This window comes from Xanthomonas phaseoli pv. dieffenbachiae, from assembly GCF_008639345.1.
Taxonomy (GTDB): Bacteria; Pseudomonadota; Gammaproteobacteria; order Xanthomonadales; family Xanthomonadaceae; genus Xanthomonas; species Xanthomonas phaseoli.
Map to the genome: position 1 here is coordinate 3,447,745 of NZ_CP041380.1, position 115,343 is coordinate 3,563,087.

Annotated in this window: 88 protein-coding genes, 1 tRNA gene, 4 pseudogenes and 1 riboswitch (1 of these 94 running past the window's edge); of the genes and pseudogenes, 39 read left to right on the forward strand and 54 right to left on the reverse strand. The window is 65.7% G+C overall.

The window, feature by feature from the left end:
* Positions 1-119: 119 nt before the first annotated feature.
* The 5 genes and pseudogenes from FLG15_RS15535 to mrcB all read right to left on the reverse strand — a co-directional run bounded on the left by FLG15_RS15535 (position 120) and on the right by mrcB (position 7,220).
* Positions 120-1,036, reverse strand: a pseudogene (locus tag FLG15_RS15535) (ADP-ribosylglycohydrolase family protein).
* Positions 1,033-1,752: a tRNA (adenosine(37)-N6)-threonylcarbamoyltransferase complex dimerization subunit type 1 TsaB gene (gene tsaB, locus FLG15_RS15540; protein ID WP_057677682.1), complete on the reverse strand. Its 720-nt coding sequence runs from the start codon at positions 1,750-1,752 to the stop codon at positions 1,033-1,035. The pseudogene FLG15_RS15535 and the gene tsaB overlap by 4 nt, the downstream one beginning before the upstream one ends.
* A 215-nt stretch (positions 1,753-1,967) precedes the next feature.
* Complete coding sequence (gene yoaA, locus FLG15_RS15545; protein ID WP_057677677.1) at positions 1,968-3,959, reverse strand: DNA repair helicase YoaA; 1,992 nt, start codon at positions 3,957-3,959, stop codon at positions 1,968-1,970.
* A gap of 278 nt (positions 3,960-4,237) precedes the next feature.
* Positions 4,238-4,762 (reverse strand): hypothetical protein, encoded by a 525-nt coding sequence (locus FLG15_RS15550; protein ID WP_017155554.1) that lies wholly within the window; start codon positions 4,760-4,762, stop codon positions 4,238-4,240.
* A gap of 13 nt (positions 4,763-4,775) precedes the next feature.
* Positions 4,776-7,220, reverse strand: coding sequence for a penicillin-binding protein 1B (gene mrcB, locus FLG15_RS15555; RefSeq protein WP_057677676.1), 2,445 nt, complete (start codon positions 7,218-7,220; stop codon positions 4,776-4,778).
* A gap of 237 nt (positions 7,221-7,457) precedes the next feature.
* On the opposite strand from mrcB, the gene FLG15_RS15560 reads away from it, so the two are divergent.
* Positions 7,458-9,560, forward strand: coding sequence for a glycosyltransferase (locus FLG15_RS15560; protein ID WP_150146727.1), 2,103 nt, complete (start codon positions 7,458-7,460; stop codon positions 9,558-9,560).
* 358 nt (positions 9,561-9,918) lie between these two features.
* Here the strand turns inward: FLG15_RS15560 and FLG15_RS15570 are convergent, their stop codons facing one another.
* Together FLG15_RS15570 and FLG15_RS15575 are read right to left on the reverse strand one after the other, a co-directional pair.
* Positions 9,919-11,361 carry a hypothetical protein gene (locus FLG15_RS15570; protein WP_057677674.1) on the reverse strand — a complete coding sequence of 481 codons (1,443 nt, stop codon included), beginning with the start codon at positions 11,359-11,361 and terminating at the stop codon, positions 9,919-9,921.
* Positions 11,362-11,639: 278 nt separating this feature from the next.
* The gene (locus tag FLG15_RS15575) at positions 11,640-13,826 is read right to left on the reverse strand and encodes a RelA/SpoT family protein (RefSeq protein ID WP_057677673.1); all 2,187 of its coding nucleotides are present in this window, start codon (positions 13,824-13,826) and stop codon (positions 11,640-11,642) included.
* Between the two features lie 290 nt (positions 13,827-14,116).
* Here FLG15_RS15575 and pqqA point away from each other — a divergent pair, with 290 nt between their 5' ends.
* The 9 genes and pseudogenes from pqqA (at position 14,117) to FLG15_RS15620 (ending at position 23,900) form a co-directional block, all read left to right on the forward strand.
* On the forward strand, positions 14,117-14,197 hold the full coding sequence (pqqA, locus tag FLG15_RS15580) for a pyrroloquinoline quinone precursor peptide PqqA (RefSeq protein ID WP_057686960.1): 81 nt from the start codon (positions 14,117-14,119) through the stop codon (positions 14,195-14,197).
* Between the two features lie 82 nt (positions 14,198-14,279).
* Positions 14,280-15,179 (forward strand): pyrroloquinoline quinone biosynthesis protein PqqB, encoded by a 900-nt coding sequence (pqqB, locus tag FLG15_RS15585; protein ID WP_057686959.1) that lies wholly within the window; start codon positions 14,280-14,282, stop codon positions 15,177-15,179.
* Positions 15,176-15,928 (forward strand): pyrroloquinoline-quinone synthase PqqC, encoded by a 753-nt coding sequence (pqqC, locus tag FLG15_RS15590; protein ID WP_057679062.1) that lies wholly within the window; start codon positions 15,176-15,178, stop codon positions 15,926-15,928. Before pqqB ends, pqqC begins: the two co-directional genes overlap by 4 nt.
* Positions 15,925-16,203: a pyrroloquinoline quinone biosynthesis peptide chaperone PqqD gene (gene pqqD / locus FLG15_RS15595; RefSeq protein WP_017155548.1), complete on the forward strand. Its 279-nt coding sequence runs from the start codon at positions 15,925-15,927 to the stop codon at positions 16,201-16,203. The genes pqqC and pqqD overlap by 4 nt, the downstream gene beginning before the upstream one ends.
* A pseudogene (pqqE, locus tag FLG15_RS15600) lies at positions 16,200-17,308 on the forward strand (pyrroloquinoline quinone biosynthesis protein PqqE). Before pqqD ends, pqqE begins: the two are co-directional and overlap by 4 nt.
* A gap of 62 nt (positions 17,309-17,370) precedes the next feature.
* On the forward strand, positions 17,371-17,883 hold the full coding sequence (locus FLG15_RS15605; protein ID WP_017155546.1) for a hypothetical protein: 513 nt from the start codon (positions 17,371-17,373) through the stop codon (positions 17,881-17,883).
* A 427-nt stretch (positions 17,884-18,310) separates the two neighbouring features.
* Positions 18,311-19,825 (forward strand): PhoPQ-activated pathogenicity-related family protein, encoded by a 1,515-nt coding sequence (locus tag FLG15_RS15610; RefSeq protein WP_057679064.1) that lies wholly within the window; start codon positions 18,311-18,313, stop codon positions 19,823-19,825.
* Positions 19,826-20,258: 433 nt separating this feature from the next.
* Positions 20,259-21,161 carry a glucokinase family protein gene (locus FLG15_RS15615; protein WP_342344113.1) on the forward strand — a complete coding sequence of 301 codons (903 nt, stop codon included), beginning with the start codon at positions 20,259-20,261 and terminating at the stop codon, positions 21,159-21,161.
* Positions 21,162-21,263: 102 nt separating this feature from the next.
* Positions 21,264-23,900, forward strand: a complete 2,637-nt coding sequence (locus tag FLG15_RS15620) for a TonB-dependent receptor (RefSeq protein ID WP_057679066.1) — start codon at positions 21,264-21,266, stop codon at positions 23,898-23,900.
* A gap of 213 nt (positions 23,901-24,113) precedes the next feature.
* On the opposite strand, the gene hrpA is transcribed toward FLG15_RS15620, so the two are convergent.
* Positions 24,114-28,181 (reverse strand): ATP-dependent RNA helicase HrpA, encoded by a 4,068-nt coding sequence (gene hrpA / locus FLG15_RS15625; protein ID WP_150146731.1) that lies wholly within the window; start codon positions 28,179-28,181, stop codon positions 24,114-24,116.
* Between the two features lie 103 nt (positions 28,182-28,284).
* On the opposite strand from hrpA, the gene FLG15_RS15630 reads away from it, so the two are divergent.
* The 6 genes from FLG15_RS15630 (at position 28,285) to FLG15_RS23535 (ending at position 34,133) form a co-directional block, all read left to right on the forward strand.
* A complete protein-coding gene (locus FLG15_RS15630; RefSeq protein ID WP_017155541.1) occupies positions 28,285-28,833 on the forward strand; it encodes a Dps family protein in 549 nt (182 codons plus the stop codon).
* Between the two features lie 631 nt (positions 28,834-29,464).
* Positions 29,465-31,261, forward strand: coding sequence for a DNA helicase RecQ (gene recQ, locus FLG15_RS15640; protein ID WP_150146736.1), 1,797 nt, complete (start codon positions 29,465-29,467; stop codon positions 31,259-31,261).
* A 138-nt stretch (positions 31,262-31,399) separates the two neighbouring features.
* On the forward strand, positions 31,400-31,897 hold the full coding sequence (locus FLG15_RS15645) for a hypothetical protein (RefSeq protein WP_017155539.1): 498 nt from the start codon (positions 31,400-31,402) through the stop codon (positions 31,895-31,897).
* A 78-nt stretch (positions 31,898-31,975) separates the two neighbouring features.
* Positions 31,976-32,380 carry a response regulator gene (locus FLG15_RS15650; RefSeq protein ID WP_150146739.1) on the forward strand — a complete coding sequence of 135 codons (405 nt, stop codon included), beginning with the start codon at positions 31,976-31,978 and terminating at the stop codon, positions 32,378-32,380.
* Between the two features lie 170 nt (positions 32,381-32,550).
* Positions 32,551-33,309, forward strand: coding sequence for a hypothetical protein (locus FLG15_RS23530; protein WP_237377087.1), 759 nt, complete (start codon positions 32,551-32,553; stop codon positions 33,307-33,309).
* Between the two features lie 539 nt (positions 33,310-33,848).
* On the forward strand, positions 33,849-34,133 hold the full coding sequence (locus FLG15_RS23535) for a hypothetical protein (protein ID WP_169790132.1): 285 nt from the start codon (positions 33,849-33,851) through the stop codon (positions 34,131-34,133).
* Between the two features lie 90 nt (positions 34,134-34,223).
* Here the strand turns inward: FLG15_RS23535 and FLG15_RS15665 are convergent, their stop codons facing one another.
* Positions 34,224-34,934, reverse strand: a complete 711-nt coding sequence (locus tag FLG15_RS15665; protein ID WP_017155536.1) for an rRNA pseudouridine synthase — start codon at positions 34,932-34,934, stop codon at positions 34,224-34,226.
* 210 nt (positions 34,935-35,144) lie between these two features.
* Here FLG15_RS15665 and FLG15_RS15670 point away from each other — a divergent pair, with 210 nt between their 5' ends.
* Both FLG15_RS15670 and FLG15_RS15680 read left to right on the forward strand, forming a co-directional pair.
* Complete coding sequence (locus FLG15_RS15670) at positions 35,145-35,351, forward strand: hypothetical protein (protein ID WP_057659588.1); 207 nt, start codon at positions 35,145-35,147, stop codon at positions 35,349-35,351.
* 510 nt (positions 35,352-35,861) lie between these two features.
* On the forward strand, positions 35,862-38,030 hold the full coding sequence (locus tag FLG15_RS15680) for a methyl-accepting chemotaxis protein (protein WP_057679184.1): 2,169 nt from the start codon (positions 35,862-35,864) through the stop codon (positions 38,028-38,030).
* A gap of 350 nt (positions 38,031-38,380) precedes the next feature.
* Here FLG15_RS15680 and FLG15_RS15685 read toward each other — a convergent pair whose 3' ends face one another.
* Positions 38,381-39,007 carry a LysE/ArgO family amino acid transporter gene (locus tag FLG15_RS15685; protein WP_150146742.1) on the reverse strand — a complete coding sequence of 209 codons (627 nt, stop codon included), beginning with the start codon at positions 39,005-39,007 and terminating at the stop codon, positions 38,381-38,383.
* Positions 39,008-39,107: 100 nt separating this feature from the next.
* Here FLG15_RS15685 and FLG15_RS15690 point away from each other — a divergent pair, with 100 nt between their 5' ends.
* On the forward strand, positions 39,108-40,010 hold the full coding sequence (locus FLG15_RS15690; RefSeq protein ID WP_057659591.1) for a LysR family transcriptional regulator ArgP: 903 nt from the start codon (positions 39,108-39,110) through the stop codon (positions 40,008-40,010).
* A 152-nt stretch (positions 40,011-40,162) separates the two neighbouring features.
* Here FLG15_RS15690 and FLG15_RS15695 read toward each other — a convergent pair whose 3' ends face one another.
* Together FLG15_RS15695 and FLG15_RS15700 are read right to left on the reverse strand one after the other, a co-directional pair.
* On the reverse strand, positions 40,163-40,522 hold the full coding sequence (locus FLG15_RS15695) for a response regulator (protein ID WP_017156643.1): 360 nt from the start codon (positions 40,520-40,522) through the stop codon (positions 40,163-40,165).
* Positions 40,519-41,526: a sensor histidine kinase gene (locus FLG15_RS15700; protein WP_244665494.1), complete on the reverse strand. Its 1,008-nt coding sequence runs from the start codon at positions 41,524-41,526 to the stop codon at positions 40,519-40,521. The genes FLG15_RS15695 and FLG15_RS15700 overlap by 4 nt, the downstream gene beginning before the upstream one ends.
* A 272-nt stretch (positions 41,527-41,798) precedes the next feature.
* On the opposite strand from FLG15_RS15700, the gene queC reads away from it, so the two are divergent.
* Both queC and FLG15_RS15710 read left to right on the forward strand, forming a co-directional pair.
* Complete coding sequence (gene queC / locus FLG15_RS15705; RefSeq protein ID WP_057659598.1) at positions 41,799-42,473, forward strand: 7-cyano-7-deazaguanine synthase QueC; 675 nt, start codon at positions 41,799-41,801, stop codon at positions 42,471-42,473.
* 48 nt (positions 42,474-42,521) lie between these two features.
* Positions 42,522-42,597: transfer RNA gene (locus FLG15_RS15710), tRNA-Lys, on the forward strand.
* 241 nt (positions 42,598-42,838) lie between these two features.
* Here the strand turns inward: FLG15_RS15710 and queE are convergent.
* The 17 genes from queE to aspS form a co-directional block, all read right to left on the reverse strand.
* The gene (queE, locus tag FLG15_RS15715; RefSeq protein WP_057659600.1) at positions 42,839-43,519 is read right to left on the reverse strand and encodes a 7-carboxy-7-deazaguanine synthase QueE; all 681 of its coding nucleotides are present in this window, start codon (positions 43,517-43,519) and stop codon (positions 42,839-42,841) included.
* Positions 43,520-43,561: 42 nt separating this feature from the next.
* A complete protein-coding gene (gene ybgF, locus FLG15_RS15720; RefSeq protein ID WP_150146748.1) occupies positions 43,562-44,380 on the reverse strand; it encodes a tol-pal system protein YbgF in 819 nt (272 codons plus the stop codon).
* 6 nt (positions 44,381-44,386) lie between these two features.
* Positions 44,387-44,905 carry a peptidoglycan-associated lipoprotein Pal gene (pal, locus tag FLG15_RS15725; RefSeq protein ID WP_003482562.1) on the reverse strand — a complete coding sequence of 173 codons (519 nt, stop codon included), beginning with the start codon at positions 44,903-44,905 and terminating at the stop codon, positions 44,387-44,389.
* Positions 44,906-44,962: 57 nt separating this feature from the next.
* On the reverse strand, positions 44,963-46,282 hold the full coding sequence (gene tolB, locus FLG15_RS15730) for a Tol-Pal system beta propeller repeat protein TolB (protein ID WP_003482565.1): 1,320 nt from the start codon (positions 46,280-46,282) through the stop codon (positions 44,963-44,965).
* 188 nt (positions 46,283-46,470) lie between these two features.
* Positions 46,471-47,511: a cell envelope integrity protein TolA gene (gene tolA / locus FLG15_RS15735; RefSeq protein ID WP_150146750.1), complete on the reverse strand. Its 1,041-nt coding sequence runs from the start codon at positions 47,509-47,511 to the stop codon at positions 46,471-46,473.
* Positions 47,501-47,950, reverse strand: a complete 450-nt coding sequence (tolR, locus tag FLG15_RS15740; RefSeq protein WP_017156650.1) for a protein TolR — start codon at positions 47,948-47,950, stop codon at positions 47,501-47,503. The genes tolA and tolR overlap by 11 nt, the downstream gene beginning before the upstream one ends.
* Before the next feature lie 157 nt (positions 47,951-48,107).
* Positions 48,108-48,887, reverse strand: coding sequence for a protein TolQ (gene tolQ, locus FLG15_RS15745; RefSeq protein WP_008578063.1), 780 nt, complete (start codon positions 48,885-48,887; stop codon positions 48,108-48,110).
* Between the two features lie 11 nt (positions 48,888-48,898).
* Positions 48,899-49,357, reverse strand: coding sequence for a tol-pal system-associated acyl-CoA thioesterase (gene ybgC, locus FLG15_RS15750; RefSeq protein ID WP_017169053.1), 459 nt, complete (start codon positions 49,355-49,357; stop codon positions 48,899-48,901).
* 52 nt (positions 49,358-49,409) lie between these two features.
* Entirely contained in the window at positions 49,410-50,450 is a 1,041-nt protein-coding gene (ruvB, locus tag FLG15_RS15755) for a Holliday junction branch migration DNA helicase RuvB (RefSeq protein ID WP_041019372.1), read from the reverse strand.
* A 39-nt stretch (positions 50,451-50,489) separates the two neighbouring features.
* Entirely contained in the window at positions 50,490-51,608 is a 1,119-nt protein-coding gene (locus FLG15_RS15760; RefSeq protein ID WP_057679774.1) for an SMI1/KNR4 family protein, read from the reverse strand.
* Positions 51,609-51,610: 2 nt separating this feature from the next.
* Positions 51,611-53,515, reverse strand: a complete 1,905-nt coding sequence (locus FLG15_RS15765) for a potassium transporter Kup (protein ID WP_017156654.1) — start codon at positions 53,513-53,515, stop codon at positions 51,611-51,613.
* A 196-nt stretch (positions 53,516-53,711) separates the two neighbouring features.
* Positions 53,712-54,296 carry a Holliday junction branch migration protein RuvA gene (gene ruvA / locus FLG15_RS15770; protein ID WP_057679773.1) on the reverse strand — a complete coding sequence of 195 codons (585 nt, stop codon included), beginning with the start codon at positions 54,294-54,296 and terminating at the stop codon, positions 53,712-53,714.
* Positions 54,297-54,414: 118 nt separating this feature from the next.
* A complete protein-coding gene (gene ruvC / locus FLG15_RS15775) occupies positions 54,415-54,939 on the reverse strand; it encodes a crossover junction endodeoxyribonuclease RuvC (protein WP_017156655.1) in 525 nt (174 codons plus the stop codon).
* Positions 54,940-55,069: 130 nt separating this feature from the next.
* Positions 55,070-55,798 carry a YebC/PmpR family DNA-binding transcriptional regulator gene (locus FLG15_RS15780; protein ID WP_017156656.1) on the reverse strand — a complete coding sequence of 243 codons (729 nt, stop codon included), beginning with the start codon at positions 55,796-55,798 and terminating at the stop codon, positions 55,070-55,072.
* Positions 55,799-55,887: 89 nt separating this feature from the next.
* A complete protein-coding gene (locus FLG15_RS15785; RefSeq protein ID WP_057686958.1) occupies positions 55,888-56,565 on the reverse strand; it encodes an alpha/beta hydrolase in 678 nt (225 codons plus the stop codon).
* A 97-nt stretch (positions 56,566-56,662) separates the two neighbouring features.
* On the reverse strand, positions 56,663-57,190 hold the full coding sequence (locus FLG15_RS15790; protein WP_057686957.1) for a GNAT family N-acetyltransferase: 528 nt from the start codon (positions 57,188-57,190) through the stop codon (positions 56,663-56,665).
* A 480-nt stretch (positions 57,191-57,670) separates the two neighbouring features.
* A complete protein-coding gene (gene aspS / locus FLG15_RS15800; RefSeq protein WP_057679815.1) occupies positions 57,671-59,437 on the reverse strand; it encodes an aspartate--tRNA ligase in 1,767 nt (588 codons plus the stop codon).
* A 157-nt stretch (positions 59,438-59,594) separates the two neighbouring features.
* On the opposite strand from aspS, the gene FLG15_RS15805 reads away from it, so the two are divergent.
* Positions 59,595-60,362 carry a DUF3011 domain-containing protein gene (locus tag FLG15_RS15805; RefSeq protein WP_039583669.1) on the forward strand — a complete coding sequence of 256 codons (768 nt, stop codon included), beginning with the start codon at positions 59,595-59,597 and terminating at the stop codon, positions 60,360-60,362.
* A 475-nt stretch (positions 60,363-60,837) separates the two neighbouring features.
* Here FLG15_RS15805 and FLG15_RS15810 read toward each other — a convergent pair whose 3' ends face one another.
* Entirely contained in the window at positions 60,838-61,131 is a 294-nt protein-coding gene (locus tag FLG15_RS15810) for an FmdB family zinc ribbon protein (RefSeq protein WP_008578079.1), read from the reverse strand.
* A gap of 472 nt (positions 61,132-61,603) precedes the next feature.
* Between FLG15_RS15810 and FLG15_RS15815 the strand changes: the two genes are divergently transcribed.
* The 3 genes from FLG15_RS15815 to FLG15_RS15825 all read left to right on the forward strand — a co-directional run bounded on the left by FLG15_RS15815 (position 61,604) and on the right by FLG15_RS15825 (position 68,154).
* Entirely contained in the window at positions 61,604-62,848 is a 1,245-nt protein-coding gene (locus FLG15_RS15815) for an MFS transporter (protein WP_017159326.1), read from the forward strand.
* Between the two features lie 606 nt (positions 62,849-63,454).
* Positions 63,455-65,926: a TonB-dependent receptor domain-containing protein gene (locus tag FLG15_RS15820; RefSeq protein ID WP_150146756.1), complete on the forward strand. Its 2,472-nt coding sequence runs from the start codon at positions 63,455-63,457 to the stop codon at positions 65,924-65,926.
* 74 nt (positions 65,927-66,000) lie between these two features.
* The gene (locus FLG15_RS15825; RefSeq protein WP_057686956.1) at positions 66,001-68,154 is read left to right on the forward strand and encodes a phosphocholine-specific phospholipase C; all 2,154 of its coding nucleotides are present in this window, start codon (positions 66,001-66,003) and stop codon (positions 68,152-68,154) included.
* Between the two features lie 253 nt (positions 68,155-68,407).
* On the opposite strand, the gene FLG15_RS15830 is transcribed toward FLG15_RS15825, so the two are convergent.
* The 3 genes and pseudogenes from FLG15_RS15830 to bla form a co-directional block, all read right to left on the reverse strand.
* A complete protein-coding gene (locus FLG15_RS15830) occupies positions 68,408-69,964 on the reverse strand; it encodes an ArnT family glycosyltransferase (protein WP_150146759.1) in 1,557 nt (518 codons plus the stop codon).
* A gap of 228 nt (positions 69,965-70,192) precedes the next feature.
* Positions 70,193-71,136, reverse strand: a pseudogene (locus tag FLG15_RS15835) (alpha/beta hydrolase).
* Between the two features lie 108 nt (positions 71,137-71,244).
* Entirely contained in the window at positions 71,245-72,138 is an 894-nt protein-coding gene (gene bla / locus FLG15_RS15840; RefSeq protein WP_057678511.1) for a class A beta-lactamase, read from the reverse strand.
* Positions 72,139-72,238: 100 nt separating this feature from the next.
* Here bla and ampR point away from each other — a divergent pair, with 100 nt between their 5' ends.
* Positions 72,239-73,114 carry a LysR family transcriptional regulator AmpR gene (gene ampR / locus FLG15_RS15845; RefSeq protein WP_057678512.1) on the forward strand — a complete coding sequence of 292 codons (876 nt, stop codon included), beginning with the start codon at positions 72,239-72,241 and terminating at the stop codon, positions 73,112-73,114.
* 15 nt (positions 73,115-73,129) lie between these two features.
* Here ampR and FLG15_RS15850 read toward each other — a convergent pair whose 3' ends face one another.
* Entirely contained in the window at positions 73,130-73,630 is a 501-nt protein-coding gene (locus tag FLG15_RS15850; RefSeq protein WP_017156668.1) for a YcxB family protein, read from the reverse strand.
* A 192-nt stretch (positions 73,631-73,822) separates the two neighbouring features.
* Positions 73,823-75,742 carry an ABC-F family ATP-binding cassette domain-containing protein gene (locus FLG15_RS15855; RefSeq protein ID WP_057678514.1) on the reverse strand — a complete coding sequence of 640 codons (1,920 nt, stop codon included), beginning with the start codon at positions 75,740-75,742 and terminating at the stop codon, positions 73,823-73,825.
* Between the two features lie 187 nt (positions 75,743-75,929).
* Here FLG15_RS15855 and FLG15_RS15860 point away from each other — a divergent pair, with 187 nt between their 5' ends.
* From FLG15_RS15860 to FLG15_RS15875, 4 genes and pseudogenes are all read left to right on the forward strand, one after another.
* On the forward strand, positions 75,930-78,314 hold the full coding sequence (locus tag FLG15_RS15860; protein WP_057678515.1) for a TonB-dependent receptor plug domain-containing protein: 2,385 nt from the start codon (positions 75,930-75,932) through the stop codon (positions 78,312-78,314).
* Positions 78,315-78,752: 438 nt separating this feature from the next.
* Positions 78,753-79,173: pseudogene (locus FLG15_RS15865) on the forward strand (VOC family protein).
* Between the two features lie 273 nt (positions 79,174-79,446).
* Positions 79,447-81,834, forward strand: coding sequence for a TonB-dependent receptor plug domain-containing protein (locus FLG15_RS15870; RefSeq protein WP_150146762.1), 2,388 nt, complete (start codon positions 79,447-79,449; stop codon positions 81,832-81,834).
* A gap of 339 nt (positions 81,835-82,173) precedes the next feature.
* The gene (locus tag FLG15_RS15875) at positions 82,174-84,573 is read left to right on the forward strand and encodes a TonB-dependent receptor plug domain-containing protein (protein ID WP_057678518.1); all 2,400 of its coding nucleotides are present in this window, start codon (positions 82,174-82,176) and stop codon (positions 84,571-84,573) included.
* A 191-nt stretch (positions 84,574-84,764) separates the two neighbouring features.
* Here the strand turns inward: FLG15_RS15875 and FLG15_RS15880 are convergent, their stop codons facing one another.
* The gene (locus FLG15_RS15880) at positions 84,765-85,742 is read right to left on the reverse strand and encodes a cytochrome P450 (RefSeq protein WP_370512603.1); all 978 of its coding nucleotides are present in this window, start codon (positions 85,740-85,742) and stop codon (positions 84,765-84,767) included.
* 656 nt (positions 85,743-86,398) lie between these two features.
* On the opposite strand from FLG15_RS15880, the gene ybaL reads away from it, so the two are divergent.
* A complete protein-coding gene (gene ybaL / locus FLG15_RS15890) occupies positions 86,399-88,096 on the forward strand; it encodes a YbaL family putative K(+) efflux transporter (protein WP_057678519.1) in 1,698 nt (565 codons plus the stop codon).
* Between the two features lie 139 nt (positions 88,097-88,235).
* Here ybaL and FLG15_RS15895 read toward each other — a convergent pair whose 3' ends face one another.
* From FLG15_RS15895 to FLG15_RS15905, 3 genes are read right to left on the reverse strand one after another with little or no spacing between them, the layout of a single operon-like run.
* Entirely contained in the window at positions 88,236-88,805 is a 570-nt protein-coding gene (locus FLG15_RS15895; RefSeq protein ID WP_057678520.1) for a hypothetical protein, read from the reverse strand.
* A 28-nt stretch (positions 88,806-88,833) separates the two neighbouring features.
* Positions 88,834-90,150, reverse strand: a complete 1,317-nt coding sequence (locus FLG15_RS15900) for a DUF6792 domain-containing protein (protein ID WP_150146765.1) — start codon at positions 90,148-90,150, stop codon at positions 88,834-88,836.
* Positions 90,147-90,725 (reverse strand): hypothetical protein, encoded by a 579-nt coding sequence (locus tag FLG15_RS15905; RefSeq protein ID WP_057678522.1) that lies wholly within the window; start codon positions 90,723-90,725, stop codon positions 90,147-90,149. The genes FLG15_RS15900 and FLG15_RS15905 overlap by 4 nt, the downstream gene beginning before the upstream one ends.
* Positions 90,726-91,069: 344 nt before the next feature.
* On the opposite strand from FLG15_RS15905, the gene FLG15_RS15910 reads away from it, so the two are divergent.
* From FLG15_RS15910 to FLG15_RS15940, 7 genes are all read left to right on the forward strand, one after another.
* Positions 91,070-91,831 (forward strand): HpcH/HpaI aldolase family protein, encoded by a 762-nt coding sequence (locus FLG15_RS15910; protein ID WP_057677808.1) that lies wholly within the window; start codon positions 91,070-91,072, stop codon positions 91,829-91,831.
* A complete protein-coding gene (locus FLG15_RS15915) occupies positions 91,832-93,973 on the forward strand; it encodes a TonB-dependent receptor family protein (protein ID WP_150146768.1) in 2,142 nt (713 codons plus the stop codon).
* 235 nt (positions 93,974-94,208) lie between these two features.
* Positions 94,209-95,435, forward strand: a complete 1,227-nt coding sequence (locus FLG15_RS15920; protein ID WP_150146771.1) for an ATP-grasp domain-containing protein — start codon at positions 94,209-94,211, stop codon at positions 95,433-95,435.
* Positions 95,432-97,234, forward strand: coding sequence for an IucA/IucC family protein (locus FLG15_RS15925; protein WP_057677805.1), 1,803 nt, complete (start codon positions 95,432-95,434; stop codon positions 97,232-97,234). Before FLG15_RS15920 ends, FLG15_RS15925 begins: the two co-directional genes overlap by 4 nt.
* Positions 97,231-98,427, forward strand: coding sequence for an MFS transporter (locus FLG15_RS15930; RefSeq protein WP_039568183.1), 1,197 nt, complete (start codon positions 97,231-97,233; stop codon positions 98,425-98,427). The genes FLG15_RS15925 and FLG15_RS15930 overlap by 4 nt, the downstream gene beginning before the upstream one ends.
* Positions 98,405-100,174, forward strand: coding sequence for an IucA/IucC family protein (locus FLG15_RS15935; RefSeq protein ID WP_057677804.1), 1,770 nt, complete (start codon positions 98,405-98,407; stop codon positions 100,172-100,174). The genes FLG15_RS15930 and FLG15_RS15935 overlap by 23 nt, the downstream gene beginning before the upstream one ends.
* Positions 100,171-101,460 (forward strand): type III PLP-dependent enzyme, encoded by a 1,290-nt coding sequence (locus tag FLG15_RS15940; RefSeq protein ID WP_057677803.1) that lies wholly within the window; start codon positions 100,171-100,173, stop codon positions 101,458-101,460. Before FLG15_RS15935 ends, FLG15_RS15940 begins: the two co-directional genes overlap by 4 nt.
* Here the strand turns inward: FLG15_RS15940 and FLG15_RS23540 are convergent.
* The 12 genes from FLG15_RS23540 to FLG15_RS15995 form a co-directional block, all read right to left on the reverse strand.
* Positions 101,364-101,732 carry an AraC family transcriptional regulator gene (locus FLG15_RS23540; RefSeq protein ID WP_237377086.1) on the reverse strand — a complete coding sequence of 123 codons (369 nt, stop codon included), beginning with the start codon at positions 101,730-101,732 and terminating at the stop codon, positions 101,364-101,366. The genes FLG15_RS15940 and FLG15_RS23540 overlap by 97 nt on opposite strands.
* A 15-nt stretch (positions 101,733-101,747) precedes the next feature.
* Positions 101,748-102,275, reverse strand: coding sequence for a helix-turn-helix domain-containing protein (locus tag FLG15_RS23545; RefSeq protein ID WP_237377085.1), 528 nt, complete (start codon positions 102,273-102,275; stop codon positions 101,748-101,750).
* Between the two features lie 245 nt (positions 102,276-102,520).
* Entirely contained in the window at positions 102,521-103,246 is a 726-nt protein-coding gene (locus FLG15_RS15950) for an adenosylcobinamide-GDP ribazoletransferase (protein WP_150146773.1), read from the reverse strand.
* Positions 103,243-103,833 carry a histidine phosphatase family protein gene (locus FLG15_RS15955; protein ID WP_057677801.1) on the reverse strand — a complete coding sequence of 197 codons (591 nt, stop codon included), beginning with the start codon at positions 103,831-103,833 and terminating at the stop codon, positions 103,243-103,245. The genes FLG15_RS15950 and FLG15_RS15955 overlap by 4 nt, the downstream gene beginning before the upstream one ends.
* Positions 103,830-104,876: a nicotinate-nucleotide--dimethylbenzimidazole phosphoribosyltransferase gene (gene cobT, locus FLG15_RS15960; RefSeq protein WP_057677800.1), complete on the reverse strand. Its 1,047-nt coding sequence runs from the start codon at positions 104,874-104,876 to the stop codon at positions 103,830-103,832. Before cobT ends, FLG15_RS15955 begins: the two co-directional genes overlap by 4 nt.
* Complete coding sequence (gene cobU / locus FLG15_RS15965) at positions 104,869-105,393, reverse strand: bifunctional adenosylcobinamide kinase/adenosylcobinamide-phosphate guanylyltransferase (protein ID WP_057677799.1); 525 nt, start codon at positions 105,391-105,393, stop codon at positions 104,869-104,871. The genes cobT and cobU overlap by 8 nt, the downstream gene beginning before the upstream one ends.
* Positions 105,381-106,856, reverse strand: a complete 1,476-nt coding sequence (locus FLG15_RS15970) for a cobyric acid synthase (RefSeq protein WP_057677798.1) — start codon at positions 106,854-106,856, stop codon at positions 105,381-105,383. The genes cobU and FLG15_RS15970 overlap by 13 nt, the downstream gene beginning before the upstream one ends.
* Complete coding sequence (gene cobD / locus FLG15_RS15975; RefSeq protein WP_057677797.1) at positions 106,853-107,836, reverse strand: threonine-phosphate decarboxylase CobD; 984 nt, start codon at positions 107,834-107,836, stop codon at positions 106,853-106,855. The genes FLG15_RS15970 and cobD overlap by 4 nt, the downstream gene beginning before the upstream one ends.
* Before the next feature lie 93 nt (positions 107,837-107,929).
* Entirely contained in the window at positions 107,930-108,844 is a 915-nt protein-coding gene (gene cbiB, locus FLG15_RS15980; protein WP_057677796.1) for an adenosylcobinamide-phosphate synthase CbiB, read from the reverse strand.
* A 70-nt stretch (positions 108,845-108,914) separates the two neighbouring features.
* On the reverse strand, positions 108,915-109,526 hold the full coding sequence (cobO, locus tag FLG15_RS15985; RefSeq protein WP_057677795.1) for a cob(I)yrinic acid a,c-diamide adenosyltransferase: 612 nt from the start codon (positions 109,524-109,526) through the stop codon (positions 108,915-108,917).
* Positions 109,523-110,128, reverse strand: coding sequence for a hypothetical protein (locus tag FLG15_RS15990; protein WP_057677794.1), 606 nt, complete (start codon positions 110,126-110,128; stop codon positions 109,523-109,525). Before FLG15_RS15990 ends, cobO begins: the two co-directional genes overlap by 4 nt.
* Positions 110,128-110,721 carry a hypothetical protein gene (locus FLG15_RS15995; protein WP_057677793.1) on the reverse strand — a complete coding sequence of 198 codons (594 nt, stop codon included), beginning with the start codon at positions 110,719-110,721 and terminating at the stop codon, positions 110,128-110,130. Before FLG15_RS15995 ends, FLG15_RS15990 begins: the two co-directional genes overlap by 1 nt.
* Between FLG15_RS15995 and FLG15_RS16000 the strand changes: the two genes are divergently transcribed.
* Positions 110,681-110,914: a hypothetical protein gene (locus FLG15_RS16000; RefSeq protein WP_139790915.1), complete on the forward strand. Its 234-nt coding sequence runs from the start codon at positions 110,681-110,683 to the stop codon at positions 110,912-110,914. The two genes, FLG15_RS15995 and FLG15_RS16000, sit on opposite strands and share 41 nt — an antisense overlap.
* Before the next feature lie 102 nt (positions 110,915-111,016).
* On the opposite strand, the gene btuB is transcribed toward FLG15_RS16000, so the two are convergent.
* The 3 genes from btuB to clpB all read right to left on the reverse strand — a co-directional run.
* Positions 111,017-112,894: a TonB-dependent vitamin B12 receptor gene (gene btuB, locus FLG15_RS16005; protein WP_057677810.1), complete on the reverse strand. Its 1,878-nt coding sequence runs from the start codon at positions 112,892-112,894 to the stop codon at positions 111,017-111,019.
* A 114-nt stretch (positions 112,895-113,008) separates the two neighbouring features.
* A riboswitch (cobalamin riboswitch) is annotated at positions 113,009-113,232 on the reverse strand.
* A 228-nt stretch (positions 113,233-113,460) separates the two neighbouring features.
* Positions 113,461-114,042: a DUF4291 domain-containing protein gene (locus FLG15_RS16010; RefSeq protein WP_057677809.1), complete on the reverse strand. Its 582-nt coding sequence runs from the start codon at positions 114,040-114,042 to the stop codon at positions 113,461-113,463.
* A gap of 84 nt (positions 114,043-114,126) precedes the next feature.
* Positions 114,127-115,343 carry the 3' end of an ATP-dependent chaperone ClpB gene (gene clpB / locus FLG15_RS16015; RefSeq protein WP_057677792.1) on the reverse strand. It continues 1,369 nt past the right edge of the window, so 1,217 of the gene's 2,586 nt are visible here — the last part of the coding sequence; its start codon lies beyond the right edge, outside the window; its stop codon occupies positions 114,127-114,129.

Below are 115,343 nucleotides of genomic sequence, written 5' to 3' on the forward strand. Positions count from 1 at the left end.
GCTGGCAACGACGACCCGCGATTAGCTTGCACATCCACCTAGACCGCGCAACGGCATGGCCGATTGCGTCATTTGCCGCATGCAGCAGATGGCGTGGCAGCTCCGCGGTGACCGGTGTCTCAGGCCACCTGCGCCGCGGCGTGCAACCGGTCGGCCAAGGCCATGATTTCGTCTGCGTCCTGCACGCGTTCGCGCCAGGCGGCGGGAATGCCCTCGACACCGTAGAACGCGCCGGCGAGCTGGCCGCAGATCGCCGCGGTGGTGTCGGCATCGTCGCCCAGGTTGGCCGCGCGCAGCACTGCATCGGCGAATGTGTCGGTGGTGGCGAAGCACCACAGTGCGGCCGACAGCGCGTCGACCACGTAGCCGGTGCCGCGAATCTGCGCTGCCGGCACCGCGGCGTGGTCGCGCGCGGCCAAGGCATGCACCGCCGGGGAGACCATTCCTTCGCACGACGTGCGCAGCACCTGCTCGCGCGTTGCGCCGAGCAAGGCGGCCCGCACCTGGGCAGCGAACAACCGGCAGGCGTCCAGTGCTTCGGCGGCGGCATGGGTGGTGCGCGAGCTGTCGGCGGCACGCTCGCCCAGCTTGTCGGGGCGATGCGCGTAGTACATCGCCACCGGCGCCAACCGCATCAGGGATCCATTGCCGGCCGCGCGCGGATCGGCGCTGCCGCTGAAGGCGGGGCCGCCATCGAGATAGCGCTCCAGCGCCTGGCGCACGGTGTTGCCGATATCGAAACAGCGGCCGGTGCTGCTGAGGTAGCCGTGCTGATACCAGTTGCAATAGCGATTCATCTGGTCGGCGGGATCGAAGCCTTGCCGGTGCAGCAGGCTGTGCGCCAGGCACAGCGCCACGAGGTGTCGTCGGTCCACTGCCCTGCACGCAGGGCGAACGGACCACCGCCGTGCATGTCGTCGATCGGCGTGAAGCTGCCGGGCGCTTGGAATTCCAGCGTGGTGCCCAGCGCATCGCCGACCGCCAGGCCGAGCAGGCAGCCGCGAAACCGCGCGCGTTCGAGATCGCCGTGTGTCATGGCGCGGCGGCGGCGGCCTTCGCTGCGCGTGCGGCCTGTTGCTCGGCCAGTGTCAGTGCAACGTTGTCGCGCAGGTACGCTGGCTCCACACGCTCCGGCGCCAGCCCTTCGCCCCGCTGCAGCGCGGGCACCGCCAGCGTGAGCAGATCGGCGGCATGCGGCAAGGCGCTGGCATCGACGCTGCTCAGTTGCGCGGCAAGACGCTGCTGCAGCAGTCCGTCGGCGGCCGCAAATCCGGTTCCCACCCCGGCCACGCGCTGCGCCGTCTCGGGCATGAGCACCGCGTCGGGCGTGCACACGCGCTCCGGGACAAGTTCCAGCAGCCCTTCCTCGTTGCGCGCGAATACCCCGGCATAGACTTCGCCCATGCGCGCATCGATGCAGGCCAGCACCAGGCTCGCTTCGGCCGGCGCGCGCAAGGCCAGCACCTGCAGCGTGGACACCGCCAGCACCGGCAGATCCAGCGCCAGCGCGATGCCTTGCGCAATGCCGATCGCCAGCCGCACGCCGGTGAAGGCGCCAGGCCCGCGGCCGACCGCGATCGCATCGAGCTGACGCCGGGTGATGCCGGCGTCGGCCAGCAGCGCGTCGGCCCACGGCAAGGCCAGTTCGGCGTGGCGACGCGGTGCCAGCTCGAAGCGCTCGATCACGCGTCCATCCACGTGCAGCGCAACGGAGCAGGCTTCGGTGGAGGTTTCGAAGGCGAGGATGTTCATGGGAGAAAGCCGGGACCAGGACCCGGAACTGGCCGGGAAGGTGCAAAGTTTAACTGATCGATTCGAGCCGCCGAGGCGGCATCCGGGATGTGCCACCCGGTGTACGCGGGCACCTGTGTGCAGGCGCTGGTGCGGGCCGAAGGGCAGTGCGACCGGCAACGTTGCCATTGCATGCGAGCGCGACACACGACCACCCTGAGCACTCAGCCCCGCCGTTACCCGGGTCTCTGGTCCATGCCACCCAGTCCCGGCTCCTCAAAAAACGCCTGCACGTCGGCGAGCTCCCGCGTGCGCGCGAACGGCGGCAGCGACGTCATGAAGGTGCGCCCGTAGCTCTTGTTCACCAGCCGCGGGTCGCACAACACCAGCACGCCACGGTCGGTTTCGCTGCGAATCAACCGACCCACCCCCTGCTTGAGCGCGATCACCGCCTGCGGCAGTTGTTCGTCGCGGAACGGGTTGCCACCGTCGCGGCGGATCGCATCCAGGCGCGCTTCGAACACCGGGTCGTCGGGCGCGGCGAAGGGCAGCTTGTCGATCACGACCACGCTCAAGGCGTCGCCCACCACGTCCACGCCCTCGCGGAAACTGGCCGAGCCCAGCAGCACGCCATTGCCGGAATCGCGGAACCGCTGCAGCAAGGTCGCGCGCGGCGCCTCGCCCTGCACGAACAACGGCCACGGCGCGCCGCGCAAGGCTTCGGCCGCTTCGCGCAGCGCGCGGTGCGAGGCGAACAGCAAGAACGCACGACCGTTGGAGGCTTCCAGCACCGGCGTCAGCGCGCCGATCAAGGCAGTGCCGAAGCCGCGTGCGGCCGGATCGGGCAGGTTCGGCGGCAGGTAGCACAAGGCCTGGCGCGCCCAATCGAAGGGGCTGGGTTGCAGCAAGGTCACCGGATCGCTCAGGCCCAGCCGCTGCGCGATGTGGTCGAACTCGCCCCCCACCGCCAGCGTGGCCGAGGTGAATACCCAGGCCGCGTGCGATTTTTCGCGGTGTTCGCGTAGCGGGCCGGAGACATCCAGCGGCGTGCGCTGGCAACGGAAGCCGCGCGGGCTGAGTTCGTACCAGAGCACATCGTTGTCGACCACCGGTTCCGGCGGATCCAGCGCGAAATCGGCCACCGGCAGGTCTTCGCCCAGCCAGCGCGACAGGCGGTTCAATGCTTCCTGCGCACGTGCCGTGCAGCCGTCGAAACCCGGTGAGGCCTCACGCAACGGCAGCAGGGATTCGCCCAACCGTGCCAGCGACGACAGCACGGCGTCGAACCCTTCGCGCACCTGCGGCTTGGCCAGCGCACGCCATTGCGTACCGCGCGGCGGCAGCCCTTCCATGCCGGCACGCAGGCTGCGCAAGGCCTCATCCAGCGCCAGGATCGGTGCCTGCAAACTTGCCTGCGCGCCGGCAACCAGGCGCGCTTCGACCATGCAATCGCGTGCCAGCTCCTGCCACGGCCGCATGCCGAAACTTTCGCCGAAGAAATTGGCCGCCAGTTCCGGCAATTGATGCGCCTCATCGATGACGAAGGCCTGCGCACCGGGCAGGATTTCGCCGAAACCTTCCTGCTTGAGCGCCAGGTCGGCCAGCAGCAGGTGATGGTTGACCACCACCAGATCGGCCGCCTGCGCGCGCTGGCGCGCCTGCACCACGAAGCATTCGCCGTAGAACGGGCAGTCGGTGCCCAGACAGTTGTCGACGGTGGAGGTCACCATCGGCAGCAGCGGCGAGTCGTCCGGCAAGGCGTCCAGCTCGGCCATGTCGCCGAACTGGGTACGCCCGCTCCAGGCCACGATGCGCTGGAACTGCGAGACCTGTTCGGGCGAGGCAAAGCGCGGTTCGCCACGCGCCTGCTGGGTGCGGTACTTGCACAGGTAGTTGGCGCGCCCCTTCAGCAACGCACTGCGCAGCCCCACGCCCAGCGCTGCGCGCACGCGTGGCAGGTCGCGATGGAACAGCTGATCCTGCAGCGCGCGCGTGCCGGTGGAGACGATGGTCTTGAGCCCGGACAGCAACGCCGGCACCAGGTAGGCGTAGGTCTTGCCGGTGCCGGTGCCTGCCTCTGCCAGCAGCACATCGCGCTGCTCGAACGCTTCGGCGATGGCTTCAGTCAGCCGCAATTGCGCAGCGCGTGGCGCGAACGCGTCGAGCTGGCGCGCAAGCGCCCCGCCCTCGCTGAGCGCTTGGATGCTGGCAGTGGCAAGTTGGGACATGGGACCGAACGAAAAGCGGGCAGGAAGCAGAACAGCCTATCGCGTGCGCGATGACGCTGCCTGGGTTGGGCTTGATGGATCGGGCGTATCCCCGCTGCTGCGCCGGCAACCATCGGGTGCACTGCCCCTGCTTGCTGAAGCCGCACTGCACATCTGGGCGCACCTCGCCAGCTTGGCCGCGACGTGCTCAGGCATCCTAAAGCGCGCAACGGACGCGGCCACACCAGGCATCGAGCGCGCCTGCCTTGCGGTGTGCGCAGTCGCTCCGATCGCCGGCCTCAGTACCGCTTCACGCCCGGCACGGTGCAACCGGCAATCTGCGCCTTGGCAGAGGCGGCGTTTTCCTTTTCGCCACGCGCCAGGCGCGACTGCTCGATGGTCGCCCAATGCCGACGGCACAACGGCCCGGTCTTGGACCCCAGGTCGATCGCCTGCTTGGCGAAGCGTTCGGCCGCCGGCCAGTCGGCCTGCAGCACCGACACTTCGGCGCGTTCCTGCAGGATCGCCGGATCGCCCGACACCAGGCCCAGCGCCTGATCCAGGGCGGCAGCGGCGCCAGCCAGATCGCCGGCCTGGCGTTTGCTCTTGGCGGTGTCGCGCAAATCATCCACCTGCGGGTCGCGCAGCGGCTGCACCGACAGTTCGGTGTCGTCCGCGCCGGCTTCGCGTTCGATCAGCAACAACCGCTGGGTCGGCGTGGTCGGGTCCACCGGGGTCGGCGGCGGCGCGGGCGGTGCGCTGATGCAGGCGGTGAGTGCGGCCAGGACGCCGATCAGGGCGAGCAAACGGTGCATTCGGTTCATGGGGTCATTCCAATCAACGCGTGGGTGGAGCCGCGGCAGGAGCGGCGGCAGGTTCTTCGGACTTCTTTTCCAGACCGAAGAAGCGGCGCCAGCCACCGCCGCTGGATTGTTCGGCAGGTGCGGCCGCCTCGCCGGGCGCAGCTTCGATCGACGGTGCATTGCCCGCGCACGGTGCGTAGGCCGGCGTGAAGCCGACCACGAATGGGAACTGGCGCGCGCCCGGACAGCCCGGGTCGGTCACGCCGGTGCCGCTGGCGTCCACCCACTGCCAATCCAGGCCCTTGCCGCTGACCTTCAATGGCGCACTCGGCAGGCGGGCGAAGATGCTCGACCACACCCGCATCGCACCGGTGGCGCCATACAGGCCGGTTTCCGCGTTCTGGTCGTTGCCCATCCAGATCACCGCCAGATGGTCGCCGGTGTAGCCGGCATACCAGCTGTCGCGGCCGTCGTTGGAGGTACCGGTCTTGCCGGCCGACGACAGGCGCCCCAGGCCATCGCCCAGCAACTGGCGCGCGGTGCCACCGCTGACCACCTGCTGCAGGCCGATGCTGATGAGGTTGGCGGCCACCGAATCGCCTTCCTGCGCCGGCGCCGGGGTCTTGTCGTAGCGCTTGAGCAGCTTGCCCTGCGGGTCGAGCACGCCGCGCACCGCGTGCAGTGGCTGGATCTCGCCGCCGGCTGCCAGGAATTGATACAGCTGCGCCATGCCATACGGGCTCTGGTCGGCGGTGCCCAGGATCAGCGCCGGATTGGGCTCGGCCTTGATACCGGCCAACACCTGGATCAGCTGGGCGATGCGGTCGGCGCCGACCTGCATGCCCACCCGCACCGTGGCCTGGTTGTAAGAATGCGCCAGCGCATCGACCAGGCGCACCGTGCCGTGGCTGCGGTTGTCCGAATTGCCCGGCGACCAGGTCTTGCCGCGGCTGAGCTGCACGGTCACCGGCGAGTCGTCGACCCAGCTGGACAGCGCCCAGCGGTCCGGCGAGGCCAAGGCCAGCATGTAGACGAACGGCTTGAGCAACGAGCCCACCTGGCGCTGCGCTTCCACCGCACGATTGAAGCCCGGCTTGGCGACATCGCGGCTGCCGACCACGGCCAGCACATCGCCGTTATGCACATCGGTGAGCACCAATCCTGCCTGCAACGGCGGGCGCTTCTTGTTGTCCAGCCGCTTGATGGTGCCGGTCACTGCGCCTTCGGCATACGCCTGCGCCGACGGCGACATGCCGGTGAGCACGCTCATGCCGGCGCCCTGCAGCACGCCTTCCGGATAGTCGTGCGCCAGCTGGCGCCGCACCAGGTCCACATAGGCCGGGAAGCGGTTGGCGGCGACCAGGCCGGGCTCGGTCGGCACGCCCAACGGCGCAGCCAGCGCGCGCTTGTATTCGGCGTCGTTGATCAGATTGTTTTCGTGCAACTTGCCGAGCACGAAATTGCGCCGGTCCAGCGCGCGTTCCGGGTTGCGCCGCGGGTCGTAGTACGACGGCCCCTTGACCAGCCCGATCAACAATGCGATCTGCTCGGTGGTCATCGAATTGAGGTCGCGGCCGAACCACAGCTCTGCGCCCGAGGACACGCCGTGGATCGCCTGGCCGCCGCGCTGGCCCAGATACACCTGGTTGAGATAGGCCTCCAGGATGGTGCGCTTGTCGTAGCGCGCCTCCATGATCACCGCGTACAGAATCTCGTTGAACTTGCGCGTGAGCGTCTGTTCCTTGCCGATGCCGAGCAGGCCGCTGCGGGCCAACTGCTGGGTCAGGGTACTGGCGCCCTGGCGGACCTGGCCGCCGGAGCGCGCCATGATCCAGGCCGCACGCACCATGCCGCTGAGATCGATGCCGTGGTGGCTATTGAAGTCGCGGTCTTCCACCGCCTGCAGGCCGGTGACCAGCAGTTCGGGCACTTCTTCCATGCGCACCAGGCGGCGCTCTTCCTGCTTCTGGCCGTACAGGGTGGCGATGCGCGCCGGGTCCAGGCGTGCGCTTTTGAGCGCCTTGCGGTCGCCGGCGTCGCGCAGGCTGGCCACACGCCCACCGGCCAGGCTGACTTCGATACGGCGCGCCGGCACGCGTCCATCCACATCGATGTAGCCGCGGCTGGCGATGGTGAAGCGGCTACCGTCCTGCTGGTAGGTGCCGGCCAGCGTCGCCTGACCGTCGTCGCGGTACGACGCCGCGTCCAGTTCGGTCTTCAGGGTGGCCGCATCCAGTGCGTTGCCCGGCACGAGCACGAGCGGCCGGCCGTACACGCGGGTCGGGATCTGCCAACGCAGTTCGCCGAAGCGCTGGGTGACCTGCTTGTTCAGATACATCGTGTAGGGAATCAGGAAACCGAGCGCCAGCGCGAATGCGGCAAATCCCCAGACGATGAGTCTGCGTTGCCAGCGGGAGCCTTGCGCGTTGGTGTCGTCCTCGAAATCGTCGGGAGCGTCGTTGTCGTGGCGTCGGGGCACAGGAATGCGAGAATGTAGAGTCCGGCGAGTCTAGCAGCGCTGTCATGGCTGTGACCTGCCGAGCCCGTCGGCCATTAAGAGCGGCTAACAAAACGACCGATGCTGCTTCGCTGGGCGCGACGTGTCCTCGGCGGCAGCAGGCATGGTTCGTACACTGCGCTGGCAGATGCAACGATTGCCTCGACCCGCGCGCTGCTCGCACCGTTCACTGCCATACCACGCTGGAGTTCCAACGCAATGTCGATGTCTTTGGCCGATGCGCGCTATCTGTTCAATCGCGTCCTCGGCCTGATCCACCGCAGCGTGGCCAGCATGCGCACGCGCGGCTGGCGCGCGACCTGGCAACGCATTCGCGTGCACACGCAGGCGCCTCCAGTCGCCCTGGGCACGCCGCTGTGGCTGCCGCAGGCCGCCCCGTTTGCGGCGTTCGCGCTGCCGCACAGCGCCACCCCGCGGGTGACGGTGGTGATCCCGGTCTACAACCACATCGCGCACACCTTGGTCTGCCTGCGCGCACTGGCGGCGCATCCGCCGCTGCTGAGCGTGGAAATCATCGTCATGGACGACGGCAGCAGCGACGCCACCGCTGAACAGCTGCCGCAGATCGCCGGTCTGCATTACCACGTGCGTGCGAGCAACGGCGGTTTCATCGCGGCCTGCAACGACGGCATCGCGCTGGCGCGCGGCGAGTTCGTGGTGCTGCTCAACAACGACACCATTCCGCAGCCCGGCTGGCTGGACCGGCTGATCGACACCTTTGCCCGGTATCCGGCCGCCGGCCTGGTCGGCGCGCAACTGGTGTACCCGGACGGGCGCCTGCAGGAATCCGGCGGCGTGGTGTTCGCCGATGGCAGCGCCTGGAGCTACGGCCGCTTTGAATCGTCCGAGGACCCGCGCTATGCGTATGTCCGCGCAATGGACTACTGCTCGGGCGCGGCCATCGCGCTGCCGCGTGCGCTGTTGCAGACACTGGGCGGGCTGGACCGGCGCTACATGCCGGCGTATTACGAAGACACCGATCTGGCGTTTGCAGTCCGCGCGGCCGGCTATCAGGTGCTGGTGCAGCCGGCCAGCGTAGTGGTGCATGACGAGGGCACCAGCAACGGCACCGATACGCGCACCGGGGTGAAGGCCTACCAGGTGCGCAATCAGGGCGTCTTCGCCGAAAAATGGCAGCAGCCGCTGAAAACGCAGTTGCCGGTCGGCACCGTACCCGGGCCTGCACTGCTGCACCGCCACCAGCGACAGGTGTTGATCCTGGACGAGTGCGTGCCGCAGCCGGACCGCGACTCAGGCTCGCTGCGGCAGTTCAACCTGATCCGCCTGCTGCGCGAGGAAGGCGCGCATGTCGTCTTCGTGCCGACACGCCGCGAACACGCCGGGCGCCACACCCAGGCATTGCAGCAGCTCGGTGTCGAAGTCTGGTACGCGCCGTTTCTCGAAGGCATCGGCAGCTGGCTGCGCAGCCATGGCGCGCGATTTGCAGTGGTGCTGCTGGTACGCCACCACGTGGCGCATGCCTGCCTGCCGTTGCTCAGGCAATACGCGCCTCAGGCGCGCAGCTTGTTCGACACCGTCGACCTGCATTACCTGCGCGAACGCCGCGGTGCCGAGCTGGCCGGCGATGCCAACCTGCTGCGTAGCGCGGAACGCACCCGCCTGCGCGAGCTGGAGATCATGGCGGCCACCGATGTCACCGTGCTGGTGTCTGCCGCAGAACAGGCGCAACTGCGCGCCGATGCGCCACACATCCGCACCGCCCTGCTGTCCAACCTGCATGAAGTCGCCGGCAGCGGGCATCGCTTCGCGCAACGCCGCGACCTGGTCTTTGTCGGCGGCTTTCGTCATCCGCCGAATGTGGATGCGGTGCAGTGGTTCATCAGCGCCATCTTTCCGCAGGTCCGTGCGCAGCTGCCCGACGTGGTCTTCCACTGCATCGGTGCCGACCTGCCTGACGCCCTGGCATTGTTGGCTGACGAATGCCCCGGCGTGCAGCTGCATGGCCATGTTCCGGACCTGGTGCCGTTCATGGACAGTGCGCGTATCGCGGTGGCACCGCTGCGTTTTGGCGCTGGCGTGAAAGGCAAGATCAATCTGAGCATGGCGCACGGCCAGCCGGTGGTCGGCACCACCTGCGCGGTGGAAGGCATGCACCTGCGCGACGGCGAGGATGTCTGCGTCGCCGACGATGCGGACGCCTTCGCCGCGGCGATCGTGCGGCTGTATCAGGATGCGGCACTGTGGCAACGTCTGGCCGACAACGGCTTGCGCAACGTGGCCGAACATTTTTCGCTGGAGGCGGCGCGTGACACGGTGCGCGCGTTGTTTATTGCCGAGTGAGCAGATGGTTGGGAACGACTGCTCGGATCGTTGCACCGCCAAACGCCGCAGTCCGCGGCTTGATGGGCGATTGATCCGCCTGCGCCGCACCGGGAGGCTTCGCATTTAGCCTCATCCGCCCCTTCGGGACATTTTCTCCTGGTGGGAGAAGGGAGTGTGCGTGGCAACGCGCATGGCGTGTTTGTTGCGGGGGCTGCACCGCATGGTTCACATGCGTCTGCAGCACGCGTTGCATCTGATGCAACCACGGGGGCTTGGAGCGTGAGACGGTGTCTGCATTTGATGCAACACAGGCCCTAGACCGTGGGACTGCGCACGCCCGGCTGGCTCAGAAGTTGCCCGTATCGCCGGCAACCGCTCACCGCTGCTCGGCCACCGCCTTGACCCGCCGCGTGAATTCGGCCAGTTCCGGCAAGCCCGGATCCAGCTGATGTGCCTCGTCCTGTGCACGGCGGGCGAAGGCTGCGTCTTCCTGGCCCAGCCGCTCGCTCCCGACCGCCACCCAGCGTTGTGCAAGGCGGCGGCGCGCACCGGCCAAGGCATCGGCATTGGGTGTCAGCGCCTGCCAGGCATCCAGGCACCCGCGCGCGGCACGCAGGCGGTTGTTGCGCAGTTCGTCCTCGAAACACCGCTGGCTGGCTGGCACCACGCGCGCCGCTGCCTGCAGCACGCGCGGATCGCGCGGCGCCAGCGCCTGCGCGGCACGCACGGCGTCGTAGGCGCTGGCGCCGGGCGGCGTCATCCAGTGTTGCTGCGCTTCGGCATCGGCAACGCGCTGCAGCAATGCCCGCAGACGGCGCTCGCGCGTGCCCCGCGACAGGCTCGCGTCCGGGCCGCGCTGGGCGTCGCGCGCGCGCGCAATCGCTTGCTCGGCCTGCACGGTCGATGCGGCGCCGGGCACCAGAAGCTGCGCCTGACGCAAGGATTGCAACGCATCGTCGAAGCGGAAATCCGCCGCCTGCCGGCCGGCCTGTGCGGCGTACTCGTCCGCCACCTGGTCGCGGCCCCGCTGGGCACTTGCATCGCCAGGTTCGGCAGCCAGCACCGCGTTGAAATCGCGCGCAGCCGGAGCCAGGCGACCGCGGCGCAGCAAGGCCTGCGCCCGCTGGCGCCGCTGTTCCAGCACGCGGTGGTACTGGCCTTCGGTCAGCGGCATGTCGACATGCCCGGCGTCGTACCGCTTGGCCGCGGCCAGCAACGCCGACGCCTCGCCGAGCGCATCGCGCGCCAGTGCGTGGCGTGCCTGCGCCAACAGGTCGGTCAAGGCGTCTTCGCGGCCTTCCAGTGCGTCGGTGCGGTCGGGCGCCAGGGTCAGGATGCGTTGATAGAGCGGCAACGCACTCTCCGGCGTGCCGTCTAGGCGGCCCTGCTGCTGGGCAAGCGCGGCCTGCGCCAGCAAGGCATCCAACCCGACCCGACGCGCCTGCAGCGCGCGCAGCCGCGCCGCGACCGGGGCGATCTGCGCCTGCGGCACCTCCAGGGCGCCTGCCAGCGCCAGCGCACGCTGCGCTGCCTCGGCATCGCCTGCTGCAACCGCTGCCCGTGCCTGCGCTACCGCAGCAGCGCCGGTGCGCGCCAGCCCGGTCCGGGCTTCGCCACGGTCGCTGTCCAGTGCAAGTGCGGCGGCGAACAGTTCCCGCGCACCGCTGCCGTTGGCGGCGCTGAGCTGACCGCGCGCCAGGGCCGCATCGCCCCGCTGCAACAATTGCTGGATGCGCGTGTCCGGCCACAGCCAATCGGCCAGCGGCTTGCGCAGCACGACCACAGTGAGCAGCAGGCAGGCGCACAGCGCCAACACCATGCGCCAAAGCGCACGGCTGCGCAGTGGCGCCCAGAGGCGGGGCGATCTGGCCCAGCGCGGGAGCGGAGACATACGGTGGCGTCCATCCTTGGCGCGACCTGACGGGGACGCGTTCACCGCCTTATGGTAGCGGTGGAGGTTGCGAAGGCGGTGTGGGCTCTTCGGGAATCGGGAATCGGGAATCGGGAATCGGGAATCGGGAATCGTCAGGCAAGCACGGCGCCCTCACCCTTATGTGCTGTGTTCGGATCGGTAGGCGCTGGCAAGATCTTCAGCACTCAGCCCAGCCGCCGCACCTCGCTCACCCCGGGCAACGCATCCAGCTTGCCGAGCAGACCGGACAGCTGGTCATAGTCGCTGACCTTCAAGCGCAGCCGCAGTTGCGCCCTGCCGGTATCGCGCACGTTGTCGCTGTTGATTTCCAGCACGTGCGCGTCTTCCTGGGCGATCAGGTTGGTGATGTCCTTGAGCAGCCAGCGGCGGTCCACCGCCCGCACCTGCACATCCACTTCGTAGCCGCTGCCGGCCTTGCCCCACTCCACTGGCAACACCCGCTGCGGGTGGGCGGCGGCCAGGCGCGCCAGTGCCGCGCAGTCGGTGCGGTGCACGGTGATGCCGCGACCACGGGTGAGATAGCCGGCAATCGGTTCGCCGGCCACCGGCTGGCAGCAACGCGCCAGCTGCACCAGCAAATTGCCCACCCCCTCGACGGTGAATTTGGATTTCCCCAATCCATCGCGCCGCGCGGTCGGCCGCGGGGGCGCCGGTACTGCCGGCTGGGACGCGGCACGCTCGGCTTCCAGCAACGCACGGCTGACCTGGTTCGGGCCGGTATCGCCCAGGGCGACCTGGATATACAGCTCATCAATATTTTCGGCGTGGAACTTGCGCGCGGCCACGCTCAGATCGGCATGCTGCAGGCCCAGGCGCTTGAGCTCGCGATCTAGCAAGTCCTTGCCCGCCTGCACGTTGCGTGCGCGGTCCAGCTTGTGGAACCAGGCGCGCACCTTGTCGCGCGAGCGCCCGCTAGCCAGAAAGCCGTTGGAGGCCAGCAGCCAATCGCGGCGCGGATCGGCTTCCTTGGCGGTCATGATCTCCACCCGGTCGCCGCTGCGCAGCCGATAGGTGAGCGGCACGATGCGGTCGTTGACGCGCGCGCCACGGCAGCGATGCCCGACCATGGTGTGCACGTGATACGCAAAATCCAGCGGCGTGGCACCTTGCGGCAGATCGATCACCTCGCCCTTGGGAGTGAGCGCATACACGCGGTCTTCGATCAACTCAGCATCCAGCGCGCCGGCCAGTTCGCCATGCTCGCCCTCCTGCACCTGCTCCAGCAGTTGGCGCATCCACAAAATCTTGCGGTCGAATGCCTTTTCGCCGCCCTTGCCGCCTTCCTTGTATTTCCAGTGCGCGGCCACGCCGAGTTCGGCCTGGGCGTGCATTTCGAAGGTACGGATCTGGATTTCGATCGTGCGCCCTTCCGGGCCCACCACTGCGGTATGCAACGAGCGGTAGTCGTTGGCCTTGGGCCGGGCGATGTAATCGTCGAACTCGCTCGGCACCGGCGCCCACAGCGAATGCACCGCGCCCAACGCGGCATAGCACGCCGCCACGTCCTCGACCATGACCCGCACCGCGCGGATGTCGTACAACTGGTCGAACGACAGCCGCTTCTTCTGCATCTTTCGCCAGATGCTGTAGATGTGTTTCGGCCGCCCGCTCACCTCTGCGCGCAGGCCCTGCTGGGCAAGCGCTGCCGACAAGGTGCGCTTGACCGCTTCCAGGTAGCGCTCGCGCGCCACGCGGGTTTCGTCCACTTCGCGGGCGATGCGGCGATAGGTCTCCGGCTCCAGATGCCGGAACGCCAGGTCTTCCAACTCCCACTTCACCTGCCAGATGCCCAGCCGGTTCGCCAGCGGCGCGTGGATGTCGCGCGTGAGCTGGGCCAGCGCGCGGCGCTCATCTTCGCTCAGGCGGTCGGCAACGCGCATGCGTGCCAGCTGACGTGCCAGCAGGATCGGCACCACGCGCAGGTCGTGGATGATGGAAAGCAGCAACCGCCGCAATCCTTCGCTGTTGCGCCCGGCCTCGCGTCCGGCGTGCAGCGCCCAGACCTGATCGGCCGCATCCAGGCCATCCAGCAGGCCTTCCACCGCCACCCGCCGCTCCGCCGGCTGCCACGGCAGGCTCGCGATCGCGCCACGCAAGGCAGGCAAATCGAACAGCAGCGCTGAAATCAGGGTGGCTTCGTCGGCGGCCAGCAGCGCCAAGGCATCCAGGGTGTCGCCGAGCAATGCCCACGGCACGCTATCGGTCTGTGCGGGCGGCAGGTCCTGCCAGGCCCGCGCCAGCGCGTCGCGTACTGCCGGTGCGATCGAGGCCACGGCCGCACGCTGCAGCAACGCCTGCAGGCGATCAAATGAGGAACTGGTCACAGCGGTGGGCACGGCGGCGGGCAACAACGGGGAGCTGATGACTACGGTAACGTGCGCGTCACCTTCTCCACAACGCGTTTTACCAGGGCCCCCACTGCGCAGGACGACGCGCGTGCTTATGCCAGGTTCACCCCGCAACGTCTTGATTCGTCAACGGCCGCCGCGAAAAGCGGCACGGCGCGGCAAACGGAAATCGGAACCTCTGCGCCTTTTTACGTGCCCTTTACAACTACGCTAGACCGCCTGCCTATGCTCGGGGCACGTCGTGCGTTGCATCCAGCAGCCAGCGACGTTTTTCCCAACTGCGAGGTAGCCGTATGAAGACCTGGAAGAAGCCTGTCGTTCGTGAAGTCAATTGTGGCGCCGAAATCAACTTCTACGTGTCCGGCGAGTTTTGATCCTGCACGTTTCACGCTTACCTTGCCGCCCTTCCTTTTGATGCATGACCGGCAATTGCCGGCAGATTAGGTCCCGTTCTCCATGCGCATCATTGTTTTGGGATCGGCGGCCGGCGGTGGGCACCCGCAGTGGAATTGCCATACCCCCGCAAGCCTGCGGGCATGGCAGCAGACAGACGGTGCCCAGCGTCGTACCCAGGCCAGTGTCGCGGTCAGCGCCGACGGCGAGCGCTGGGTGCTGATCAACGCCTCTCCCGATTTCCGCCAACAAATTCTTGCAACGCCGGCGTTGTGGCCGCAGCAAGGGCTGCGGCATTCGCCGATCGAGGCGGTGCTGCTGACCAGCGGCGAGATCGACCACATCGCCGGGCTGCTCTCGATGCGCGAAAGCCAGCGGTTTTCGTTGCATGCCAGCCGCCGCGTGCTGGATCTGCTCGCGCAGAATCCGATTTTCGACGCCGTCAATCCACACTACGTGAGCCGGCAACCGTTCGCGCTGGACACACCGTTGGCGCTGTGCGGATTAGCGCTCACGCCGTTTTCGGTGCCCGGCAAGGTGCCCTTGTTCATGGAATCGCGCAGCGGCGGCGACCTGGCGGGGTCCGATGAAGAAACCCTCGGACTCACCATCGACGATGGCCGCCACCGCATGCATTACATTCCCGGCTGCGCTGCGATGACCGACGCCTTGCGTGCGCGCCTGCAGGGGGCCGAACTGGTGTTTTTTGACGGCACGTTGTGGCGCGATGACGAGATGGTGCAGCTGGGCGTCAGCCAGAAGACCGGCCAGCGCATGGGCCATATGAGCATCGATGGCCCCGACGGCACCATCGCCGCATTCGCACCGTTGAACGTGGCGCGCAAGATCTTCATCCATCTCAACACCACCAATCCCGTGCTCAACAGCCTCTCGCCGGAGTTCGCCAGCGCGCGCGCCAGTGGTTGGGAGGTTGCACATGACGGCCTGGAGATCGACCTGTGACCGCCCTGCTCAGCCCCGACCAACTGGAAGCGGACCTGCGTGCCATCGGCGCGCGCCTGTATCACGACCAGCATCCATTCCATGCGCTGTTGCACCACGGCAAGCTCGACCGAGGCCAGGTGCAGGCCTGGGCGTTGAATCGCTTCGAATACCAGCGCTGCATTCCGCTGAAGGACGCGGCGATTCTGGCGCGCATGGAAGATCCGGCGCTGCGGCGGATCTGGCGGCAACGCATCCTCGACCACGACGGCAGTAGCGCAAGCGACGGCGGCATCGCGCGCTGGCTGCACCTGACCGACGCGCTGGGCCTGGAGCGCACGCTGGTGGAGTCCGGGCGCGCGCTGCTGCCCGGCACGCGCTTTGCGGTGCAGGCGTACCTGCAGTTCGTGCGCGAAAAGAGCCTGCTCGAAGCAATCGCCTCGTCGCTGACCGAATTGTTCGCGCCCAACATCATCGGCCAGCGCGTGGCCGGCATGCTCAAGCATTACGACTTCGTCTCGTCCGAAGCGCTGGCCTATTTCGAGCATCGCCTGACCGAGGCGCCCCGCGATTCGGATTTCGCGCTGGACTACGTCAGGCAGCATGCCGATACGGTCGAAAAGCAGGCGCTGGTCAAGGCCGCGCTGCATTTCAAGTGCTCGGTGCTGTGGGCACAACTGGATGCACTGCACGTGGCCTACGTAGCGCCGGGCATCGTCTGGCCGGATGCCTTCGTGCCGGACCGCGACGCCGGCCGGGTCGCGGCATGAGCGGCATTACCCGCGACAGCCAGCCAGCCTTGCGTGCAGGCGTGCGCCTGCAACACGACCGCGCGCGCGATCAATGGGTGCTGCTGGCACCCGAACGCGTGGTCGAGCTGGACGACATTGCCTTGGTGATCGCGCAACGTTATGACGGCACGCGTTCGCTGGCGCAGATCGCGCAGGAGCTCGCTGCACAATTCGATGCGGACGCGGCGCAAATCGAAGCGGACGTGATCGAACTCACCGATACCCTGCATCAGAAGCGTTTGCTGCGGCTATGAGCACCGCGCCGCCACCGCTGTCGGTGTTATTGGAATTGACCCACCGCTGCCCGTTGGCGTGCCCGTATTGCTCCAACCCGATCGCGCTGGCGGCGCTGCGCGAAGAGATGGACACCGCAGGCTGGCGCTCACTGTTGCAGCAGGCCGCCGACATGGGCGTGCTGCAGGCGCATTTTTCCGGCGGCGAACCGATGCTGCGCAAAGACCTGCCCGACCTGGTCGCCCATGCGCGCGCGCTCGGGCTGTACAGCAACCTGATCACCTCCGGCGTCGCTGGCGGCGAGCCGATGCTGGACCAACTCCAGGCGGCCGGGCTGGAACATGTGCAGTTGAGCGTGCAGGACGTCGATGCGGCCGGTGCCGACCGCATCGCCGGCTATCGCAATAGTTTGTCCAAGAAGCGCGAATTCGCCGCCGCGGTCCGCGCCCGCGGCCTGCCGCTGACGATCAACGCGGTACTACACCGCCATAACGCCGAACGCGTGCCCGGCATGATCGCGCTGGCGCTGGAATGGCAGGCCGAGCGCATCGAAGTGGCGCACACCCAGTACTACGGCTGGGGCCTGCGCAACCGCGCTGCGTTGATGCCCAGCCGCGCGCAACTGCTGGCCACCATCGACGCGGTGGAAACCGCGCGTCGCCAGCTCGGCGACCGCCTGGCGATCGATTTCGTCACGCCCGATTACTACGCGCGCCAGCCCAAACCCTGCATGGGCGGCTGGGGCCAGCGCTTCGTCAATATTTCCCCGCGCGGCGACGTGCTGCCCTGCCATGCCGCCGAAACCATCGAGGGCATGCGCTTCGACAATCTGCGCGAGCGCTCGCTGGCCGATATCTGGAACAACGGCGAGGCATTCGTGCGCTTTCGCGGCACCTCATGGATGCCGGAGGTGTGCCAGGGCTGCCCCAAGCGCGAGATCGACTGGGGTGGCTGCCGCTGCCAGGCGCTGGCGCTCAGCGGCGATGCCGCCACGCTGGACCCGGTCTGCGAACGCTCGCGCAGGTGCGCGCAACCGCCGAGCTGGAGTCGGCATCGCCGGCGCCGGCCTTCGTCTACCGCCGCCCAGAACGCCCGGCACCATCCACCGCCGACACGCTGGAGTAAGCCGCGTCGGCCGGCGCCAACAGCGTCTACACTAGGCCCCTCTTCTTCTTTGGATGGCTTCCATGTCGCTTGCGCGCCGCATTCCCTTGCTGGTTTGCCTGACCGTGGCGCTGCATGCCGCCCCCGCCCTGGCGCAACGCGCGGTGCAAGGCGACCTGCAGTCGCAGATGAGTGCCGAACAGTTCAAGGCCGCCGGCCTGGACAAACTCGATGCCAGTGAATTGGCCGCGCTCAACGATTGGCTGCAGGGCAAGGTCGCCAAGGAGGCTGCCGTGGTGGTCGAACAGGCCAAAGAAGCCGGCCGCCAGGAAGTGATCGTCAAGAACCGCGGCTTCTTCGACTTCGGCAGCAAGGAGCCGATCGAGAGCACGATGGTGGGCGACTTCAAGGGCTTTGCAAAGGGCCGCGTCTACACGCTGGCCAATGGTCAGGAGTGGGAACAGACCGATGCCGCCAGCCTGTCCGGCGTGCGCAAGGACGCACCCAAGGTCAAGATCAAGCCGGGTCTGGTTGGCGTGTGGTATCTGCAGATCGAGGGTTACAACACCCCGGCTAAGGTGCGGCGGATCAAGTAAAGGCACCGGCCAAGCTTGCGCGGCTGCCGAAGACGTCGCCGCGCCTGGCATCGGCACGCGCGGCGCGACTCCCGCCGCTGGGCGTTGCGCGTGCGAGATCGCAATCCCAGCCGCTTCAGGTCGCTCGCTGCAGAACAGCGCATGCGCAAAGCGGCGTGGGTGACGACAGACGCAGCGCAAGCGTCGGTGCACACCCGCAACGCCCAGGCGCAGCCAACGCGGCGCGCCGAATCATCGCAACTCGGCATCGCGCAGATGCAGCCCATTGCCGGTCGCGACAGGTGCCGTGGTCCTTACCGTCAGGGACCACGCGTACACTCGTGCACACACTGCGCCCCCCGCCGCTGATGCGACCGCTGACTGCGTTTTTCCCACGCGATTGGTCGCAGCAATCGCTGGCCACACGCACGGTCTCTGGAGAACATGCATGCGCTCGATGACCTATTGCAGCCTCGCCCTGTTATCGTCCCTGACACTCTTTGCAGGCGTCGCGCCCGCTACCCCCACCGCATCTGCTGCGTCGCCGGCGGAGCGCTGCGCCAATGCGCCGGAGGTTGGCTTCGGGCAAGCCCTGGTGTGTTACCACGATGCCATCGAACAACAACCGCTGACCTATACGCGCGTTGGCACCAGCAGCGTTGCCGGTGTCGAGCGGCGCGACTACCTGCTGACCTCACAGGACTGGTCGCCCGAGGGACTGGTCACGCCGGCGCGCTGGCAGCATGACGTGGCGATCTACGTGCCGAAAGCGGCCTTGCCCACGCGCGCAGTGTTGATCTCAACCAACGGCACGCGCCATCCAGTGGATGGCGGTACGGCGCAGCCGGCCAGCGAGTTGGCGCCCGAGGCGCTGGCGGCGTTGGCGCAACGCACCCGCACGGTGGTGATCGCGCTCAGCGACATTCCCAACCAGGCGCTGACCTACCAGGGCGATGCCAGCCCACGCCGCGAAGACGACAGCGTGGCCTATAGCTGGTCGCTGTTCCTCAAGGCACCGCAGCAGCGCAAGACAGTGCCGCTGCACGTGCCGATGGCGGCCGCGATTGCGCGCACCATGAGCCTGGCCGAGCGTGAACTGGCCCCGCTGCGCATCCATCGCTTCGTCCTTGCCGGCGCCTCCAAACGCGGATGGGCCAGCTGGCACGCAACCATCGCAGACCGGCGCGTGGAGGCGGTGGCGCCATTGGTGATCGACATCCTCAACATGCCGGCAGTGCTGGAGCATATGTTCCGCACCTATGGCGGCAACTGGCCGATCGCTTTCAACGCCTATGCAAAGCAGGGCATCACCTCACAGCTGCAGACCCCGGCCTTCGCGCAGTTGGTGCAACTGCAAGATCCGCTGAGTTATTTGCATACGCCGTACCGCACGCGGCTGGCGGTGCCCAAGTACATCGTCAATGCCAGCGGCGACGACTTCTTCCTGCCGGACAACACCCAGTTCTTCTACAACGCGCTGCCCGGCGCAAAGGCGCTACGCGTCCTGCCTAATAGTGCGCACAACATCCGCGCCTCCGTCGTCGATACCTTGGTGCCGTTTATCACGCGCCTGCAGCAGCAGCGCCCGTTACCGCAGGTAAGCGATGTGTTGCGCACGGGCGAAGCGCCGCAGATTCGCTTCCGCTCCTCCGAGCAGCCAACGCAGCTGCAGCTATGGAGTGCACATAATCCACAGGCGCGCGATTTCCGCTACGCCTGCGGCATACGCTACAGCGCCACGCCGATTGCGCTTGCTGGCGGCGGCACGGTCACGGTACCGGTGCAGATTCCGGAGAACGGCTGGAGCGCGTATTTCATCGAAGCCACTTACGCAGACGGGTTCGTTGCCACCAGCCAGACCTATGTGCTCGGCAAGCAGCGCTACCCCACCCAGGCACCGCCCACCGATCATGCGGCCTGCAGCACGTTGCCTGGCGTGATTGCCGGTGCTGCGGTGCGCTGACGCAGGCCTTGAAACAGGGTGGGCGGGCAATAGACGACGGAAGCACCTGATAGGCAGCTAAAGGCCATGCGCCGGCTTGCCGAGCCCGCTTTCCAGCATGCACCGCGCCCCGTTGGACGCATTTGTCCACTTTGCGCAACGAAGTCCGCATAGACAACGCCGAACGGCGCATTTTTGCACTTGAGCACGCCACCAAGATCGATCCAACCCGACTGATCCATTGACATCGTTGTCACCAACTCCTACACAGGCCCCTACTCGCTGACGGCATCTGCCGCTCAGACGGACCAAAGGACTGAATGTGGCTGCGATTTCGCGTTCCGCTTACGCCTCTGCCTCGCCCGATGTCCCCGTTGCCACCAGCTTCGTCGCTGCCGATGTCGGTGGCACGCATGTGCGTGTCGGGCACATGCTGTAGGCGCGCGATGCAGCCATCGAGCTGTCGCATTACCGCACCTATCGCTGCGCCGAATACGCCAGTCTCCAGGCCATCCTCGAGGATTTCCTGCAACAACGGCGCGGCGTCGATGCGGTGGTTATCGCCAGTGCGGGCGTGGCGCTGGACGATGGCAGCTTCATCAGCAACAACCTGCCCTGGACGATCTCGCCCAGCCGCATCGGTGCCGCACTGGCAGTGCGCAACGTGCACTTGGTCAACGATTTCGAGGCGGTGGCCTACGCAGCGCCGCAGATGGAACAACGCGCCGTGCTGCAACTGAGCGGGCCGACGCCGCGCCATGCGCGTGCCAACGGGCCGATTCTGGTAGTGGGCCCCGGCACCGGCCTGGGTGCAGCACTGTGGATCGATGCCAAGCCACGCGCGATCGTGCTGGCCACCGAAGCCGGCCAGGTCGCGCTGGCCAGCACCCACCCGCACGAATATGCCTTGCTGCAACGCCTGTTGCGTGACCGGCACTATCTGCCACTGGAGCACGTGCTCTCCGGCCCGGGATTACTGCATCTCTACGCTGCGGTGTGCGAGCTGCATGACGCAACGCCGCGTCATCGCCTGCCCGCTGCGGTGACGCACGCAGCGCTGCACGAAGACGATGCGCTTGCGCGCGAGTGCCTGCAGATGTTTTGCGGCCTGCTGGGGAGCGCGGTCGGCGACATGGCGCTGGCCTACGGCGCTGCCGGCGGCATCTATCTGGCCGGGGGCTTCCTGCCGACGATCGGTCAGTTCCTGGCTGGCAGCACCTTTGCCGAGCGCTTCCTGGACAAGGGAAACATGCGCGCGGTGCTCGAACGCATCCCGGTCAAATTGGTCGAGCACGGGCAATTGGGCGTGCTCGGCGCAGCCAACTGGTATCTGCAGCACCACACCGACCTGTCGTAAGCGATCTACCACGCGCTCTACCCCGAGCGCGCGTCTGCAAGACCCCGCATCCGGCGAGCAGCAGCCCGCCGTCCATCCCTGTGCGTGATGAGGAGAGACATCATGAAATACAGCACCACCCTGCTGTCCAGCGCCATCGCAATGTCGCTGGCATTCGCTGCGCAAGCCCAGGACAGCGTCGGCACGCAAGCCACCGACCTGGATGCCGTCCAGGTGGTCGGCATCCGCGCCAGCCTGGAAAAATCGCTCGACACCAAACGCAACAACACCGGCATCTCCGAGGCGATCACTGCCGAAGACATCGGCAAATTCCCAAGCACCAATGTGGCCGAAGCGCTTTCGCAGATCCCTGGCGTGACGTTGGACAGACGCTTCGGGCAAGGCGAGCGCGTGAGTATCGACGGCACCGACCCCAGCCTCAATCTGTCGTTCCTGGACGGGCATCCGGTCGCGCAGGCGATCTGGCTCTACGGCGAACAGCCCAGCCGCGGGTTCGATTACACCCTGCTGGCCCCGCAGATCCTGGGCCGTGCGGAAATCCTCAAATCCTCCGAAGCGCGGCTGACCGAAGGCAGCCTGGGCGGCACGGTGCTGATGCACACGCGGCAGCCGCTGGACCTGAAGGTTAACGAAGTGGCTGCATCCATCGGCTACAGCTACAGCGACCAGGCCAGCCAGGGCAAACCCAACGCGGCACTGCTCTACAGCTGGAAGAACGCAGCGCAGACTTTCGGCATTGCGGTGTCGGCGCAGCATTACGAAGAGCGCGTGGACCGCCGCGGCATGGAAGTGTTCGGCTACGTACCGGCCAGCACCTTCGCCAATGCCGCAGGGGACGTGCCTGCCGATGCGGATGTGCCCAACTCGATCAACGCTGCCTGGTTCCAGCAGGATCGCGAACGCGACAGCGCGGTGGTCAACATGCAACTCAAGCCCAGCGAGGCGCTGGAGTTCAATCTGAGCGGCCTGTACATCAACGAGAACTTCGACAACTACAACCAGTCGGTGTACAGCTTCTTGACCTGGAATGCCGGCACGGTGGCGGCGGTGGACCAACTTGGCGACGTCCGTAACGGCGTGGTCAACAGTGGCCACTCCAGCACCAATGCCATCCCGCTCGGCGGCACGGTGATCTACGACAACAACGTGCGCGAATCGGAGGTGACGACCAAAGGACTGGACCTGCGCGGCGCCTTCCGCGGCGAGGGTTGGGGCGTGAACGGACAGGTGGGCCAGAGCAAGTCCGAGAACACCGACCTGTCGCAATACTTCATCGAGCCGTTCTACAACGGCGGCTTCAGCTGGGACACCCGCCGCGGCATCCGCTTCGACGATTCGGCAGCGGCACGTAACCCGGCCAACTGGGGCTCGGCCGGCGGCTGGTTCGGCAACAACGGCATCTTCTCCACCGAAAGCAAGGACACGTACGGCCAGCTGGATCTCAACCTGCAATTCGACAGCGTGTTCAATCAATTGCTGCTGGGCGTGCGCCACGGCAAGCATGACGAACGCTTCGAGCTCAATGTCTATGGCGGTGTCACGCCGGGCACCCTGGCCGACGTAGGCACGATCGGACTCACCGATCTGCAGGGGTTCTATCCCGATCACGGCCAACATCTACAGGCAGGTCGCAACAACGTGCTGAAATGGATCCGCAACAGCCCGGTCGATTACAGCGCGCCGGATCCGGCCAGCTACCTCAATAACAGCTGGGCGCTCGAGCAGACCAACAATGCGGCCTATGCGCAGCTGAATTTTTCCAGCGCAGGTCTGCGCGGCAATCTTGGCGTGCGCTACGTGGATTCCAAGACAGAAGGCAGCGGCTTCGTCTACAGCGGCACGCCCTCCCTTGCCGATGCCGGCAGCCTGTGGCAGACCCGCACCCGCAAGGAAGACTTTCTGCTGCCTTCGTTGACGCTGTCGTATGACACCAGCGACGACTGGGTGTTCCGCTTCGCCGCGGCCCAGGTCATCGCCTGGGCACCGTACAACCAGATGGTCAACAACACCTTCCTCAACGACACCACGTTGACCGGCAGCGGCGGCAATGCTGAGCTTTCGCCGTACGAATCCTGGAACTTCAATCTCTCTGCCGAATATTATTTCGCGCAGCAAGCGGTGGTGGCGTGGTCGGTGTTCTACAAGAAGATCGACAACTACATCGACACCAGCGCCGGCATCGAGCGCCAGTACAACGCACTGCGCGATACCGCACCGCAAAGTTGGGCGCAGCTGGTGGGCAGCAACGGCTGTACCGCCGATGGCTATTGCGACTACAGCATTCAGCGGCCGCGCAATGCCGGCGATGGCAAGGTCAAGGGCTTCAACATCTCCTTCCAGCAACCGTTCGGCGACAGCGGCTTCGGCCTGACCGCCAACTACACCTATGCCGCTGGCGAAAACAACACTGGCGATGCACTGCCCTACCAGTCGCGCAACAGCCTTGCCTTCAGCCCTTACTACGAAAAAGGCCCGCTCAATGCGCGGCTGACCTACAACTGGCGCGACAGCTACCTGGCCGGCGGTTATGTGGCAGGTGCGGCACCGGCCAGCGTGGACGATTACGCCGAGTTCGGCGCCAGCATCGGCTATGCGTTCAGCCCGAACTGGTCGCTGCAGGTCGATGCGCAGAACCTGCTGGACGAGGACTACCTGCAGTATCTGGGCGACAAGGACCATCTGGCCGGCCGCTACAAGAGCGGACGCCGCTACATGGCCAGCCTGCACGTGAAGTTCTAGCGCAGCCAGCACCGACTGCGCTCACCGCCAGGCGGGCGCAGTCGGTGCTCATAGCAGGGCATACCCTGTGTACGTCCGGCGATGAGTGCGCCGTCCGCCGACCTGACCACTGCTCGCTACGGTTTGCTGGCCGCTCTCAGTCTCGAAGACAGCCGCCGCATGCGTTGTAGAAGCGCACGCGGCCTTGTTCGGCTGCATGCCCTACACGAAGGCTCAACTGCGCAATGCAGCCACCCGTTGCGACAGTTTCTTCGCCGAAACGCCGGATTTGGCACCCAGCTCCTGCGCAAACACCGACACGCGCAGTTCTTCCAGATCCCAGCGCAGCGCCTGCCACTCTTGGCGGTTTTGCAAACCGCGCGCGGCGGCCTCTGCCACTGCATCCACGAAGGGTTTGAGCTCGAGCATGCGCGCCTGGTCGCGCGCAGGATCGCGCTTTGCGCGCTCGGTGCGCAGGATCATCGCCCTGAGGTAGCGCGGATAATTGGCCAATGCGTCGGCCGGCGTGTCGCGCAGGAAGCCTGCATGCACCAACGCGCGCAGTTGCTGCTCCATGTCATCCAGATTGCCGCGTGCCCAGCCCATCAACGGTGCTTCCAGCAGTGGCTTGAGTGCGGCCACCGCGCCCAGGATGCTTTCGGCCAACTTCAAGCGCTCCATCGCTTCGCCGAACAGCCGCTTGCTCGCATCGTCGCGGCGCTGCGCAAATGCGCCAGGGTCGCGAATGGCGCCCAGGCCATCGGCCAGCACGGCATTGAGCGCCGCATCGACCAGATCGCCACGCAAGCGTTCCTGCGATTCGATCGCCGCATACAGCAGCCCGGTCTTGGGCGACACCGGCAATTGCTTGCGTGCCTGCTTGATCTTGTCGGCCAATGCGATTTCCAGCAGCCGACGCACGCCGCACGGATGCGCCCGCATCGCTTCGTTGCGGTCGGCAAAGATACGCAGCGCAGCAGTTTCGCCCTGATCCACCAGCGCCGGATACGCCGGCACGCCGGCCTCGCCGGCCACCTGCTCGGGAATCGGCGCGCTGGGAAAATCGCGCAATCCTTCGGCGGCCAGCGCGCGCCCGGCCCGTGCGGCAAACGCCTGCCCGGCACGTTCTCCGTAGCGCGCGCGCAGCCCGTCCAGATCGCGCGACTCGGCCAGCACCTTGCCCTCGTCATCGCGCAGGCGCAGGTTCATCAGCAGGTGCGTGTCCAGCGCCTGCTCATCGAAATCCAGCGCCGTCACCTGCGTCCCGGTAGCCTTGGCCAGAAAGCGCGCCAGTTCGCCGCGGATATCGTCGGCCGAGGCAACGCTGTAAGCCTCGTAGAACGCGCGCCCGAAATCCGGTGCCGGCACGTAGTTGCGGCGCTGCGCCTTGGGCAGGCTACGAATCAACGCAGACGCCTTGTCGGCGACGAAGCCCGGGGCCAGCCACGATAGCCGCGCTGGATCCAGCGCATTGAGCAGGTGCAGCGGCACCTCCAGCGTCACGCCGTCGTCGACGGCACCCGGCTCGAAACGGTAATGCAACGGCAGGCGCGCATCGCCGAGCGGGAAATACTTCGGAAAGCGATCGGCTTCGCTGCCTTCGCCCGGCAGCAGGTCGTTCAACGACCAATGCAAGCTGCGGCGCTTGTCCGGCGGCAAGGTCTTCCACCACGCATCCAGACCGCTGGCCGAATGCAACTCGGCCGGAATGCGATCCAGATACCAGCGCGCCTGCCAGCCTTCGTCGGCGACGATACCGGCGCGACGCAACTTGGCCTCTTCCTCGCGCGCCTGTTCGAGCACCTTGAGATTGTCGGCCACGAAGGCGGCCCGCGTATTGATTTCGCCCGTCACCAGGCCCTGGCACACGAACAGGTCATGCGCTGCGGCCGGGTCGATCTTGCCGAAATGCACGGGCTTTTTCGGCGCCAGCACCAGTCCGAACAGGCTGATCTGTTCCGAAGCGACCACCTGCCCCTGCGCACGCGACCAATGCGCATCGAAATGCTTGCGCGCCAGCAGATGCGGCAGCTCGGCGATGGGCCAGTCCGGCTCGATCGCGGCATTGGTCATGCCCCAGACTTTCTGCGTGTCCAGCAACGTGGCCGCCAAAATCCACGGCGGCGGTTTGCGCGCCAGCGCCGAACCCGGGAACGGCACGAAGCGGCGTTGCCGCGCGGCCAGATAGTCGCCCTTTTCCGTGCGATGGCCGATCTGCGTCGGCAGCCCCGCCAACAGTGCGCGATGCAGCGCCTGATACGCCGCCGCACGTTCGCGCTCGCTGCTGCGCGCCGGCGCTGCGTTGGGATCGGGCTTGCCTTCGCGCGCCAGTCGCGCAGCACGGTGAAGCTGGCCACGCGTGGGCCGGTTGGCGTTATGGCCGTCCTCGCGGACCGGCGCGCCGGCACCGGCCAGCAGCGGCGCCAGCATCACATTGGCCGGCTCTTCGCTCCAACCTAGTTCTTCGCACAGCAAGCGCAGTTGTCGATGCAGCTCGCGCCACTCGCGCATGCGCAAGAAACCGAGGAAATGCCGGCTGCACCAGTCGCGCAGCTTGGACTGGGTCAGATCTTCATGCACCTGCCGGTACGCATCCCACAAGCGCAGGATGCCAACGAATTCAGAGCGCGCATCGGCAAACAACGCGTGTGCGTTATCGGCGGCCTCGCGCGCTTCCGGCGGGCGCTCGCGCGGATCCTGGATGCCCAGGAATGCGGCGATGATGATCATCTCGCGCAAGCACCCATGTTGCTGCGCGGCCACCAGCATGCGCGCCAGCTTGACGTCCACCGGCAGGCGCGCCATCTGTCGCCCAGTGGCGGTTAGACGCCGCTGCGCGTCGATAGCGCCCAGCTCCAGCAGCTGTTGCCAGCCATCGGCCACCGCACGTTCGTCGGGGGCCTCCAGGAACGGGAAATCTTCGATCCTGCCCAGCCCCAACTGCAGCATGCGCAAGATCACCCCGGACAACGAGGAGCGTCGGATTTCCGGATCGGTGAACGCCGGACGCGCGGCAAAGTCCGCTTCGGCATACAGCCGGTAGCAGATGCCCTCGGCAATGCGCCCGCAACGGCCCATGCGCTGGTTGGCGCTGGCCTGCGAGATCGGCTCGATATGCAGACGGTCCAGCTTCTGGCGCGGGCTGTAGCGCTTGACACGGGCAAGCCCCGGGTCCACCACATACCGGATGCGCGGCACCGTCAGCGAGGTTTCGGCCACGTTGGTGGCCAGTACCAGGCGCCGCCGCGGACCCGGATTGAATACGCGGTCCTGATCGGCTGCCGACAGCCGCGCGTACAGCGGCACCACTTCGGTTTCGCGGTATTTGCGCCGTTCCAGCGACTGGTGCGCATCGCGAATCTCGCGCTCGCCCGGCAGGAACATCAACACGTCACCGCGCGGGTCGATGCGGGTGATTTCGTCGATGGCCGCCACGATCGCATCGTTGACACTGCGCTCACCGTCGCGGCCGCTGCCGTGTTCGCCGTCTTCGCTTTCGCCCGCATCGCCTTCGAGCGGGCGATAACGCACCTCGACCGGGAAGGTGCGGCCTTCCACGCTGATCACCGGCGCATTGTCGAAGTGCTGTGCAAAGCGCTCGGTATCGATGGTGGCCGAGGTGACGATCAACTTCAGATCGGAGCGCTTGTGCAGCAACTGCTTGAGATAGCCGAGCAGGAAATCGATGTTGAGGCTGCGCTCGTGCGCCTCGTCCACGATGATGGTGTCGTAGGACGACAGCCAACGGTCGCTGGCGATTTCTGCCAGCAGTATGCCGTCGGTCATGAACTTGATGCGTGACTGATCGCTGACGCGATCGGTGAAGCGCACCTGGAAGCCCACCGTCGTGCCCAATGGCGTCTTCAGTTCCTCGGCCACGCGCGCGGCCACTGCACGCGCGGCGATCCGGCGTGGTTGGGTGCAACCGATCATCCCGGCGGCTCCGCGCCCGGCTGCCAGGCACAGCTTGGGCAGCTGGGTGGTCTTGCCCGAACCGGTTTCGCCGGCGATGACCACCACCTGATGGTCGCGGATCAGCGCGATGATGCGCTCGGCCTCGCGCGCGATGGGCAACTGGTGGTCCAGCGTGATCGCCGGCTGCTGCTCGGCCCGCGCCTGGCGTTGTGCCTGCGATGCCGCCAGCGCCTGCTCGAACGCCTCGCGCACCTGCGGGTTGCCCGGCTTGCCCTGCCAGCGTGACCATAGGCCCAGCAGGCGGCCACGGTCGCGGCTCATCGCGCCATCCACGGCACGGCGGCGCTCACGCAAGGTCTCGGCAAGGGTGGAGTCGATAGCGCTCATTGATCGAAAAATGTGAAAAATTGAATGACGTTTGATCCTTTAGCCTGTCTATTGTGACGCCATAACTGTTCTGTCAGACATCAACCCTCAGAAGGACCCTTCCATGTCCAAGAAAAAGAACGCCAACAAGCCCGTCATCGTCAACGATGCCCTGCCGGTTGCAGCCGCCTCGGCGCCGCATATCGATATCGGGATCAAGGACGCCGATCGCAAGCAGATCTCCGACGGTCTGGCCCGCTACATGGCTGACGCCTTCACCCTGTATCTGAAGACCCACAACTTCCACTGGAATGTCACCGGGTCGATGTTCAACTCGCTGCACACCATGTTCGAAACCCAGTACACCGAACAATGGGCGGCGCTGGACGAAGTGGCCGAGCGCATCCGTGCCCTGGGCTACAACGCGCCGGGCTCGTATCGCGAATTCGTCGCGCTGACCTCGATCCCGGAAGAGCCGGGCCTGAGCGACAGCGCCGACTGGCGCGAAATGGTGCGCCAGCTGGTCAGCGGCAATGAAGCGGTCTGCCGCACCGCCCGCAAGGTGCTGGGCACCGCCGACGATGCCGGCGACGATCCGACCGTGGACCTGCTGACCCAGCGTCTGCAGACCCACGAAAAGTACGCCTGGATGCTGCGCTCGCTGCTGCAGTAAACCCTCTGGGCTTCGCCCCCTGCGGGTTTGCCCAAGGTTTTGCAGTTGCGAAACCTTGGGCCCCAGCTCAATTGCCTGCCACACCCCGCGCCTTCGGCGCGCCCTCTGACTCAGGGGGCGCAGCCATCTCCGCTTCGCGGACATGTCCCCCAACATTCGCAGTGCAAACGTTGGGCCCCGCTACGCATCTCCACACCCCGCGCCTTCGGCGCGCCCCCTGACTCAGGGGGCGCAGCCATCTCCGCTTCGCGGACATGTCCCCCAACATTCGCGGTGCAAACGTTGGGCCCCGCTACGCATCTCCACACCCCGCGCCTTCGGCGCGCCCCCTGACTCAGGGGGCTATGGGTGGTTAGGTTCACGACGATGGCGCATGATGTACAGGTTCTGCAGGACGCCACAGTCTTTTGCCACACCCTCTGCATCAATTGCCGGGAATTAAGCCCCTATCCCATCGGGAAAGCGTTGGGGTGAGGGGACGGGGCGAAGCCTCATGGCGCTGACTGCGCACAAGACTTCACACACTGCCGGCCATCCGCCAGCCGCATCACGGCAATCCCTGATGCCTCTTCGCGTCGTCCCACCCAGCATCTGCCCGGCCAGGGCTTGACCCGCACGGTATCCTAGGCGGATGTCTTCCCCCGCCCACGAACTGCTCAGCCGCGTCTTCGGCTACAACGACTTCCGCGGCCCGCAGCAGGCCATCGTCGAACACGTCGCTGCCGGCAACGATGCCCTGGTCCTCATGCCCACCGGTGGCGGCAAGTCGCTGTGCTACCAGGTGCCGGCGCTGCTACGCGACGGCATCGGCATCGTGGTCTCGCCGCTGATCGCGCTCATGCAGGACCAGGTCGAGGCCCTGCGCCAGCTAGGCGTGCGCGCCGAATTCCTCAATTCCACCCTGGATGCAGAAAACGCCCAGCGCGTGGAACGCGCCCTGCTGTCCGGCGACCTGGACCTGCTCTATGTTGCGCCCGAGCGCTTGCTGACCCAGCGCTTCCTTTCGTTGCTGGAACGCAGCCGCATTGCGCTGTTCGCCATCGACGAAGCCCACTGCGTCTCGCAATGGGGCCACGATTTCCGTCCGGAATACCGCCAGCTCACCGTACTGCACGAGCGCTGGCCGCACATTCCGCGCATGGCGCTGACGGCCACCGCCGACCCGCCGACCCAGCGCGAAATCGCAGAGCGCCTGGATCTGGTGGACGCGCGCCACTTCGTCAGTTCCTTCGACCGCCCCAACATTCGCTACACGGTGGTGCAGAAGGACAACGCGCGCAAGCAGCTGCAGGAATTCCTGGGCCGTCATCGTGGCGCGGCCGGCATCGTGTATGCGATGTCGCGGCGCAAGGTGGAAGAAACCGCACAGCAGCTGTGCGCGCAAGGCTTCAATGCACTGCCCTATCACGCCGGCCTGCCGGCAGAGGTGCGTGCAAAAAACCAGCGCCGCTTCCTGCGCGAGGACGGCATCATCATGGCCGCCACGATCGCTTTCGGCATGGGCATCGACAAGCCGGACGTGCGCTTTGTGGCGCACGTGGATCTGCCCAAATCGCTGGAGGGCTACTACCAGGAAACCGGCCGCGCCGGCCGCGACGGCGACCCGGCCGAGGCCTGGCTGTGCTACGGCCTGGGCGATGTGGTGCTGCTCAAGCAGATGATCGAACAAGGCGAAGCGGCCGAAGAGCGCAAGCGCCTGGAGCGCGCCAAGCTCGACCACCTGCTTGGCTATTGCGAATCCATGCAATGCCGCCGCCAGGTGCTGCTGGCAGGCTTTGGCGAGACCTATCCCAAACCCTGCGGCAACTGCGACAACTGCCTGACCCCGGCCGCCGCGTGGGACGCCACGGTGGCCTCGCAGAAAGCGCTCAGTTGCGTCTACCGCAGCGGGCAGCGTTTCGGCGTGGGCCATTTGATCGACATCCTGCGCGGCAGCGAAAACGAACGCATCAAACAGCTGGGCCACGACCAGTTGAGCACCTACGGCATCGGCCGCGATCTGGACGAACGCACCTGGCGCGGCGTGTTTCGCCAGCTGGTGGCCGCCAGCCTGCTGGAAGTCGATAGCGAAGGTCACGGCGGCCTGCGCCTCACCGATGCCAGCCGTCAGGTACTCAAGGGTGAGCGCCAGGTCATGATGCGCCGCGAAAATCCGGCTGCCGGGCGCGAGCGTAGCGCGCAGCGCACCGGCCTGCCGGTGCAGCCGCAGGATCTGGCGCTGTTCAACGCCTTGCGTGGCTTGCGCGCGGATCTGGCCAAGGAACAGAACGTGCCGGCCTTCGTGATCTTCCACGACAGCACCTTGCGCAACATCGCCGAGCAACGGCCAACCAGCATCGATGCGCTGTCGCGGGTGGGCGGCATCGGCGGCGGCAAGCTGGCGCGCTACGGCGCGCAATTGATCGAGATCGTGCGCGACCAGGGCTGATGCAGCAGCGTGTGTCAACACAACACCGCGCACGCCACAAAAATCCGCAAGATCGACAGCGCGCATTCAATCAGCCGTTGCTAGTTTCACAGGGCGAGCTGGCACGCGCTGCCAGCCCCTCTTCGTAGAGTCCAACCGATGAAACGCAGCCTGCTTGTCCTGGTCACTCTGTTTGCCGCCGGCAGCGTCGCCGCTGGAAGTGCGTTGGCCCAAGCCAGCGACGGCAGCCCCGAAACGGCGACCGCACGTTCGCTGGACCTGAGCATTCCGCAAGCCCCGGTGCAGCTCCGCTCCGACCCGGAATACAGCAACGACCCGCCGGGCACCTTCTACGGCGACAAGAGCGGCCCCAAGCCGGCGCTGGCCCGGCCAAGTGCCGCTTCCATCGCTGCCGAACGCGCCGAGCAATGCCAGGGCAAGCTGCATGGTGCTGTCGAGACAGGCCTGGGCTATTCCAGCCGCGGCGGCAACAGCAACTGGCAGGCGGTGAATTTGAATTCCTGCAAGACCTATTACGACGACGACGGGAAGGCGCACCAGATTGGCGTCAGCATCAGTGTCGGACGTGGTGAGGGCTCCATTTTTGGCCCGCGCTATGCACCTGGTGGCTATGGTCCGGGCCCGTTCGGCTGGTAACCATACGGCAAGGTGTGCGTTGACAGAGGGTTCACTGCCGCATCGCTGAGAATGTGGCCTGCCTTACGAGACCAGCTCATGCCACAGAACAAGGAACGGCCGGTTGTCTTCGTTGTCGAAGACGGCGACGGAACCCGACAGCTCAGCTGCCTTGTGCTGGAGAGCTATGGTTTCACTTGCCGCAGCGCCGGCTCGGTCGAAGAAGCCTTGGCCCTGATCGAAAGCGACCCGCGCGTGGACGTGCTGTTTTCCGATATCCATTTCCCGGGCGGCTTGACCGGTGTGGACTTGGCGCTCAAGACCGCGCATGCGCCGTACAACCTGCCGGTGCTGCTGACTTCCGGCCTGGCGGTCGAATATGTGGAAGAGATCCTGCCCGACGGCGTGGCCTTCCTAGAAAAGCCCTATGCCCCTGAGCAACTGCTGAGTGCGATCCGCAGCGTGATGGCCAAGCACCGCGTGCTGGCCACGCCAGTCGCGTAACACGAGCGGCCGCGACTGGACGGTTGCCCACAATCCCGGTATTAAATGCCGGCCCTCGCGCGATGCGGCGGCAACGGGGATTGACCACGACACGGTAGTACCACAGACGCGGCGCATCGCCCGGCTGGCAGTACCGTGTCTTAACACCAGGGGAAAACATGAGACATCTAGTGACCGCAGCCATTGCCATGGCTGCGCTAAGCGGTTGCGCCACGGTCATGGACGACGCGACCCAGCCAATTCGCATCGACACCAAGACCGCCGACGGGCAGCTGGTTTCCGGCGCCGACTGCGCCATCAGCAACGACAAGAGCCGGGTCACGGTGAAGTCCGGCCAGACCGCACAAGTGCGTCGTTCCGCGCGCGATCTGGAGGTGACCTGCGTGCTGCCCGGCCAAAGTGATGCCGCGGGCCGTTCCATCTCGCGCGCCAACATGGGCATTTGGGGCAACATTCTGATCGGCGGGGCGATCGGCGCCATCGTCGATCACAGCAAGGGCACCGGTTATACCTACCCGAGCTGGATCCAGTTGGTGTTCGGGCAGACGCTGAGCTTCGACCGCCATCGTGAGCACCGGGGCCAGCCGCTGCAGGGTGAGAACGCGCACGGTGTGGTGGCGACACGCAATTCCAGTTCCGGCAGCCCCACGCACGCGTCGGCGGTCACCCTGCCATTGCCGAGCGAACCGGCAGCCTCCGAGCAGGCAGTCGTTACGGCAGTGCCTGCGGCAGCCGCAGGCAACGCTGGGCCTGCAGGCCCAGCGATGTCGACCGACTCGGCGGCCAGCCGCGCCCAGGGCATCAGCAATGGCCTGCAATGCGGCACCGTGCAGGCCACCAGCGCCACGCGCTTCAGCGCGGTCTGCAGCAGCGGCACCACGGTGCAGATCGATTGTTCCGGTTTCCGCTGCACTTCCACGTTTCAGTGATGCGGTGAGCGGTGAGCGGTGGGCACAGGCCCACGGTCATGCACAAGTCGTCGCGACGGCTGTCGGAAACGTCCCGACAGCTTGTCGGCTCTCGCCCGATTTACGTGACCGATGCCGCATTTAAACTGCAGCTACCGGACGCGAGGCCTGTTGGGCCGCTCAACTCGCGGGGCGCAGAGCACGCCCCTGCCGGAACACGGAGGAGCGAAGGCGCGAAGGCGCGAAGGCGCGACAGAATGGTCGCGCTTTCCCCCCACGATCTGCGCGTGCGTTCGTCCGTGCAGTCGTTTAGCAGGAAACGATTGCCGCCCGGCTCCATGCATGGAAGGCCAGTCGCGTCCTGCAATTGACCGCAGTGCAATTGTCATTGCAATCGCCCATCGGCTCCCCGGCACTCACTCCACGCAGCATGCCGATGTGCGCGTATCACTGTGCAAGCGCCTGCTTGGCCACCCCCTGATGCACGGGGCGATGCTTCCCGAATCACGCTGCAGAGGCACACTCCGACTCGTGCAAGGTGACTATTGCTGCATCGATCGATGCAAGGCAACGTCCGCCTCCGCGCCGCGCACGTAGATGCCCTGGGTCATCGAAGCGGCGGAAACATCCGCCTGCTTCTGCAGCACACCATGCATTTCACGCGATCAAGCAGGCTGCTCGCTAGGCTAACGTCATCGCAGCGCTGTGCTGCGCAAGACTGTCAGGAGTTCCGCATGGGCGACAATTCGTTTTTATCTCCGGCCTTCATCATCCTGGTCATTGGTGTGATTGCCGTGGTGCTGTTTCTGGTCACGCGTGCCAAGAAAAAGCGCAACAAGAAATAATCGCTGCATGCGCTGCTGGCCGTGACTGAGCACACGCGCACCCAGCGCTACGTGTTGACAGCGGCTGCAGCCGCTCACTCCGTGCTGCAGTCAGAACCGCTCGCCTGCCGGCAGGTAGCGCCATTCGCCGATCGCCAGCTTGCCCAGCGGCACCCGGCCCACGCGCAAGCGGCGAATGCTCACGACCTCCAGGCCCACTTGGCCGCACATGTCGCGCAGTTGGCCGGGCTGCACGTGCTTGATTGCAAACCGCAAGCGGTCTTCGCTTTGCCAGCTCACCTTGCAAGGCGGGAGACTGCGCTGTTGGTAGACCAAGCCATGCGCCAGCCGCGCCATTCCGTAAGGGCGCAACTCACCCCGCACTTCCACCAGGAATTCCTGCTCGATCGTGCCAGCGTCAGCGCTCAGCCGGCGCAGCACGCGGCCATCCTGGCTCAGGATCAACAGGCCGCTGGCCACCTCTTCCAGCGGCAGCGGTGCATGTAAGCGTAGGAAGTGCCGCTTCAGCACACGTACGTCGGACTGATCCAGCGCGCTGCGCGTTGCCGGCGTGGCAAGCGCCAGCGCGGCATCGACGCAGACGCCTGCCGGCTTGTGCAGCAACAAGGTGGCGGGCTCGGCAGGCACCGGCACCGCATTTTCGGCCAGGGTGACCTGCGCCGCGGTCGCTAGCGCCTGCGGTTCTTCGACCACCACGCCGTCCACGCTGACCCACCCGCCCTCGATGTAGTGCTGGGCCTCGCCACGCGAGCAGCCGAACGCGGCAGCCACACATTTATCGAGACGGATCGGATCGGACATCGGGCGAACTCAGCATCAGGGGACGGCAGTGTACGTGCTGGCTGTTTGCCCGCGTGAGTCGCGGCCCAACGCATCGGACGGTGCGCCTGCGCAGGCCGGCACTGCCTGCTATCGACGCAATGGCAAACTCCGTGTGCACCCAGACACCGGCAAACGCTTCTGCACCGCACGACAACGTGGGAAACTCGAAGCTCACACAGGAGATCGCAGATGTTTATCCAGTTCGGCACCGCCCGGGTCCGCCTCAACCATATCTCTGTCATCAGCGACCCCTTCAACGCTGGCGAAAGCTTCGGGTCGTACTGCCACTCGGTTCGGGTCGGGCTGATCTCCGGCGAAGAAGTCTTTGCGCGCTTCAACAGCGAGAATGGCGCCAAGCAACTGCACGCAGACGTGCTCGCTGCGCTGGAAGCCTGAGCAAAGAGTGATCGCCATCGCGGCGCGCTGCGTGCGCACCCGATGGCCCCAACTGCAGCACATGATGTTCCTGCCATGCATGCTGCGGTGCGGGAATACGCGCGACGCCGCGTGCGGCCCCTTCCACTGAAGTACCTCGCACAGCCTATGCGCTATCGGGCTCGCGTCTGTCTTGTCAGGCGCCCGATGCAGAACTGGCCTGCATGCATCCAATAGCCAGTCATACGCGTCTGTCGGCCACGCGCCAATGTCGGCAAAACGTCGGAAAATCGCTGCATCACCAGCACACTTCGATCCGGCCAAATGCATCTGAATCTGCGCGCTGGGGCACCTATGTCAGGACAGCGGAAGCGAGTGTCAGGAAACTTCCGATCTGTAATGAATCAGCGGTAAGTATTTTCGATCGACGGTCTTTAGCTCCCTGAAATTCTGCCGCTAGCTGGGCAAGGCGCTTGAGTCGATGCACCCCGCATCCGCCGAGCTGCTCAGCTGTACTACCTGGAAGCGGTCATGAATGACTATCTGCAACGCCTCAATGTCGGCCGTCGCCTCGGAATGGCGTTCGGTATTCTGATTCTACTGTCGGGCCTGCTGGTGGCGACCGGCCTGATCACCATGGCCAATGCGCGTTACGAGCTGGACACCATCGTCAACAACAACATGGAAAGGATCCGGCTATCCTCCGAAATGCTCGACGCCAACACCAATGTGGCGATCGGCTTGCGCGACGTGGTGATGGTGTCAGGCGATGCGGCCAACCGGCGCGCACTGGACATCATCGAAAGGAGTCGCGCGCGCTACAAGCAAGCCCACGATGCCCTGGCTGCGATGCCAAGCAGCGAGCTCGAAAAAAAGGCGCTCGCACTGGTGCAGGAAAAGCGCGACATCTCGGTCAAGTTCAACAACCAGATTCTCGACTACGGCATGCGCGACCAGAATCAGCAGGCACAGGCCTTGCTGCAAGGCGCTGCCGCTGCGGCGATGGACCAGCAACAAGCCGCAATTGCTGCAAATGCCGCCTTGGAGCGCCGCCTCAGCAAAGATGCGTACGCCGCAGCGGTTGCATCGATGCATAACGGCAAGATCATCCTGGCCAGCGGCGGCATCGCTGCGCTGGTGATCAGCGCGCTGCTCGCATGGTTGATTACGCGCAGCCTGACCAGGCCGTTGAGCCAGGCCACGCGCACTGCCGAAGCCATTGCCGCAGGCAATCTGCGCAACGATGTGCACACCACCGCAACGGATGAAACCGGCCGCCTGTTGCAGGCCATGGACAAGATGCAACTGCAGCTGCGCAACCTCATCGCGGCGCAGACCGACATGGCCAAGCATCACGATAACGGCCAGATCAGCTTCCGCATCGACGCAACCGTTTTTCCGGGCGACTACGGCCGCATGGCCAACGACACCAACGCATTGGTGGCCTCGCACGTGGCCGTGCAAAACGATCTGGCGCGCATCATGGGGCGTTATGCCATCGGCGAACTCTCCGAAGACATGCAGCCCCTGCCGGGCGAAAAAGCTGCCTTCAGCAACACCATGTCGCAGGTCAAGCTCAACCTGTCTGCGATGAATCACCAAATCAAGCACCTTGCGCAGGCCGCCGCCAATGGCGACTTCAGCGCCCGTGGTGATGTCGAACGCTTCCAGTTCGACTTCCGCATCATGGTGGAGAGCCTGAACCAGTTGATGTCCACCGCGGACGGCAATCTGCAATCGCTATCGGCACTGCTGCAGTCGATCGCAGCGGGCGACCTCACCGCACGCATGAGCGGCGACTTCCGCGGCGTATTCGCACAGATGCGCGATGACGCCAATGCAACAGCAAGCCAGCTGGCGCAGATCGTCGGCAACATCCAGCAGTCGGCCGTGTCGATCAACGCGGCTGCCAGCGAGATCGCCGCGGGCAACCAGGATCTGTCGCAGCGGACCGAGCAGCAGGCAGCCAACCTGGAAGAGACCGCCGCCTCGATGGAAGAGCTAACCTCCACCGTCAAGCAGAATGCCGAGAGTGCGCGCCAGGCCAATCAATTGGCGATCGGTGCCGCACGCGTGGCCTCGGAAGGGGGCACTGTGGTCGGCAAGGTCGTGGACACCATGAGTGGTATCGAAGCCTCGTCCAAGAAGATCGCCGACATCATCTCCGTCATCGACGGCATTGCCTTCCAGACCAACATCCTGGCGCTGAACGCCGCGGTGGAAGCTGCCCGGGCAGGCGAACAGGGTCGTGGCTTTGCGGTTGTTGCCTCGGAAGTGCGCACGCTGGCGCAACGCTCCTCCGGCGCAGCGAAGGAGATCAAGGACCTGATCGACGATTCCGTCCAACGCGTGGCCGAAGGCTCGGCACTGGTGCACAGCGCCGGCAAGACCATGGGCGAGGTCGTGGCCAGCGTCCAGCGCGTCACCGACATCATGGGCGAAATTTCGGCGGCCTCGCAGGAGCAATCTGCCGGCATCGAACAGGTCAATCAAACCATCACGCACATGGATGAAACCACGCAACAGAATGCGGCGCTGGTGGAAGAAGCCACTGCCGCCGCCCGCTCCATGGAAGAACAAGCCGTGCAACTCACCGACGCGGTCGCCATCTTCAAGATCGATGCACGGCAGGCACGCCGCGCAGACGCGCGCGCTACCGCACCGGTCGCGCATCTGTTGGACAAGGTACGCCACGCCTGAGCAGTGGCGTGGCCGCCGGCTGACTTTCAAAGGGGCAGCTGGCGTGAGCGCACCGCAGCGCTTGCCGGCGGCGATCGCAACAAGCCACTCACGTCCTCCCAAGCGCGCCCTGAGCGCGCGCTTGGCTGTTGCAACGGCGCAGCTACCTTTGCAGGGACACCATCTGCGCCAACGCCGCCTGTTCGCTGTCAAATAAACTGCCGAACATATCGAATTGTCGAGCAATCCCTGCACCGGCGGCGATCCGACGGCCCGGCCTGGCGGGTGGACTGCAATAGATCACCATGGACCAGCAGAATTTCCGGCTCCCACACCTGCGCAATGACTGCATAACGCTGCAGACAGAGCGATTAGCGCAGCGCCACGTGCTCGGGTAGCAGCAACAGCACACACAGCAGCAGCATGAAGACCGCGATCAGTCCATCCAGTATCTGCCACGCACGCGGATGCCGGAACACCGGCTGCAACAAGCGGGCGCCATAGCCCAGGCCAGAGAACCAACTGACGCTGGCGATACACGCACCGAGCGCAAATGCCCAGCGCAACGCACCGGGATAATGCGTGGCCAGGCTGCCGAGCAAGAGCATCGTATCGAGATAGACGTGCGGATTGAGGAAGGTAAACGCCAGGCAGGTGAGCGCTGCGCGTTGCCAGTGTTCTTCGCCCTGTTGCGCCGGGGTCATTGTGCCTTCGCCGCGCCAGGCACGGCGCGCGGCCATCCAGCCATAGACTGCAAGAAATGCGGCACCTGCGTAACGCAGCAGCTGCAGCAGGCCCGACCATTGCTGCGCCAATACGCCGATTCCGGCGACACCGAGCAATATCAGCGCGATATCCCCTAGTACGCAGATCGTCACCACTAGCCCCACGTGCTGGCGCTTGAGTCCTTGCCGCAGCACGAACGCATTCTGCGCGCCAATCGCAACGATGAGGCCGACACCGGCGAGAAAGCCGGCGATTATTGCTTGAGCGATCACAGTGTTGTCTCCGGGTAAGGAGTGCATCGTCTGCCATTGCAGATCATTAGAAAAACTAAATAATCTGTATGCTGCTTAGATCTTCTAATGCGCTCAAACTATGGATCTCCTACATCCTCAACTGGCCGCATTCGCAGCCGTATTGGACGAAGGCAGCTTCGACGCTGCTGCACAGCGGCTGGCGGTAACGCCCTCGGCAATCTCGCAACGCATCAAGGCGCTCGAAGATCGACTGGGGCAGGTACTGGTCATGCGTAAGGCGCCTTGCCGGCCAACACCGGCAGGCGAACGGCTGTTGCGCCGACTTAAGCCCATGCAGGTACTCGAAGCCGAAGCGATTGCCGACTTCCTGCCTGGCGATGGCGTCGCCGGCCATCTGCGCACACTCGCCATCGCGGTCAATGACGACTCGCTACAAACCTGGTTCCTGCAGGCGTTGTCGTCGCTGCACCAGACGCACAACTTCCTGTTCGATGTGCAGGTGGACGACCAGGATCACACCCTGGAATTGTTGCGCACTGGCAGCGTACTAGGCGCGGTCACCTCCGAGCGCGCGCCACTGCAGGGCTGCAATGTCCACGCATTGGGCGTGATGCGGTACCACGCAGTCGCATCGGCAGCGTTCGTCGCTGCGCACTTCAAGGGTGGCTTTACGGCCAGCGCGCTGGACCAGGCGCCGATGATGGTATTCAATCGCAAGGACACGTTGCAGGCGCGCTTCGTCAGGCGCATCACGCGCACCCGGTTGGCCCCGCCCACGCATTACCTGCCCACCTCCACCGGTTTCGTCGAAGCCGCTGCACGCGGACTCGGCTGGTGCCTGGCACCCGAAGCGATGGTGCTGCCTGCGGTGCGCAACCAGCAGGTCGTCATCATCGACCCCACCCGCTGGCTCGATGTCCCGCTGTACTGGCAATACGCCGCTGTGCGCTCGAGCGCCTTGCAGCAACTCAGCCAGGCACTGCGCGAGGCCGCTGCCACCAGCTTGCGTGGCAGCAGATAGACACCACAGCCACCGTTCTCACTGCCTGCCCATCGCCGGGCTGCCATGCATCGGCTTGCGGGGCATGCGCGCCAGCGCACTGTGGCAGACAGGGCTATCGCACTTCTCGCCGGCTACCCGTGTCGTTCAACTTCGGCAACACACGCGCTCGATCACTCGGCGCTGCGCTGCTGCAACAGCGAGAGCGCATGTTTTAGATCGCGAAAATGGAAAGGCTTCTGCAGACCGTGCCGGTGCCGGTACTTCTCGGGAATCCCGCCCTGCGCATAGCCGGTCACGAAGATATACGGAACACCGCGCGCGTCCAGTTCTTCTGCAATTGGAAACGACAAGGTGCCGCCAAGATTGATGTCCAGCAGTGCCAGGTCGAGGTTGCCTTCCTGCACCGCTTGCAGCGCTGCGTCCACGTCGGCCACGGTTGCCGCCACCTCGTAGCCCAGTTCCGCCAGGCAATCCTCCAGGAGCATCGCCACCAACGACTCGTCTTCGACCAGGAGCACGCGCATGGTCATGGCCGTGCCTCGGCATGCTCGGGCGGCAACGGGATGGAAACGCGGAAACACACGCCAGCCGGGTCGAACGACAGCTCAACCTCGCCCTTGAGGTCGTGCTTCAAGCCACGCTCCAAAAGACGCGTGCCGAATCCTTTGTGCGTGGGTGGTTGCACGGGCGGCCCCCCGCTTTCGCGCCAGATCAATTCGGGGCGCTCCTGCTCGCCGCGTGTGCTGCGCTCCCACGAAACCATGACATTCCCAGCTGGCAAGGATAATGCGCCGTGCTTGAGCGCGTTCGTGCACAGCTCATGCAGCGCCATCGACAGCGCCAATGCCCGCCGCGGATCCAGCCGACAAGAATCGCCCTGCAGCGTGAAGCGCTGGCTGTCGTGCGACTCATACAGCGCGGCAGCGTCGCGGGTCAGTTCCAGGACGTCGGCACTGACCCAGTTTTCGCGCGTCAGCGTGTCGTGTGCCCGCGACAGCGCCAGCAAGCGCGCGTCGAGCTTTTCCTGAGCGTCGGCCAAGCCGCCGGCGTTGGTGAACGACTGCCGCGCCAACGATTGCACCATTACCAACGAATTCTTGACCCGGTGGTTGAGCTCGTTGATCAACAGTTGCAGGTGCTGCTCATGCTGCTTGTGCTCGGTGATGTCGCGCGTGGCGCCAGCGATCGCCTCGACCCTGCCATCGGGTCCGAATACCGGAGTAAAAATGTAGTCGTAGATGCGCAGGCCCTTGGTGGTATGCGGGAATGGCACCTCGCCGCGCACCGGCTGGCCTGTTGCGATCACCTGTTCGATCTCTTCATCGTGCATGGCCGCATGCCAGGGCTCGTAGCCCAGTTCCAGGCAGGTCTTGCCGCAGGCGTCTTCCCAGCGCATGCCCCACATCGTCAACAACGCCTGATTGGCGTAGACGAAGCGATGCTGGATATCGAACACATACAAAAGATCCGGTGTTGCCTGTAGCAGGGCCTCGTAAATGCGCGATTTCGCTGTGTCTTCCTGATGCTCGGCCATTGCGTCATGCTTCCAAAATTGATGCGAACGATAAATGCACTTACGTGAACGCCTGATCATGCGTATTTGACGTCGAATCCAGCGCAGAAAACGCCCGCCGTCACCGAAGAGACCGGTTGCAATCGATCGATAACGCAACTGCACTCCACTCTTTCCTCTTGCGCGGCCAATCCCGCACCAACCAAAGCCGTAGTGATGACCGGTTCCTGGTCGCCCTGCACCACCGTCCCTGATAGCCTTCGGGGTTATTCCGCAGTGATTGCCGATTCGTCATGAAAAAAGCCGTTGTTCTGTTGTCCGGTGGCATGGATTCCGCCGCCGTTATCGCACTCGCGCAGGAGCAGGGCTTTGCCGTCTACGCGCTAAGCGTGCGCTATGGCCAACGCCACACGTCGGAACTGGACGCCGCAGCGCGCGTTGCTGCCGCGCAGGGCGTCATTGCGCATAAGGTGGTCGACGTGGACCTGCGCAGCATCGGCGGCTCGGCGTTGACCGACGACATCGACGTCCCCGACGCTGGCGGCGAAGGCATCCCGGTCACGTACGTCCCTGCGCGCAACACCATCATGCTGTCGCTGGCGCTCGGCTGGGCCGAGGTCATCGGCGCCAACGACTTGTTTTGTGGCGTCAATGCGGTGGACTACTCTGGCTACCCCGATTGCCGTCCCGAGTTCGTGCGCGCTTTCGAGGTGCTGGCCAACCTGGCCACCAAGGCAGGCGTGGAAGGTGCAGGGCTACGCGTGCACGCACCGCTGCAGTTCCTCAGCAAGGCCGACATCGTCCGTGAAGGCGTGCGCCTGGGTGTGGACTTCGGCCTCACGGTCTCCTGCTACCGCGCCGATGCGGATGGGCGCGCCTGCGGCCACTGCGACGCCTGCCGCCTGCGCGCAGCCGGCTTCGCCGATGCCGGCGTTCCCGACCCCACGCACTACGCCATTTTGTCTTGACGCCCGCGTAGGGTAGAATGCGCACCCCGACGCAATGTCGGGGTCAGTGGGCCGTTAGCTCAGTCGGTAGAGCAGAAGACTTTTAATCTTTTGGTCGATGGTTCGAATCCATCACGGCCCACCATCTCCAGCAAGGCTTTCAGCGAACTTCATCGCTGCGCAAGAAGGCACCCACTCCGCCATTCCGCAATCTTCGGTCGCCCTGCAAGCCTGCAGGTACCGATGCACCGCGACGTCATCGCCGTGCGCCTAAGGTCTTTGCCACCTTGTGGGATCGCCCGCTGCCAGATCAGACCGACTTACCGCCCAGATCTTTTTGCCAGCGTAAGGCGGGTTCCTGAGGCGCCGCGTTACCTGCCTGATCCTCAGCGCCCAGCCTCGTCGTTCCACAGCAGCTTATGCAGCTGCATCTGGAAGCGCACCGGCAAGCGATCTGCCACGATCCAGTCGGCCAGCTGGCGCGCGCTTACCTCGCTTTTGCTCGGCGAAAACCACACCGTGCAGCGGCGATCCAGGCCATGCGCGGCGACGACCTCGCGCGACCATTCGTAGTCGGCGCGGCTGCAAATCACCAACTTGATCTGGTCGCGTGCGGTCAGCAGCGGCAGGTTTTCCCAGCGATTGCGCGCCTGCTCGCCGGATGCGGGCGTCTTGATGTCGACCACGCGCGAAACGCGCGGATCCACGGCAGACACGTCCAGCGCACCGGAAGTTTCCAGCGAAACGTCGTAACCGGCGTCGCAAAGCTTCTCCAGCAATAACAGACAACGCTTCTGTGCCAACGGCTCGCCACCGGTCACGCAGACATGGCGCACGCCATGACTGGCGACCTCGGCAACGATGGCGTCGATGTCATGCCACTGCCCGCCATGGAACGCGTAGGCAGTGTCGCAATACAGGCAGCGCAACGGGCAGCCGGTCAGGCGCACGAACACCGTCGGCCAGCCGGCGGCATCGGCCTCGCCTTGCAGGGACAAAAAGATTTCGGTGATCTTCAATCGCGGCAATGGCGACTGGACGATCTCGCTGGGGACGGCGGCGTTCATGGGCGAAGTATGCGCCGTGCCGACCGGCACAGACGCGCAGGCTCAGCGCAGTTGCTGGCCGAGACGGATGGACTGCAGGCGCTCCTGCGCAACGCGTGCCGCGTCGGAGCCAGGGTACTGCGTAGCGACCTGCTGCAAGGTCTGCTGGGCCTCGTTGTTCTTGCCTTCGCCGTACTGCGACAGGCCAAGCTTCAACAAGCCGCCGGCGGCCTTGTCATGGGTGGGATAACGGCTGACGAGATCGCGGAACTGCGTCTCGGCAAGCTGGAAATTGCGGGTGGCGTAATAGCTTTCGCCCAGCCAATACAAGGCATTGGGGGTATAGACGCCGTTGGGATAGAGCTCCAGAAAGCTCAGGAACAGCTGCGATGCATCGTCGTACTTGCCGTTCTTCAACGCATCGAAGGCCACGTTGTAGGCAGTACGTTCGTCGTTGCTGACGGCCAGGGTGCCCGGGTCGCCATGGACGGTGGGCGGCTTCTCGGAAGTTGCCGCCACTGCGGGCCGCGCGGCAGGTGCCGGGGCCGGGGTCACGCTGCCGGTCGCTGGGGGCAATGGCGGTGTTGCGCCACCTGCGCCTTCCAACCGGTTCAAGCGTCCATCCAGGTCCAGGTATTGGTCCTTGGACTGCTGCTTGAGTTGCTCATTGTCGTGCTGCAGCTGTTCGACGGTCGACCGCAACGCCTGCAGGTCCGAACGCGCCTGCTGCAGCTGATTGAGGAGATCGTTGTTGGCCTGGCTATTGGCCTGCTGCTGCTCGAGCACGGCCACACGATCAGCGAGACTGGCTCGCTGGGCGTATGCCGGCGCGGCGACCACAAGGGCCGCCGCGACGAACAGGGGTGTCACTCGAAAGCGCATCGCTTCTTACTGAGCCGTGTACACGATTTCGACGCGGCGGTTCTGCGACCAGCAGGACTCATTCGACTCGGTGCAGACCGGACGCTCTTCGCCGTAGCTGACGACGGTCAGCTGGCTGGCCGAACCGCCGGCAGCCTGCAGCGAGGACGACACGGCATTGCCGCGACGCTCGCCCAGACCCATGTTGTACTCACGCGAACCGCGCTCGTCCGCATTGCCCTGCAGGGTGATGCGCGAGGAAGGGCGGTCACGCAGGTACTTGGCGTGGCAAGCCATGATGGCCTGGAATTCCGGCTTCAGGGAGTCCTGATCCAGATCGAAGTAAACAACGCGCTGACGCAGGCAGGCATCGGTATCCAGGTCGCCCGGGCCGTACAGGCCAGAGGTGGACGGGCCGGTGGGAACCGAGGAACCAGCGGTGGTATCGGTCGCAGGAGGCGGAGTTTCCTTCACCTTCTTCGAGCAACCAGCCAGCACAGCAACGGACAGCAGGGAGACAAGCAAGACGCGGGTGGACTTGTTCATGGGGTACCTATGGAGGCTCTGGGCCAATGAGTGGTTTAACGCAGCGAAATATTAACATTAATGCGCGGTTCGGTAAGGCCCCCATGCGGGTTCTCTCACATCGCCGTCGGCCAGCACCAGGCGCTGGCGGACCCGAGCGTCGGAAGAGACCGCGTACAGCACGCCACGGCCGCCTTCGCGTGCGGCGTACAACACCATGCTGGCGTTAGGCGCAAAGCTCGGCGATTCGTCCAGCGAACCCGGCGACAGCGTGCTCCAGCTGGGCGAACCCAGGCTGCGGTCCATCATCGCGATGCGGTAGGTGTTGCCGCTGCCCTGTGCCACGGCAATCTTCTTGCCGTCGAACGACACGCTGGCGGTGGCGTTGTAGTTGCCTTGGAAGGTCACGCGGTTGGCGCTGCCGCCGCTGGCTGCCACCTGGTAGATCTGCGGACGACCGCCACGATCGGAGGTGAAGTAGATGCTGCCGCCATCCGGCGCCCAGGTCGGCTCGGTGTCGATGCCGAAGTGGTTGGTGAGCTGGGTCAGCTGCTTGCTTCCCAGGTCCATTACGTAGATTTCCGGGTTACCGCTGCGCGACAGCGCCAGCGCCAGGCGACGCCCGTCCGGCGAGAACGACGGTGCGCCGTTGATGCCGCGGAAGCTGGAGACCAGCTCGCGTGCGCCGGTGGCGATGTCCTGCAGGTAGATCGACGAGTTGCCGCGCTCGAAGCTCACATACGCCAACTTCTTGCCGTCCGGGCTCCAGTTCGGCGACAGCAGCGGCTCGGCCGAACGCACGATGGTTTGCGGGTTGTAGCCATCCGAGTCAGCCACCATCAGCGCATAACGCATGGCGCCGCCCTTGCCGCTGGCGGTCACGTAGGCAATGCGGGTCCAGAATGCACCGCGCACGCCAGTGATTTTTTCGTAGATGGCATCGGCCATCTGGTGCGAAACATCGCGCATTGCGTTGGCACGCGCGGTCATCGCCAGGCCCAGCATGCGCTCGCCCTTGGCCACGTCGAACAACTCGTATTCGACCCGGTATGCGCCTTCGCCGGCGTCCATGACGCGGCCGACCACGATGTAGTTCTGCTTGAGGGTGCGCCAGGTCTGGAACTGCACCTCGGTGCCACGGGTCGGCTTTTCGACGATCTGCGCAGCCGGCAACGTGCGGAACTGGCCGGAACGATCCAGGTCGGCGCCGACCACGGCGGATACGTCGGTCTGCGGCGCGGTGCCCGAGCCCTGATAGGGCATCGGAATGACGGCGATCGGCGTGGCAGACGCGCTACCGCCGACGATATCGATGGTGAGGCCTTGCTGCTGCGCGAGTGCGCTCAGCGGCAACAACAGGGCGGTCAAGGCGGCTAGCCAACGCAGCGGTTTTTTCATGGACGGCTCGGATCGGGCAGGAAAAGTGTGCAAGGGATAGCAATCAACGAGTGAACATACTCGCAATCGTGAATGAGGTGACGTGAAAACGGAGCGAGCGATGGTGTAGCGACATGGACAGCCCCATGGACGATAACGCGGGGTGGCATCAGGCTGCGGCGACAGTGGTCGCCGCAGCCAGACCAGGGTCACTGATCCTGCGCCGTGAACACAAAGGTCAGGTTGCGCTGGAACACCGATTCGAAACCGCGGTAGGGCAACGGCTGGGCGCTCAACACGGCGGCTTCGATCGAACGCTGGCCAGCCTCGTCGTAGGGGCAGCCGGGTGCTACCTTGGCCTCCATCACGCTGCCGCCCGGCAACTGGCGGATGTTGATGGTGCATTTTTGGCCTGGCGGCACCGACGGCGGACGCACCCATTGCGCCAGCACTTTCTGCTGGATCGCGGCAGCGTACTTGGCCGACAGGTCGGTACTGGTACCGCCCTGCCCTGCGGTCGGCTGCGCGCTGGTCGCCGCGGCCGCGGAGGCCTGTTGCGCACGCGCGGCCGCGACCTGGCGCAACTTCTGCTCGGCCAGCGCCATTTCCTTATCGGCTTGCGCGCGCTGACGACGGATCTCGGCGATCTTCTTCTGGCGTTCGGCTTCTTCCGCCGCCTGCTGTGCGGCCGCCTGTTTCTTCTTGGCGTCGGCTTCTTCCTGCTGCTTGGCCAGGCGCAATTTCTGCTCGGCCTCTTCCTGGCGTTTGCGCTCGGTCAGGTCGATCTGCTCCTGGCGACGCTTGGCTTCCTGTTCCTGCTTGGCCTTTTCGGCGGAAATGGCCAATGCATCCACGCGCTCCTGGTCGACCTTGTCGGGCTGGGCGACGCGCTCCTGTGCCTGCGCCTGCCGCGGCGTGGGTGCATCCTGCGGGCGCGGCTCGGGGATCGGCTGCGGCGGTGGCACGCTGTCTTCCGGCGCGGGTTCGGGCAACGGCGCAGGCGGGGGCGGCGTTTCGACCGGCGTGGCCTTCAATGCCTGGCGCGCAACCCGCGCCTCGGCAGCCGACACGTCCAGCGAGGCCTCCATGCTGGGGTCGCCGGCTGCCGGTTCCACCGAGCGTTCCGGCGACCACAGCCAGCCGGCGATGAACACCAGCGCGACCAGGACGTGCACGACCAATGCCAGGACGACCGGTCGAAACCAGCCGTCGTCGCGCGCCGTCTGCGTGGGGAGCGCGTCAGCGTGCATCGCTGCCTGCGCTGCCGCCGGAGTCGGAAATCAGGCCCACCTTCTCGACCTTGGCCTGCTTGAGCACGTCGATGGCGTCCATGATCTTCTGGTACGGCGCGGCGCGATCGCCGGCCACCACCACACGTGCGTCCTTGTCCTGCGCCACGATGGCAGCCAACTGTGCCTGCAGCGCGGCCACGTCCATCGCCTGCGGCTTGCCCTTGGGCAGTTGCAGCGCCAATTTGCCATCGGCAGCGACCACCACCACCACCGGGTCCTGCTTGCTCTCCAGCGCCTTGGCGCGCGAGCTGGGCAGACTGACGTCGGTGCTCAGGGTCAGCAGCGGTGCGGTGACCATGAAGATGATCAGCAGCACCAGCATCACGTCGATATACGGCACGACGTTGATGTCGGATTTGAGCTTGCGCTTCTTACGACGGGAAATACCGGAGATCATCGCGAAACGTTCCTAATTAATCCTCGGCGCCGGGCGGCAGTGGAGTCGCGCGGCGCCCGGGTGAGGGACAGCCGCGCATCACGCTGTGCATCGACGCGACTGGCTCGCCCGGCCACGTCCCGCATCAAACCGTGCGGATGCATGCCGGGAGCGCGCATCACTCGTCCGCGCCAGCCTGGCGCTGCAGGATGGAGCTGAACTCGTCGGCGAAGGTCTCGTAGCGCACCGACAGCCGTTCCACGCGGGTGGTGAAGCGGTTGTAGGCCCACACCGCCGGAATCGCCACGAACAGGCCGATGGCGGTGGCGAACAGCGCTTCGGAGATACCCGGCGCCACGGCCGCGATGCCGGCCTGCTCGCCGCTGCTGACCATGTCGTGCATGGTCACCATGATGCCGAACACGGTACCGACCAGGCCGACGTACGGCGCGGTGGAGCCGATGTTGGCCAGCAATTCGAGATTGCGCTCGAGCTGGTCGACCTCACGGGTAAAGGCAGTGCGCATGGCGCGCTGCGCGCCTTCCAGTTGCACGCGCGCGTCCAGACGGCGGCGATCGCGCAGGCGCGAGAACTCGCGGAAGCCGCTTTCGAACATCGACTCCAGACCGCCAACGGTCCGGTTGCGGTCGGTTGCCGAGGCATACAGCTTGGCCAGGTCCGCACCGGACCAGAAGCGGTTCTCGAACTCGTCGGCCTCGCGATTGGCCAGCTTGAACGCACGCGCCTTGCGGAAAATGATCACCCAGCTGATGAACGAGCCGATCAGCAGCAGCAGCACGATGATCTTGACCGGGATACTGGCGCGCAGGATCAGGTCCACATAGTTGATGCTGCTGTTGTGCGCCACGCTGGCGGTCTGCGCCGCGGCAGCGGCGACGTCCTGCGGTAGTGCTTCCACTACCGTGTCCTGCAGGGCCAGGAGCAATGCAATCGACATCCGTTCGTTCCTCAGTAATCGGATTCTGGGGTTTCTAGAGCTTTCAACACGTCATACAGCGCATCGTCCATGCCACGCGGACGGAAGTCGCTGGCACCGAGCGCGGCAATGCGCACCTCGGCGGTCAGCAGCACTTCGCCTTCGCGACGGACCGATTGCGCGAACAGCAGGCTGGCCCGTCTGCATCGCAGCAACACCGCCGACACTGACAGCGCGTCGTCGAGCCGGGCCGGCTTGAGGAAATCCAGTTGCATCGAGCGAACCGCAAACACCAGGTCGTGCTCCTGGCGCATACGCTCCTGCCCGTAACCGAGCGCGCGCATCCACTCCGTGCGCGCACGTTCCATGAAGGCAACGTAGCGCGCGTGGTAGACCACCCCGCCGGCGTCGGTATCTTCCCAGTAGACGCGTGTCGGCCAACTGAATACCGGCGGGGATTGGGGATTCGGGAATCGGGATTCGATGGTCATGGGCACGGAGCTTCGTTCGGGACGGCCCAGGTTGGCGACCAACAGAGCGTTCTCAAAACAGGTCTCCCGGTTCGCCGATGCCCGGGGCGCGGTCGCGCGGCGGTTTCAGGCCCAGATGCAGATAGGCCTTGGGCGTGACCATGCGGCCGCGCGCGGTGCGGACCAGAAAGCCCTGCTGGATCAGGTACGGCTCGATGACATCTTCCAGCGTGCCGCGCTCTTCCGACAGCGAGGCCGCCAACGATTCCACGCCGACCGGGCCGCCGTCGAAGTGCTCGACGATGGTGCGCAACATGCGGCGGTCGAGCTCGTCAAAGCCTTCCGGGTCGACCTTGAGCATCTGCATGGCCGCCTGCGCCACCGGCAGATCGATATGCCCGGCCGCCTTGACCTGTGCGTAGTCGCGTACGCGACGCAGCAAGCGATTGGCGATACGCGGGGTACCGCGCGCGCGGCGTGCGATTTCCGCCGCGCCTTCGGGCGTGCAGTCGATGCCGAGGATCGCCGCCGAGCGGATCACGATGCGGGTCAGTTCCTGCGGGGAATAGAACTCCAGCCGTTGCACGATGCCGAAGCGGTCGCGCAGCGGTGCGGTCAGCAACCCGGCACGCGTGGTGGCGCCGATCAGGGTGAACGGCGGCAGATCGATCTTGATCGAACGCGCAGCCGGGCCGTCGCCGATCATGATGTCGATCTGGAAATCTTCCATCGCCGGATACAGCACTTCTTCCACCACCGGCGAGAGGCGATGGATTTCGTCGATGAACAACACATCGTGTGGCTGCAGGTTGGTCAGCAGCGCGGCCAGATCGCCGGCCTTTTCGATCACCGGGCCGGAGGTCACGCGCAGGCTCACGCCCAGCTCGTTGGCGATGACGTGACTCAGCGTGGTCTTGCCGAGCCCGGGCGGGCCGAAGATCAGCACATGATCCATCGCCTCGCCACGCGCCTTGGCCGCCTGGATGTAGATCTCCATCTGCTCGCGCACCGGCTGCTGGCCGAGATAATCGGCAAGGCGCTTGGGACGAATGCTCGCATCGGCGGCGTCGTCTTCGCGGGTGGAGCTGCTGGCGATGATGCGCTGCTCGGTCATCCGACCATCTTCTCATGCCGCGCGCGGATGGCCCAACCTCTAGAGCTCAAGCTCGGCTTGCCGTAGTACGCCGAAGAACGCATCGAAGCTCGCGGCGCGCCAGGTCGGCACCAGACCATCCCAGGTCTCGAAATAGACAACCTCCGGCTCGTGCTGCGGCCCGCGCGCACGATAGTCCAGGCACAGCAGGCTATCGACGTTGTGGCAGGCCAGCACCAGCACCCGATCCAGGCCGGCGTGCAGGCAGGCTGCGGCACTGAAGTCAGTCCGGTCTTCGAAGGCATCGGCAAAATCCAACACGCTGCGGATGTGCGCCAGCGGCGGCAGATCGCGATCCACCAGCACGCATTCCCAATCCACATAGCGATCGGACGGAAAGCGGGTTCGCGGCACCCAGCACCAGCAGGTGTCGCCGCCGTCCTGCACGGCGTACAGCCGCTTGAGCAGCGCCGGCAGTCGCACGCCCAGCCGTGCCTCGGCCGCGGCGAAGGCCTCGTCGTCCGCAGCGGCCGCCTGTGCGTTCCAGTGGCCGGGGCCGCTCCAGAACGTGGTCACTGCCGGTGGCTGCGGCTGCCAGTGCACAGCGTCCCCATCGTGCCTGGCCTGCAAAGCGGGGGACCAGTACACGACATCGACCAGTTGCGCCAGCAGATCGTCCACATTGGCGAACACGGCCAGACGGCGCTTGTTGCCCGCATCGACATAGACCAGGGCGGGCTCGGCATCCGATGCGGAGTAATCCAGGCACAGCGCGCGGCTGGGCGAACGATCATCGGCTGCGATGGCGATCAGGCGGCGGTCGTCGCCACCTTCCGCCAAACCGTCATAGGCATCGTCACGATAGTCCTGGCCGGCGCGCACCTCGGCAAAGGAGAACAGGTCTGCACAGCCGAGCAGGCGCGCACGCGGGATCAGCCACTCGGCCTTGAGCCAGTTGTCCGGCTCTTCAAGGGACTGGCCGCGTGCCATCTGCACCGCGCCACCGTCATAGCGCGCGTACAACTCCAGCAGCCAGCCCGGCAGGCGAACGCCGAGCCGCGCCTGGGCCGCTGCGATCGCAGCCTCGGTCGCCGGCATGCGCCCGAGGTTGAGTGGTTCGTCCCAGAAGGTGTCCAGGCTGGGGGAGCGCCCGTAGACCATCCACTTGAGCGCTGCCATGCCTAGATCTCGACTTGTGCGCCCAGCTCCACCAGGCGGTTGCCGGGGATGCGGAAGAATCCGGTGGCCGGGGCGGCATTGCGATGCATCAGCGCGAACAGCTTGTCGCGCCAGATCGGCATGCCGCGGTTGGCGCTGGCCACGATGGTCTCGCGGCTGGCGAAATAGGTGGTGTCCATCGGGTCGAAATAGATCCCGCCCTGGTCGCAGGAGCGCATCAGCGCCAGCGGCACGTCTGGGGTCTCCATGAAACCGAAGCGCACATGCACACGGTAGAACTCGTCGCCGATCGCGTCGATCTTCAGCCGTTTCCCGGCGGCTGCGTACGGCACCTGCAGGGTCTCCACGGTCAGGAATACATTGCGCTCGTGCAGCACCTTGTTGTGCTTGAGGTTATGCATCAGCGCGTGCGGCACCACCATCGGGTCGGCGGTCAGGAACACGGCCGTGCCGGGCACGCGCACCGGCGGCGCCAGCATCAACCCGGGCAGGAAGGTGTCCAGCTTGATGCCGTCCTTGCGGATCTCGTCGTGCAGCAACTTGCGGCCGCGGCGCCAGGTGCGCATCAGGGTGAACAGGATCAGGCCCAGCAACAACGGGAACCAGGCGCCGTCCAGGAACTTGATGATGTTGGCGTAGAAGAACGCGCAGTCCACCGCCAGGAACACCAGCGCGAACAACCACAGCAGCGGCGCCGGCACGCGCGGGTTGGCGCGCGCGTAGATGATCATCAACACGGTGGTGATCAGCATGGTGCCGGTCACCGAGACGCCGTAGGCGGTGGCCAGCGAGGCCGAGTCGCCGAAACCGATCACTGCCACCGCCACCAGCGCCAGCAGGCACCAATTCACCGCCGGCACATAGATTTGTCCGATGGTGGAGTGCGAGGTATGGCGAATGTGCATGCGCGGGATGTAGCCGAGCTGCATGGCCTGGCTGGCCACCGAATAGGCGCCGGTGATCAGCGCCTGGGAGGCGATCACCGTGGCGGCGGTGGCCAGCACGATCATCGGGTACAGCGCCCACTCCGGCACCGCCTCGTAGAACGGGTTGCTGACCGCGGCCGGATTGCGCAGCACCAGCGCGCCCTGCCCCAGGTAGGTCAAGGTCAGCATCGGCAACACCACGAACTGCCACGAGCGACGGATCGCCTTGGCGCCGAAATGGCCCATGTCCGCATACAGCGCTTCGCCGCCGGTCACCGCCAGCACCACCGCGCCCAGCACGAACACCGCATGCCAGTTGTGTTGCGCGAAGAAGCGCACGCCCCACCACGGATTCAGTGCATGCAGCACTTCCGGTGCGCGGGCCATGTTGTAGACGCCGATCGCGCCCAACGCGAAGAACCAGAGCAGGGTGATCGGCCCGAATGCCTTGCCGACACGTTCGGTCCCGAAGCGCTGCGCCAGGAACAGCATGCCCAGCACCACCAGGGTAATCGGCACCACGAACGGCTCCAGCTTGGGCGCGGCCACCTCCAGGCCTTCCACTGCCGACAGCACCGAAATCGCCGGGGTGATGACGCCGTCGCCAAAGAACAGCGAGGCACCGAAGATGCCGAGGATGCCGACCACATACATCGAGCGCGAACCGCCAGGCAGCGTGCGTTGCGCCAGCGCGGTCAGCGCCATGATGCCGCCCTCGCCGTCGTTGTCGGCACGCATGATCACGGTGACGTATTTGAGCGTGACCACCAGCATCAGCGCCCAGAACACCAGCGACAGGATGCCCAGCACGGTGTCGTGGTCCGGGGTCAGTCCGTAGTGCGGCGAAAACGCTTCCTTGAGCGTATACAGCGGGCTGGTACCGATATCGCCGAAGACGACGCCGATCGCGCCGATGACCAGGGCGGTCTGGCTATTGGCGGGCGCGTGGCTGGAGCCTGCTGATTTGGGGGTGTGGGACATGAGGTGGGCAGTTTTCGCCAGACAGCGTGAAGATGATGAGGGAGACAGCACCTGTCGAAGGTGCCTGCACCGAGGTCACAGGCACCCAAGGTACGGGCTGGCCGCGGGCAAGGATGCGCAGTGTACGGGCCGCCCCTGTCGATGCCGAGTGCCGGCCGCGCCCGCTTTGCGGCCTGGCAATGGATCGCGCCCGCGCCTAGCGCAGCGCGGCTTGCAGCGCCTTGCGAATGACCGTCGCGACCTCGTCGCCTTCTGCACCGGCGTCGCGCGCCATGCGGGCGGCCTCGGCCGGCTTGTAGCCCAGCTGTTGCAAGGCCACGGTGGCCTCGGAAACGGCGTCGGGCCCCAGCTGGCCGGTGATCGGTGCGCCGCTGCTGAAATCGGCCGCGCGGTCGCGCAGTTCCACCACCATGCGCTCGGCAGTCTTCTTGCCGATGCCGGGAATGCGCGTGAGCGCGGTGATGTCGCCGGCGGTGATCAGACGGGCGAACTCGTCCACGCTGACCCCGGACAACACCGCCAGCGCGATCTTGGCGCCGATGCCGGTGACCTTCTGCACATCGCGGAACAGCCGCCGCTCGCCTTCGCGCAGGAAACCGTACAGCGACACGCTGTCTTCCTTCTGCGCGTAATGGGTAAACAGGATCACGTCGCGACCGACATCGGGCAGGTCGTAGAAGGTGCTCATCGGCGCCTCCAGCTCATAGCCGACCCCACCGACATCGATCACCAGCCACGGCGGCTGCTTGTAGGCCAGGATCCCGCGCAGACGGCCGATCATTGGGCACCGCCTTGGCAGTGCCGGGAATGGGGAATCGGGAATGGGGAATCGAAACAGCGTGCGCTGCTCTGGACCCTGCTCTTGCGATTCCCGATTCCCGATTCCCGATTCCCGATTCTCATCTTTTGCGGCTCCAGGCCTGTTGGGTATTGACGCCCAGGCGTTGCGCGGTGGCGCGGACGTGGGCGTGAGTGATGGCGACCGCCAGTGCGTCGGCGGCGTCGGGCTGCAGCTTGCCTTTCAGGTTGAGCATGATGCCGACCATGTGCTGCACCTGCACCTTGTCCGCGCCGCCCTTGCCGACCAGCGCCAGCTTGACTTCGGTGGCGGCGTACTCGTGCACCGGCAGGTCGCGCATGACCACCGCGCAGATTGCCGCGCCGCGCGCGTGGCCGAGCTTGAGCGCAGAAGCGGCGCTCTTGCCCATGAACACCTTTTCGATCGCCACCTCATCCGGCCGGTAGGTCTCGATCAGCTCGCCCAGCCCCTGCAGCAGCCGCTTGAGCCGCTGGGAGAAGTCGCCCTCGCCCAGCAGCATCAACGGCGCGTGGTGCACATGCCGGCTGCGACCGCCCTCGTCGATATCGATGATGCCGATGCCGGTGCGCTGCGAACCGGGATCGATGCCCAGGATGCGGGTCATCTAGAAGCCGGGAATTGGGAGTCGGGAATCGGGAATGGGTAAAGCGGCCGACTGGCGTGCTCGACATTGCCGAGCGATGCAGGATGCTGCCGTTTCGATTCCCGATTCTCCATTCCCGATTCCCGGCGCCTTAGGCGCCAAGCGCCGCTTGATCGACGTTCGAATACACGTCCTGCACGTCGTCCAGGTCTTCGAGCATGTCCAGTAGCTTGCGGACCTGCACGGCGGTATCGCCGTCCACGGCGATGTCGTTGTCGGCGCGGAAGGTGATTTCGGCGTGTGCCGGTTCCAGCCCGGCGGCGACCAGGGCGTCCCTGACCTGGGCGAAGGCGTCCGGGGCGGTCAGCACGTCGATGGCGCCGTCTTCCGGGTACACCACCACATCGTCGGCGCCGGCTTCGATGGCGGCATCGGTGAGGGTGTCTTCATCGATGCCGGCAGCGAAGCTCAGCACGCCCAGGCGCTTGAACATGAAGGCCACCGAGCCCTCGGTGCCCATGTTGCCGCCGCATTTGCTGAAGGCATGGCGCACATCGGCCACGGTGCGCACGCGGTTGTCGGTCAGGCAGTCCACGATCACCGCCACGCCGCCGGGCGCGTAGCCCTCGTAGCGCACTTCTTCGTATTCCACCCCTTCCAGCTCGCCGGTGGACTTCTTGATGGCGCGCTCCATCACGTCCTTGGACATGTTCGACGACAGGCCCTTGTCCATGGCGGTGCGCAGACGCGGATTGTTGGACGGGTCGCCGCCACCGGCGCGGGCGGCCACGCTGATCTCGCGGATGATCTTGGTAAACATCTTGCCGCGTTTGGCGTCGGAGGCGTTCTTGCGGCCTTCGATCGAGGGACCTCTACCCATGGGTGGTTCCAGACTGGCTTCAATGACAGGGCGCGGATTTTACCTGATTGCCTGCCTTCACCGGGGCAGCGCCATCCGCCGGCGCATGTTCACGGCTGGAAGCGGCCGGTGCGCAGAAAGGCCAGCGCCTGTGCGGCGGCTTCGGGCGAGCGCAACAGGCCGCTGTGGCTTGCCCGCACCACGCAATGGTCGCGCAGCCCGGGCAGGCGGGTTTCGGCCAGCGCCACGGTGCCGTCCGAGTCACCCTCAAGCGGGGCGAGCCAGCGGCCGATCCCGCGCGCCACGTTGCCGGCCACCTGGCCGATCTCGGCCTGGCCGTCCCAGCGCACAAAGCCCTGTTGCAAGATCGCGGCGCTGCGGCCCATCGCCCACAGCCCGCCACGTTGCGCCAGCCCGCGCGCAGCGGCACTGCCGCACAACGGCGAGCCCAGGCAGACCACGCGACGCACCGCCAGGTCGGGGGCATCCTGCAGTGCCTGCAGGGTCATCAGCCCTCCCAGGCTGTGACAGACCACCAGCTGCGCGCGGCTGGCGCGCAGGCGTTCGATCAGACGCGGCACCGCATGCGCGGGACCGCCGAGCACGCTGGCGTACCCGAACAGCGCAGGCGCCAGCCCGTTGGCACGCATCCGCCGCGCCAAGGGCAGCAGCCAGTGCGCGGTGTTCCAGATGCCGTGCACCAGCAGCACGTCGGCAGTCGCGGCACGTGCTCCCTCGCGCTGACTGCGCCGCGGCGCGGCCGGGCTGGTGGGTGATGCGCTGGACACTGAGATGGTTACCGGCAGAGGGCGTCAGAGGCGTGTGCGTTGCGCGCTGGACGCCAGAGCGAATGCGCAAGGGCAACGGACGGCAGCACTGGTGCGACTAGTCCGCTGCCAGCACCGGGCTGCGCCGCAGGATGTATTCGCGGTCGACGATCTTGCCCACCGGAAAGTCGTATTCGCCCACCTTTTCGAAACCGTAGCGGGCGTAGAAGCGTTGTGCGCCGAAATTTTCCGACCACACGCCAATCCACAAGGTGCGTGGGCCTTCGCGCTCCAACCATTGCAGCGCAGTTTCGAACAATCGGCTGCCCCAGCCGCTGTTCTGATAGTCCTTCAGCAGGTACAACCGCTTCAGCTCTCCGTCGCCGGGACGCACCTGATCATGCGGCAACCCGCACGGGCCGGCGGCTGCGTGGCCGACCAGCAGGTTATCCATCTCCAGCAGCCAGATCGCGTAATCCGGGTGCGCCAGCACGGTGCGCGCGCGCTCCACGGCATAGGTCTCTTCCAGAAAACCGCGCAAGTCCTCTTCCGGATACAGATGCCCGAAGGTTTCGGTAAAGGTCTGCGCGGCCAGAAGCGACAGCGCTTCGGCATCGTCCGGCGTGGCGCGGCGAATGCGGGTCATGCGGGCCCCTCTGGCAAGTCGACGCGGCAGCTTCTCGCATGCTGCGGCGTTGCTGCAAGTGGGGAATGGGGAATGGGGAATGGGGAATGGGGAATCGGGAGAGGGGAATAGGGAATCGTTCGAGCGCCCCTGCGGGTCGGGCATCAGATGCGTCTGCCCGGCTGGTGGTCTTACCAACCCAGAGGCCTGGTTGCCGCGTCCGTTGGATTGCCGCGCGTGTCGGAGCGGCACGCAAAAAAAAAGCGCTGCGTCACCTGCTAGAGCTTGGGCGCAGTTGCTGGGCAAGCACTCAGGATTTCGGAAAGTCGCGGTGCGCGATTGCCTGGCAGTTACTTGCGCACGCCACCCTGCGCGTGCAGCTGTTCGATACGCGCCTTGAGTGCAGCGCGGATCGGTCAACAACGCCTTGCGCGCAAGCTGCGCGCTGCGCATGGACACACGGCCGCGCCATGGCGTGGCCGTGTGTCCATGCAGGGTCGGTCAGACCTGCTTCGGGCGCACCTGTACGTGCACTTCGGCGAGCTGGTCGGCAGCGATCGGCGACGGGGCGTCGGTCATCAGATCCTGCGCACCGGTGGTCTTGGGGAACGGGATGACGTCGCGAATCGACTCTGTACCGGCCATCAGCGCGGCGATGCGGTCGATACCGAAGGCGATGCCGCCGTGCGGCGGTGCGCCGTAGTTCAAGGCATCCAGCAGGAAGCCGAACTTGGCGCGCGCTTCTTCGGCGCCGATGCCCAGCAGTTCGAACACTGCGCTCTGCATGTCCGGGCGATGGATACGGATCGAGCCGCCGCCGATTTCGTTGCCGTTGAGCACCATGTCGTAGCCGCGCGAGACCGCGGTGCGGGCGTTGGCGCGCAGGTCGGCAATATCGTCCACCGCCGGTGCGGTGAAGGGGTGATGCAATGCGACGTAACGCTGCGCCTCATCGTCCCATTCGAACATCGGAAAGTCGGTGACCCACAGCGGCGCCCAGCCGTCGGCAATCAGGTTGAAGTCCTTGCCGGCCTTCAGGCGCAGCGCGCCCATGAAGTCGGACACCTTGGTGTAGCCGCCGGCACCGAAGAACACGATGTCGCCATTGCCGGCGCCCACGTGCTTGAGCAGCGCGGCGAAGGATTCCTCACCGAAGAACTTGGCGATCGGCGAGCTGACCTCGCCGGTCTCCGACAGCTTGATGTAGGCCAGGCCCTTGGCGCCGTACTTGGCGGCGTGCGCCGCGTATTCGTCGATCTGCTTGCGCGACAGCGTGGCACCGCCGGGGATGCGCAGCGCGGCGACGCGGCCGTCGGCATCGTTGGCGGCGGCGGTGAACACCGGGAATTCGCTGGCCTTGACCAGCTCGGCCACGTCGACCAGTTCCAGCGCGATACGCAGGTCCGGCTTGTCCGACCCAAAGCGGCGCATCGCCTCGGCCCAGGTCATGCGCGGGAACTGCGCAGCCAGCTCCACATCCACCACTTCCTTGAAGATGGCGCGGATCATGTCTTCGACGAAATCCTGCACGTCGCGCTCGCGCACGAAGGCGAATTCCATGTCGAGCTGGGTGAATTCCAGCTGGCGGTCGGCGCGCAGCGCTTCGTCGCGGAAGCAGCGCGCGATCTGGTAGTAGCGGTCGAAGCCGGCCACCATCAGGATCTGCTTGAACAGCTGCGGGCTCTGCGGCAACGCGTAGAACTCGCCCGGATGCATGCGCGCCGGCACCAGGAAGTCGCGCGCGCCTTCCGGGGTGGCCTTGGTCAAAATCGGGGTTTCGATGTCCTGGAAGTCGCGCGCATCCAGATGCCGGCGCAGCGCCTGCACCAGCTTGATGCGGGTGCGCTGCATGCGCTGCATTTCCGGGCGACGCAGGTCGAGGTAGCGGTACTTCAGGCGGGTTTCTTCGCCCGGATTCTCATGCGCGTGGAACGGCAGCGGCGCGGCCTTGTTGAGGATGCTGATGCGCGTGGCGATCACTTCCACCTTGCCGCTGCGCAGCTTGTCGTTGACCGCATGACGCGCGCGCACCACACCTTCCACCTGCAACACGTCCTCGTAGCCCAGGCTGGCGGCCACCTTGAACAGCTCTGCGCTGGCGTCGTCGCCGGCCACCGGTTCCACCGTCACCTGCACGATGCCTTCGTGGTCGCGCAGGTCGATGAAGCACACCCCGCCCAGGTTGCGGGCCACGTCGGTCCAGCCGGCGAGAGTGACGGTTTGGCCGATCAAGGTCTCGTCGACCAGGCCGCAGAAGTGGGTACGCATCGAAAGCTCCGCTGAAAAACCGACGCAGGACAGCGCCGGAAAGCCGGATATTCTGGGGCCGCCGGGCGACAGGAGCAAATGCGCGGGCGCTCATGGGCGCTTAAGTCAGTGCCCGGCTGAATAGGCGCCACGACCCTCCTGCACCAAGGACGACACGATGCTGCGCACTGCCCTGCTGCTCTCCGGCTTCGGCCTGATCACCCTGACCGGCGCATTTGCCAGCGTCACCGCCAGCGCCCAGGAGCGTGGCTGGAATGGCCCCAGCATCACCTGCTCCAGCAACGACAACCGCCGCCGCGACTGCGATACGCCATTCCGCGGCCGCGCGGTGCTGGTGGAAAATATCTCTGGCACGCGCTGCATCGAAGGCCGCAATTGGGGCAGCGAGCGCGGCCGGATCTGGGTGGACAACGGCTGTCGCGGCCGTTTCGTCGAAGCCCGCAACGGCGGCGGCTGGGGCGGCGGCAATGGCCCCGGCGGCGTTGGCGGGGTCGCTGGAACGGTGCGCTGCGAGAGCAACGACCAGCGCCAGAAAATCTGCGATACCGGCTGGCGTCGCGCCATGTTGGTGCGCCAACTCTCCAATACGCCTTGCGTGGAAGGCCGCAACTGGCGCCAGGAAGGCGGCCGGATCTGGGTGGACGACGGCTGCCGGGGCGAATTCGCGCAGGCCCGCGGTGGCGGTGGCTGGGACGGCGGCTATGGCGGCCGCGACGACCGCCCCGGCAACGGCTACGCCATCACCTGCGCCAGCGACGACCGGCGCCTGCGCACCTGCGCCTGGGATGGCCGCTATGGCCGCCCGGTGCTGACCCGCCAGTTATCGGACACGCGCTGTGCGGAAGGCCGCACCTGGGGCTACGACGATCGTCGCGCCACGGTGTGGGTCAACGATGGCTGCCGGGCGCGTTTCGAGGCGCGTTGATGCACCGGCCGCGCAGGCTGGCTGCGTAGGACTGGCCTGCGCGCCTCGGCGAGACGCCGGCGCCAGCGCTCTAGATGACTGCACGCTTGCAGGCGGACGCGGCTGTCGGATGCAGTCATGGCGATCCCCGGAAGTGCGGCCAACGGCACGCGCGACGCGTGTCGGAGCCTTGCGGCAACGCGCCAAGCATCACCACAGGTTTTGCCGGGACTGCGCCGGGCCCGGTTCACGCGGGCGTATCGACACCGGCCCGGCCAGCGAGATCGTCCACCGCGCCCGCTCAGCGCGCTTGGCACGCGCTACCGGAGAACGTCGTCCTGACCGCGGCGAACGCTGATTGCATGGCGCGGCCGTCTGGCTGGCGGCAGGCACCCACGCGATTCGCCCTGACACAGCCGGCAGCGCAGTGCTCGACGTGGAGTCGTTGCGGCGCGCAACGCCGCGCGGAGCGGCGCAACCTGCGCGCCGCGGCAACTCATGCCGGATCGGACGCGGGCTTGGCGGCCGGCTTGCTCTCCGCGGTTGCCGCTGGTTTGGCATCGCCACCGGCGCTGCTGCTTTCGGTGAGGTTCTTCTTTTTCTCGCCGGCCGATTTGAAGTCGGTCTCGTACCAGCCGCTGCCGGACAGGCGGAACGACGGCGCGGTGACCTGGCGCTTGATCGTGGCCGCGGCGCAGGCCGGGCAGGTTTGTGGATCGGGGTCGGCCATTTTCTGCAGACGGTCGAATGCGTGGCCGCAGGTAGTGCACTGAAAACCGTAGATGGGCATGGCAGGGATCAGCTGAAGACGTTGCAAGGGGCGCAAATTCTAGACGCATGCGGGCTGGCAAGTGCAACGCATCGCTCGCGACGGGCAGCAGGTGCCGGTGATGCGTCCGCATGGCCGGTGCCGGGCGAGAGCGGCAATGCGCGATGGCTGCTTCGACAGCCGCCCATGCCGATGGGCTGCGCGTGTGGACGCAATGCCGCACTCCCTGCGCAGGTGTGGCTGGCGGCAGCGTGGGGGCGAGCGCAGCGCATGACGCCCTGCGTGCGCCGTACGAGCCACGCATGCAGGGTTGCGTACCCGAGCAATGCGACGCGCAGGCAACCACAAAAATCCGCGGGCTGCGGCAATCACATCCTTACGCGCGATCGCTAAAAACGCGCATGCGCCAACGGGGCCGATCGAGCCGCATCGACCAGGCTGTTACACTCGCGCAGGTGATCGACGCGCCTTTCCCCCCACGAGGGCCGCATCCGTGTTGCGGTTGACTGCCTTACTGCTTGGCGTTGCCCTGCTACTGACCGGTAGCGGGTTGCTCGGCACGCTGCTCGCCGTGCGTGGCGATCAGGCCGGCTTCGATGCGCGGGCGTTGGGGTTGATCATGTCCGGCTACTTCGCCGGATTCTTTCTGGGCACCTTCTTCGCACCGCCGCTGATTCGGCGCATCGGGCATATCCGCGCGTTTGCCTTTTATGCGGCGCTGGCAGCCATTGCGGTGTTGCTGCATCCGATCTGGTTGAACGCCTGGGGCTGGGGCGTGCTGCGCCTGGTGACCGGCGCGGCGCTGGTCGGCCTGTATACGGTGATCGAAAGTTGGCTCAACGCCGAGCCCGACGCGCGCCGGCGCAGCCGGGTGTTTTCGGTCTACATGGCGATCAATCTATCGGCGCTGGCACTGGGCCAGGTTTTGCTCACCATTGGCGATGCGGGCGCACCGGCGATGTTTACGCTGACGGCGATCCTGTTCTGTGCGGCGGTGATGCCGGTAATGACCACGCGGCTGATCCCGCCCGAGGTGCCGCATGTATCGCGACTGCGGTTGGTCACGCTGTATGCCCTGGCGCCGGTGGCCACGATTGGCGCCGGCCTTTCCGGCCTGGCGATGGGTGCGTTCTGGGGCTTGCTGCCGGTGTATGCCAACCGGATCGGGCTGGATTCCGACGGCGTGGCGATGTTCATGCTCACCGCCATCGTGGGCGGTGCGGTGCTGCAGTGGCCGATCGGGCGTATCAGCGACGGGCATGACCGCCGCATCGGCCTAGTGACCGTGAGCGTGCTGGCCGCCGGCATCGCGATCGCTGCCGCATTGCCGATGGTGCAGACGCAGACAACCATGCTGTTCGTGCTGTTCTTCGTCTATGGCGGGTTGGCGTTTTCGCTGTACCCGTTCGCGGTGGCGCACATGCTCGATTACCTGCCGCGCGAAGACCTGCTTTCCGGCAGCAGCAGCTTGTTGCTGCTACATGGCGTGGGTGCAGCGGTCGGCCCTGCACTGGCCGGCGGCGCAATGCAGAAGTTCGGCCCGGCCGCGTTGCCGGTGTACTTCGCGGTGATGTTGTTGGCCCTGGCGGGCTTCACGTTGTCGCGGCTGCTGCGCTTCAGCCGCCGCCGCACCCATCCGATTGCCTTCCGTCCGATGCTGCGTACCACGCCCTCGGCGCTGGAGTTGATGCCGGAAACACAGCAGGCCGAAGCACCGCCGCACGCCAAGGGCGGCTGATGCAGCTATGTGGCTGTCGTCAGTCGCTGCGCTGCTGTACATGTGATCTGCGGCGCTGCTGCAGGACCCCCTTGCCCGCCCGCCGTCGCGGAGGCGCCGCAAGTGCGTCCTTGTAGGCCCTTACGCGGCATCCATGCCGCGCAAGGACCCGCGCCAGGGGTGAACAAGAACCAGTCCAGATGATCGGTGTGCGTGGTGCAAAGCAGTGCATGATGCGCGCTGCTCGATACTGGTATGGCGCTCGCACCCGACACACGTGCGACAAGCGGCTTTTCATGCGGCCACCGACCCACTGCCCGGTGCGGTGTGCTTACCGGTTGCGGAACCGCTGGCGGCATGGATGCCGCCAAGGAGTCCCCATGGACGGATGCACGGCGTGTCCGCAAGTGGTGAGGGCACCGCGCACTCGACTCACCAGGCTTTCAAGCGCATCGGAGCGGAGCTGCGACGCGACGTCATGGCTCCCTCATGCCTTGACGTCATCGGTCCGCGTGGACATCCGTCCATAACGACTCGCGATATCCAAACAGCGGTAAATCGCAATCGTCGTGGCGCCAGGAACCTGTGGATACATCCGGTGATCCCGGCCACACCTGTCGCGCGGTCATGAGCACGCAACGCAAGCGCGGCAGTCTTCCCGGACCCCCTTCCCCGCTGTGGATTTCAATGGATTCGATGTCCTCCTTGCGCGTGCGCCATCCTGCCACGCTCGCGCTACTGCTGGTTCCGCTCTCCCTGCCGGCTTACGCACAGCAGGTTCCCGACGGTGCAACCCCCGACCCGGCCGCAACCGTAGCGGCCAGCACTGACGAGCAGGTATCGACGCTGGATCAGGTGCAGGTGGTCGGCCAGGCAACGACCTATTCCAAGACCACCGTCAGCAAGGAGATGCTGGACCGCCAGTTCGTGCTGGGCAGCGTCAACGATGCGCTCAACGAACTGCCCGGCGTGGTGGTGACCGAAGCCGATGCCTTCGGCTCGTCGGATTGGGGAACGCAGATCAGCATGCGCGGCTTCGTCAGCAATCGCGATACCCAGCAGATCGGCACCACCATCGACGGCGTGCCCAATGGTGGCTCGGCATATGGCGGTGGCTCCAAGGCCAACCGCTTTATCGACATGCCGGATCTGGAAACCGTGGAAGTGAGCCAGGGCACCGCCGACATCGCCTCGCGCTCCAACGAGGCCCTGGGCGGTACATTGAATTACCTCACCAGCGACCCGCTGGAAACGCAACGTGTCCGCGTGATCGGCGGCATTGGCGACAACCAGGCGCGCAAGTACTACGCGCGCTACGACACCGGCCTGATCGGCGACAGTACGCGTGCCTGGGTCAGTGGTTCGTCGGCACGCAACGACGACTGGATCGACGGCAGTGGCCACACCAGCCGCGATCACCTGGCCGGCAAGTTCGTCAGCGTATTGAATCAGTGGACGCTCAGCGGCTACGCCTCCTACGACGATGCCGACGAATCCGAATACACCAGCGTGACCCCGGAGCAATTCGCGCGCGACCCCGAGCACGACCTGTTGACCGGCACCCTCACCGGCATTCCGTATCTGGACCAGAATTACCGCTCCGGCTCGCGTGCCTTGCGCAAGAATACGTTTGGCTATTTGCGTGGTGCATTCGATGGCGGCAACGGCGTCAAGACCACGCTGACTGGCTATGCGCACCGCATGCAGGGGCGCGGCGACTGGATTCCCCCGTATCTGGTGGACGTCACAAATGACGGCGCCGGCGCACCCGAATCCGAAGCGCGTGGCGGCAACACCGTGTACGGCGGCAGCGATCTGGGCAAGCTGTATTACCTCACCCCCGGCGGCGCAGCGGCCAGCATGCTGGCCGGTTGCGTCGGCAGCGACGCAGTGCCGGCCGAATCCAATCCGGCCTGCTATCCGGCCGGTTCGGTGCCGGTGCAATCGTATCGACATAGCCACTACGACAATCATCGTGCCGGCGCGATGGCCGATGTGGAATGGCGTACCGATCTGGGCGCCATCGACAACACCGTGCGCGCCGGTGCCTGGCTGGAGCGCGTTGAGCGCAGCGTCACCCGCGATTGGCACCGCCTGCTCAACGTCGGCACCAACATCAGTTTCGATCATCAGCCCTACTGGGTGCAGTTCAAGGATAACTATCAGACCGACGAGCAGATGTATTACCTCGAAGACGTGATGCGCTATGGCGCCTTCGCCTGGCGCGTGGGCGTCAAGCAATTCTTCGTCGACCAGACCCGCGACCGCCGTATTGGCCAGGCGCAGCACGTGGAATCGGATTCGCATTCCGATCCGCTGCTGTCGGCCGGCCTGACATGGACCACACCGGTGCAGGGCCTGGAAGCCTTTGCCGGTTACTCGCAGAACTTCGCCGCGATTCCTTCCGGCGTGTTGGGCGAAACCGACCCGGTGGCGCTGAGCCGGGTGAAACCGGAAACCGCCGACAACATCGAACTCGGCCTGCGTGTCAGCCGCTGGCCGTTGACCGGCAGCGTCACGCTCTACGACATTCGCTTCGACAACCGCATCGTGTATGTGCCGGCCAACTTCGTCACCGGTATCGACTACCTGGGCGAGACCGATGGCGTGTACGAAAACTTCGGCGGTGTGCATGCGCGCGGCGTGGAAGCAGCGCTGGGCTACGGCTGGGACAACGGCTGGCGCATCAATGGCGCCTACACCTACAACAAGGCAGATTATCTCGGCAGCGGCGATGCCGCGCGCGATACCGCTTTGGAGATCACGCCCGGTGCGCAGGTGATCGGCCAACCGCGCAATACGCTGGTGGTGTCAGCCGATTGGCGCGGCCAGGCATGGCGCTTCGGTGTTTCCGGACGCTACCTGGGCAAGCGCTACCTGGACGCATCCAACCGCGCCGCACTCGATGGCGTGACTACCTTCGATGCCAATCTGGGTGTGGAACTTTCGCAACTGACCTCGCAGCTCGACGGCCTGCAGCTGGCGCTCAACGTCAGCAACCTCACCGACAAGCGCTATCTGGAAGGTGTGGACGGCAGCGACAGTGCCTTTATTGCCGCACCGCGCACCGTGGGCCTGACCCTGACGCTGGACCTGTAACGGCGAGCTGCCATGCTATGGGATGCCCGCACCAGGCACCGGTGCGGGCAGTCCTTCCGATGCGATGAGCCCACATGATCGATCTGCCCCGACGTCGCCTGCTGCAAGCCGGCCTCACCAGCGGCACGGCCGCGTTGCTGCCCAGCATCGCGCGTGCGGCAGCCATCGCGCCGGACCGCCGCAACGGCACGCTGGAGGACCTGCAGCATGTGGTGATCCTGATGCAGGAAAACCGCGCGTTCGATCATTACTTCGGCGCGCTGCCTGGGGTGCGCGGGTTCGGCGACCGCTTCCCGATCCCTGCGCCGCCCTTGCCGGGCGCGCCAGCGCGCACGGTGTGGCTGCAACCCAGCGAGGACGGCCGCCAATGGCTGACGCCATTCGCGCTGGACACCGCCGCGCAGTTCGGCTTCATGCGCGTCAAGGGCACCCCGCATAGCTGGCCGGATGCACAACAGGCCTGGGACCATGGCCGGCTCGGGCACTGGGCAGCTGCCAAGCACAATCATGCACTGGGCTATTACGCGCGCGCGGACATTCCGTTTCAGTACGCGCTGGCCGATGCCTTCACCATCTGCGATGCGTACCACGCCGCGATCCAGACCGGCACCAATTCCAACCGCGTGTTCCTGTGGACCGGCGGCAACGATCCGCAGGCGCGCGCAGGCGGCCCGGTCATCGGCAATTCGCACGACAACTTTGACGAACTGGGCGGCTTTGCCGAGCCGTATCGTTGGGGCACCTACGTCCAAGCGCTGCAGGACGCCGGTGTGTCCTGGCAGATCTATCAGGACATGGCAGACAACTTCACCGACAACCCGCTGGCCGGCTTTGCGGCATTTCGACAGGCGTACAGCGCCGGGCCCGGACATGATCCGCAACTACGCGCGCGTGGCGTGAGCACGCGCGGCCTGGCGCAGTTGCGCGAGGACGTACTGAGCGGGCGCCTGCCTGCGGTGAGCTACATCATTGCCGATGCGGCCGGCAGCGAGCATCCCGATCCGTCCAGCCCCGCCCAGGGCGCGGCCTACACCGCACGCGTGCTGGATGCGCTCACTGCCGATCCGGCGGTGTGGAGTCGCACCGCCTTGCTGGTGATGTTCGACGAGAACGATGGCTTCTTCGACCATATGCCGCCGCCGGCACCACCGTCGCCGGATGCACGCGCAACTGGCGGGTTTGCCGGCGCATCGACGATAACCACCGACGACGACTATCACCGCCACCCGGCGCCGGGCGAACAGAAAGTGGATCTTCCCCAGCTCCGCGGGCGGCCCTATGGGCTTGGCCCGCGCGTGCCGATGTATGTGGTCTCGCCATGGAGCCGTGGCGGCTGGGTGGATTCGCAGGTATACGACCACACCTCGGTGCTACGTCTGCTCGAACGCCGCTTCGGCGTGCCCGCGCCGGAGATCACGCCCTGGCGGCGTGCAGTGTGCGGCGACTTGACCAACGCCTTCGATTTCGGCGCTGCCGATACGCGCCCCTTCGCCACGGCGCTGCCGGATGTCAGCGCAACCGCTGCGCGCGCGGCCGCCTTGCGCGAGCACGCACTGCCGCCGTTGCCGGCCGCGTTGCAGCCGCCCGAACAAGCGTTCGGCGTGCGCCGCTCGCGGGCGCTTCCGTATCGTCCCAGCGTGGAGCTGGCCTACCTGCCCGAGCGCGGCAAAGTGAAACTGCACATGGCCAATGCGGGCGCGGCGGCGGTGCTGCATGTCTACGACCGCTTCGATCTGGCTGCGATTCCACGCCGCTACACAGTGGGAAAGGGCGCCGCCGTGGACGGCACGTGGACGACCTACGACGGGCGCTACGATCTGTGGCTGCTCGGCCCCAACGGCTTCCATCGCCATTACCGCGGCGATCTCGATACCGCGCCGCTGTTGGCCGAAATCGCCCAGGACGCGGACGATGCGAAGGCGCTGTGCCTGACGTTGCGCAATCCCGGCAACCGCCCACTGCAAGTCGCGCTGGAACCTGGCGCCTACCCGCAAGCGCAACCGCGCAAGCGCATCACCGTCGCGGCCGGCGGCGAGCAGCGTGAGCGCTGGAGCGCGACGCCGACCGGCGGCTGGTACGACCTGTGGCTAATCCACGACGGGGCGCGCCAACGCCTGGCCGGACGCGTGGAAACCGGCAAGCCCGGGATCAGCGACCCGGCACTCGGCGGACCGGCACGGCTGTATCAGGACGATCCGCCACATATCGACGGCCCAGGACCTGGGTGATATGCGCGGAATTGGGCAGTGGCGATTTGGCAATGAGCTGACCGGCATGCGCCGTCATCAGCCCACTACATTGGCACCATGCCGTGCGGATCGGCGGCGACAGCGGCCTTGTTCAGAGCGGGCAGCAACACCGTCTGCGGCCTCGCTCGCGCACCATGCCTAGCAGCAGCGGCCGCCAGGCGAGACGGCCATCGATGCGCCTACTCCAACGGTCACTAGCCGACGTGCACCCCGCGTCGCCGGCCGGCTTGCACTAACGATGCAGCCAGTACCGGCAGTCGCCGATCGCCTGCGGCTGCGCGCCGGCGGAATAACGCTGCACGATCTCGGCATGCCACTGCGCCCGTTGCGGCGTGCTGCCCACCTTGTTGGGGCAATCGACCATCGCTGCCAGCGGTAGACCACCCAGCGCAGTGTCGGTGTTGGCCAGCGACTGCAACGCCTGGTCGGACGCCCAGTCGGCAATCATCACCGCGCGGCAGCCGGACCGATAGGGCATTTCGGAAGACCAGTCATCGCCGAAGGCCACCACCACGCCCTGCTCGGGGGTCGCGGCACGGATCTGTTCGGCGATCTGCGAGATCGGCGTCGGCTCGCGCGCTTCCTTCATGTTCTTCAGCGAACTCACCAGGCCAGAGCCCAGTGACAACAGGCACAGGAACACGGCCAATGCCACGCCGCGGCCGGGTTTACCGACCGCCTGGCCACGCTGCACCACCCACCACAGCACCAGGCCGACGATCGACGTGGCGAACACCACCTGCGCGAACTGGTAGTAGGGATGCACCACCTGCAGATTGGTGAAGGCCAGCATCGGCGCCAGGTAGGCGAGCAACAGCAAGACCACCGCCGCACGGATCTGGCGGATCGACAAACCGGCGATGAGGATGATCAGGAACACCCAGTTCGAACCGACCGGTCCGGCGAAGCGCTTCTTGAAGATGGTCCCCCACCAGATGGCCGGATCCAGGCGCTGCTGCAGGGTGCCGTAATTGAAGCCCGACAGGCTGGCGGATGTGACCTGCTGGCCCAGGAGCGACTGTGCCTTCAGGGCATCGGCATGTTGCAGCCAGAGCAGCAGCGCCACCAGCGCCGACCCGGCCGCCACCGCGCCCCAGCCCAGCAGCTTCCAGTGACCGACCAGCCACCGTGGACGCCAGCCATGCTCATGCAGCGCCACCCAGGCCAGGGCCAGGACGGTGAAGACCGCAAAACCGAAAAAGGTGGTGATCTTGATCAGGGCTGCCAGTACCGCGGCGACAACGGCGAGACCGCCGTGCCAGGCCCGCGGCTGCACGTACAGCCGTGCCATCGCCCAGACAAACACCAGGCCGAAGAACACCGCGGTGGATTCCATCATCACCGAGCGCCCCCACAATTGGGCCAGCGGCGACACCGCGAACGCACCGGCAATGCACAGCGCCAGCACGCGGTCCGGGCGCAGCACCAGGGTGATGCGATAGCTCATCCAGATGCAGCCCACGTGGAACAGGGTGGACAGCACACGGCCGCTATTGTCGGCACTCATGCCGGTGACCTTGGACAACGACGCAGCCAGCCACTGGAACAGCGGCAGCTCGAACGGGATCGACCACGGCGCGCCGAGCACCGGCGTGAGATAGGACAGGAAAGGCCCGCCGCGCAACATCCAGTCGATCGAGAGGGCGGTCTGCGTCTGCCGGAAGCCGGACGCATCGATGGGCGGCATCGACCAGCTGAAGACCAGCATGATCAGCAGCGCGATGGCCGAATAGCACAGCAGGATCCGGGCCGGTAACAGGCCACGGTCGGGGGTCGGTTGCTGGGTCACGCGTCGCGCTCCTGTGGGCGCCGGCCATCAGGCGCAAGGCGGCCGGGCGCGCAGTGTCGGTTCTGCGGGCAGCGAGTGCAAGCCGTCGGGGCACTGGCAGCCGCCAGGAACTCGCCGCATAGGCCGATCCAGCATCACCCGCAAGGATCGACCTGTCATCGCTTCAGCAGCGCTGGCGCACTCGCCGCTTACGCGCAGCGCGCGTCCACGCCAGCGGGATGTCGCCCCTCACTGCAGCACGCCGATCGTGTGCAACCAGGTTTCCACCAACTGTGGCCATTGGGCGATCGGCAGCCCCTTGGCGCGCAGGCCGAAGGCATGGCCACCCTGGGCGTACACATGCATTTCCACCGGCACGTCGGCATGGTTGAGCGCGACGTAGTACGCCAGCACCTGCGAAACGCCGTCCACGTGATCGTCCTGCGCCTGCAACAGGAAGGTCGGCGGGGTATCGGCGGCGACGCGAATGTCCGGACGCAGGTTCAGATGGGTGGGATCGCGGGTGGCGTCATCCTCGTCCTCGTGCGCCCACAAGTGGCCTGGATACACGGCGATGGCGAAATCCGGGCGACAGCTCACGCGATCGGCGGCATCCACCGGCAGATACGTGCGCGTTGCAAAATGCGTACTGATCGCGGCCACCAGGTGGCCACCTGGTGGCCACCGGCAGAAAAGCCGAGCACACCGATCTTGTGCGGGTCCACGGCCAACCGGTCCGCCTGCGCGCGCACCATCCCCAACGCACGTTGGGCATCCTGCAGGGCTGTTTGCACCTTCGGATAATAGCGGCGGTCGTTGACCCAGGTCGGCCCCGAATTCGGTACGCGGTATTTCAACAGCACGCAGGTGATACCGCGTGCGGTCAGCCAATCGCAGATTTCGGTCCCTTCCAGATCCATCGCCAGGACTTGATAGCCACCGCCGGGGAACACCAGCACGGCCGCACCGGTGTTGTGACCTTTGGGGGGATAGACTGTCATCGTCGGGCGGCTGACATCGCTGACCTTGGTCCATGGGTAGCGCCCCTCACCGGTGCCCACCGATTCGGGCTTCGGGTGACGCACCGCATCAGGCACCGCGCGCAGCCAAAGCGGCATTTCCACCTGACCAGGGGCGGGTTGCCACGCACGCGCCAGTGCGAGCCCATGCACAAGCAGCAGCGCAACTGCCATCCACCAATGACGCAGCCTGATCTGCACTATCGGACCTCGAAGGGGTGAGCGAAACAGAAAGCGAGTCGTGAACTCATGCGCGGATGAAACGCGTACGACACCTTGCACTCAACCCGCACTGCTCTCGCGCACCGCAACCGCCACCGCTTTCAACGCCGCATCGCGTGCAGCGTCGTCGACCTTGGCGCCATTCAAGTACGTGGTCAGCAACAGGGGCGCCCTTCCCTTCGGTGGCCAGAGGATGGCGATGTCGTTGCGCGTGTCGGTGCCGTTGCTGCCGGTCTTGTCGCCGATCTTCCAGTCGGCCGCGAGCCCCGCACGCAGGCAATCGTCGCCGGTGCGGTTGTCGATCATCCACGCGGTCAGCTGCTTGCGCGAGGCTGGCTGCAGCGCGCCGCCAAGCAGCAGCGTGCGCAGCGTGACGGCCATTGCCGCAGGCGTGGTGGTGTCGCGCGGGTCGCCGTCGGCAAACCGGTTCATCTGCGGCTCGTAGCGGTCGGTGCGGGTCTGGGCATCGCCGATGCCGCGCAGGAACGCAGTCACCCCGGCCGGTTCGCCGACCAGCGGGAACAGCAGATTGGCGGCCGGGTTGTCGCTATAAATCATCGTGGCCCGACACAGTTCGCCAACACTCAGCGAACCGCCGACATGGCGTTCGGTCACCGGGGCATGCTCAAGCATGTCGGAGGCGCGGATCCTGACCTGCTGCGCCAGCGTCAGCTTGCCCTGATCCACCCGCTGCAGCACTGCGGCAGCCAATACAAATTTGAAGGTGCTGCACATCGGAAAGCGCTCGTCCTCGCGCTGCCCGAGGCGCTTGCCGGTGGCGCTGTCGAGCAGGCAGATGCCCAGTCGGCCACCGGTGCCACGTTCGATCTGCGCCCACTGCGCCCGCAGCATGTCGTCCACGTTCACCGCAGGGGTGAGCGCCCATGCGGGTCTGGACGCTGCAAGCAGCACGCCCGCGCCGGTTGCGTGCAGGAACTGTCGCCGATTCAACATGCGGTTGCCTCCTTGAGAGAGCCCGCAGTATCGATGCGCACGACGCAGCCGACCATCGCGATGTTTCGATCTCAGGCATGAATTGAACTAATCTCTGCCCATGCCCCGCCCCCGCCTGCCGCTCAATGCCCTGCGCGCGTTCGAAGCCGCCGCGCGCCATCAGAATCTGACCCGTGCGGCCAACGAGCTGTGCGTCAGCCAGGCCGCGCTGAGCCACCAGATCAAGGCGCTGGAGCAGCAACTGGGCACCAGCCTGTTCCACCGCTTGCCGCGCGGGGTGGCACTGACAGACGAAGGCGCCGCGCTGGCACCGGTGCTCGGCGAGGCCTTCGACCGCATCGCCGCCACCTTGGAACGCTTTGCCGATGGCCGTTATCGCGAAGTGCTCAGCGTGGGCGCGGTCGGCACCTTCGCCACTGGCTGGCTGTTGCCACGACTGGCAGCGTTCCATGCGGCGCATGCGGATATCGAGCTGCGCCTGTCCACCCACAACAATCGCGTCGATCTGGCCGGAGAAGGCCTGGATCTGGCCATCCGCTTCGGCGATGGCTATTGGCAGGGCCAGGTTGCCGAAGCCGTGATGGAAGCGCCCTTCGCGCCGGTGTGCGCGCCGGCAATGGCGCGCGGCTTGCGCGTGCCGGAAGATCTGGCGCGCGTGCCGTTATTGCGTTCGTATCGTCTGGATGAGTGGCCGCAGTGGTTTCGCGCGGCGCGTGTGACCGAGGTGCCTGCACGCGGCACCATGTTCGATTCGTCGCTCACCCTGGCCAGCGCAGCGGCAGCCGGCGCAGGGGTGGCATTGTTGCCGTTGCCGATGTTTCGCCAGGACCTGGATGCCGGGCGCCTGGCCTGCCCGTTCCCGATCGCCATCGATGCCGGGCGCTACTGGCTGACCCGGCTACGGTCGCGGCCGCAAAGCGATGCCGGGCGCCGGCTGCGCGATTGGCTACTGGCACAACAGCACATCGGCAGCTGAGCAGCGCTGCCGCGCCTAGAGCGCCTTGGACGTCTTTCCCACCCGCAAGGCCAACTGGCGAAATGCCTCGAACTGCGCCCTGTCGGCGAACCAGTGCGGGCAGAACAGCTCGAACAGCCGGTCGTTGTGGTACAGCAACAGCACCCGGTCGTTTTCGCGGATGCGCATGTAATCGGACCAGGGGCGACGCAGATGGCCGTCCGCCCAGGTGATTTCCAGTCCGTTCTCGTCCCATGCATAGGTGTAGGTGTGCCGCAGCGAGGCCTGCTGCGCGTGCAGGCGTTTGATCCGCCGTGGCAGGCCCCACACGTGCAATAGCGCCAGGCCGATCAACCCGCCGCCACCGCCGCCGATCAGCACCGGGCCGATGATCGCGCGCGCGCCGCTCAGATGCAGCAGCCCCGCTCCGATCAACAGCAGCACTGCCAGAAACACGAGCAGGCGTTTCGCATCGTGACGCGCATGCAAGCGCTGGGCGGCCAGATGGTCTTCCAGACTGATGGTGACGCTGATCATGCGGGCGACATCCGTGTGTGGTTCAACGCGCAGCGTAACCCACGCGCTTTCATCGTGGGCAACACTCCGCAGTGCGAAAGCAGCAGCTAAGTGTAGACAAGGCGCATGAACCGCAATGTGCGCCTTCTACATCCCGCAACGACCATCCGACCCGCCATCCGACGGTTGCGCAGGCGCTTTTGTCAGTCGCCCTTACGCACCGTCGATCAACTCCATCCACGCCGTCTCAGCTTCGGCCAGCTGCTGCGCGGTTGCTTCGCGGTCGCGTCCGAGCACGGCCATCTTTTCGCTGTCGGCGTAGTTGCCGGGATTGGCCAGCTCGCGATCCAGCGCAGCAAGCGCCGCTTCCAGCTCGCCGACGCGCTTTTCGGCGCTGGCCAGCTTGTGCGGGTTGACGGCTTTTTTCGGCGGCAGCGGTTTGGTCGGCGGCGGCGGGGTCGGCGCCACTTCGGCCATCTTCTGCTTGGTGCCCTGCGCCGCCGGGCGACTACGCAACCAGGCGGCATATTCGTCCAGGTCGCCGGCAAACGGCTCGACCACGCCATCGGCCACGCGCCAGAAACTGTCGCAGACCAGGCCGATCAGGTGGCGATCGTGCGAGACCATCACGATGGCACCCTCGAAATCGCTCAGCGCCTCGGCCAGCGCCTCGCGCATTTCCAGGTCCAAGTGGTTGGTCGGTTCGTCCAGCAGCAACACGTTGGGCTGCTGCCAGGCGATCAGTGCCAGCGCAAGGCGTGCGCGCTCGCCGCCGGAGAAACCATCCACCACTTCGAAGGCGCGGTCGCCGGCAAAGTTCCATTTGCCCAGAAAGTCGCGGAACGCCTGGTTGGACCCGTCCGGCGACAACTCGCGGAAGTGGTCCATCGGCGATTGGCCTTCGTGCAGGGACTCCACCGTGTGCTGGGCGAAGTAGCCGATGCGCAAATCCGGATGTGCGCTGCGCTCGCCTGCCAATGGCGCCAGCTCGCCCACCAGGGTCTTGACCAGGGTGGACTTACCCGCGCCATTGGGACCCAACAACCCGATGCGGTCGCCTGCTTCCAGGCCGAAACCGACATCGTGCAGGATGACCGTGGCAGCATCACCCCCATCCGCCCTTCGGGCACCTTCCCCCGCACGCGGGGGAAGGGAGGTCGGAGCCGGATAGCCGGCCTGTACATGATTCAAGCGGATCAACGAAAACGGCAGCCGGTTGGGCTGGGCGAACTGGATGCGGAATTCGCGCTCGGCACGCACCGCCTCGGTGCCGGCCATCTTGGCCAGCCGCTTCATGCGGCTCTGCGCCTGGGTCGCCTTGCTGGCCTGCGCCTTGAAACGGTCGATGAAGCTCTGCAGATGCGCGCGCTCGGCCTGTTCCTTGTCGTGCGCGATCTGTTGTTGACGCAAATGCTCGATACGCTGGCGCTCGAAATCGGTGTAGCCACCGACATACAGCTTGGCGGTGCCGCCATGCAGGTGCAGGGTGTGAGTGGCCACGTTGTCGAGAAATTCGCGGTCGTGCGAAATCAGCAGCAAGGTACCCGGGTACTTGAGCAACCACTGCTCCAGCCACAGCACCGCATCCATGTCCAGGTGGTTGGTCGGTTCGTCGAGCAGCAGCAGGTCGCTGGGCATCATCAGCGCGCGCGCCAGGTTCAGCCGCACCCGCCAGCCGCCGGAGAACGACGACACCGCGCGATGGTGCGTGTCGGCCGGGAAGCCCAGGCCATGCAGCAACTTGCCGGCGCGCGCTTCGGCGTCGTAGGCGCCGATCTCGGCCATCTTCTGGTGTGCATTGGCCACCGCCTCCCAGTCTTCGCGGGCAGTGGCATCGGCCTCTTCCTGCAGCACCGCGGAGACTTCGATGTCCCCGCCGAGCACGAACGACAGTGCCGGGACCGGCAGCGAGGGAGTTTCCTGCGAAACGCTGGCCGTGCGCACCTTGCCCGGCAGATCGACATCGCCCTTGTCGGCCTCCAGCTCGCCCTTCACCGCAGCGAACAGGCTCGACTTGCCAGTGCCGTTACGGCCCACCACACCGACGCGGTAGCCGGCGTGCATGGTCAGGTCGACGTTGGAGAGCAGCAGACGCTCGCCGCGTCGCATGGAGAAGTTACGCAGGGAAATCATTGATGGACAGTCCGATAGAACGAAAAGGAATGAGCAGATGAGCAGATGAGCAGCATTCCTGCGACGCCATTCTAGCGTTAACGAATAATTAGCGCCTTCAGCGTGGCCGCCGTCTTCTCGCCCTTCCGCGACCGCCGCCTGCCTAGCCTTGCCTGGTCCTGCCTGGACCCACGTTTTCGGAGTTGTCATGAACGCCCCCGTTTCCGCGCTTGCGACCGCCGTGGTCGCTGCCCTGCTTGCCTCCCCCGCCCTGGCCCAGACCGCCGCGCCGGCGACCGCCCCGGCCAACACCCTGGATACGGTGATCGTCACCGGCACCCGCGTCTCCGACCGCACCGTGGCCGAATCGCAGTCGCCGATCGACATCATCAGCGCCGAATCGCTGCAGGCCACCGGCACCCCGGAACTGGCCACCGCGCTGGCGCGCGCCCTGCCCTCGCTGAACTTCCCGCGCCCGGCGCTGAGCGACGGCACCAGCGCGATCCGCCCCGCACAGCTGCGCGGCCTCTCGCCCGACCAGGTGCTGGTGCTGGTCAACGGCAAGCGCCGCCACACCTCCTCGCTGCTCAACCTCAACGGCACCATCGGTCGCGGTGCGGCGGCGGTGGATCTGAACACCATCCCGGTCGCGGCCATCGCACGGGTGGAAGTGCTGCGCGACGGCGCCTCGGCGCAGTACGGCTCCGATGCCATTGCCGGTGTGGTCAACATCGTGCTCAAGGGCGCGGAAAAGGGCGGCAGCCTGCAAGCCGGCTTCGGCCAGTATTCGGCTGGCGACGGCAACAACTACGAGCTCTCCGGCGACACCGGCGTGGCCTACGGCGGCGATCGCGGCTGGCTGCACGTGGCCGCCCAGCTCAACCAGCAGGATCCCACCGACCGCGCACGCGGCTATGCCGGCGCGCCCAGCGTCTCGCAGCCGGCCGTGGGCCAGAAGGCGTTCAAGATCGGCGACCCGGACGTCAATGCCCAAGCGGTCTCGGCCAACACCGAATTTGCCTTCAGCGACAGCATCACCGGCTATGCGTTTGCCACCGCCAGCAACCGCGACATCACCTCGTTCGCGTTTTTCCGCGCGCCGGGCAGCAGCCAGAACATCCTGTCGGTGTATCCGCAGGGCTTCCTGCCGGAAATCCAGACCTACGCCAAGGACCGCTCGCTGGTGGCCGGCGTGCGCGGCTCCACTGGCAGCGGTTGGGACTGGGACGCCAGCTACAACTACGGCTACAACCGCATCGATTTCCACACCCGCAATACGCTCAACGTCAGCCTGGGCCCGACCTCGCCCACCTCGTTCTACGACGGCGCGCTGGAGACCACGCAGAACATCGTCAACCTGGACGTCAAGCGCGGTTTCGATTGGGGCCTGGCCTATCCGGTGACGGTGGCCTTCGGCGCCGAATACCGCAACGAAAAGTGGAACCAGTCGCCGGGCGAAGTGGGCTCGTATTTCCAGGCCGGCACGCTGGCCGGTGGCGCGCAGGGATTTGGCGGCTTCGCTCCGAGCGTGTCGGGCCAGTACTCGCGCGATAGTTATGCGCTGTATGCGGATCTGGAAGCGGACTTCACCGACAAGTTCTCTGCCGGCCTGGCCGGGCGCTACGAGGACTACAGCGATTTCGGCAGCCAGGCCTCGGGCAAGGTATCGGCGCGCTATGCGTTCACCGACAAGATCGCGTTGCGCGGCACGGTGGCCTCGGGCTTCCGCGCGCCATCGCTGGCGCAGCAGTATTTCCAGTCCACCAGCACCACCTTCCTGGCCGGCAACCCGAACCCGTTCGAGATCCGCACCTTCCCCGCCGACAGCACCGTGGCGCGCGCACTCGGCGCCGAACCGCTGGATGCGGAAACCTCGCTGTCCTACAGCCTGGGCCTGGTGCTGCAGCCCACCGATGCGCTCTACCTCACCGTGGATGCGTACCAGATCGATGTGGACGACCGTATCGTGCTGTCGTCCAACCTGACCGGCGCGGGCGTGCGCAGCCTGTTGGAGTCGCAGGGCATCTTCGGCATCAACGGCGGGCGTTACTTCACCAATGCGGTGGATACGCGCACGCGCGGCGTGGACGTAGTGGGCAGCTACCGCTGGCAGCTCGCCGCCAGCAGCGTGGACCTGACCGCCGGCTACAACTATTCGGAAACCGAAGTGCGCAGCGTGGCCGCCAACCCGGCCGCGTTGTCGGCCAACGGGCTGAGCCTGGAACGCATCGACCGCACCGAGCGTGGCCGCATCGAAGAAGGCTTCCCGCGCGACAAGTTCCTGATCAACGGCAGCTGGAACTCCGAGCACTGGACGCTGGCCCTGGGGGCCACGCGTTACGGCAAGTACAGCACCCGCCCGGCGGACGCGAGCAACGACCAGACCTTCGGCGCCAAGTGGGTGGTGGATGCATCGGCCAGCTACAAGGTCGATCGCTGGACGCTGACGCTAGGCGCAGACAATGTGCTGGACGAATATCCGGACGAAAACAACTTCGCCAATTCCACCAGCGGGCAATTCCCGTATAGCAACCTGTCGCCGTTCGGCTTCAATGGTGCGTACGTGTATGGGCGCATCAACTACCGCTGGTAAGCACCGCGCTTGAGCAGCCAAGGTGGTCTTGGTGATCGTGAGGTGGGCGCTGCGATCTGCCATCTCGCGATCAACACGAGGCATCCGCCGCATTTGCCGTGATCGGCTCATGCGAAGTCATTGCCCAGGCATGGCATGCCGCCATTGCAATTCGACACCAAGAGTCGACCACGCTCCCCGGCCAGCCCGGGGCGTGTGCGTTTCGGCCAGGCGTTGCCTGCGGTCTTTTGTGGAACGGCAAACAACGCGCTGCCGGCACCAGGCGGACGCGGGCTCGACCATGCGTGCACCGCGGTAGGTGTGCGCCGCCTGCGCGCGCCTGACGACTGCACGCTACGCATTGGTCGCCTCGTTGCGCACCGCATCGCTGCGAGGTGAAGAACTGCCGGCAGCTGCGGTGGTATCAACTGTGCTCCCGTCATTGCCGGAGCACGCTCCATGGAAACATCGCAGCTGTCACGCGGACGCTTGATCGACCATCTGCACCTGGTGGTGCAGGACCTGCCGGCAAGCCGGCGCTTCTACCAGGCTGTGCTGGACGTCCTGGGCATTCCGGTCGGCGGCGAAGGCGATGGCTTTTTCTGGGCCGACGAACTGTTCGTCTCCGACCGCAACACGGTGGCACAAGGTGTGCTGACCGGCCGCCATCACCTGGCATTCCAGGCACGCGATGTGGCAATGGTGCATGCCTTCCATCAGGCCGCGCTCGCCCATGGTGGTCGCGACAATGGTATGCCCGGCCTACGCCCCTATCACCCGCATTACTACGCCGCGTTTGTGCTCGATCCGGACGGCAACAACATCGAAGCCGTCTTCCATGGTGTTGCGCAGTGCGGATGCGGTGCAGATCACATTCTGATGCACAAGTTTCATAACTGGTATTGCCGTCCACTATGGTGCAAGCGAGCGCCTGCCCCAGCAGCTGTGGTGCAAGCGCCGCATCACTTTGGTGCACGATGACAACGTTGCCAGTAGCACATCACAGATGACAGTTGCTTGCGCAACGTAACCAAAATTTGACATGTGGTTACACGTGGTTAATGGTTGAGAACGCACCGCAGCTGCCGCGATGGACGCGGCCCGGGAGGGGCCCCCTGCGATGCATCCGTTCCCCACTCGGAGTTGTCACCGCATGAATTGCAAGACCAGTCCACTCGCAGTCGCCGTTGTTCTTGCACTGTCGTTTTCCGCTTCAACCGCATCTGCACAGTCGCAGGCGCCGACCCAGAAAACACTGGACACCCTGATCGTGACCGGCACGCGCGTGGCCGATCGCACGGTCGCCGAATCGGCATCGCCGATCGACATCATCTCGCCGCAGGCACTGGAATCGACCGGCACCACCGAATTGGCGACCGCGCTCTCACGCGCGATTCCCTCGCTCAATTTTCCGCGCCCGGCCATCTCCGACGGCTCCGACGCGGTGCGCCCGGCACAGCTGCGCGGCCTGTCGCCCGATCAGGTGCTGGTGCTGGTCAACGGCAAGCGCTATCACAGCACGGCGTTGATCAATCTCAACGATACGCAGGGGCGTGGTTCTTCGCCGGCAGACCTCAACACCATTCCGATCGCCGCGGTGGAGCGCATCGAAGTGCTGCGCGATGGCGCGTCTGCGCAATACGGCTCGGACGCCATCGCCGGCGTGATCAATGTCGTGCTCAAGGGCAGCGGCGAAGGCGGCAGCATCAATGGCCGCTATGGCAAGTACAGTGCTGGCGACGGCGAGCAGTATCAGTTGTCCGGCGATGCCGGTTTCAGCTTCGCTGGCACGGGCAAGGTGCACCTGGCCGCACAGGCCGGGCACTCGGATCAGACCAACCGCGCGTTGCCGTTCGGCGGCCGTGTGGAGCAACGTTACGGCGACCCCGACATCGACCAGGGCGCGCGCTCGTTCAATGGCGAATACAGCCCCACCGATTACCTCACCTTCTATTCGTTCGGCATGGTCAGCCGGCGCGAAGTGCTGTCCAACGGCTATTTCCGCTTTGCCGGCGATAATCGCAATCGCCCGGAAATCTATCCGGACGGCTTCCTGCCGCAGATCTACAACGTCAGCAAGGACGTCTCGTGGGTGGGCGGCTTGAAGACCTCCACCGAAGGCGGCTTGAACATCGACCTGAGCTACAACTACGGCCAGAACAATCTCACCTTCGATGTGCGCAACAGCTTGAACAACAGCCTGGGGCTGGCCAGCCCGACCGACTTCCACGCCGGTACGCTGGAAGTGACGCAGAACGTGCTCAATGCCGATTTCACCAAGACGCTGGATTGGGGCCTGGCCTACCCGGTGACGCTGGCCTTCGGTGCCGAATGGCGCGGCGAGAAATTCAACGAATCGCCTGGCGATGCGGCCTCCTCTGCCAACGGCGGTATTCCCTCGGCCAACGGATCGTTGATTCCCGGCGCGCAGGTGTTTCCGGGCTTCAAGCCCTCCGATGCCGGTTACTACAACCGCAACAGTCATTCGTTCTACGCCGATCTGGAAACCGATCTGACCGAGAAGTTCTCGGCCGGGCTGGCCGGGCGCTACGAGAAATACAGCGACTTCGGCGACACCGCCACCGGCAAGCTGTCGCTGCGCTATGCCTTTACCGACAAGGTGGCGGTGCGTGCGACGGCATCCACCGGCTTCCGCGCGCCGTCGCTGCAGCAGCAGAACTTCCAGTCGATCGCCACCCAGTTCCTCAACGTGGCGCAACCCGACGGCTCGGTGACCGCGATCCCGTTCGAGATCGGCACCTTCCGTACCGATAACCCTGCCGCGATCGCGCTCGGTGCCGAACCGCTCAAGGCCGAAGAGTCGAAGAATTACGGCCTGGGCGTGGTGTTGCAGCCGGTGGAGAATCTGTACATCACGGTGGATGCGTATCGCATCGATATCGACGACCGCATCGTGCTGTCTGAAAACCTCACGTCCAATGCGGTCCGCAACTACCTGCAGGCCAACGGCTTCCCGGGCATCGGTGGCGGGCGCTACTTCACCAATGCGGTCGATACCAAGACGCAAGGCGTCGATGCGGTCGGCACCTATCGCTGGAACCTGGATGGCGGCAGCGTAGAGCTGACCTCCGGCTACAACTACAACAAGACCGAAATCAAACGCATCGCCGACAACCCGGCAGCGCTGATGGCGATCGACCCGAGTGCGGTGCGCATCGGGCGCGCCGAAATCGGCCGTATCACCGAAGGTACGCCGCGCGACAAGTTCTTCCTTGGCGGTACCTGGTCGCCCGGCAATTGGTCGTTCACCGGCACCGCCACGCGCTGGGGTGAGTTCAGCACGTTCGGCACCAACGCCGGCAGCGACCAGACCTACGCGGCCAAGTGGACGCTGGATCTGGCCGCGTCCTACAAGTTGGGTGCCTGGAACTTCACCGTTGGTGGCGACAACGTGCTCAACGAATATCCGGACCGCCAGCAAGCCGGCTTGGGCACGCGCACCTACCTGCCCTACAGCAGCGCCTCGCCGTTCGGTTTCAACGGCGCGCTGGTCTATGCGAACGTGAACTACAAGTGGTAACTCCCAAATGCCGGTCGGTCACGACCGGCATTTGAGTCGCGCGGCACTGCACGTTCGACGTGTCGCCGACGTCACCGTCCCTGGCCGCCCTCGCACGCGTGAGGTGGCCAGGTTAGACGCTCTCCGCTGCACGCTGCACCGCTTCAGCAAGGATGCACGCAGCAAGCGCGCAAGGCGCCACACCGCGCGTTGCCGGTTGCTGCCATCTCGCGCGCACTGCTCCGCACTGCGGACGCATGCAGCGCGCAGGCATGGCCGATTACCCGTACGCAGCTGCATTCCCCCGGTATTACCACGCTTCGTCGCTACGTCCATCACCCCTCTTGAGCCTTGACGCCCATGCATAACTCCAACGCACTTTCGCTGGCGATTTCAGTCGCACTCACCGTCTGTTCCTTCGCTGCCAGTGCGCAGTCGCAATCGACCCAGCCGCAGAAAACCCTCGACACCCTGATCGTCACCGGTACGCGCGTCAGCGACAGGACCGTGGCCGAATCCGAATCGCCGATCGACATCATCTCCGAGGAGTCGCTGCAGGCCACCGGCGCCACCGACGTCGCCACCGCGCTCGGCAAGCTGTTGCCGTCGCTGAACTTCCCGCGCCCGGCCATCGCCGACGGCAACGACGCCGCGCGTCCGGCCACGTTGCGCGGGCTGTCACCGGACAACGTGCTGGTGCTGGTCGACGGCAAGCGCTATCACACCTCCTCGCTGGTGAACTACAACCCCTATGTCGGTCGTGGTTCGGCGCCGGCCGATCTCAACTCGCTACCGATGTCGGCGATCGCCCGCATCGAGGTGCTGCGCGATGGCGCATCGGCGCAATACGGCTCCGATGCGATCGCAGGCGTGGTCAACATCGTGCTCAAGCACGGCGCCGCGGCCGGCAGCAACAGCATTTCGGTCAATGGCGGCATCATGGACAAGGGTGACGGCGCACAGAACGGCGTCGACGGCTCGGTCGGCCTGCCGTTCGGCGCCACCAGCGGCGATACCGCGCCTGGCTGGGTGCGGCTGTCGTGGAATTACCAGAATTCGATGGACACCAACCGCAGCGAAAACACCAATCGCGCCACCACGCTTGCCGGCGCCGCCAATCCCAGCGGCGTGCCCTACCAGCGTCATGGCGATCCGGATGCAAGGTTCTACCAGGGCTTGGTCGCGTTCGGCTATGACTTCACGCCCAACGTCGAGCTGTATGGCCATCTGAGCGTGAGCCGCCGCGAAGTGACGTCCAACGGCTACTACCGCGCCTACGACAACAGCGACCGCAATGTGCAGGCGGTGTATCCCAACGGCTTCCTGCCGCAGATCTACAACCCGATCAACGACCGCTCGGCGGTGCTGGGCGTCAAGGGCACCACGGCCAGCGACTGGCATTGGGACGTGTCGGCCACCTACGGCAAGAACGACATGACCTTCAACATCCTCAACAGCATCAACACCAATCTGTACTGGAGCACGGGCAGCTCGCCGACGGACTTCAATTCCGGCGGTTTCGAAACCGAACAAGGCACGCTCAACGCCGACTTCAACAAGTCCTTCGATTGGGGCCTGGCCTATCCGGTCAATCTGGCCTTCGGCCTGGAACACCGCCAGGACCGCTACGAGATCGTCGCCGGCTCGCCGGCGTCGTATTTCTTCGACCCCGACACCATCAACCCGGAGACCGGGGCCCCGTACCCTGGCGGTGCGCAGGTGTTCTCCGGCCTGGAGCCCTCGGTGGCCGGCAAGTTCGGGCGCCATAGCAACGCGGCCTACGCAGCGCTGGAAGCGGACCTGACCGACAAGCTGTCCGGCGGTATCGCCGGGCGTTACGAGAACTACAGCGATGCCGGTTCCACCCGCTCGGGCAAGCTGTCGGCGCGCTATGCGTTCACCGATATGTTCTCCATGCGCGCAACGGTCTCCAACGGTTTTCGTGCGCCCTCGCTGGCGCAGCAAAACTACGCCTCGGTGGTGACCTTGCCGCAGGACGGGCAGCTGATCCAGGTCGGCACCTATCGCACTTCCGATCCGATCGCCGTGCAGCTGGGCGCGCGTCCGCTGAGTCCGGAAAAGTCCACCAACTACGGGATCGGCAGCGTCTGGCAGCCGACCGCCAACTTCACCTCGACGCTGGACGTGTACCAGATCCGCATCTGGGACCAGATCCTGTATTCGGACCAGATCCAGCTCGCCCAGCCGATCGGCCAGGTGGGTGCGGTGCAATTCTTCGTCAATGGCGCTACCAGCCGCACGCGCGGCGTGGACTGGGTCAACAGCTACAGGGCCGAGCTCGGTGCCGGCGGCAGCCTCAACCTGAGCGCCAGCGCCAACTACAACAAGACCAAGATCCTGGAGCTGTCCAATCCGAACTTCGGACGCGCCAGCCAGGGCTTGTTGACCGAATCCACGCCACGCACCAAGTACATGCTGGCAGCGGACTGGACCTTGGGCGGCTTCTCGCTCAACGGCAATGCCACCCGCTATGGCGCGATCAAGCGCATCGGCGATCCGGCCGACGGCAGCCAGGACCAGACCTACGCGGCGCGCTGGATCCTCAATCTGGCGGCCAACTACACCTGGCAGGCGCTGACCTTCACCGTAGGCGCGGACAATGTCACCAACCAGTATCCGGCCAAGGCACAGCTGACCACCGGCTACGATGATCGCGCCAGCGGCCTGCAGTACTCCTCGTTGTCGCCGTTCGGCTTCAACGGCCGCTACTGGTACGGCCGGGTGACCTACCGCTTCTGATCGGCCGGCTCGAGCAAACCTGCCGATCCACGCACGCGCACACGCAAACACCGCCGAGTGATCGGCGGTGTTTGTCGTTGTGGACCTCTCGATGCGTGTGCCGCGGCAGTGCATCTGCCGTGGCGCTTGCCAGCGCCGTGATTGCCGCTGCGATGCCGTCCCGGCACATCACTTCACCGCCTGGCCGCTGCTCACCAGGAGGCGAGCAGCGCGTCGACACCGCGCAGGTTGACGCGATCGTTCCAACTCAGCGTGTCCAGCTGCTCCAGCCGAAGCGTCGGCAGACGCGCCAGCAGGCAGGCCAGCGCGGCTTCCATTTCGATCAGTGCCAGCCGGTTACCCAGGTAGTGGTGGATGCCGCCACCGAACGACAGCGCGCGGCCCTGCTGGCGGCGGATATCCAGCACCTGCGGGTCGGTGAACTGCAGGGTGTCGTGATTGGCCGCGCCCAGCATCAGATACAGCAGGGCGCCCTGGGGAACCGCAACGCCCTCGATCTGGAACTCCTGCAAGGCAGTGCGCGTGGCCATCTGCACCGAGCTGTCGTAGCGCATGCATTCAAGCACTGCATTGGGCAGCAGGCCCGGGGTTTCCTGCAGCAGGCGCAATTGCTGCGGATGCCGATGCAGCGCGACCAGCGCATTGCAGATCATGTTGGAGGTGGTTTCGTTGCCGGCAAAGAACAGCAGGATCACGTTGGACACGATCTCCTCCTCGCTCAAGCGGCGGCCGTTGTCCTGGGCCTGGATGAAGCGCGCAATCAGATCGTCGCCGCCATCGCTGCGGCGTTGCGCGATCACGCCGTGGAAATACCGTGCCAGCTGGTCGTACGCAACGTTGGTGGCCTGCAGTTCTTCCGTCGTCATCATCGGATCGAAGACCTCTGCCAGCGCTGGTCGCGTGACTCGGCGCGCTGACATCGGCTCATCGATATCCAGCATCCGGCAGATGATGGCAATCGGCAGCGGGAACGCGAACTCGGTCAGCAGATCGCAGTGGCCGTTGGCCTGGAAAGCGTCGATCAAGCCGGCGGCGGTATCGCGGGCAACCTCACGCATGGACTCCATCTGCCGCGCACCGAAGGCCTGGGTCATCAGTGCGCGCAACTGCGTGTGCAGCGGCGGATTGAGCAGCAGGAACATGCGGCTCATGCCCTGAAACAGCGGCATGTGCACCGCCGCCTCGCCGTAGCGCAGACGAATGCTTTGCAGATAGTCGCGACCGACCGTCGGTCGCCTAGCAAGCGATCGACCACGGCGTAGCGGCCCGACATCAGCCGCCCGTCTGCCACCTGCACCAATGGGCCTTCCTCGCGCAGGCGTGCGTCGGTCGGATAGGGATCGTGGCGGAACTTGGGTGTTGCAAAATCGCGGAGATGCATGGTCTGGCTCGTTTGGCATCACCACCGAAACAGGGGCGATGCATGCGTGCGCCTGCCAAAGAACGCAGGTGCTTTACTGGAAGCCCGAATTATCGGCACGCGCCATGCGCCGGCCTTGCGCAAGCGCGAAGCGGTATCGTCAATGTTGGGTCGGCGTGCCGGACTTGCGCCGTGCGTCTCAGCTCGCTGACGTAGGCACAGGCCACAGCGGTTTACGCGCGGCACCTGACGCATGTCTCCGTCTGCACGCATGCGCCGCATGTCGCATCGCGTTAATCATGCGCTGTGTACTATGGGCGTCCGGCCAACCGGACCTGTCTTGCGGTCCAGTTCCCCCTGCCGGACTCCAGCCATGACCACGCAATGCCCGCAGGCGACGCCCGGCGCAGTGCCGTTGGCTGGTCGACCTCGACGATCTCCCGGACACTCTCACAACGGATTGGAATGCATCACGACACCAGCCTCATCGACATCATCGCCGTCGGCCTCGCGGTCGCCTTCATCCTTGGCACGCTCGCACAGAAGGTGAAGCTCTCGCCGCTGGTCGGCTACCTGCTGGCCGGCGTGTGCGTGGGGCCGTTTACGCCGGGATTCGTGGCCGACCAGACCATCGCCAATCAGCTGTCCGAGCTCGGTGTGATGTTGCTGATGTTCGGCGTGGGCCTGCATTTTTCGCTCGACGATTTGATGGAAGTGAAGTGGATCGCGGTGCCTGGCGCGTTGGCGCAGATCGTGGTGGCCACCCTGCTCGGCTGGGCGCTGGCGTGGAGCATGGGCTGGTCGCTGATTCACGGCCTGGTGTTCGGCCTGGCGCTGTCGGTGGCCAGTACGGTGGTGCTGTTGCGCGCCTTGGAAGAACGCCGTTTGCTGGACACCCAGCGCGGCCGCATCGCGGTGGGCTGGCTGATTGTCGAAGACCTGGTGATGGTGCTGGCATTGGTGTTGCTCCCGGCACTGGCGGATGTGCTCGGTACCGGAACGCAAGCTGCAGCGCACGATGCGCAATCGCCCTCGCTGCTGGCCGCGCTTGGCGTGACCTTGCTCAAGATGGTGGCGTTCGTCGCGGCGATGTTGGTCATCGGCCGGCGCGTGATTCCCTGGTCGTTGGAAAAAGTGGCGGCCACCGGATCGCGCGAATTGTTCACCCTGGCCGTGCTCGGCATCGCGCTGGGCGTGGCATTCGTGTCGGCCACATTGTTCGGTGTGTCCTTCGCGCTCGGCGCGTTCTTCGCCGGCATGCTGCTCAAGGAATCGGAACTCAGCCATAAGGCCGCCAACGATTCGCTGCCGCTGCGCGACGCGTTTGCGGTGTTGTTCTTCGTCTCGGTGGGCATGTTGTTCGACCCGATGATCCTGATCGCGCACCCGTGGCAGGTACTGGCGACCTTCCTGACCATTACCGTGGGCAAGTCGCTGGCGGCATTTTTGATCGTGCGCGCGTTCGGCCACCCCACCGGCACGGCGCTCACCATTTCCACCAGCCTGGCGCAGATTGGCGAATTCTCCTTCATCCTCGCCGGCCTGGGCGTGCAACTGGCGATCCTGCCGGAAACCGGGCGCGACCTGATCCTGGCCGGTGCGCTGCTGTCGATCGTGGCCAACCCGTTCCTGTTCTCGTGGCTGGACCGCTGGCAGGCCAAGCAGGCGCAGGACGCGCCCGCCGCCGTGGAACCGGAACTACCACCCGGCCCGCCGCTGCCGGCCGATGGGCATGCCATCGTGATCGGCTACGGCCGCGTGGGCAGTTCGCTGGCGCAATTGCTGCGCAGCCGCGGCGTGCCGGTGCTGGTGATCGACGACAACGGCGACCACGTCGCCAAGGCGCATGCCGCTGGTATTCCCGGCATCCGGGGCAGCGCAGCGGCCGACCGCGTGCTGGCCGAAGCGCGTCCGGAGCACGCCAAGATCGCCATCCTGGCCATTCCGCAGCCGCTGGAAGCCGGCGAGGCGCTGGCCAAGCTGCGCGTCATCAATCCCTCGCTGACACTGCTGGCGCGCGCCCACAGCGACGCGGAGGTCAAGCACCTGCTCGAACATGGCGCCGACGGCGCGGTTCTGGCCGAGCGCGAACTGGCCTATTCGCTGGCCGAAATGGTGATGTCCACTCCGCCGTACCGCGCGTTGAACGTGCCGGCGTCGTGATGCCGGTGACCGTCCACGACCCCACCACCCGGTGGCAAGACGCATACGCATGCCGCTCTACGCATTTCAGGGGGATTTTCCCCGGGTCGTAGCCGCATCGTGGTTGTCACGGGCGATGCATACTGAGTTGCCGCCGACCTCAGCGTGGCTTGACGAGCCGATACTGGCGACGGTCGCCATAGGCCGCGCCCTTGGTGTCCACATTGGCGCATAACTGCCCGCCACACAACGTCACGTCCGCGGCGTTGTAGGCGCGCAGCAACTCAGCACGCAACTGAGTGTCGCGGATCTGCTGGCGGTACTGGCCCAACAACCATCCACCACCGCCCAGTAACAGCAGCAAGCTTCCCAGGACAACCGCAGCGCCTTTCCATAGCAGCAGGCGCTGCCCACGTTCGATACGCTTGAGTTGATCAGCCAGCGACTGCGCGCCCTCGCCGATCAAACCGCCGGCTTGCTGTAGCCGCTTCTCGAAGCCGGCGACGGGTTGGTCCATTCCCTGCTGGATGCTTCGAATCAAGGTGTCGGGCACGCGCTGCAGCGTCTGCTCGGCCGAACGGGTGACCACGGTTGGCAGCGACTGGGCCACGTGCTCCAACTGCTGCGCAAGCCGGCGTTGCAGTTGTTCCAATTCGGCGCAGCGACGCTCGAACTGTTCCATCAAGGCAGCGGTCTTGCTGACCAGTTCCATCGGGTCTTGTGTGTTCATCGTGCGTCCTGCCTTCCTTGTGATAACACTACAGACTGCGCGCACCGACGCGCATGGTTTCTTGCTGTTGCAGCTCGGCCTGTTGCCGCTGCGCTTGGATCGCCTGCTGAGCCACCTGTTGTTCCTGATGATTTACCGCCTCGACAGCCTCGGCGCGCAAGGCGCGGCCAGGCGGCTCGTTGGCCAAGGCCTGTGTCATCTGACGGAACTGATCACGATTGCCGCTCTGCGCGGCGGCCAACATGCGGTCCAGAAATGCGCCGGGGTCCTCTTGAAGTGAGGACGGCTTGCCGCCGTGTGTCGGCGACGCCGCACGCACTTCCTGCGCATCCTGCTTGAGCGGCACCTGCCAGGTCTGTGGCGCATGGCTGCGCTCGCGGTCCTGCTGAAGTTGCTGCATCTGCTGCTGCCAGCTGGGCGCATCCATTTCCCGACGCCCGGTCCCCGGCTCCACCGGACCACGCAGCTGATCGATCCCATCACGGGCCAGCCCGGGAATTCCGCGCGAATACAGCGTCACGCCCGCTCGCAGCGTTTCCACGTCATCGCGATACCTCCCGATCATCGGCGCGTAATGCCTAGCGAGCTGCTGCGTTGAAGGATCTTCCAAGACGGAGGTATCCAGTTTGCCGGCTCCATCGACTGGCAAGAAGTTATGCATGCGATGCGACTCACCCAGCCTGACAGCCGCAGACACCGGATCACGCGCATCCAAGGCATCGGGGTCGTTGGCGTAATCAGCGGCCTTTAAGACAGCAATCTCGTGCGGTGTGGCATAGACCTTGGCTTGGCCGTAATGCCGGCTCGCGGCACTGACTGCATCGCCCGCCATGACGTGATTGATTACGTCGCCTCCGCCCTCAGGGATCCGCCGATCCAGACTGACCGCGCCGTAGGCGTCGAAGGTCTGTCCCTTGAGCTTGAAGTGATGTGCAGTAACTTGCGCCAAATTACCACCAAGCGAGTGGCCTGCAACCGTCACATCGGGTATTTCCAACCCGGTAGCGAGATGCTTCTGCTCTGCATATTTCAAGGCACCCTGCGTAAACGCGATGGCGTCCGCTACCTGTGCGTTGTGGCGGGTTGCAACCATTCCACCGTCGGCCAGTGCGCCGTCCAGGATGGGCTGACGATCGAACTCGCTTCCTCGGTGGACAACCACTATTTCCCTGGTATCAACCCTCTCGTATATCACGCCTTGGTAGCCTGACGGCCTGTCCACATATTGCAAACGTCGGACAGGCAAACCGCCAATGTCTACAATGGCGCTTCGCTCTCCAGTATCTTCGGGTCTGTCGTAGCCATCGCGAGTCAGCGCGGCATACTGCTGGCTGGTGAGACTCATGGGGCAACCCTCTCCGCACTGAGAGTTATACGAAATAAGTTACTGCGGTTCGGCTCTGCGTATTTCTCAGCAAGTTCCTCACCGAAGTCGACGTACCCCTCAAGCTTACTTTTTGGATACCCCCCCAACCAAAAAAAAGTTGTTTTTTGACTGAGCTCATCAAAATACTTCCTTTCTAGACTAGGCGCAAAAGCTGTTTCCCCGCTACTACCTGTCGCCTTTAGGGAAACGCCAATACCTCCAAATTCCCAGTGGCAGATCCCCTTGCCATAGTAGTCAGCATCGATCATGCCATCCGTATAAACCATCGCCATGTAAGCTGTATCGTCGACCCTATGAAAAGCAACAGGTATTGCGTCTTCCTTCGGCTTTGTGGACATCCCCAACGCAGGGTCGAAAGGCGCACATTCATCGCGATTTTTCATGTCATAAAACGCCGTACCTGACACAACCCCAAACGGCCCTGGCGCATCCTCGATGGTCATGGTGACGCGATAAGCCTGCTTGGGATGCGGGTTCTTCTGATAGATCGGATCGCCATCAGCGTCGCGGGCCTGCACGTCCTTGGATTGCATGGTGGTCTCCTTTGCTCCGCAAGCGCACAGCAAGGTCGCCAGGGAGATGCATAGCAATGTGGCTGAAGTGCGATACATGGTTAAGTTGGCCGATAACGCCTTGTTTCCGCGAGGCTAAGTCCTTTCCGGGGCAACGACAACATTGCCCTTGCGCGCGGCCGGTGCTGCTGATCGAACCGAGTACGGGCTGCAGGACACCGACCGTACCGGAATGAGTCTCTCCACATCCTGGTCGAAACGAACAGGGCCAAGTTCCCTGGTTACCCAAAAAGACCAGAAAACACACTTGATAATCATTCCCATCAAGTGCAGGATGAGCGCCCGTTTCTTCGGCGGCCTCTTCCATGGCGGTTGCAGTCGGCATCCTCAATGCATTGCCAAGCGTGCAGCTCTGCGAGTTGCTGGGCCGCATCGGCTATGGCTTTGTGGTACTCGATCTGGAGCATGTGTTGCGTGGGCCGGACGCGCTGGAACATGCCATCCGCGCCTGCGAGTTATCCGGCTGCGAGGCCTGGGTGCGCGTGCCGGAAATAGACGAAAAGCTGATCGGCCGGGTGCTGGATGCCGGTGCGCGCGGGGTCGTGATTCCGCGTACCGAGTCTGCCACGCAGATCGGCGATGCCATCGCCGCAGCGCGCTTCCCGCCGCTGGGCCGGCGGGGTCTCACCGGCGGCCGTGTGACCGGCTTCGGCAATGTCGATCTGCCCACCTACATCGCGCAGGCCAATGCGAACATCCGTATCGTGCCGATGATCGAAAGCGCCGCCGGCGTGGCTGCCCTGCCGGAGATTCTTGCCATCCCCGGCGTGGCCCTGGTGATGGAAGGCGCGCTGGATCTTGCGCTGGATCTGGGTCTGGGTCCGCAGCCCACCCACCCGCAGGTGTGGGAATTGCTGCTGCAATTGCATGCGCAGTGCCGTGCTGCAAACGTCCCGTTCTGCCCCAACCCGCGTACTGACGCGCAACGTGCGCACTGGCTGCAGCAGCCGGAGCTGCGCTGGCTGCTGGCCGGCGAAGACCGCGCGCTGATTCAACGCGCCTTGCGCGGCCATTTGGCCGGCCTTGCCGTTCCCCAATCACTTTCCGCCTGCAGGAGCACGCCGTAGATGTCGACGTTCCGTTTCCACGCCTTGGCTATCGCGATCGCGGCGAGCACGCTGACGCTGCCGCAACTGGCGCGCGCAAGCGATACGCCAGCGGCCGAGGCGCCTGACGCCACCGTGGGCGGCACACCGATTCGTGCGCTGGACGCGATCCAGGTGCAAGGCAGCCTGCTCGGGCGCTCCAAGCCCGACGATGTGCAGCGCTACGCCGGCAGCCGCCAGGTCATCGACCGTGAGCAGTTGCGCAATGGCGGCAATCGTTCGTTGGACGATGCATTGCAGCGCGTGCCCGGTATCAAGATCTTCGATGAAACCGGCACCGGCGCGCTGCCACAGCTGATGCTGCGTGGCCTGTACGAAAGCCGCAGCGGCCGCGTACAGGTACTCGAAGACGGCATTCCATTGGCATTGGCGCCATATGGGCAGACCAGCCTGTCATTGTTCCCGGTGGGGTTGAACCAGATCGACCGCATCGACATCGTGCGCGGTGGCGCGGCGGTGCAGTACGGGCCGAACAACGTGGGCGGGGTGATCAACCTGGTCAGCAAGGAGATCCCGAGCGCATGGAGCACGACGCTGGCGCACAAAATCACCGCCGGCGGCCAGGGCCAGTTCCTGCAGGACAGTGCGCTCAGCAGCGGTGGGTACCTCACCGATCATTTCGGCATGCAGGTGGATGCCAATCGCACCTATGGCGAGTACTGGCGCGCACATAGCGACACCGACATCAGCAATCTGCGCGTACGTGCCGAATGGTGGCTGGACGACACTAAGCTGCTCAAGGCCAGCGTGCAGCGTTATCTGGTCGACATGGATCTGGCCGGCGCCCTCAGTCCGGACGATTACCGACGCGACCCGCGCCAGTCCACCCGCCCGCTGGACAGCTTCAACGGCCGCACCACACGTGCATCGCTGAGCTACGAACAGCTGCTGGGCGATTGGGGCCCGATGCAGGACGTACGCCTGGATTGGAGCAACTTCAGTGCACGCAGCAGTCGCAATTTCATTGTCGGCATGCGCCAGGCTTCCACCGAAACATGGCGCTCGGACTTGCCGCCGCAGCTACGTCAGACCGCGCCGCGCGACTTCCGCATCTTCGGCAGCGAACCGCGTTTGCGCTGGAGCATGGGCGATAGCGGTGGCGTGCGTCAGCAGTGGACTGCCGGGGTACGTGCAGTGCACGAGGACATCGATTTTCTGGTGGGCAACCTGCGCCTGAGCGATGGGCTGTTCACCAACGTGCGCGACTGGCAGTTCGAAGACCGCGCGTTGGCCGCGTACATCAGCAACGCCATCACACTGCCGGACGAGCGCGTGACGATTACGCCGGGCCTGCGCTACGAGCGCCTGGATTCGCGCTATTTCAATCGCGCCACTGGCGTCAGCACGCTCAACCAGACCCGCGATGTCCTGCCCGGGCTGACGTTGGGCTTCCAGGCAAATGCGCAGTGGTTCTTCTATGCAGACGGGCAGCGCTCGATGCGTGCGCCGCAGGTCACCCAGATCATCTTCGGCAACAACCTGGATGCCGAGCTGGCATGGAATTACGAGGCGGGTGCGCGCTATCAGCCCAACGAGCGGACACGGATCCAGCTGGGAGGCTACCTCATCGATTTCGATCAACAGATTCAACTCGACAACACCACCCGCGTGTTCCGCAACCTGGGCAAGACCCGCCATCAAGGTGGCGAGCTGGAACTGCAGTGGAGCCCTGCGCAACTGCGTGCGCTCACCCTCAATGCCAGTTACGCCTATCTGGATGCCAGCCAGGAATCGGGCGCATTCCGCGGCTTGCGCGTGCCTTACACCTCGCGCAACCAGCTCACGCTGGGCGGCACTTACGCGCTCGGTCGCACCACTGTCGCGCTTTCGGGCTATTACTTCAGCAAGGCCTTCAGCGACGCCGCCAACACCGTGCAGGAGAATGCCATCGCTTCGATGGGTCAGTTGCCGGCCTACATGGTGTGGAACACGCAAGTGAGCCATACCTTGTTCGAACGCGATGGACAGAAGTTCAGCGCATCGTTGGCGATCAACAACCTGTTCGACCGGCAATACTGGTTCCGTGGCGTGGACACCAGCCCCTGGGGGCGCCAGGCCGCGCCTGCGCGCACCGTCACTGCCGGACTGGAGTACACGTTTTAAACCTGCATCACCTGGCAAGCGCTGCACACGACCCACGCACACGGCGTAGGTTGCGCGTGAAGCAACGGCGGTTGTACTGACCGCCGCCAAGACAACGGCGTGCATGAGGCACGCATCATTGCCGCAGCACGCGGCATGCGATCGACGTATCGCAGGCCACCCAACGCCGCCATGGCGCTAGGCAGCCCCGTTTCAGTACCGGTTTTCCCCACCGTCCTGTCGAACGAGAGCTGCCATGACTGCGACATCCGCTGCACCGTTGGTGATCCTCACCCATGTCTGCCATCCGGCCATCACCGAAGGATTCCTGCCCGCCGCGCACGCGCTGGGCCTGCCGGTGTGGTTGCTGACCGACCACCGGCTCGATCACCTGGCCTATTTCCGCGAGCATCCCGCCCATGCACCGCAGCGGGTGATCGAATGCGATGTGTTCAATCCGCTCGGTGTCCTCGATGTAATGCACGATGCAGACATCGCCCCACGCGCGGTGTTCAGCAATAGCGACCACCTGCAGACCAGCACCGCGCTGGTGGCCGCAGCGCTCAGCCTGCCGGGCAAGGACTGGCAGGTGTGCTACGCCGCCAAGAACAAGGCGGCGATGCGCCAACGCTTGCGTGCGCAGGGGCTCCCCTGCCCGTGGTTTTGCACGCTGAGCCCGGGCGCCGGGTTGCCGGCACAGATTCCATGGCCGGTGGTGGCCAAGCCTCGCGAGGGCGTGGCCAGCCTGGATGTACGCTGCTGCGCCGATGCAGCGCAATTGCAGGCCTACCTGGACGATGGATGGGAGCGCCATCCGCAGCGCACCGTGCTGTTGGAAGGCATGCTGGAAGGTGCGCTGTTTACGCTGGAAACGCTGGGCGATGGCAAGCACCTGCAAGCCCTCGGCGGCTTCAAGGTGCGTTTGTCGCCGCCGCCGCATTTCGTCGAATGCGAAGCGCAATGGGATGCCGACGTGGATACGCCGGTGATCGCGCAGGCGCTGCATCAGCTGCGCGCGTTCGGTGTCGGCTTCGGGCTGTGCCATAGCGAATTCATCCTCACCGCCGATGGCCCGGTGCTGGTGGAGATCAATTACCGCAGCATCGGCGATCGGCGCGAATTCCTGCTCGACGAGATGTTTGGCAAGCAATGGTTCAACGCGGCGCTGGCACCGCATCTGGGCCTGCCGTTGCCACCGCTCCGCGGTGCCCATGCACATGCCTTGCTGCGCTACTACGTGGCCGAACACGACGGCGAATTGGTCGCCGCCAGCGAAGACCGCCGCCAGCGCGATACGCACAGCGACGTGCAGTACCGGCGGATGCGCGCACCGGGCGAGCGCATCCGCCTGAGCCATTCTAACAAGGATTACCTGGGCGTGCTGAGCGCATTGGCACGCGATGCGCAGACACTGCAACAGGCAGTGGTGCAGGCCGAAGCGGGCCTGCAGTGGCGCATCGATGGCACGGAACTGCGCGCATGAGCAGCACGGCCGACCAACGCTACATCGCCACCCGCATCATCGATGCCTGCCTGCGCGAAGACGTGCGCGGGATTGCGACCCGCGGCAGTGCGGCGGTACCGGATGCGCAGGTGCTGGCGCAGTGGACCGACCCCAGCCCGGTGCATGGCTGGTGGTGCATCGCCCACCTGCCCGGCGGCACGCTGTGGCTGCCGATCCATCGTCAAGGCGTGCTGCAGGACATCGGTGCCTGCGGCGACAGCTGGATTGTGCGCAGCGACGACGGCGTGCATGTCGAACGTGGCGCACACGCCTGGCTGCACCGCATCAGCGCAGAACTCGATGCCCAAACGCAACAGCTGCATCGCGCCTACGCCGACGAAGCCGACTGCGCCGCCGCGCACCGCGGGCTGGCGCGGCAGGCCTACCACGCGCAGGCGCCGGCGTTGCGCACTGCGCTGCATCACCCCGATGCCGCCGAGCGTGCCTACCGCTGCGATCAGCTGGCCAGCTACCGCGACCATCCTTTCTATCCCACCGCGCGTGCCAAGGCCGGGCTGGACGCGGCCGAGCTGCGCCACTACGCACCGGAATTCGCGCCGACTTTTGCGCTGCACTGGCTGGCGATTCCGCAGGCGTTGGCGCAATGCACCAGCGCCGCGCCGGCCGAGCTATGGCCGGATTTCGCCAGCCTGGGACTGCCACCCGAATTGGCCGCCACGCATCTGCCCTGGCCGGTACATCCGCTGATGTGGGAGCGCTTGGAGCAGGAGGGCTTCGCGCTGCCCGAGGACGTGCTGCGAGCACCGAACGCCTGGCTGGACGTGCGTCCGTCGCTGTCGGTGCGCACGCTGGTGCCGCCGCAGCACCCACAGCTGCATCTCAAACTGCCCATTCCGATGCGCACCCTGGGCGCCCTCAACCTGCGGTTGATCAAACCCTCCACGCTGTACGACGGGCACTGGATGGAGCGCGCGTTGCGGCACATCGATGCGCTGGATCCTGCACTGCAAGGCCGCTGCGTGTTCGTCGACGAGTCGCACGGCGGGCATGTCGGCCAGACGCGGCATCTGGCCTATCTGGTGCGGCGTTACCCAGCGCTGGACGATGCCACGCTGGTCCCGGTCGCTGCGCTGTGCGCGCCCATGCCCGATGGCCGCCCGATGGCGATCCATCTTGCCGAGCGTTTTGCGCATGGCGATGTGCTGCGCTGGTGGCGCGACTACACCGAACTGCTGCTTGCCGTGCATCTGCGCCTGTGGCTTGGTTACGGCATCGCGCTGGAAGCCAATCAGCAGAACAGCGTGCTGGTGTATTCCGATGGCCAAGCCACGCGCCTGTTGATGAAGGACAACGACGCTGCGCGGATTGCGCTGCCGCAATTGCGCGCGGCGCTGCCGGAGCTGGATGCATTGGGCCCGCTGCAGGATGCGCGGATTGCGGTAGACCACCCGCAGGCGTTGGCGCAGATGTTCTGCACGATCGTGCTGCAGCTGGATCTGCAGGCGGTGCTGGAAGGCTTGGCCGAATGGCAACCCGCACTCCGCGCGCCGCTGTATGCGCAACTGCAGGCCCAGCTCGCTGCAACGCTGGCGCAACTGGAGGGCGATGGCATCGATATCGGCCCCGCACGCCGCCTGTTGGCCGCGCCACGGCTGCCGGTGAAATACCTGCTTAGCGCTGGCAGCCTGCTCAGCAAGCACCTCACCGGCGCCAGCGACATCAACAAGTTCTACGGCGACAGCGCGCCCAATCCATTCGGCGACGCGTTCGCCGATGCGCACCAACCGCCGCGCAGGCAAGCGGGCGTGCCACGATGAGGCGCATCCTGGGTCCGGTGCTGGCTGCGCATTATCTGGCGGCATTCACGGCGTTGGGCATGCCACTGTTTCTGCCGCAGGTCTTGGCCGAACTTGCGCCGGCGGCCGCCGTGGGCTGGAGCGGCGTGCTGTATGTGTTGCCCACGCTCTGCACCGCACTGACGGCAAGCAGCTGGGGGCGCTGGGCAGACCGCCATGGACGCAAGCGTTCGCTGCTGCGCGCACAACTGGGCCTGGCGCTGGGCTTTGCGATTGCCGGCTTCGCGCCGTCGCTGAGCTGGCTGGTGATCGGCCTGGTCGTCCAAGGCACCTGTGGCGGTTCGCTGGCAGCGGCAAATGCGTATCTGGCCAGCCAGCCGCAGGCCGGCCCGTTGGCGCGTGCGCTGGACTGGACACAGTATTCGGCCCGCCTTGCCATGGTGAGTGCACCGGCACTGCTGGGGCTGGCACTGGCGCTGGGTCCTGCGCAATCGCTGTATCGCGCACTGGCGTTGCTGCCATTGATTGCCTTTGCGTTGACGTGGCGACTGCCGGCCGACCAGCCGGCTGCGCGAGACCACCCTACCGGCAAAGCGGTCACGTCTTCCAGGCACGCTGCTTCATCTGCCGCATCGCCGCGCACCACTGCCGCGCCGTCGTGGCCGGCCCTGCTGCTCGCACAGTTCTTGTTCTGCTTCGCGATGGTGGTGACGTTTCCGTATTTCATTCCGTATGCGCTCGCGCGCGGTGCCGGCCACGATGCGCTCGCCGGCCTGCTCTACAGCCTGCCGCACCTGGTGTATCTGGTGGTGCTGCCGTGGTGGCGACGCGGCGATGGCCAGGCATGGCTGCTACCTGGCCTGGCGTTGTTCGCGGTGGCCTGCGTGTGGCAGGCGCTATTGCACGATGCCCTCGCACTGGCGGTGGCGCGGCTGTTGTTCGGCCTGGGCATGTTGTTCGCGCTGCGTGGGCTCAACCGCAGCCTGGCGCACATTGCCAGCGGGCATGGCGCCGGGCGCCTGTTCGGCCGCTTCGATGCCTGCGGCAAATGGGCCGGCGTGTTCGCCGGTGCCGCTGCCGGCGCGTTGGCACAGGCGTCCGGCCCCGCCACCCCTTTCCTGGCTGCCGCGCTGGCCGCGGCCGCTGCTGCGCTCACCGTTGTGGTGCGCTTTCCTTCGAGGAGAACTGCCGATGTCGCCGCACACGATGCATGACCCCTGGTACGACAGCATGGCCGACGCGCAGGCCTGCAGCTGCTGGTTGAACTGCTATCTGCGCGAATTCGCAATTCCGCAGCGTGCAGTGCAGTTCGACTATCGCGGGCTGGATCGCCCCGGCCCGCGCGTGGCCGAACACCGCTGGCTGCGCATCGATCTAGGCCAGAGCGGTGCACTGTGCGTGCGCATTGCCTATGCCGACCGCTTGGGCCGCTGCCGTTTCGCCTCCGCGCCGTTTCTCAAGAGCGCCGGCAAACCGTGGCATAGCCTGGATGCACAAGCGCTGGCACGCTGCCTGCTACAAGCCTTGGCCAGCACGCAGGCCATCAACCCGGAGCTGTTGGCGCAAAGCGCCAATAGCGTGGCCGTCACCGCTGCGTTTTTGCGCCAGGCGCAGCTCACCGCCGCCACCGGCGAGGCAATGATCGACGCCGAACAATCGATGCTGTGGGGGCATGCACTGCACCCGACGCCCAAGAGCCGCGAAGGTGTGGATCTGGATCAGGTGCTGGCCTGCGCACCGGAGGCGCGCGCGTCGTTCCAGCTGTTCTGGTTCCGCATCGACCCGCGCCTGCTGCGCATCCAGGGACGCGACGTGCGCGCGACATTACGGCAGCTCAGCGGCAGCGACGATCTCTATCCCTGCCACCCCTGGGAAGCGCAGCGGCTGCTCGATGCCCCGTTGCTGCGCACCATGCAGGCACGCGGCCTGATCACGCCGATCGGCCCGTTAGGCGATGCACTGCGGCCGACCTCGTCGGTCCGCACGCTGTATCACCCTGAGCTGGCATATTTCCTCAAGTGTTCGGTGCATGTGCGGCTCACCAACTGTGTGCGCAAGAACGCATGGTACGAACTGGAGAGTGCGGTTGCGCTCAGCGAGCTGCTGGCGCCGAGCTGGCGTGCCCTGGCCATGCAGGTACCGGGTTTCGATGTGATGCTGGAGCCGGCCGCGACTTCGCTGGACGTGGCCTTGGTCGATCCCGCCTTGCATGCCGCCGATCCGCTGGCGGCGCGCACCTTGTCGGAGAGCTTCGGCATCCTGTACCGGCAAGGCATTCCCGCTGCGCAACGTGCACGCTGGCAACCGCAGGTGGCTGCGGCGTTGTTCACCTGCGATGCGCAGGGCAATAGCGTGTGCGCCGCGCGCCTGCGGGCGCTCGGCAGCGCACAGATGAACCGTCGCACCGCAACGCTGCTGTGGTTTGGCGCCTATGCCGGGCTGCTGCTGGATGGAGTGTGGAGCGCGCTGTTCCAGCACGGCATCGCGCTGGAGCCGCACCTGCAAAACACCGTGATCGGTTTTGCCGACGGCTGGCCGACGCGGGTATGGATCCGCGATTTGGAAGGCACCAAGCTGCTCGCCCACCACTGGCCGGAAACACGCCTGCGCGGCGTCGGCGAACGCGCACGCCAATCGCTGTACTACACGCCAGAGCAGGGCTGGAACCGGGTGGCGTATTGCGCGCTGGTCAACAACCTGGCCGAGGCGATCTTTCATCTCAGCCAAGGCGATGCCGCACTCGAAACGCAGCTTTGGCAATGCGTGGGCGAGATCGCGCTGCGCTGGCAACAACGCCATGGCGCGCAAGCGGCGTTGCAGGGTCTGGTCGACGGCGCAGCACTGCCGGGCAAGAACAATCTGGGGACCCGTCTCTGGCAGCGTGCCGACCGCCAGTCCGACTACACCGCACTGCCGAATCCCATCCCCCGCATCACGGCGCAGCGGCAGGTGGCGGCGTGAGTCTGCAGATCGATACCGCCGCAATGCTTGCCGCCTTGCCGCAGCTGCGCGAACGCTGCGAGGGCCCGGTCTGTGCGTATGTCTACGATCTGGCGGCACTGCACACGCATGCGGCCTGGATGCGTGCGCAGTTGCCGGCGCAGTGCGAACTGTTCTACGCGGCCAAGGCCAATGCAGAGCCACCGGTCCTGCGCACGCTGGCAACCCATGTAGACGGCTTCGAGGCCGCCTCCGGTGGCGAGCTGGCCTGGCTGCATGCGCAGCAACCACAGGCACCGTTGCTGTTTGGCGGCCCGGGAAAACTCGACACCGAGCTCGCCCAGGCAGCCGCCCTGCCCGACTGCACCGTGCATGTGGAAAGCCTGCGCGAACTCGAACGGCTGGCGGCGATCGCGACGCACGGCGGCCGCTGCGTGCCGGTGTTCCTGCGCATGAATATCGCCGTGCCCGGCGCGCAAAGCACGCGCTTGATGATGGGCGGGCAACCCTCGCCGTTCGGTCTGGATCCGTGCGATCTGGATGCAGCAATGCAGCGGCTGCAGGCAAGCCCGTCGCTGCGCCTGGAAGGCTTCCATTTCCATCTGATGTCGCATCAACGCAACGCCACCGCGCAGTTGCATCTGGTGGCCGCCTACCTGCGCACCGTGCAGCAATGGCGGCAAACCTATGCGCTTGGGCCACTGCGGGTCAACGCCGGTGGTGGCTTCGGTGTGGACTACCTGGCACCGGAAGCGTCGTTCGACTGGGCCGGCTTCTGTGCCGGGCTGCCTGCCCTGCTGCGGGAACACGGGACAGACCTGCGCCTGCGCCTGGAGCCGGGCCGTTACGTCAGCGCCAGCTGCGGTTGGTACCTGATGGAGGTGCTCGATCTCAAACGCAGTCACGGCGCCTGGTTTGCGATCGCCCGCGGTGGCACGCATCACTTTCGTACCCCGGCCGCGCAAGGCCACGATCATCCGTTCCGTGTGGTGCGCGGTGAGCGCGCGCCCGTGTTGCGCGATACCCGGGTGACCCTGGTCGGCCAGTTGTGCACGCCCAAGGATGTGCTGGCACGCGATCAGCAGGTCGCCGCGCTGGCGCCCGGCGATTGCCTGGCCTTTCCGCTGGCGGGCGCGTATGCGTGGAATATTTCGCACCAGCACTTTCTGATGCATCCGGCACCGCAGATGGTGTTTTTGCCGGCAACACATCACCCGAGTGATGTGGCCCCGTCCGACCGCTGCACGGGCAGCCGGATGTCAGCACGCAACTCGGCTTCGGCGACGCTTTCCGGATCGTCGAGATAGAGGTAATGCAGCGGTGCCTCGCGCAGGGCATAACCGCTGTCCGGCAGCCAGCATGCGAGGATGTGGTCGAGTGCGTCTTCCAGTTCCGCGTAATTTCCCACATGACGCACGAGCGCGTGCAGGCCACCGCCGAGTTGGCGCAGGTGCAGGGGCGCTGCCGGCGCCACGGCGGTGTTGAATGCCATCGAGCAGTCGAACACGTGCTGCTGCGGCGGTATATCGCGGTGGTCGCTCAGCGGCAGCCCGATCAGCGCCTGCAAGTGGTCGATCACTGCGCTGCGCTCGGCCTACGCGGCGATGCGGCCGAAGCCACGGTCCAGGTCATCGAACGCGCCACGCTTGCGCAGCACCACCAATTCCAGGGGGTCGAGCACCTGCACCACCACCTGCAATGGCGCGTTGTGCGCCTGCGCCGGCAGCGACGGGCCGGCCAGTTGCTGCAACTTCTGCGCGCGCAGCTGCGGTGCATTGCGCAGGCTGGACGGGCTGGCCTGCAGCACCGTCCGAAACGCGCGCGCCAGCGCCTGCGGGTTGTGATAGCCGACCGCCAATGCCACCTCGGTGACCGAGCGGCCCTGCTCGCCCAGCAGACGCAGCGCATGACTCAGGCGCAACCGCGCGGTGGTCGTCCCCAATGTCTCGCCTGCCAAGGCCCGGTACACGCGATGAAAATGTGGCGGCGATTGATGCGCCAGCGCAGCCAGCGTGGCCAGGTCCGGCAGCGGTTCGCCAGCGCGGATGCTGGCCTGCACATGGGCCACGACGCGCTCGACCGCACGCTGCCGATGGAAGACGACCGAGGTTGCTGCTGGCATGGGCGACTCCTCTGGAAGGCGCTGAGCATCGCGCATACTGGCATTCGGCCCGGTCCCGATCTTGCGCATTTGCGGGACCTGGCCAGGTTGTTCGGGTGTCGCGACCTACAGTGGCCTGCGTCCGTTCGCCAGTCGTCGAGCCACTGTTGACCACGCCCTGGCCTCCAGGCAAAGCAGCGATCCATACCACTCCACGCAGCAGGCGTGCTTGCCCAACTCCCTCGCCATTCGGTTGCACGCAGCCTTCAGCTCGCTTGCAGCGCCAATGCCACCAGCACTGCTGTTTCGCTGACCTCCACCAATGCACCGCAGGTATCGCCGGTCATGCCGCCCAGGCGCTGCAGGCAGGCGCGACGCCACACCACGCCCGCCACCGCACAGGCAAGCAAGCCGCGCAGGAGTCCGGCGGCGAAGGCGCAGGCCAGCCCGAGCAGCAACGACCACTTCAAGACAGCTCGCGCGCTGCCAACCAGGCCACTGCCGAGCCCGCCGGCACGCACGTACGGCGTCGTCAAAAACGCGGCCAACAGCGACGTGCGCGCCAACAGCGGAGCAAGCCACACCATACCCGGCGCCGCGGGCAACAGGGCGGCCAGCGCCGCGCATTTGAGCAGCAAGATCAGCACGACCGCAGTCACCGCCATCGGGCCGCTGGTGGGATCTTTCATGATCGCCAACGTGCGCGCGCGATCGCCCATGCCGCCGACCCAGGCATCGGCCATGTCTGCCAGGCCGTCGATGTGCAAGGCGCCGGTAATCCAGACCCAACTGCTCAGCATCATCGCAGCCGCGAGCAGCGGCGCCGCGTCCCGCAGGCACCACGCCAACGCGCTCACCACTGCGCCGACCAGCAGCCCGACGGCCGGATACCACGGCAGCGAACGCGCATGTGCGCCGGGCCGGGCGAACACCCAGCCGGGCACCGGCAGGCGGGTCAGGAACCCGACCGCGGCAAGCAAGCCGTCGATCATCCGGACCTGGACGCCATGGACACGGCAGTCGGCGTCGCGGCGGCTGGTGGCCAGGCCAGCGGATGCAGCGAGGCGTGCGGCACGGCGATATCGGTCATGCTGCCGAAGGCGCGGGCTTCGACGATGCAGCGCAGCGCGCGAATGGCGCCGCCGTGGGTAACTACCAGCACGCGTTGCGCCGGGTGGCCTGCCACGATGTCGTCCAGTGCCGCAGACAAGCGCATGCAGAAATCGGCAAACGGCTCGGCCTGCGGTGGCGGGTGGCGCAGCGGGTCGGCCCAGAAGCGGCCCAGCGCTTGTCCTTCGTCGCGGTCGATATCGGCCACCGGCACGCCCTGCCAGCGGCCGAAGTGATATTCGCGCAGGCGCGGCTCCAGCTGCAGCGGAATGGCACGCGCTTGGGCCAGTTCGGTAGCGAACAACGCGCAACGTTGTAGCGTGGAGGCGACGACTGCATCCCACACGCCATCGGCCGTGGCCGCACGCAATTGCTGCCAGCCCAGTTCGGTGAGCGGGTCGTCGAGCTGGCCGCGATAGCTGCGTTGCCCCGTGTCGCCATGCCGCAGCAAGGTGATCTGCGCACTCATGCGTCCGACACCCCGGCTTCGGCGAAGGTCGCCATGCCGTTGTGCAGGGCGCAGGCGCTGCGCAGCAGCGGAATCGCCACCGCCGCGCCGCTGGCTTCGCCCAGACGCAGGTCCAGTTGCAGCAGGGGCTCGGCATCCATTGCGCGCAACAGCGCTGCATGTCCACGCTCCTGCGAGCGATGCCCGAACAACAACCACTCGCGCACGCCGGGATTCAGGCGAGTGGCCACCAGTGCCGCCGCCGTGGTGATGAAGCCATCCACCAGCACCGGGATGCCGGCCTGCGCGGCGGCGATATAGGCGCCGACCAGCGCAGCGATTTCGAATCCGCCCAGCCGGCGCAGACGCTCCAGCGGGCTCGATGCATCGGCATGCAGGGCCAGCGCACGCGTGATCACAGTGGCCTTGTGCGCGATGCCTTCGGCATCCAGGCCGGTGCCTGCGCCGGCCATCGCCTGCGGGAACTGCGACAGCAAGGCACAGCCCAGCGCCGCGGCGGCGGTGGTGTTGCCGATGCCCATCTCGCCGCCGACAAACAGCTGGGTATCGCAACTCTTGGCCTGCGCGATGCTGTCGGCACCGGCGGTGAGCGCATCGCGCAGCTGGGTGGCCGTCATCGCCGGCTGCTCGCAGATATTGGCGCTGCTAGGTGCAATCCAGGCACGCCGCACCCGCGGCAGGTCGCCGGGGTCGTTGACCACGCCCAGATTCACCACTTCCAGCCGCGCGCCCAGCTCGCGCGCCAGTACCGCAATGGCGGCGCCACCGCGCGCGAAATTGCGCACCATCTCGCCGGTGACCGCCTGCGGAAACGCCGACACCCCTTCGGCCGCGACGCCATGGTCGGCGGCATACACCGCGATCCAGACCCGCTGCGCTCCGGGCCGTTCGGTGCGTTGCCAGGCCGCCAGCTGCACTGCCAGGTGTTCCAGCCGGCCCAATGCGCCAGGCGGCTTGGTCAGCTGTTCCTGCCGGGCGAGCGCGGCGGAGCGCATGCGCGCATCCGGCACTGCACAGGCACCAAAGATCCAATCGCTACTCACACGCGCTCTCCTTCAACACCATCGGCAACCCTGCCACCACCCACACCACACGCTCGCACTGTAGCGCCAATGCCTGATGCAGCCAGCCAGCCTCGTCCACAAACCGACGCGTGAGTTCGCCCATCGGCACGATGCCCTGCCCCACTTCGTTGCTGACCAGCAGGATCTGCCCCGGCAACTGCGGCAGCGTTGCCAGTAGCGCGTCGCGCTCACGCGCGAACACGTCCGTCTCCGGGTGACCCAGCAGGTTGCTCAGCCACAGGGTCAGGCAATCCACCAGCACGCAGCGATCCGGCGCGGCATGCGCCTGCAGGCTTGCCGCCAGCGCGATGGGCTCTTCCACGCACTGCCAATGCGCTGGGCGTTGGCTGCGGTGATGGGCAATGCGCCGATGCATTTCGTCATCGAAGGCTTGCGCTGTGGCCAGGTAGGTCACTGCGCGCCCGGACGCTGCCGCGATGCGCTCGGCCAACGCGCTCTTGCCCGAACGGGCGCCACCAAGAATCAGTTGCCGCATGCCGGTTCCCTGCTGATGAGGCGTGTCAGTGCCACGGTATCCAGATGCGTGTGCACCGCATCGGCCAGACGCTCCAGGCTGGCTTCGCGCAGCGCGGCAAGATCCAGTGGCGCAGCCTGCGCCAGACCGGCCCATTCCAGCAATGCAGCCAGCGCCTGCGGGTGGTCGAACACGCCATGCACATAGGTACCCAGCACCTGGCCATCGTCGGAGATGGCGCCATCGGTACGCCCATCGTCCAGCTGCAGCAATGGCCGAGCCAGCGCAGCGCCGCTGCTGATGCCGCAGTGGATTTCGTAGCCGCTGACACTGGCATCGCCCAGCAGCAGGCGCCCATGCACGCGATGCAGTTGCTTGTGCGGCTGCAACGTGGTTTGCAGCGACAGCCATCCAAGACCTGGGCTGCTGCCCGCTGCGCCCTCGATGCCATCCGGGTCGTGGAGATGGGTGCCCAGCATCTGCAGTCCACCGCAGATACCAAGCAGTTTTCCGCCGTAGCGCAGGTGACGGGCAATGGCGGTGTCCCACCCGTGCGTGCGCAGCCACTGCAGATCGTGCCGGGTGGACTTGCTGCCCGGCAGCAGGATCAGATCGCACGGCGGCGGCATCTGCGCAGGACCGATCAAGCGCACATCCACCTGCGGATGCGCCAGCAAGGCGTCGACGTCGGTGTGATTGCTGATGCGCGGCAGCACCGGCACCACCACGCGCAATTGCGACTGTGGTTTCTGCGGCGCGTTGCGTGGCACCGCATCTTCGGCATCCAGCTGCAGGCCGTGCAGATACGGAAGGACGCCGAATACCGGCTTGCCCGTTTCGCGCTCCAGCCACGCCAGGCCGGGCTGCAGCAGCGCCAGATCGCCGCGAAACCGGTTGATCACAAAGCCGGCAACGCGTGCGCGCTCGCTGGCCGAGAGCAACGCCAACGTGCCGACCAGATGGGCGAACACGCCGCCGCGGTCGATGTCGGCCACCAGAATGACGGCGCAGTCCACCGCTTCGGCGTAGCCCATGTTGGCGATGTCGTTGGCGCGCAGATTGATCTCGGCCGGGCTGCCGGCACCTTCCACCAGCACCACATCGAAGCGCTCGACCAGGCGCGCGTGCGAGGCCAGCACCGCGTTGAATGCAGTCGCCTTGTAGGCGTGATACCCCACCGCATCCAGCGTGGCGACCGGATGCCCATGCACGATCACCTGCGCACCGGTATCGCTGTTGGGCTTGAGCAACACCGGGTTGAAATCGGTCTGCGGCTCCAGCCCGCATGCCTGTGCCTGCAATGCCTGCGCGCGGCCGATTTCGCCACCGTCCACCGTCACCGCCGAATTCAACGCCATGTTCTGCGGCTTGAATGGCGCCACCGCAATGCCCTGGCGATGCAGCCACCGGCACAGCGCGGCCACCAGCGTGCTCTTGCCTGCATCGGAGGTGCAGCCCTGCACCATCAGCACGCGCGCGCTCATGCCAGCACCTGGCGCAGCGCCACATCCAGGCGCGCTTCGCCCGCGGCATCGGGTGGAAGGCCGAAGCGCAGACTGGACGGTGTGTCGAATAGCCGGGTCAAGATGCCGCGTTGCGCCAGCGCGACGTGCAGTGCAGCTGCGTCGTCGCGCCGGCACCACTGAAAGAACGCCGTGCCCGCGGTAGGTACGATCGAATGCGCATGCAACAGCTGCGCAAGCCGCTGCGATGCCGCGTGCAGGCGCGCCCGTGCCTGCACCTGCCATGGCGTATCGGCCAATGCCTGCTGCACGGCCCACCGCGCCGGGCCGCTGAGCGTCCATGGCCCCAGGCGTTCGCGCAGGGCATCCAGCAGTGCGCGATCTGCACAGACAAAGCCCGCACGTGCGCCTGCCATGCCGAAGAACTTGCCCACCGAGCGCAACACCACCAGACCGGGCCGCTGGGTGAAGGCGCAGACGCTGTGTTGCGGGGTCGCGTCCATGAAGGCCTCGTCGATCACCAGCCACCCGCCGCGTGCTGCAAGCCGCGCATGCAGCTGCAGCAGCGTGTCGGGATCGAAGCGGTCGGCGCATGGATTATTGGGATGAATCAGCACGGCGACATCCAGCGTCTCACCTGCGTGCAGCAATTGCGCGGCGCTCATCGGCACGACCTGATGTCCGGCACGCTGCCATGCCTGCGCATGCTCGGCGTAGCCAGGTGTGAGCACGCCGACGCGGCCGGGCGCACGCAGCAGCGGCAAGACCTGAATCGCCGCCTGCGAACCGGCCACCGGCAGTGCCTGCGGCGCGCGGTAATAGGCAGCCGCGCACGCTGCCAGGCCATCGTCGTCTTCCGGCAAGCGCTGCCACACGTGCTCCGGAATGGCGGGCACCGGCCATGCGAACGGGCTCACGCCGGTGGACAGGTCCAGCCAGTGCGCGAGCGGAATGTCGTAAGCCTGCGCAGCGCGGCGCAGGCGCCCGCCATGTTCAAGCATGACGCGCCCCCGGTGATGGATTGGCGCGATCTGCGCCGGCGTAGACGGCGCGCCGGTGCGTGTTGGTCAAGCGCCGGACCATCCGCATGCCGATCATCGCATCGCCAGCGCGGTGGCCAGCACGCCCAGCAGCAGCCAGAACGCGACACCGGCACGCACCAGCCGCAATGCGCGTTGCACGCTGTTTGCGCTTGCTGCCGTGCCCTCGCCCAGTACGGGGCGGGCCTGCCACTGGCCGTGGTACGGCGCAGGCCCGCCCAATTGGACATGCAGCGCGCCTGCGCCCGCCGCCATCACGGGGCCGGCATTGGGGCTCTTCCAGCCGCGTCCCTGCCGCCACGCGCAGCGCATGCCCGCGCGGGTGCGACCCAGCACCGCGTAGGTCGCTGCGGTCAGCCGCGCTGGCAGCCAGTTCAATGCATCGTCGATGCGCGCCGCAGCCCAGCCGAAGTTGACGTAGCGCGGCGTGCGATAGCCCCACATGGCATCCAGCGTATTGGACAGCCGGTACAACACCGCTCCCGGTGCGCCCAGCGCGACGCCCCAGAACAGCGCGGCGAACACGGCATCGCTGCCGTTTTCCAAGACCGACTCGGTCGCTGCGGCGGCGACCTGGGTCGCGTCCAGTGCGGCCGTCTCGCGGCTGACGATACGGCCCACTGCAGCGCGGGCGGCAGGCAGATCAGTCGCTCGCAGCGCATCGATCACCGCTTGCGCGTGTTCGCCCAGGCTACGCAGGCCCAGCGCCAGATACAGCATGATCGCGGCAAACCCTGCAGCCGCCCAGGGCGACACGCACCACAGCCCCCATTGCACCACTGCAGCGACGCAGGTCAACGGCAACACGCTCACGCACCACGCCAGGACGCCGGCGCTGCGACGGTCGCGGTGCAAGCGCGCTTCGACACGTTGCGCCCAGGTGCCAAACAGCACCAGCGGATGGCCGCGCCGCGCCTCGCCAAGCAGCAAATCCAGGAGCACCGCAGCGGTGGCCGTCACCAGCAGCATGGCGTGCAGTCCCGGCGCATGCCAGCACACATGCCGAGCCAAACAGGGCATTGCACACATTCGCTCACGGCTACAGCTCGATGCCGAGTTGCGCCTTGATGCCGGCATTGAAGGCGTGCTTGACCAGGCGCATCTCGGTCACGGTGTCGGCGACCTCGATCAACCCGGCCGGCGCACCGCGCCCGGTGATCACCACATGCTGGCCGGGCGGCCGCGCGGCCACTGCGGCGAGCACATCATCCAGCGCGATGTAGCCCTTCACCAGGGCGATGTTGAGTTCGTCCAACAGCACGAAGTCGTAGCGCGCATCGGCCAGCATGCCGCGCGCGAGCTGCCAGGCCGCCTGCGCGGCGGCGATGTCGCGTGCGCGGTCCTGGGTTTCCCAGGTGAAGCCTTCGCCCATGACGTGGTAATCGAGCAGATCCGGAAAGCGACGGAAAAACGCTTCTTCGCCGGTCGAAAACGTGCCCTTGATGAATTGCACCACGCCGCAATACAGGCCATGCCCAAGCGAGCGCGCCAGCATGCCGAAGCCGGACGAGCTCTTGCCCTTGCCATTGCCGGTATTGACCAGCAGCACACCGCGGTCGATCACCGCACGTGCGATGCGCCGGTCGACCAGTTCCTTCTTGCGCTGCGCACGTTCGCGGTAATGCGCTTCATCATGCTCGGGGGTGGTCATGCGCGTGCTCCCATGGGTGGACGTGCACCAGCGGCGCGGTGTGCAGCCAACAGGGCGAAGGCCAGGCCGACATAGCCGGCCAGTGTTGCGAGGGCGTGTGGATAGTCCGCCGGCATGTGCGCAATGAACCCGCTCAGCGTGGCATGCGGGTAGCGACCAGACAGGAAATAAAAACCGGCCTTGGACAGCACATAGGCGGTGCTGCCGCTGATCAGCAACGCCAACAGCGGCCGGGTGACACGACGCCAGGCCTGGCGCTGCAGTTGCGATGCAAACAGCAGCCCGCCCCACCACAACACGGCGTACGCCAACGCCAAAGCCCAGTACGCCGGCGACAGGCACCAGTCGCTGCTGCTGCCCGAGGCCAGGCCGATCAGATCCAGCAGCGATACGATCCCGAACAGCAGCGGCAACATCCACAGCGGGCGGAGCAATGCACCGGCCAGAAAAAATACCGCCCATGAGGCCGTGGGCAACGCATCCGCATGCGCAAAATGCTCGCCGCGCGCACAGACCATCAAGCCGGCAAGTGCGATGCCGCATGCTCTGGCCGCACTGCCGTGCAACGGCAACGGTGTCGCTGCAGCGCGCCGCGCCATCATCACGACACTTCCGATGGCGTGGAGAACGGCGTTGCGGCGCGCAGATGACGCCAGCGCAGCACGCACCATGCAGCTGCCAGCACCACCGCCAGATACAGCGCTGTCGTGCGCACGAACAGCGGCCCCCACTGCCAGGCGCGCTGCAGATACTGCGCCCAGTGCGGGTCGGTGTAGCGTCCGCCCCACCAGTAGAACGCGCCATTGGAGATCAAGAACGACAGCACGGCGGCCAAGGTACCCAGACCCCAGGCGATGCTCAGCGACGCGGCACTTGCGCGCACACGTGCGTGATACGCGCGCCCGGCGTACCACAGCACGCCATAGGCCACCGGCAAGGCCGCGTAGGCCGCGGTGATGCAGAAGTCGCTGACGCCGGCCAGGCGCACCGCAGCCCAATCGATCGCCACCGACAACCCCAGCAAGGCAACGAAGTAGCCGTGCCGCCGCAATGCCAGGCCGCCGAGAAAGAAGACGGCCATGGATGCATCCGGCAGGTGCAGCCAGTCACTGACATGATGGAAGCGGGTCGCCGTCATCAGCAGCATTAAAGCGATGAACACCAGGCGTTCGGAAGAGCGGGACAACGGCGGCATCGATGGTCTCCTTCAGATTTTCGATCGCCACACGGATGGCGCAACAGACATCTGGCAAATGATCGCCCCTGCAAACCGTAGCGATCCTCGCATTCAGCGGCAAGCGCCGACTGCCCGGCCCAAGCTGCGCGTCGCCGGGGTCGGCGGCGCGCTTGGACCGGCTAACAACATGGTGCGTGCAATCGTCAGCTAAATGCGGACAGCGGGAGCAAATGCGGGATCCGCCTGGCCCATGCAGATCCAGGGCACCGCCCGCGACCAACCGGGGGCTGCGCGGCCGTATTGTCGGCTGCTCTCAGTGCGCCGGCTGGTAGCGGAAGGTCAGCAGATAATTGCGGCCTGGCTGGGCATACCAGCGTGCGGTTTCGTATTGGCGGTCGAACACATTGTTGGCGGCAAATTGCACCTTCCAGTCCGCGTTCACTGCATAACTCACGCGCAGATCCAGCAAGCCGTAGCCGGCCAGGCGATCGGTATTGGCCAGATCGTCGTAGCGCGCACCCGATCCGAACAGGCTTGCGCCAATGCCGAATGCACCGATGCTGCGGTCGGCATCGATCCGCCCGCTCTGGCGCGCACGCCGCGGCAGCCAGTTGCCATGATTGATCTCGCCATCGGCCTGCGGGGCAAGCCAGGTCAACGCGCTGCGCACGGTCCAGCCGGCCAGTTCAGTGTCGTAGCCCGCTTCCACGCCGCGGATGCGCGCCCGATCGATATTGTTCGGCTGCCCGAACGGATGCGTTGCATCCACCAACGAGGCGTCGTAGGCGATGAGGTCGTCGATACGGGTCTGGAACGCGCTGAGCGTCCAGGTGCCCCAGTCGTAGCGACCGCGCAGACCGAGCTCGGCACTCTTGGAGGTTTCCGGCCCGAGCAGCGGGTTTCCGTAATCGGGGTAATACAACTCGTTGAAGGTGGGTGCCTTGAACGCGGTGCCGTAGCTGGCCGTCAGGCGCAGATGCTCGGCAACATCCCACCCCCACAGCAGGCTGCCAGTGGTCTTGCCGCCGAACTGGCTGTTGTCGTTGCGGCGCAGGCTGGCTTGCAGCGATTGGCGGCCAAACGTCTGCTGCCATTGCGCAAATGCGGCGCGGTCGATGCGGCTGTCGGCATCGTAATTGTCGCTGCTGGCGATGGCGTCGCGCTGCCAATCGAAGCCGACCGTGAGCAGACCGGCGCCGGTATCGAGATCGGCCTGCAACGCACCCTGCTTGCGGCGGGTATCGTAGGTCGACAGGTAGGCGCCTTGGTAATACGCATCGCTCAGATCGGCGCTGCTGCCCACGCTGGCAGTGAGCTTGAGCGCCTCGCTCGGCGCGTAACGCACGCGGCCGCCGATGGCCTGCTGCACGCCCTTGCTCAGATTGCCGCCGAAGGCCGAGCCGTCGTATGCGTTGCGGCTCTGCGCGCGCACTGCATGCACATCGGCATCCCACTGGCGATTGAATCGCCAGCCGCCCTGCGCGCTCAACGAATCGTTGCGATAGCCGTCGCGGTCAGGGTCATAGGCGCTGGAGCTGGTATCCAGATACGCGTTGATCCCGTCGGTTTCGTCGTGCACGGCGTTCACCGAATACCAACCACCGGCATCGCTCAGATCGCCCGGGCTGCGCCCGGCAATGCCCGCCCCATAGCGGCGCGCGTTGTCGCTGCCAGCCGCCACGCTCAAGCTCGGCACGAAACTGCCTTGCGGGCGTCGGGTGAAGATCTGGATCACACCGCCTAGCGCTTCGGAACCATACAGGCTGGAAAACGGGCCACGCACGATTTCGATGCGTTCGATCTGCTCGATCGGCACATCCTGCAGCGCCGCACCGCCAGCGGTGGCCGAGCCGATGCGCACGCCATCGATCAGCACCACCACCTGGTCGGCCTCGGTACCGCGCAGGAACAGCGAGGTCGCCTTGCCGGGTCCGCCGTTGTTGGCCAGCGACACGCCCGCTTCGCCGCGCAACAGGTCCTGCAGGGAATTGACCTGACGACGCTCGATCTGCGCACGGTCGATCACCGTGACCGGTGCCAGGGTCTGGTCCTGGGTCTGGGCGGTCCGCGAGGCGGTAACCACGACTTGGTCCAGATCGATGGCGGCCTCGGCCTGGGCCGCACTGGCAACGCACAACGACAGCCCCACGGCGAGCACTGCACGACGCGGCGAAACGGAAGAAAGGGACATCAACTGCTGCTCCTGGAACCGCGCCAACCCGCGCGTGGGCAATCGGGCGGCAAGCAGCAACGGGCCAGGCGTCCGGCGCGCAGCGTCAGACGAGCAAGGCCACGCCCACCGCGTGCCGGGTCAATCCCTCAGGCCGGTCTCCGGGCTCGCGAGTGGAAGCTGGCGCTTCCGATGCCGCGCCTTCCCATGCGACTGCACAGTGGCGTATTGCGGCATCTGACCTCGCCCACCGTTGCGGGGGCAGCTCCGGAATTGCGCCTGGCCCAAGGCGACGCGCGCACCGGATTCCCGTTTAAACCACCGGCCAACCGGCAGTCGCCTCAGGGGCGCGCATGGTAGCAGGCGCCTCCCAGGTCTGCGACTACCGGCCAAGCCCGGCGCGTCGCCACGCGCCCTCAGCGGCGACGCATCGTCTACTGGCTTTCTCCTACCGGGACATTGCCCCTCCTTCATGGAGAGAAGCTGGCGCGCAGCGGCGGATGCGTGTAAGGGCGTAGCAAATGCGCGCTGCCTGCTCCGGTAGCGCAAGGGACGGGCAGCAACGGGCACGGCGACCGTCATCGCACTTATGCCGGAAGCGCGACTGCGTAAACCGCTTCGTCCGGCAGCAACGCGCTTGCTGCGGAAAGATCGTCGGCACACACAAGCGCGTGAATACGATGCGCCAGCGACGTCACGTCGGTGATCCGCCAAATCCACTCGCTCACATACAACTGGACGGCCTCCTGGCCGAGTCCGATCTGGATGGCGCGATGCGGCAGCGGCCGCTGCGACAGATCGCGCTCAGGATCCCACTGAATCCGCACCGGGGAACGGCTCTTGCGTTGCTCCCATTCTTCATGACGCATGCCGGGGTCGGGATGGCTTGGGCAGCTGTGCGCCAACGCCCACTCAAAGCCTTCGCGCGTCATGTCGATGGCGAGAATGCGCCTCTGGCCTTCGTCCTTATAGCCCCAGCCGGCGCGGTACATCATCCAAAGGAACGACGGCTTGACCCACGTCATCCGCTCCATCTTGAATGGCGGACTTACGAACCTTTGATGCTTCAGCGCGCTATCGGCAATGACGTCCGAATACGCCTGGTAGACCCGGATCGTCTTGTCGTCGTAGACCGCACGAATTTGTCGCGTTGGAACAGATGTCGTCATGACCTCGCTCGTGGTGTCACCCGCAATGCATGACATCTCGCAGATCGCCCCACATGCCGCGGAACGATCTGCACTCATGCGTACTCAGTCCTTGGTAAACACCAGCCGCCCGCCGTCTGCGCGCACGCGCACGCTATCGCCGCTGAGATACTGGCCGGACAGGATCTGCTGCGCCAGCGGGTTCTCCACCTGCGACTGGATCGCACGCTTGAGTGGGCGCGCGCCGTACACCGGGTCGAAGCCGACACTGCCCAGCACCTCCAGCGCGGTATCGTCCAGGTCCAGCTTGAGGCCGCGCTCGGCCAGGCGTTTTTCCAGGCCTTGCAACTGGATGCGCGCAATCGACTTGATCTGCGCCTTGTCCAGCGGATGGAACACCACGATGTCGTCCAGCCGGTTGATGAACTCCGGGCGGAAGTGCGCCTGCACGACGCCCATCACCGCGGCCTTCATTTGCGTATAGGCCTCGGCACTATCGTCGCCGGACAGCTCCTGGATCTGGTGCGAGCCCAGGTTGGAGGTCATCACGATGACGGTGTTGCGGAAGTCCACGGTGCGGCCCTGGCCATCGGTCAGGCGGCCATCGTCGAGCACCTGCAGCAGGATGTTGAACACATCCGGATGCGCCTTTTCCACTTCGTCCAGCAGGATCAGCGAATACGGACGACGACGCACGGCCTCGGTGAGATAACCGCCCTCTTCATAGCCCACATAGCCCGGAGGCGCACCGATCAGGCGCGCAACCGAGTGCTTCTCCATGAACTCGCTCATGTCGATGCGAATCATCGCCTCGGTGCTGTCGAAAAGGAAATCGGCCAGCGCCTTGCACAGCTCGGTCTTGCCCACGCCGGTGGGACCCAAGAACAGGAACGAGCCGCTGGGGCGATTGGGATCGGACAGCCCGGCGCGCGAACGCCGCACCGCGTCGGAGACGACCTTGATCGCCTCGTTCTGACCGACCACGCGATGATGCAGCTCCTCTTCCATGCGCAACAACTTGTCGCGCTCGCCTTCGAGCATCTTGTTGACCGGAATGCCGGTCCAGCGCGACACCACTTCGGCGATCTCCTCGGCGGTCACGCGGTCCTGCACCAGCTTGAAGTCGTGGTGCTCCACTTCGTTGGCCAGCAGCATCTGCTTTTCCAGCTGCGGCAGCACGCCGTACTGGATCTCGCTCATCTTGGCGTAGTCCTGGCGGCGCTGTGCGGCCTCCAGTTCCAGCTTGGCGTGCTCGATCTGCTCCTTGATCTTGGTGGTGCCCTGCAGCGCCGCTTTTTCCGACTTCCACACTTCATTGAGGT

Excerpts from the sequence above, each read along its gene's own strand:
- tsaB (WP_057677682.1), bottom strand. The coding sequence starts at position 1,752 with ATGAACATCCTCGCCTTCGAAACCTCCACCGAAGCCTGCTCCGTTGCG.
- yoaA (WP_057677677.1), bottom strand. The coding sequence starts at position 3,959 with ATGTCCCAACTTGCCACTGCCAGCATCCAAGCGCTCAGCGAGGGCGGG.
- FLG15_RS15550 (WP_017155554.1), bottom strand. The coding sequence starts at position 4,762 with ATGAACCGAATGCACCGTTTGCTCGCCCTGATCGGCGTCCTGGCCGCA.
- FLG15_RS15560 (WP_150146727.1), top strand. The coding sequence starts at position 7,458 with ATGTCGATGTCTTTGGCCGATGCGCGCTATCTGTTCAATCGCGTCCTC.
- FLG15_RS15570 (WP_057677674.1), bottom strand. The coding sequence starts at position 11,361 with ATGGTGTTGGCGCTGTGCGCCTGCCTGCTGCTCACTGTGGTCGTGCTG.
- pqqA (WP_057686960.1), top strand. The coding sequence starts at position 14,117 with ATGAAGACCTGGAAGAAGCCTGTCGTTCGTGAAGTCAATTGTGGCGCC.
- pqqB (WP_057686959.1), top strand. The coding sequence starts at position 14,280 with ATGCGCATCATTGTTTTGGGATCGGCGGCCGGCGGTGGGCACCCGCAG.
- pqqD (WP_017155548.1), top strand. The coding sequence starts at position 15,925 with ATGAGCGGCATTACCCGCGACAGCCAGCCAGCCTTGCGTGCAGGCGTG.
- FLG15_RS15605 (WP_017155546.1), top strand. The coding sequence starts at position 17,371 with ATGTCGCTTGCGCGCCGCATTCCCTTGCTGGTTTGCCTGACCGTGGCG.
- FLG15_RS15610 (WP_057679064.1), top strand. The coding sequence starts at position 18,311 with ATGCGCTCGATGACCTATTGCAGCCTCGCCCTGTTATCGTCCCTGACA.
- FLG15_RS15620 (WP_057679066.1), top strand. The coding sequence starts at position 21,264 with ATGAAATACAGCACCACCCTGCTGTCCAGCGCCATCGCAATGTCGCTG.
- hrpA (WP_150146731.1), bottom strand. The coding sequence starts at position 28,181 with ATGAGCGCTATCGACTCCACCCTTGCCGAGACCTTGCGTGAGCGCCGC.
- FLG15_RS15630 (WP_017155541.1), top strand. The coding sequence starts at position 28,285 with ATGTCCAAGAAAAAGAACGCCAACAAGCCCGTCATCGTCAACGATGCC.
- recQ (WP_150146736.1), top strand. The coding sequence starts at position 29,465 with ATGTCTTCCCCCGCCCACGAACTGCTCAGCCGCGTCTTCGGCTACAAC.
- FLG15_RS15645 (WP_017155539.1), top strand. The coding sequence starts at position 31,400 with ATGAAACGCAGCCTGCTTGTCCTGGTCACTCTGTTTGCCGCCGGCAGC.
- FLG15_RS15650 (WP_150146739.1), top strand. The coding sequence starts at position 31,976 with ATGCCACAGAACAAGGAACGGCCGGTTGTCTTCGTTGTCGAAGACGGC.
- FLG15_RS23535 (WP_169790132.1), top strand. The coding sequence starts at position 33,849 with ATGCAAGGCAACGTCCGCCTCCGCGCCGCGCACGTAGATGCCCTGGGT.
- FLG15_RS15665 (WP_017155536.1), bottom strand. The coding sequence starts at position 34,934 with ATGTCCGATCCGATCCGTCTCGATAAATGTGTGGCTGCCGCGTTCGGC.
- FLG15_RS15670 (WP_057659588.1), top strand. The coding sequence starts at position 35,145 with ATGTTTATCCAGTTCGGCACCGCCCGGGTCCGCCTCAACCATATCTCT.
- FLG15_RS15680 (WP_057679184.1), top strand. The coding sequence starts at position 35,862 with ATGAATGACTATCTGCAACGCCTCAATGTCGGCCGTCGCCTCGGAATG.
- FLG15_RS15690 (WP_057659591.1), top strand. The coding sequence starts at position 39,108 with ATGGATCTCCTACATCCTCAACTGGCCGCATTCGCAGCCGTATTGGAC.
- FLG15_RS15695 (WP_017156643.1), bottom strand. The coding sequence starts at position 40,522 with ATGACCATGCGCGTGCTCCTGGTCGAAGACGAGTCGTTGGTGGCGATG.
- FLG15_RS15700 (WP_244665494.1), bottom strand. The coding sequence starts at position 41,526 with ATGGCCGAGCATCAGGAAGACACAGCGAAATCGCGCATTTACGAGGCC.
- queC (WP_057659598.1), top strand. The coding sequence starts at position 41,799 with ATGAAAAAAGCCGTTGTTCTGTTGTCCGGTGGCATGGATTCCGCCGCC.
- queE (WP_057659600.1), bottom strand. The coding sequence starts at position 43,519 with ATGAACGCCGCCGTCCCCAGCGAGATCGTCCAGTCGCCATTGCCGCGA.
- ybgF (WP_150146748.1), bottom strand. The coding sequence starts at position 44,380 with ATGCGCTTTCGAGTGACACCCCTGTTCGTCGCGGCGGCCCTTGTGGTC.
- pal (WP_003482562.1), bottom strand. The coding sequence starts at position 44,905 with ATGAACAAGTCCACCCGCGTCTTGCTTGTCTCCCTGCTGTCCGTTGCT.
- tolB (WP_003482565.1), bottom strand. The coding sequence starts at position 46,282 with ATGAAAAAACCGCTGCGTTGGCTAGCCGCCTTGACCGCCCTGTTGTTG.
- tolA (WP_150146750.1), bottom strand. The coding sequence starts at position 47,511 with ATGCACGCTGACGCGCTCCCCACGCAGACGGCGCGCGACGACGGCTGG.
- tolR (WP_017156650.1), bottom strand. The coding sequence starts at position 47,950 with ATGATCTCCGGTATTTCCCGTCGTAAGAAGCGCAAGCTCAAATCCGAC.
- tolQ (WP_008578063.1), bottom strand. The coding sequence starts at position 48,887 with ATGTCGATTGCATTGCTCCTGGCCCTGCAGGACACGGTAGTGGAAGCA.
- ybgC (WP_017169053.1), bottom strand. The coding sequence starts at position 49,357 with ATGACCATCGAATCCCGATTCCCGAATCCCCAATCCCCGCCGGTATTC.
- ruvB (WP_041019372.1), bottom strand. The coding sequence starts at position 50,450 with ATGACCGAGCAGCGCATCATCGCCAGCAGCTCCACCCGCGAAGACGAC.
- FLG15_RS15760 (WP_057679774.1), bottom strand. The coding sequence starts at position 51,608 with ATGGCAGCGCTCAAGTGGATGGTCTACGGGCGCTCCCCCAGCCTGGAC.
- FLG15_RS15765 (WP_017156654.1), bottom strand. The coding sequence starts at position 53,515 with ATGTCCCACACCCCCAAATCAGCAGGCTCCAGCCACGCGCCCGCCAAT.
- ruvA (WP_057679773.1), bottom strand. The coding sequence starts at position 54,296 with ATGATCGGCCGTCTGCGCGGGATCCTGGCCTACAAGCAGCCGCCGTGG.
- ruvC (WP_017156655.1), bottom strand. The coding sequence starts at position 54,939 with ATGACCCGCATCCTGGGCATCGATCCCGGTTCGCAGCGCACCGGCATC.
- FLG15_RS15780 (WP_017156656.1), bottom strand. The coding sequence starts at position 55,798 with ATGGGTAGAGGTCCCTCGATCGAAGGCCGCAAGAACGCCTCCGACGCC.
- FLG15_RS15790 (WP_057686957.1), bottom strand. The coding sequence starts at position 57,190 with ATGACCCGCATTCGCCGCGCCACGCCGGACGATGCCGAAGCGCTGTCG.
- aspS (WP_057679815.1), bottom strand. The coding sequence starts at position 59,437 with ATGCGTACCCACTTCTGCGGCCTGGTCGACGAGACCTTGATCGGCCAA.
- FLG15_RS15805 (WP_039583669.1), top strand. The coding sequence starts at position 59,595 with ATGCTGCGCACTGCCCTGCTGCTCTCCGGCTTCGGCCTGATCACCCTG.
- FLG15_RS15810 (WP_008578079.1), bottom strand. The coding sequence starts at position 61,131 with ATGCCCATCTACGGTTTTCAGTGCACTACCTGCGGCCACGCATTCGAC.
- FLG15_RS15820 (WP_150146756.1), top strand. The coding sequence starts at position 63,455 with ATGAGCACGCAACGCAAGCGCGGCAGTCTTCCCGGACCCCCTTCCCCG.
- FLG15_RS15825 (WP_057686956.1), top strand. The coding sequence starts at position 66,001 with ATGATCGATCTGCCCCGACGTCGCCTGCTGCAAGCCGGCCTCACCAGC.
- bla (WP_057678511.1), bottom strand. The coding sequence starts at position 72,138 with ATGTTGAATCGGCGACAGTTCCTGCACGCAACCGGCGCGGGCGTGCTG.
- ampR (WP_057678512.1), top strand. The coding sequence starts at position 72,239 with ATGCCCCGCCCCCGCCTGCCGCTCAATGCCCTGCGCGCGTTCGAAGCC.
- FLG15_RS15850 (WP_017156668.1), bottom strand. The coding sequence starts at position 73,630 with ATGATCAGCGTCACCATCAGTCTGGAAGACCATCTGGCCGCCCAGCGC.
- FLG15_RS15855 (WP_057678514.1), bottom strand. The coding sequence starts at position 75,742 with ATGATTTCCCTGCGTAACTTCTCCATGCGACGCGGCGAGCGTCTGCTG.
- FLG15_RS15860 (WP_057678515.1), top strand. The coding sequence starts at position 75,930 with ATGAACGCCCCCGTTTCCGCGCTTGCGACCGCCGTGGTCGCTGCCCTG.
- FLG15_RS15870 (WP_150146762.1), top strand. The coding sequence starts at position 79,447 with ATGAATTGCAAGACCAGTCCACTCGCAGTCGCCGTTGTTCTTGCACTG.
- FLG15_RS15875 (WP_057678518.1), top strand. The coding sequence starts at position 82,174 with ATGCATAACTCCAACGCACTTTCGCTGGCGATTTCAGTCGCACTCACC.
- FLG15_RS15880 (WP_370512603.1), bottom strand. The coding sequence starts at position 85,742 with ATGCCGCTGTTTCAGGGCATGAGCCGCATGTTCCTGCTGCTCAATCCG.
- ybaL (WP_057678519.1), top strand. The coding sequence starts at position 86,399 with ATGCATCACGACACCAGCCTCATCGACATCATCGCCGTCGGCCTCGCG.
- FLG15_RS15895 (WP_057678520.1), bottom strand. The coding sequence starts at position 88,805 with ATGAACACACAAGACCCGATGGAACTGGTCAGCAAGACCGCTGCCTTG.
- FLG15_RS15900 (WP_150146765.1), bottom strand. The coding sequence starts at position 90,150 with ATGAGTCTCACCAGCCAGCAGTATGCCGCGCTGACTCGCGATGGCTAC.
- FLG15_RS15905 (WP_057678522.1), bottom strand. The coding sequence starts at position 90,725 with ATGCAATCCAAGGACGTGCAGGCCCGCGACGCTGATGGCGATCCGATC.
- FLG15_RS15910 (WP_057677808.1), top strand. The coding sequence starts at position 91,070 with ATGGCGGTTGCAGTCGGCATCCTCAATGCATTGCCAAGCGTGCAGCTC.
- FLG15_RS15915 (WP_150146768.1), top strand. The coding sequence starts at position 91,832 with ATGTCGACGTTCCGTTTCCACGCCTTGGCTATCGCGATCGCGGCGAGC.
- FLG15_RS15920 (WP_150146771.1), top strand. The coding sequence starts at position 94,209 with ATGACTGCGACATCCGCTGCACCGTTGGTGATCCTCACCCATGTCTGC.
- FLG15_RS15925 (WP_057677805.1), top strand. The coding sequence starts at position 95,432 with ATGAGCAGCACGGCCGACCAACGCTACATCGCCACCCGCATCATCGAT.
- FLG15_RS15930 (WP_039568183.1), top strand. The coding sequence starts at position 97,231 with ATGAGGCGCATCCTGGGTCCGGTGCTGGCTGCGCATTATCTGGCGGCA.
- FLG15_RS15935 (WP_057677804.1), top strand. The coding sequence starts at position 98,405 with ATGTCGCCGCACACGATGCATGACCCCTGGTACGACAGCATGGCCGAC.
- FLG15_RS23545 (WP_237377085.1), bottom strand. The coding sequence starts at position 102,275 with ATGCCAGCAGCAACCTCGGTCGTCTTCCATCGGCAGCGTGCGGTCGAG.
- FLG15_RS15950 (WP_150146773.1), bottom strand. The coding sequence starts at position 103,246 with ATGATCGACGGCTTGCTTGCCGCGGTCGGGTTCCTGACCCGCCTGCCG.
- FLG15_RS15955 (WP_057677801.1), bottom strand. The coding sequence starts at position 103,833 with ATGAGTGCGCAGATCACCTTGCTGCGGCATGGCGACACGGGGCAACGC.
- cobU (WP_057677799.1), bottom strand. The coding sequence starts at position 105,393 with ATGCGGCAACTGATTCTTGGTGGCGCCCGTTCGGGCAAGAGCGCGTTG.
- FLG15_RS15970 (WP_057677798.1), bottom strand. The coding sequence starts at position 106,856 with ATGAGCGCGCGCGTGCTGATGGTGCAGGGCTGCACCTCCGATGCAGGC.
- cobD (WP_057677797.1), bottom strand. The coding sequence starts at position 107,836 with ATGCTTGAACATGGCGGGCGCCTGCGCCGCGCTGCGCAGGCTTACGAC.
- cbiB (WP_057677796.1), bottom strand. The coding sequence starts at position 108,844 with ATGCTGCTGGTGACGGCCACCGCTGCGGTGCTCCTGGATTTGCTGCTT.
- cobO (WP_057677795.1), bottom strand. The coding sequence starts at position 109,526 with ATGACCACCCCCGAGCATGATGAAGCGCATTACCGCGAACGTGCGCAG.
- FLG15_RS15990 (WP_057677794.1), bottom strand. The coding sequence starts at position 110,128 with ATGATGGCGCGGCGCGCTGCAGCGACACCGTTGCCGTTGCACGGCAGT.
- FLG15_RS16000 (WP_139790915.1), top strand. The coding sequence starts at position 110,681 with ATGAACACCAGGCGTTCGGAAGAGCGGGACAACGGCGGCATCGATGGT.
- FLG15_RS15995 (WP_057677793.1), bottom strand. The coding sequence starts at position 110,721 with ATGCCGCCGTTGTCCCGCTCTTCCGAACGCCTGGTGTTCATCGCTTTA.
- btuB (WP_057677810.1), bottom strand. The coding sequence starts at position 112,894 with ATGTCCCTTTCTTCCGTTTCGCCGCGTCGTGCAGTGCTCGCCGTGGGG.
- FLG15_RS16010 (WP_057677809.1), bottom strand. The coding sequence starts at position 114,042 with ATGACGACATCTGTTCCAACGCGACAAATTCGTGCGGTCTACGACGAC.